Source organism: Streptomyces sp. NPDC091289, from assembly GCF_044757365.1.
Taxonomy (GTDB): Bacteria; Actinomycetota; Actinomycetes; order Streptomycetales; family Streptomycetaceae; genus Streptomyces.
Map to the genome: position 1 here is coordinate 285,133 of NZ_JBIVUT010000002.1, position 113,057 is coordinate 398,189.

The 113,057-nt window shown below is 72.5% G+C and carries 103 protein-coding genes and 1 pseudogene (1 of these 104 running past the window's edge); 51 read left to right on the forward strand and 53 right to left on the reverse strand.

What is annotated here, in order from left to right; all coding sequences use genetic code 11:
* From ACIQPT_RS03320 to zapE, 6 genes are all read right to left on the reverse strand, one after another.
* On the reverse strand, positions 1–1,070 hold the 5' portion of the coding sequence (locus ACIQPT_RS03320; protein WP_401152161.1) for a VWA-like domain-containing protein. The gene continues 733 nt to the left of window position 1, outside the view; only the first 1,070 of its 1,803 coding nucleotides appear in the window; its start codon is at positions 1,068–1,070; its stop codon lies off the left edge, out of view.
* A complete protein-coding gene (locus ACIQPT_RS03325; RefSeq protein WP_401152164.1) occupies positions 1,067–2,128 on the reverse strand; it encodes an ATP-binding protein in 1,062 nt (353 codons plus the stop codon). Before ACIQPT_RS03325 ends, ACIQPT_RS03320 begins: the two co-directional genes overlap by 4 nt.
* A gap of 136 nt (positions 2,129–2,264) precedes the next feature.
* Complete coding sequence (locus ACIQPT_RS03330) at positions 2,265–3,131, reverse strand: polysaccharide deacetylase family protein (RefSeq protein WP_401152166.1); 867 nt, start codon at positions 3,129–3,131, stop codon at positions 2,265–2,267.
* 98 nt (positions 3,132–3,229) lie between these two features.
* Positions 3,230–4,603 carry an alkaline phosphatase PhoX gene (locus ACIQPT_RS03335; protein WP_401152169.1) on the reverse strand — a complete coding sequence of 458 codons (1,374 nt, stop codon included), beginning with the start codon at positions 4,601–4,603 and terminating at the stop codon, positions 3,230–3,232.
* A 139-nt stretch (positions 4,604–4,742) separates the two neighbouring features.
* Complete coding sequence (locus ACIQPT_RS03340) at positions 4,743–5,168, reverse strand: OsmC family protein (protein WP_392943956.1); 426 nt, start codon at positions 5,166–5,168, stop codon at positions 4,743–4,745.
* Positions 5,169–5,250: 82 nt separating this feature from the next.
* On the reverse strand, positions 5,251–6,342 hold the full coding sequence (gene zapE, locus ACIQPT_RS03345; RefSeq protein WP_401152172.1) for a cell division protein ZapE: 1,092 nt from the start codon (positions 6,340–6,342) through the stop codon (positions 5,251–5,253).
* A 37-nt stretch (positions 6,343–6,379) separates the two neighbouring features.
* Between zapE and ACIQPT_RS03350 the strand changes: the two genes are divergently transcribed.
* The 4 genes from ACIQPT_RS03350 to msrB all read left to right on the forward strand — a co-directional run bounded on the left by ACIQPT_RS03350 (position 6,380) and on the right by msrB (position 9,705).
* Positions 6,380–7,204 (forward strand): pyrimidine reductase family protein, encoded by an 825-nt coding sequence (locus ACIQPT_RS03350; protein WP_401152176.1) that lies wholly within the window; start codon positions 6,380–6,382, stop codon positions 7,202–7,204.
* A 163-nt stretch (positions 7,205–7,367) separates the two neighbouring features.
* Positions 7,368–7,820, forward strand: coding sequence for an indole-3-glycerol phosphate synthase (locus ACIQPT_RS03355; protein ID WP_401152177.1), 453 nt, complete (start codon positions 7,368–7,370; stop codon positions 7,818–7,820).
* 72 nt (positions 7,821–7,892) lie between these two features.
* Positions 7,893–9,287 (forward strand): UDP-N-acetylmuramate--L-alanine ligase, encoded by a 1,395-nt coding sequence (gene murC / locus ACIQPT_RS03360; RefSeq protein ID WP_401152180.1) that lies wholly within the window; start codon positions 7,893–7,895, stop codon positions 9,285–9,287.
* Between the two features lie 10 nt (positions 9,288–9,297).
* Positions 9,298–9,705, forward strand: a complete 408-nt coding sequence (msrB, locus tag ACIQPT_RS03365; protein ID WP_401152182.1) for a peptide-methionine (R)-S-oxide reductase MsrB — start codon at positions 9,298–9,300, stop codon at positions 9,703–9,705.
* Between the two features lie 75 nt (positions 9,706–9,780).
* Here msrB and ACIQPT_RS03370 read toward each other — a convergent pair whose 3' ends face one another.
* From ACIQPT_RS03370 to ACIQPT_RS03385, 4 genes are all read right to left on the reverse strand, one after another.
* Positions 9,781–10,668: a hypothetical protein gene (locus tag ACIQPT_RS03370; RefSeq protein WP_401152184.1), complete on the reverse strand. Its 888-nt coding sequence runs from the start codon at positions 10,666–10,668 to the stop codon at positions 9,781–9,783.
* Positions 10,669–10,676: 8 nt separating this feature from the next.
* A complete protein-coding gene (locus tag ACIQPT_RS03375) occupies positions 10,677–14,960 on the reverse strand; it encodes a hypothetical protein (protein ID WP_401152186.1) in 4,284 nt (1,427 codons plus the stop codon).
* A gap of 93 nt (positions 14,961–15,053) precedes the next feature.
* Positions 15,054–15,527 carry a hypothetical protein gene (locus tag ACIQPT_RS03380; protein ID WP_401152188.1) on the reverse strand — a complete coding sequence of 158 codons (474 nt, stop codon included), beginning with the start codon at positions 15,525–15,527 and terminating at the stop codon, positions 15,054–15,056.
* A 146-nt stretch (positions 15,528–15,673) separates the two neighbouring features.
* Positions 15,674–16,930 (reverse strand): SGNH/GDSL hydrolase family protein, encoded by a 1,257-nt coding sequence (locus ACIQPT_RS03385; protein WP_401152189.1) that lies wholly within the window; start codon positions 16,928–16,930, stop codon positions 15,674–15,676.
* 253 nt (positions 16,931–17,183) lie between these two features.
* Between ACIQPT_RS03385 and ACIQPT_RS03390 the strand changes: the two genes are divergently transcribed.
* The 3 genes from ACIQPT_RS03390 (at position 17,184) to ACIQPT_RS03400 (ending at position 19,629) form a co-directional block, all read left to right on the forward strand.
* Positions 17,184–18,413 carry a hypothetical protein gene (locus ACIQPT_RS03390; RefSeq protein WP_401152552.1) on the forward strand — a complete coding sequence of 410 codons (1,230 nt, stop codon included), beginning with the start codon at positions 17,184–17,186 and terminating at the stop codon, positions 18,411–18,413.
* Complete coding sequence (locus ACIQPT_RS03395) at positions 18,397–19,203, forward strand: hypothetical protein (RefSeq protein ID WP_401152191.1); 807 nt, start codon at positions 18,397–18,399, stop codon at positions 19,201–19,203. The genes ACIQPT_RS03390 and ACIQPT_RS03395 overlap by 17 nt, the downstream gene beginning before the upstream one ends.
* Positions 19,204–19,266: 63 nt before the next feature.
* Complete coding sequence (locus tag ACIQPT_RS03400) at positions 19,267–19,629, forward strand: DUF4190 domain-containing protein (RefSeq protein WP_401152193.1); 363 nt, start codon at positions 19,267–19,269, stop codon at positions 19,627–19,629.
* Positions 19,630–19,699: 70 nt separating this feature from the next.
* On the opposite strand, the gene ACIQPT_RS03405 is transcribed toward ACIQPT_RS03400, so the two are convergent.
* A complete protein-coding gene (locus ACIQPT_RS03405; RefSeq protein ID WP_401152195.1) occupies positions 19,700–20,200 on the reverse strand; it encodes a MarR family winged helix-turn-helix transcriptional regulator in 501 nt (166 codons plus the stop codon).
* A gap of 59 nt (positions 20,201–20,259) precedes the next feature.
* On the opposite strand from ACIQPT_RS03405, the gene ACIQPT_RS03410 reads away from it, so the two are divergent.
* On the forward strand, positions 20,260–20,847 hold the full coding sequence (locus ACIQPT_RS03410) for a hypothetical protein (RefSeq protein ID WP_401152197.1): 588 nt from the start codon (positions 20,260–20,262) through the stop codon (positions 20,845–20,847).
* 19 nt (positions 20,848–20,866) lie between these two features.
* On the opposite strand, the gene ACIQPT_RS03415 is transcribed toward ACIQPT_RS03410, so the two are convergent.
* The gene (locus tag ACIQPT_RS03415) at positions 20,867–21,112 is read right to left on the reverse strand and encodes a DUF397 domain-containing protein (protein WP_401152199.1); all 246 of its coding nucleotides are present in this window, start codon (positions 21,110–21,112) and stop codon (positions 20,867–20,869) included.
* On the reverse strand, positions 21,109–21,993 hold the full coding sequence (locus ACIQPT_RS03420; RefSeq protein WP_401152201.1) for a Scr1 family TA system antitoxin-like transcriptional regulator: 885 nt from the start codon (positions 21,991–21,993) through the stop codon (positions 21,109–21,111). Before ACIQPT_RS03420 ends, ACIQPT_RS03415 begins: the two co-directional genes overlap by 4 nt.
* 154 nt (positions 21,994–22,147) lie before the next feature.
* Here ACIQPT_RS03420 and ACIQPT_RS03425 point away from each other — a divergent pair, with 154 nt between their 5' ends.
* The gene (locus ACIQPT_RS03425; protein WP_401152204.1) at positions 22,148–22,609 is read left to right on the forward strand and encodes an ATP-binding protein; all 462 of its coding nucleotides are present in this window, start codon (positions 22,148–22,150) and stop codon (positions 22,607–22,609) included.
* Between the two features lie 36 nt (positions 22,610–22,645).
* Here ACIQPT_RS03425 and ACIQPT_RS03430 read toward each other — a convergent pair whose 3' ends face one another.
* On the reverse strand, positions 22,646–23,002 hold the full coding sequence (locus ACIQPT_RS03430; RefSeq protein ID WP_401152206.1) for a PRC-barrel domain-containing protein: 357 nt from the start codon (positions 23,000–23,002) through the stop codon (positions 22,646–22,648).
* 414 nt (positions 23,003–23,416) lie between these two features.
* Here ACIQPT_RS03430 and ACIQPT_RS03435 point away from each other — a divergent pair, with 414 nt between their 5' ends.
* The 3 genes from ACIQPT_RS03435 (at position 23,417) to ACIQPT_RS03445 (ending at position 25,662) form a co-directional block, all read left to right on the forward strand.
* The gene (locus tag ACIQPT_RS03435; protein ID WP_103511943.1) at positions 23,417–23,620 is read left to right on the forward strand and encodes a cold-shock protein; all 204 of its coding nucleotides are present in this window, start codon (positions 23,417–23,419) and stop codon (positions 23,618–23,620) included.
* Positions 23,621–23,797: 177 nt separating this feature from the next.
* Positions 23,798–25,252 (forward strand): DEAD/DEAH box helicase, encoded by a 1,455-nt coding sequence (locus ACIQPT_RS03440; protein WP_401152208.1) that lies wholly within the window; start codon positions 23,798–23,800, stop codon positions 25,250–25,252.
* A gap of 77 nt (positions 25,253–25,329) precedes the next feature.
* Positions 25,330–25,662, forward strand: a complete 333-nt coding sequence (locus ACIQPT_RS03445; protein WP_401152211.1) for an SCO5918 family protein — start codon at positions 25,330–25,332, stop codon at positions 25,660–25,662.
* 69 nt (positions 25,663–25,731) lie between these two features.
* Here the strand turns inward: ACIQPT_RS03445 and ACIQPT_RS03450 are convergent, their stop codons facing one another.
* Entirely contained in the window at positions 25,732–26,091 is a 360-nt protein-coding gene (locus tag ACIQPT_RS03450; protein ID WP_401152214.1) for a hypothetical protein, read from the reverse strand.
* A gap of 82 nt (positions 26,092–26,173) precedes the next feature.
* Positions 26,174–26,638, reverse strand: coding sequence for a MarR family winged helix-turn-helix transcriptional regulator (locus ACIQPT_RS03455; protein WP_401152217.1), 465 nt, complete (start codon positions 26,636–26,638; stop codon positions 26,174–26,176).
* 70 nt (positions 26,639–26,708) lie between these two features.
* Here ACIQPT_RS03455 and ACIQPT_RS03460 point away from each other — a divergent pair, with 70 nt between their 5' ends.
* Complete coding sequence (locus tag ACIQPT_RS03460; RefSeq protein WP_401152220.1) at positions 26,709–27,077, forward strand: VOC family protein; 369 nt, start codon at positions 26,709–26,711, stop codon at positions 27,075–27,077.
* A 104-nt stretch (positions 27,078–27,181) separates the two neighbouring features.
* On the opposite strand, the gene ACIQPT_RS03465 is transcribed toward ACIQPT_RS03460, so the two are convergent.
* A complete protein-coding gene (locus ACIQPT_RS03465; RefSeq protein WP_401152223.1) occupies positions 27,182–27,652 on the reverse strand; it encodes a hypothetical protein in 471 nt (156 codons plus the stop codon).
* Positions 27,653–27,749: 97 nt separating this feature from the next.
* Complete coding sequence (locus tag ACIQPT_RS03470) at positions 27,750–30,188, reverse strand: GTPase-associated protein 1-related protein (RefSeq protein WP_401152225.1); 2,439 nt, start codon at positions 30,186–30,188, stop codon at positions 27,750–27,752.
* Positions 30,189–30,353: 165 nt separating this feature from the next.
* Between ACIQPT_RS03470 and ACIQPT_RS03475 the strand changes: the two genes are divergently transcribed.
* The 8 genes from ACIQPT_RS03475 (at position 30,354) to ACIQPT_RS03510 (ending at position 41,384) form a co-directional block, all read left to right on the forward strand.
* Positions 30,354–31,193: an alpha/beta fold hydrolase gene (locus tag ACIQPT_RS03475; protein ID WP_401152227.1), complete on the forward strand. Its 840-nt coding sequence runs from the start codon at positions 30,354–30,356 to the stop codon at positions 31,191–31,193.
* Between the two features lie 147 nt (positions 31,194–31,340).
* Complete coding sequence (locus ACIQPT_RS03480) at positions 31,341–32,204, forward strand: hypothetical protein (protein ID WP_401152230.1); 864 nt, start codon at positions 31,341–31,343, stop codon at positions 32,202–32,204.
* Positions 32,205–32,213: 9 nt separating this feature from the next.
* A complete protein-coding gene (locus ACIQPT_RS03485) occupies positions 32,214–34,427 on the forward strand; it encodes a bifunctional serine/threonine-protein kinase/ABC transporter substrate-binding protein (RefSeq protein WP_401152232.1) in 2,214 nt (737 codons plus the stop codon).
* A 1-nt stretch (position 34,428) separates the two neighbouring features.
* Entirely contained in the window at positions 34,429–37,035 is a 2,607-nt protein-coding gene (locus ACIQPT_RS03490) for an ABC transporter substrate-binding protein (protein ID WP_401152235.1), read from the forward strand.
* A gap of 370 nt (positions 37,036–37,405) precedes the next feature.
* Positions 37,406–38,434, forward strand: coding sequence for an L-threonine 3-dehydrogenase (gene tdh / locus ACIQPT_RS03495; RefSeq protein WP_401152238.1), 1,029 nt, complete (start codon positions 37,406–37,408; stop codon positions 38,432–38,434).
* Positions 38,435–38,504: 70 nt separating this feature from the next.
* The gene (locus ACIQPT_RS03500; protein WP_401152240.1) at positions 38,505–39,704 is read left to right on the forward strand and encodes a glycine C-acetyltransferase; all 1,200 of its coding nucleotides are present in this window, start codon (positions 38,505–38,507) and stop codon (positions 39,702–39,704) included.
* A gap of 158 nt (positions 39,705–39,862) precedes the next feature.
* A complete protein-coding gene (locus tag ACIQPT_RS03505; protein WP_401152242.1) occupies positions 39,863–40,423 on the forward strand; it encodes a hypothetical protein in 561 nt (186 codons plus the stop codon).
* Positions 40,424–40,460: 37 nt separating this feature from the next.
* Positions 40,461–41,384, forward strand: a complete 924-nt coding sequence (locus tag ACIQPT_RS03510; protein WP_401152245.1) for a LysR family transcriptional regulator — start codon at positions 40,461–40,463, stop codon at positions 41,382–41,384.
* 20 nt (positions 41,385–41,404) lie between these two features.
* Here ACIQPT_RS03510 and ACIQPT_RS03515 read toward each other — a convergent pair whose 3' ends face one another.
* The 3 genes from ACIQPT_RS03515 to ACIQPT_RS03525 form a co-directional block, all read right to left on the reverse strand.
* Positions 41,405–42,670, reverse strand: coding sequence for a low temperature requirement protein A (locus ACIQPT_RS03515; RefSeq protein ID WP_401152248.1), 1,266 nt, complete (start codon positions 42,668–42,670; stop codon positions 41,405–41,407).
* A 137-nt stretch (positions 42,671–42,807) separates the two neighbouring features.
* The gene (locus ACIQPT_RS03520; RefSeq protein WP_401152250.1) at positions 42,808–45,519 is read right to left on the reverse strand and encodes an FtsX-like permease family protein; all 2,712 of its coding nucleotides are present in this window, start codon (positions 45,517–45,519) and stop codon (positions 42,808–42,810) included.
* Between the two features lie 11 nt (positions 45,520–45,530).
* Positions 45,531–46,229 (reverse strand): ABC transporter ATP-binding protein, encoded by a 699-nt coding sequence (locus tag ACIQPT_RS03525; RefSeq protein ID WP_401152555.1) that lies wholly within the window; start codon positions 46,227–46,229, stop codon positions 45,531–45,533.
* A 203-nt stretch (positions 46,230–46,432) separates the two neighbouring features.
* Here ACIQPT_RS03525 and ACIQPT_RS03530 point away from each other — a divergent pair, with 203 nt between their 5' ends.
* Both ACIQPT_RS03530 and ACIQPT_RS03535 read left to right on the forward strand, forming a co-directional pair.
* Positions 46,433–47,665 carry a histidine kinase gene (locus ACIQPT_RS03530; RefSeq protein ID WP_401152253.1) on the forward strand — a complete coding sequence of 411 codons (1,233 nt, stop codon included), beginning with the start codon at positions 46,433–46,435 and terminating at the stop codon, positions 47,663–47,665.
* Complete coding sequence (locus ACIQPT_RS03535) at positions 47,653–48,312, forward strand: LuxR C-terminal-related transcriptional regulator (RefSeq protein ID WP_401152256.1); 660 nt, start codon at positions 47,653–47,655, stop codon at positions 48,310–48,312. Before ACIQPT_RS03530 ends, ACIQPT_RS03535 begins: the two co-directional genes overlap by 13 nt.
* 27 nt (positions 48,313–48,339) lie before the next feature.
* Here ACIQPT_RS03535 and ACIQPT_RS03540 read toward each other — a convergent pair whose 3' ends face one another.
* Positions 48,340–48,732, reverse strand: coding sequence for a VOC family protein (locus tag ACIQPT_RS03540; protein WP_401152258.1), 393 nt, complete (start codon positions 48,730–48,732; stop codon positions 48,340–48,342).
* A gap of 89 nt (positions 48,733–48,821) precedes the next feature.
* Between ACIQPT_RS03540 and ACIQPT_RS03545 the strand changes: the two genes are divergently transcribed.
* Positions 48,822–49,478, forward strand: coding sequence for a nucleoside/nucleotide kinase family protein (locus ACIQPT_RS03545; protein WP_401152261.1), 657 nt, complete (start codon positions 48,822–48,824; stop codon positions 49,476–49,478).
* A 168-nt stretch (positions 49,479–49,646) separates the two neighbouring features.
* Positions 49,647–50,828, forward strand: coding sequence for a M24 family metallopeptidase (locus ACIQPT_RS03550; RefSeq protein ID WP_401152264.1), 1,182 nt, complete (start codon positions 49,647–49,649; stop codon positions 50,826–50,828).
* Positions 50,829–50,868: 40 nt separating this feature from the next.
* Here ACIQPT_RS03550 and treZ read toward each other — a convergent pair whose 3' ends face one another.
* Entirely contained in the window at positions 50,869–52,629 is a 1,761-nt protein-coding gene (gene treZ, locus ACIQPT_RS03555; protein ID WP_401152267.1) for a malto-oligosyltrehalose trehalohydrolase, read from the reverse strand.
* 246 nt (positions 52,630–52,875) lie between these two features.
* Between treZ and ACIQPT_RS03560 the strand changes: the two genes are divergently transcribed.
* Both ACIQPT_RS03560 and ACIQPT_RS03565 read left to right on the forward strand, forming a co-directional pair.
* On the forward strand, positions 52,876–54,270 hold the full coding sequence (locus tag ACIQPT_RS03560; RefSeq protein ID WP_401152270.1) for a GH1 family beta-glucosidase: 1,395 nt from the start codon (positions 52,876–52,878) through the stop codon (positions 54,268–54,270).
* 14 nt (positions 54,271–54,284) lie between these two features.
* Positions 54,285–55,433, forward strand: coding sequence for an alpha-L-fucosidase (locus tag ACIQPT_RS03565; protein ID WP_401152272.1), 1,149 nt, complete (start codon positions 54,285–54,287; stop codon positions 55,431–55,433).
* Here ACIQPT_RS03565 and ACIQPT_RS03570 read toward each other — a convergent pair.
* Together ACIQPT_RS03570 and ACIQPT_RS03575 are read right to left on the reverse strand one after the other, a co-directional pair.
* On the reverse strand, positions 55,393–56,361 hold the full coding sequence (locus tag ACIQPT_RS03570; RefSeq protein ID WP_401152275.1) for a GNAT family N-acetyltransferase: 969 nt from the start codon (positions 56,359–56,361) through the stop codon (positions 55,393–55,395). The genes ACIQPT_RS03565 and ACIQPT_RS03570 overlap by 41 nt on opposite strands.
* A 215-nt stretch (positions 56,362–56,576) precedes the next feature.
* Positions 56,577–56,822 carry a hypothetical protein gene (locus ACIQPT_RS03575; RefSeq protein ID WP_401152277.1) on the reverse strand — a complete coding sequence of 82 codons (246 nt, stop codon included), beginning with the start codon at positions 56,820–56,822 and terminating at the stop codon, positions 56,577–56,579.
* Between the two features lie 154 nt (positions 56,823–56,976).
* Between ACIQPT_RS03575 and ACIQPT_RS03580 the strand changes: the two genes are divergently transcribed.
* On the forward strand, positions 56,977–57,642 hold the full coding sequence (locus ACIQPT_RS03580) for a DUF1707 and FHA domain-containing protein (RefSeq protein WP_401152280.1): 666 nt from the start codon (positions 56,977–56,979) through the stop codon (positions 57,640–57,642).
* 14 nt (positions 57,643–57,656) lie between these two features.
* Here the strand turns inward: ACIQPT_RS03580 and lpdA are convergent, their stop codons facing one another.
* Complete coding sequence (lpdA, locus tag ACIQPT_RS03585; protein WP_401152282.1) at positions 57,657–59,078, reverse strand: dihydrolipoyl dehydrogenase; 1,422 nt, start codon at positions 59,076–59,078, stop codon at positions 57,657–57,659.
* A 117-nt stretch (positions 59,079–59,195) separates the two neighbouring features.
* Here lpdA and ACIQPT_RS03590 point away from each other — a divergent pair, with 117 nt between their 5' ends.
* Both ACIQPT_RS03590 and ACIQPT_RS03595 read left to right on the forward strand, forming a co-directional pair.
* Positions 59,196–60,158 carry a LysR family transcriptional regulator gene (locus tag ACIQPT_RS03590; protein WP_401152285.1) on the forward strand — a complete coding sequence of 321 codons (963 nt, stop codon included), beginning with the start codon at positions 59,196–59,198 and terminating at the stop codon, positions 60,156–60,158.
* Between the two features lie 46 nt (positions 60,159–60,204).
* A complete protein-coding gene (locus ACIQPT_RS03595; RefSeq protein WP_401152287.1) occupies positions 60,205–61,245 on the forward strand; it encodes a cytochrome P450 in 1,041 nt (346 codons plus the stop codon).
* A 27-nt stretch (positions 61,246–61,272) separates the two neighbouring features.
* Here ACIQPT_RS03595 and treY read toward each other — a convergent pair whose 3' ends face one another.
* Both treY and glgX read right to left on the reverse strand, forming a co-directional pair.
* Positions 61,273–63,651 (reverse strand): malto-oligosyltrehalose synthase, encoded by a 2,379-nt coding sequence (treY, locus tag ACIQPT_RS03600; RefSeq protein WP_401152289.1) that lies wholly within the window; start codon positions 63,649–63,651, stop codon positions 61,273–61,275.
* A gap of 81 nt (positions 63,652–63,732) precedes the next feature.
* A complete protein-coding gene (gene glgX / locus ACIQPT_RS03605) occupies positions 63,733–65,862 on the reverse strand; it encodes a glycogen debranching protein GlgX (RefSeq protein ID WP_401152292.1) in 2,130 nt (709 codons plus the stop codon).
* Positions 65,863–66,256: 394 nt separating this feature from the next.
* Between glgX and ACIQPT_RS03610 the strand changes: the two genes are divergently transcribed.
* Both ACIQPT_RS03610 and ACIQPT_RS03615 read left to right on the forward strand, forming a co-directional pair.
* A complete protein-coding gene (locus ACIQPT_RS03610; RefSeq protein WP_401152295.1) occupies positions 66,257–67,492 on the forward strand; it encodes an SAV2148 family HEPN domain-containing protein in 1,236 nt (411 codons plus the stop codon).
* A 106-nt stretch (positions 67,493–67,598) separates the two neighbouring features.
* The gene (locus tag ACIQPT_RS03615; RefSeq protein WP_401152297.1) at positions 67,599–68,312 is read left to right on the forward strand and encodes a 3'-5' exonuclease; all 714 of its coding nucleotides are present in this window, start codon (positions 67,599–67,601) and stop codon (positions 68,310–68,312) included.
* A gap of 30 nt (positions 68,313–68,342) precedes the next feature.
* Here ACIQPT_RS03615 and ACIQPT_RS03620 read toward each other — a convergent pair whose 3' ends face one another.
* The 4 genes from ACIQPT_RS03620 to ACIQPT_RS03635 form a co-directional block, all read right to left on the reverse strand.
* Positions 68,343–68,990: a class F sortase gene (locus ACIQPT_RS03620; protein ID WP_401152300.1), complete on the reverse strand. Its 648-nt coding sequence runs from the start codon at positions 68,988–68,990 to the stop codon at positions 68,343–68,345.
* A gap of 98 nt (positions 68,991–69,088) precedes the next feature.
* A complete protein-coding gene (locus ACIQPT_RS03625) occupies positions 69,089–69,484 on the reverse strand; it encodes a hypothetical protein (RefSeq protein WP_401152302.1) in 396 nt (131 codons plus the stop codon).
* A 177-nt stretch (positions 69,485–69,661) separates the two neighbouring features.
* Entirely contained in the window at positions 69,662–71,227 is a 1,566-nt protein-coding gene (locus ACIQPT_RS03630; RefSeq protein ID WP_401152304.1) for an oleate hydratase, read from the reverse strand.
* A 179-nt stretch (positions 71,228–71,406) separates the two neighbouring features.
* On the reverse strand, positions 71,407–72,273 hold the full coding sequence (locus ACIQPT_RS03635) for a phosphotransferase enzyme family protein (protein WP_401152307.1): 867 nt from the start codon (positions 72,271–72,273) through the stop codon (positions 71,407–71,409).
* A gap of 152 nt (positions 72,274–72,425) precedes the next feature.
* Here ACIQPT_RS03635 and ACIQPT_RS03640 point away from each other — a divergent pair, with 152 nt between their 5' ends.
* From ACIQPT_RS03640 to ACIQPT_RS03685, 10 genes and pseudogenes are all read left to right on the forward strand, one after another.
* On the forward strand, positions 72,426–73,457 hold the full coding sequence (locus tag ACIQPT_RS03640; protein ID WP_401152310.1) for a carbohydrate ABC transporter permease: 1,032 nt from the start codon (positions 72,426–72,428) through the stop codon (positions 73,455–73,457).
* On the forward strand, positions 73,454–74,338 hold the full coding sequence (locus ACIQPT_RS03645) for a carbohydrate ABC transporter permease (RefSeq protein ID WP_401152312.1): 885 nt from the start codon (positions 73,454–73,456) through the stop codon (positions 74,336–74,338). Before ACIQPT_RS03640 ends, ACIQPT_RS03645 begins: the two co-directional genes overlap by 4 nt.
* On the forward strand, positions 74,338–75,636 hold the full coding sequence (locus ACIQPT_RS03650) for an ABC transporter substrate-binding protein (RefSeq protein WP_401152314.1): 1,299 nt from the start codon (positions 74,338–74,340) through the stop codon (positions 75,634–75,636). The genes ACIQPT_RS03645 and ACIQPT_RS03650 overlap by 1 nt, the downstream gene beginning before the upstream one ends.
* Before the next feature lie 18 nt (positions 75,637–75,654).
* Positions 75,655–76,891 (forward strand): annotated as a pseudogene (gene mgt, locus ACIQPT_RS03655) (macrolide-inactivating glycosyltransferase).
* 568 nt (positions 76,892–77,459) lie between these two features.
* Positions 77,460–78,662, forward strand: a complete 1,203-nt coding sequence (locus tag ACIQPT_RS03660) for a S8 family serine peptidase (protein WP_401152316.1) — start codon at positions 77,460–77,462, stop codon at positions 78,660–78,662.
* Between the two features lie 295 nt (positions 78,663–78,957).
* Positions 78,958–79,863, forward strand: a complete 906-nt coding sequence (locus ACIQPT_RS03665; protein WP_401152319.1) for an alpha/beta fold hydrolase — start codon at positions 78,958–78,960, stop codon at positions 79,861–79,863.
* 9 nt (positions 79,864–79,872) lie between these two features.
* Positions 79,873–81,102, forward strand: a complete 1,230-nt coding sequence (locus ACIQPT_RS03670) for a sensor histidine kinase (RefSeq protein ID WP_401152321.1) — start codon at positions 79,873–79,875, stop codon at positions 81,100–81,102.
* A complete protein-coding gene (locus tag ACIQPT_RS03675; RefSeq protein ID WP_401152324.1) occupies positions 81,099–81,761 on the forward strand; it encodes a response regulator in 663 nt (220 codons plus the stop codon). Before ACIQPT_RS03670 ends, ACIQPT_RS03675 begins: the two co-directional genes overlap by 4 nt.
* Positions 81,762–81,854: 93 nt before the next feature.
* A complete protein-coding gene (locus tag ACIQPT_RS03680; RefSeq protein WP_401152327.1) occupies positions 81,855–82,403 on the forward strand; it encodes a DUF1697 domain-containing protein in 549 nt (182 codons plus the stop codon).
* The gene (locus ACIQPT_RS03685; RefSeq protein WP_401152329.1) at positions 82,396–82,803 is read left to right on the forward strand and encodes a DUF4440 domain-containing protein; all 408 of its coding nucleotides are present in this window, start codon (positions 82,396–82,398) and stop codon (positions 82,801–82,803) included. The genes ACIQPT_RS03680 and ACIQPT_RS03685 overlap by 8 nt, the downstream gene beginning before the upstream one ends.
* Positions 82,804–82,821: 18 nt before the next feature.
* Here ACIQPT_RS03685 and ACIQPT_RS03690 read toward each other — a convergent pair whose 3' ends face one another.
* Positions 82,822–83,058, reverse strand: coding sequence for a DUF2283 domain-containing protein (locus ACIQPT_RS03690; RefSeq protein ID WP_401152331.1), 237 nt, complete (start codon positions 83,056–83,058; stop codon positions 82,822–82,824).
* Positions 83,059–83,246: 188 nt separating this feature from the next.
* On the opposite strand from ACIQPT_RS03690, the gene ACIQPT_RS03695 reads away from it, so the two are divergent.
* Genes ACIQPT_RS03695 through ACIQPT_RS03710 form a run of 4 tightly spaced genes read left to right on the forward strand, consistent with a single transcriptional unit; the run spans position 83,247 to position 88,126 of the window.
* Positions 83,247–84,938, forward strand: coding sequence for an ABC transporter ATP-binding protein (locus ACIQPT_RS03695; RefSeq protein ID WP_401152334.1), 1,692 nt, complete (start codon positions 83,247–83,249; stop codon positions 84,936–84,938).
* Entirely contained in the window at positions 84,935–86,767 is a 1,833-nt protein-coding gene (locus ACIQPT_RS03700; RefSeq protein ID WP_401152337.1) for an ABC transporter ATP-binding protein, read from the forward strand. Before ACIQPT_RS03695 ends, ACIQPT_RS03700 begins: the two co-directional genes overlap by 4 nt.
* A 5-nt stretch (positions 86,768–86,772) precedes the next feature.
* Positions 86,773–87,390, forward strand: coding sequence for a DsbA family protein (locus ACIQPT_RS03705; protein ID WP_401152340.1), 618 nt, complete (start codon positions 86,773–86,775; stop codon positions 87,388–87,390).
* A gap of 52 nt (positions 87,391–87,442) precedes the next feature.
* Positions 87,443–88,126, forward strand: coding sequence for a hypothetical protein (locus ACIQPT_RS03710; RefSeq protein WP_401152343.1), 684 nt, complete (start codon positions 87,443–87,445; stop codon positions 88,124–88,126).
* Between the two features lie 19 nt (positions 88,127–88,145).
* Here ACIQPT_RS03710 and ACIQPT_RS03715 read toward each other — a convergent pair whose 3' ends face one another.
* The 14 genes from ACIQPT_RS03715 to ACIQPT_RS03780 all read right to left on the reverse strand — a co-directional run bounded on the left by ACIQPT_RS03715 (position 88,146) and on the right by ACIQPT_RS03780 (position 101,695).
* The gene (locus ACIQPT_RS03715; RefSeq protein WP_401152345.1) at positions 88,146–88,898 is read right to left on the reverse strand and encodes a sirohydrochlorin chelatase; all 753 of its coding nucleotides are present in this window, start codon (positions 88,896–88,898) and stop codon (positions 88,146–88,148) included.
* An 8-nt stretch (positions 88,899–88,906) separates the two neighbouring features.
* The gene (locus ACIQPT_RS03720; protein WP_401152347.1) at positions 88,907–89,839 is read right to left on the reverse strand and encodes an ABC transporter permease; all 933 of its coding nucleotides are present in this window, start codon (positions 89,837–89,839) and stop codon (positions 88,907–88,909) included.
* Positions 89,826–90,617 carry an ABC transporter ATP-binding protein gene (locus ACIQPT_RS03725; protein WP_401152350.1) on the reverse strand — a complete coding sequence of 264 codons (792 nt, stop codon included), beginning with the start codon at positions 90,615–90,617 and terminating at the stop codon, positions 89,826–89,828. Before ACIQPT_RS03725 ends, ACIQPT_RS03720 begins: the two co-directional genes overlap by 14 nt.
* Positions 90,618–90,663: 46 nt before the next feature.
* Positions 90,664–91,776: an aliphatic sulfonate ABC transporter substrate-binding protein gene (locus ACIQPT_RS03730; protein WP_401152353.1), complete on the reverse strand. Its 1,113-nt coding sequence runs from the start codon at positions 91,774–91,776 to the stop codon at positions 90,664–90,666.
* Positions 91,777–92,006: 230 nt separating this feature from the next.
* Positions 92,007–93,353, reverse strand: coding sequence for a sulfate adenylyltransferase subunit 1 (locus tag ACIQPT_RS03735; RefSeq protein ID WP_401152356.1), 1,347 nt, complete (start codon positions 93,351–93,353; stop codon positions 92,007–92,009).
* A gap of 2 nt (positions 93,354–93,355) precedes the next feature.
* Entirely contained in the window at positions 93,356–94,291 is a 936-nt protein-coding gene (gene cysD, locus ACIQPT_RS03740) for a sulfate adenylyltransferase subunit CysD (protein WP_401152358.1), read from the reverse strand.
* Entirely contained in the window at positions 94,288–94,833 is a 546-nt protein-coding gene (cysC, locus tag ACIQPT_RS03745) for an adenylyl-sulfate kinase (protein ID WP_401152361.1), read from the reverse strand. Before cysC ends, cysD begins: the two co-directional genes overlap by 4 nt.
* Positions 94,834–94,856: 23 nt before the next feature.
* A complete protein-coding gene (locus ACIQPT_RS03750; protein WP_401152363.1) occupies positions 94,857–95,573 on the reverse strand; it encodes a phosphoadenylyl-sulfate reductase in 717 nt (238 codons plus the stop codon).
* Positions 95,570–95,749: a hypothetical protein gene (locus ACIQPT_RS03755; RefSeq protein ID WP_018514610.1), complete on the reverse strand. Its 180-nt coding sequence runs from the start codon at positions 95,747–95,749 to the stop codon at positions 95,570–95,572. The genes ACIQPT_RS03750 and ACIQPT_RS03755 overlap by 4 nt, the downstream gene beginning before the upstream one ends.
* Entirely contained in the window at positions 95,746–97,443 is a 1,698-nt protein-coding gene (locus ACIQPT_RS03760) for a nitrite/sulfite reductase (protein ID WP_401152366.1), read from the reverse strand. The genes ACIQPT_RS03755 and ACIQPT_RS03760 overlap by 4 nt, the downstream gene beginning before the upstream one ends.
* Positions 97,444–97,558: 115 nt before the next feature.
* Complete coding sequence (locus ACIQPT_RS03765) at positions 97,559–97,642, reverse strand: putative leader peptide (protein WP_310591794.1); 84 nt, start codon at positions 97,640–97,642, stop codon at positions 97,559–97,561.
* A 202-nt stretch (positions 97,643–97,844) separates the two neighbouring features.
* Complete coding sequence (locus ACIQPT_RS03770) at positions 97,845–98,441, reverse strand: GNAT family N-acetyltransferase (protein ID WP_401152368.1); 597 nt, start codon at positions 98,439–98,441, stop codon at positions 97,845–97,847.
* An 82-nt stretch (positions 98,442–98,523) separates the two neighbouring features.
* Complete coding sequence (locus ACIQPT_RS03775) at positions 98,524–99,819, reverse strand: GAF domain-containing protein (RefSeq protein ID WP_401152371.1); 1,296 nt, start codon at positions 99,817–99,819, stop codon at positions 98,524–98,526.
* Positions 99,820–100,060: 241 nt separating this feature from the next.
* Positions 100,061–101,695: an acyl-CoA dehydrogenase family protein gene (locus tag ACIQPT_RS03780; RefSeq protein WP_401152374.1), complete on the reverse strand. Its 1,635-nt coding sequence runs from the start codon at positions 101,693–101,695 to the stop codon at positions 100,061–100,063.
* A gap of 74 nt (positions 101,696–101,769) precedes the next feature.
* Between ACIQPT_RS03780 and ACIQPT_RS03785 the strand changes: the two genes are divergently transcribed.
* Positions 101,770–102,918: a YihY/virulence factor BrkB family protein gene (locus tag ACIQPT_RS03785; protein WP_401152557.1), complete on the forward strand. Its 1,149-nt coding sequence runs from the start codon at positions 101,770–101,772 to the stop codon at positions 102,916–102,918.
* A gap of 20 nt (positions 102,919–102,938) precedes the next feature.
* On the forward strand, positions 102,939–103,751 hold the full coding sequence (locus ACIQPT_RS03790; RefSeq protein WP_401152377.1) for a DUF6597 domain-containing transcriptional factor: 813 nt from the start codon (positions 102,939–102,941) through the stop codon (positions 103,749–103,751).
* On the opposite strand, the gene ACIQPT_RS03795 is transcribed toward ACIQPT_RS03790, so the two are convergent.
* The 4 genes from ACIQPT_RS03795 to ACIQPT_RS03810 form a co-directional block, all read right to left on the reverse strand.
* Positions 103,685–104,083: a VOC family protein gene (locus tag ACIQPT_RS03795; protein ID WP_401152379.1), complete on the reverse strand. Its 399-nt coding sequence runs from the start codon at positions 104,081–104,083 to the stop codon at positions 103,685–103,687. The genes ACIQPT_RS03790 and ACIQPT_RS03795 overlap by 67 nt on opposite strands.
* Before the next feature lie 73 nt (positions 104,084–104,156).
* The gene (locus tag ACIQPT_RS03800) at positions 104,157–105,707 is read right to left on the reverse strand and encodes a 3-hydroxyacyl-CoA dehydrogenase NAD-binding domain-containing protein (protein WP_401152382.1); all 1,551 of its coding nucleotides are present in this window, start codon (positions 105,705–105,707) and stop codon (positions 104,157–104,159) included.
* Positions 105,708–105,774: 67 nt separating this feature from the next.
* Entirely contained in the window at positions 105,775–106,560 is a 786-nt protein-coding gene (locus ACIQPT_RS03805; RefSeq protein WP_401152384.1) for a CoA-transferase subunit beta, read from the reverse strand.
* Complete coding sequence (locus tag ACIQPT_RS03810) at positions 106,557–107,513, reverse strand: CoA transferase subunit A (protein WP_401152387.1); 957 nt, start codon at positions 107,511–107,513, stop codon at positions 106,557–106,559. The genes ACIQPT_RS03805 and ACIQPT_RS03810 overlap by 4 nt, the downstream gene beginning before the upstream one ends.
* Before the next feature lie 126 nt (positions 107,514–107,639).
* Between ACIQPT_RS03810 and ACIQPT_RS03815 the strand changes: the two genes are divergently transcribed.
* Both ACIQPT_RS03815 and ACIQPT_RS03820 read left to right on the forward strand, forming a co-directional pair.
* Positions 107,640–108,545 carry a LysR family transcriptional regulator gene (locus tag ACIQPT_RS03815; protein ID WP_401152389.1) on the forward strand — a complete coding sequence of 302 codons (906 nt, stop codon included), beginning with the start codon at positions 107,640–107,642 and terminating at the stop codon, positions 108,543–108,545.
* A 121-nt stretch (positions 108,546–108,666) separates the two neighbouring features.
* Positions 108,667–109,887, forward strand: a complete 1,221-nt coding sequence (locus ACIQPT_RS03820) for an acetyl-CoA C-acetyltransferase (protein ID WP_401152392.1) — start codon at positions 108,667–108,669, stop codon at positions 109,885–109,887.
* A 24-nt stretch (positions 109,888–109,911) separates the two neighbouring features.
* On the opposite strand, the gene ACIQPT_RS03825 is transcribed toward ACIQPT_RS03820, so the two are convergent.
* Positions 109,912–111,147 carry an FAD-dependent monooxygenase gene (locus ACIQPT_RS03825; protein ID WP_401152559.1) on the reverse strand — a complete coding sequence of 412 codons (1,236 nt, stop codon included), beginning with the start codon at positions 111,145–111,147 and terminating at the stop codon, positions 109,912–109,914.
* 185 nt (positions 111,148–111,332) lie between these two features.
* Positions 111,333–112,043, reverse strand: a complete 711-nt coding sequence (locus ACIQPT_RS03830) for a chaplin family protein (protein ID WP_401152395.1) — start codon at positions 112,041–112,043, stop codon at positions 111,333–111,335.
* Positions 112,044–112,591: 548 nt separating this feature from the next.
* Here ACIQPT_RS03830 and ACIQPT_RS03835 point away from each other — a divergent pair.
* Entirely contained in the window at positions 112,592–112,993 is a 402-nt protein-coding gene (locus ACIQPT_RS03835; RefSeq protein ID WP_030625336.1) for a rodlin, read from the forward strand.
* The last annotated feature ends 64 nt before the right edge of the window (positions 112,994–113,057 follow it).

Below are 113,057 nucleotides of genomic sequence, written 5' to 3' on the forward strand. Positions count from 1 at the left end.
GCGAGGCGTCGGCCGCGCCGCAGCCCGGTGGCGAGCCGGTCGTACACCTCCTCGGCCGACAGGCCCTTCAACCCGGCGTCGTACAGCAGCCCTTCGGGCATCGTGCCGACGTCCATCTCCACCAGCCAGCCGTTGATGACGTAGTCGGCGGCGACGTTGAAGAGATAGTGGTCGCGGGCGCCGCGGCGCCCGCCGTGACGCAGGGCGGCGTGCAGCATCTCGTGGGCGAGGATGAACCGCCACTCCTCGTCCGTGAACCGCTTGAGCGGGTTGATGTAGATCTCGCCGGCGGTGGCGTCCACGGCGGCCACGGAGATGTCGTGCACGCGGGCGAGTTCGGCGTCGGCGACGACGGTCAGCCCGGCCGCGAGGCCGCCGAGCAGCGGGTAGGACGAGACGAACCAATTGAGGGCCCGGTCCCAGGGGCGCTGGGCGACGCGCTCACCGGTGAGCCGGTCCCGGCGGCCGCCCGCGACGTCCATCGCGGCGGAGACCGTACGGGTCAGGGCGTACGCGAAGGCCAGCTGCCGGTCGGGCAGGGCGGTGTCCCAGCGTGGCCACTGGACCAGCAGCTGGTCGGGTTCGCCGTCCGCGGTGCCGCACCGCTCGTAGACGGCCGGGACACCGGTCTTGCGCCAGCGGGCGGCGAGCTGCTCCTCGTCGCCGTCGGGGTAGCTCTCGGGGAGGTGGTCGGGGGCGGTGCCGATGGGGAAGGTGGCCAGGAAGCGGTTGACGACGGTGCAGCGGGCGGCGAGGTCGAAGCGGTCGGGCTGCTCGCGGGCTTCCTTGGCGGCGGGAAGATGGCCGAAACCGAGGTGGAGGAGGGCATGGGCGAGCGCCCAGGCCCAGTCGCCGGGTTCGGCCCGGTGGGTGGGGTGGACGTGCACCCGCCCGTTGGAGTCGGCCCGGACGAGACCCTGGCCGGGGGCGTCGGCATTGCCCTTGGCGCGGACGAACTCGGCGTCGACGGCCGCGAGGGCGGGGTTGCGGCGCACCAGGTCGACACCGGCGGCGAAGGCCTCGGCGGCCGGGTCGGGGCGGCCCGCGCCCTGCTTGCGGGACCGGCTCAACGCCGGGCCTCGACCAGGCGCGGCATGTCGCGGGCGGCCTCCACCAGGAACCAGGCGGGCAGCACCGGGTTGCCGTCGGCGTCCTCGGCGATGACGGTCTGGGCGACCTCGACGGAGATCTCGGCGAGCTGGACGAGCAGCGACTTGGCGCGGTAGGAGGTCTCGCGCACGGCGGCCGAGGCGTGCTCGCGCTGGGCCGGGAGCTCCTTGACGAGCCGTCCCCGGAACGCCTCGGCGAGGTAGTAGAGCAGGTCGCGGTCCTCGACGCGGCGGGGCCAGGAGGCCTCTCCCTTGATGATCGCCTCGATGCCGTAGGTGTGCCGCACGATCTTGGCGTACCCGCAGAAGGAGACGGCATGGGCGGGGGTCAGCGTCCCGTGGGCCACGATCTTCAGCGTCGCCTCGTCCAGCGCCGGCCCGAAGGAGTGCAGTGCGTCGGAGAGCATGTGCCAGGAGCGGGGCGTGGAGAACGGCTCCTCGGTCTTGGGCGGCTGCGACCACAGGTGGTCGGGCCGGTCGGAGAGGTAGTCCACCACCCAGGGGTGGATGCCGTTCTCGCCCGCCCACACCAGCCAGTCGGTGGCGGAGGCACGCAGGTGGACGTGGGTGAGGCGGTTGACGAGTGCGGAGGCGATGGGGCGTGCCAGGGCGTTGTCGGTGGCGCGGTTGCCCGCGCCGATCACGATCGAGCCCGCCGGGAGCTCGTAGCTGCCGATCCGGCGGTCGAGGATGAGCGAGTAGAACGCCTTCTGCACATCCGGGGTCGCGGCGTTCAGCTCGTCCAGGAAGAGGCAGTACGGCTCGTCGCGGGCGATGGCCTCCGGCGGGCAGAACACGGAGCGGCCGTCGCGGATCTGCGGCACGCCGATCAGGTCCTCGGGGGCGAGCTGCGTGCCCAGCAGGCTGACGCACTCCAGGCCCAGGGATTCGGCGAACTTCCTCACCAGGGAGGACTTCCCGATGCCGGGGGCGCCCCAGAGGAACACCGGGCGGACGGTGGCGAGGCCCAGAAGGAGGTCCGGGATCTGGGTGGGGGTGACGGTTACTGCGGCCTGCAAGCGGTCGGCTCCTCCGAGGGGGAATGTCCTGTTCGGCGAGCGTATGGGGCCGGTGGGGGCGGCCGCACATGGTTTTCCCCGCCGGGACCGCCGGGTCCGCCCGAGCAGGCGGGCGTCGGCCCTGATCCCGCGACGCTCAGGGCCGGTCCTCCATCAGCTCCGACACCTTCACGAACCGGTAGCCGCGCTCGCGCAGTTCCGGCACGATCCGGCGTACCGCCGCCTCGGTGACCGGGGCCGCGCTGCGGGTGCAGTGCATCACCACCAGCGACCCCGGCCGCACCCCGTCCAGCACCTGCTCGGCCACCGCGTCCGCGTCCGTGGCGAAGGCGTCGCCGCTGACCACGTCCCACTGCACGGCCGTCACGTTCGCCGGGCCCAGCGCGCGCAGTGCCGTGTCGTCGTAGCAGCCGCCGGGGAAGCGGAAGTACGGCACCACGTTCCGCGCCCCCGCCTTCCGGATCGCCGTGAAGGCACGTTCCACATCGCGGGTCATCGCGGCCTTCTCGACCACCGGCAGTCCGTAGCAGGGCGCGCTGAAGGCGTAGTGGCTGTAGGAGTGGTTGGCGATCTCGAACAGCGGATCCGTGCCGATGGCCTTCGCCTGCGCCGGGTACTCCTCGGCCCAGCGCCCCGTCATGAAGACGGTGGAGGGCACCTTCAGCCGGCGCAGCGACGCGACCAGCTCCGGGTTGTCGAAACGCTCGCCCGAGGCCGCCCGGGGGCCCTGATCGGCCGTCATGTCGGCGTCGAACGTCAGCGCCACGACCTTCTCCGCCGCGCCGCCGGCCGTGCCCCCGCCCGTCTGCCTCCGCTCGAAGACCGGGGTGCGGCCCGCCGGACCGGGGGCCATCGTGGGCGGCTTCTTCGGCGCGGCGGAGGCGGAGGCAGGGGCGGAGGCCTTGGGAAGGGGGGTGGGTGGGTGAGCGGGTGCGGGGGCAGGACCCCCGCACCCGGCCAGGGCGGCACCGGCCAGCACCCCCGCGACCGTCAGAGTCGCCATCTTCCGTGCAGTAGTGATCACTCACGAAAAATATCTGACGTTATCGTCATATCTTCAGACGACGCTCCGGTGTCCCGGCAGAGCGGGGAGGCGCTACTTCAGCACCAGGGCCCCGTCACCGCGAACGTCGTCCCCGGCGTGTAGCAGTTCACGTACATCGTCGAGCCGTCCGGCGAGAACGTGACCCCCGCGAACTCACCCCACTCCGGCTCCTCGGGCGTCCCGATGTTCTGCCGCCCGCGCGCCATCGCGTACACCTCGCCGCGCCGCGTCACCCCGAGCACATGCTGCGCGCCGCCGCCGTCCTCACAGACCATCAGCCCGCCGTCGGCCGCCAGACAGATGTTGTCGGGCGACTCGCCGGGCAGCTGGATGTCGGTGTCCGGGCCGAAGAGCACGACCAGGGTGAGGCGGCGCTTCTTCGGCTCGTAGCGCCAGACCTGGCCGTAGTGGTCGGCCGCCGAGCCCTCGTCGCGGTGGGCGAAGCTGGAGACGAAGTAGACCGAGGAGTCGCCCCAGTAGCAGCCCTCCAGCTTCTGCGCGTGCGTGATGCCCTTCGGGCCGAAGTCCTGGAAGCGGATCGCGGTCTCGGCGGCCAGCGGATCCGGTACGGGGACCCACTCGATCCGGTCGAAGCTCGTGCCGGTCTCCTGGACGGCGGACAGGTCGGGCACGCCCGGCACCCGCATCGCCTCCAGCGCGCCGCCCGCCCGGAGCGAACCGGTGCCGCCGAGCGGCTTCTCGGGAAGGAAGCGGTAGAAGAGCCCGAACGGCTTCTCGAACGCGTCCTCCGTCTCGTACACGATCCCGGACTTCGGGTCGACGGCGATCGCCTCGTGCTGGAAGCGGCCCATCGCGGTCAGCGGGACGGCCCCGGTGCGGTGCGGATCGGCGCCGTCCACCTCGAAGATGAAGCCGTGGTCCTTGGCGTACCCGTTGGTCCCGGCCTTGTCCTCGGTCTCCTCGCAGGTCAGCCAGGTGCGCCAGGGGGTGGGCCCGCCCGCGCAGTTCACCGCCGTACCGGCGATGGCGACGCGCTCGCCGAGTACCTTGTTGCGGCCGTCCAGCTCCAGGGACGTACAGCCGCCCTTGGCCGCCGGGTCGTAGGTCAGCCCCTCGACGGTCGGTACGCCGATCTCGGCGGTGTGCCGGTTCTCGTGGTTGCGGACGAGGTGGACCCGCCCGTTGCGGCTGCGCAGCGCGGCCATCCCGTCGTGGTTGCTGGGCACCGGCCCCTCGCCGGAGCGCAGCGGCTCGCCCTCCCGGGACAGCACCCGGTAGCGGAATCCCTTCGGCAGGTCGAGCAGGCCGTCCGGATCGGGGACGAGGGGGCCGTAGCCGCCGTGGCCGCGTGCGGCTGCCGTGCCCGCGAAGAGTTCGGAGAAGGCCCCCGTGAAGGCGACCGCGGCGGCTGCGCCGCTGCCTGCCAGGACCTGGCGTCGGGTGGCGGTGGTGCGGGGTGCGGATGACATGAGGTGACTCCCTGTTGGCGGACAGGTGAAGTGACCCGCACGTGTGTAGCACGCACAGAGGCGCGGGGGAACCATGCGTACCCCCGCGCCCCGTGTTGCTGCTGGGACGGCCCCGATGGGAGCAGCCGTCCGCGCATGGTCAGGCCAGCGAGGCCGACAGGGTGATCGTGGTGCCCGTCAGCGCCTGGCTGACCGGGCAGTTCGCCTTGGCGTCCTCGGCGGCCTTGAGGAAGCCGTCCTCGTCGAGACCGGGCACCTCGCCCACGACCGTGAGGTGGATGCCGGTGATGCCCGTGCCGGGCTGGAAGGTCACCTCGGCCTTGGTCTCCAGCCGGGTCGACGGGGTGCCGGCCCCGGCGAGCCCGTGGGAGAGCGCCATCGAGAAGCAGCTGGAGTGCGCGGCGGCGATGAGCTCCTCGGGGCTCGTCTTGCCGTTCGCCTGCTCCGAGCGGGCGGGCCAGGAGACGGGGTAGTCGCCGATGCCGGAGGAGTCGAAGGTGACGACCCCCTTGCCCTCGATCAGGTTGCCTTCCCAGTTCGTGTGCGCCTGACGCGTGGTAGCCATGCTGGATCCCTTCGAACGGTGCGCGGTTGTACGGCATAAGACGGGGCACCTCGCGGTGTCCCGTTGCGTTACGCCCCCGAACCTACTGCGCCACCAGCCCCTTTGCGTCACGCGCCAGCGCCGTCAGCCGGGAGATCGCCCGGAAGTACTTCTTCCGGTACCCGCCGTTCAGCATCTCGTCGCTGAACAGCTTGTCGAACGGCAGCCCCGAGGCGAGCACCGGGACCTCCCGGTCGTACAGCCGGTCGGCCAGCACCACCAGGCGCAGCGCGGTCGACTGGTCGGGCACCGCCGTCACCCCGGTCAGACAGACCGCGCCGATGCCGTCGGTCAGCGCGCCGTACCGGCTCGGGTGGACCCGGGCCAGGTGCTCCAGCAGCCCGGGGAAGTCGTCGAGGGACGCGCCCGGCGTGGCGTACGCGGCCCGGGTGACCTGCTCGTCGTCGTACGGCGGCGGGGCCTCGGGCAGACCGCGGTGCCGGTAGTCCTCGCCGTCGATGCGCAGCGGGCGGAAGTGCGCGGACAGGCCCTGGATCTCGCGCAGGAAGTCGACGGCGGCGAACCGGCCCTCGCCGAGCTTGCCCGGCAGCGTGTTCGAGGTCGCGGCCAGCGCCACCCCGTTCTCCACGAGCCGGCGGAGCAGCGAGGAGACCAGCACGGTGTCGCCCGGGTCGTCCAGCTCGAACTCGTCGATGCACAGCAGCCGGTGCCCGCTCAGCGTCTGCACGGTCTGCTGGAAGCCCAGCGCGCCCACCAGGTTGGTCAGCTCCACGAACGTGCCGAACGCCTTCAGCGACGGCTCGGCGGGCGTGGCATGCCAGAGGGAGGCCAGCAGGTGGGTCTTGCCGACGCCGTAGCCGCCGTCCAGATAGACCCCGCGCGGCCCGGTCGGCGCGGCCGGCTTCTTGCTGAACCACTTGCGCCGCCCGGCGCCCGTCGCGTGCGCCCCGCCGAGCCCGGCGGCGAAGCCCGCCAGGACCGTGACCGCCTCGCTCTGGCTGGGCTGGTTCGGGTCGGGTACGTACGTGTCGAAGCGCACCGAGTCGAAGCGCGGCGGCGGCACCATCTCGGCGACCAGACGGTCTGCGGGGACGTGCGGCTCGCGGGCGCACAGGGACAGCGGGGCCGTTTCGGCAAGGGGGCTCTGCCCCGGAAACGCGGTGGATGACGACACAACTCTCCACCCTAAGGCCCGTGCCAGACTGCAACCCATGCGAAGCCTGTTCCCTGTGACGGACCTGACAAAAAGCGCGGTGGGAGGCGAGGACCCGTCCGGACCGGACCCGTCCGGACCGCTCACCGACCGCGAGTGGAGCCTCGACGAGCTGGCGGAGGCGTACGCCTACCCCGCCGGTCTCCCCGCCGGGGCCCCCTGGCTGCGCGCCAACATGGTCTCCACCCTCGACGGGGCCGCCCAGCACGACGGCCGCTCGCAGGGCATCTCCTGCGCGGCGGACATGCGGATCTTCGGCACCCTGCGGGGCCTGGCCGACGTGGTGATCGCCGGGGCCGAGACCGTACGCCTGGAGGGGTACCGTCCGGCCCGCGCCCGGGAGGCGTTCGCCGCGCGCCGGGCCGCGGCCGGACAGGGCCCCGCGCCGGCCGTGGCGGTGGTGACCGGCTCGCTCGACCTGGACTTCTCGCTGCCGCTCTTCACCGAGCCGCTCGTCCCGACCCTCGTGGTGACCGGCGCCGGGGCCCCCGACGACCGGATCGCGGCGGCCCGGAAGGCGGGCGCCGAGGTGGTGATCGCGGGCGAGGGCACCCGGGTGGACCCGGCCCGTGCCGTGCGCGAGCTGGCCGACCGGGGGCTGCGGCGGCAGCTCACCGAGGGCGGACCCCGGCTGCTCGGCCAGTTCGTGGCGGCGGGCGTGCTGGACGAGCTGTGCCTGACGATGTCCCCGATGCTGACCGCCGGGGACGCCCAGCGCATCGCGGGGGGGCCCGGGGTCGCTGTGCCGGAACGTTTTTTCCTCGCATCGCTGCTGGAAGAGGCCGGGTTCCTCTTCACTCGGTACCGTCGGACCGACAGATAGCGGAATTTCCCGTTCCGCTTAGCTCCGGCTGGGCACACTTACCCCTGCAGTCCCCGTGGAATCACGGGGAAGGATGGTTTCAGCAAACGACCGTCGACGGTCGAGCCGGCAGTCGACGAGACGAAGAAGCGGAAGGGCGCCTGTCGTGTTCACAAGCGTTTTGATGATCGAGAAGCCGCTCACTCCCGAGGACGTGGATTTCGTCACCACCCTCCACGGCGAGGAGCGGATCTCGTTCGTCGTTCTGTTGCAGCCGCGCGGTGACCAGGCCGATGTCCTGCTGCGCGCGATCGACGACGTGGCGATGGGGGAACTGAAGGAAGCGGTCCGCGAGGGCGAGGAGCCGGAGGGCGACGAGGCCCGCGAGACCGCGCAGATCGGCCTGGAGTACTCCCTTCGGTCCCTGCGCGACGCGGGCTCCGAAGCGGTCGGACAAGTGATCGAGGACCACCCGCTCGACAAACTGAAGACCGTGGTCGAGGAGGCGGGCGCCGACGAGGTCATCGTCCTGACCGCCCCGCACTACGTGGAGGAGTTCTTCCACCGCGACTGGGCCTCCCGGGCCCGGCACAAGGTGGGCGTCCCGGTGCTCAAGCTCTTCGCGCACAGCGAATAGGCTGGGCCCCCGCGGCCCGGGACGGCACCGGACCGCACCGAGAACGCCCACCAGCACCCCGCAGGAGTACAGATGGCACCCGGCATTCCCGCCGCCATGGAACGACCCCACTTCATCGGCATCGGCGGCGCCGGAATGTCGGGCATCGCGAAGATCCTCGCGCAGCGCGGAGCGAAGGTGGCGGGCAGCGACGCCAAGGAGTCCGCCACCGCCGAGTCGCTGCGGGCGCTGGGGGCGACCGTGCACATCGGGCACGCGGCGGGCCACCTGGCCGACGACGCGTCCTGTGTGGTCGTCTCCAGCGCCATCCGCGCCGACAACCCGGAGCTGCTCCGGGCGAACGAGCTGGCCATCCCGGTGGTGCACCGCTCCGACGCGCTGGCCTCCCTGATGAACGGCCTGCGCGCCATCGCGGTGGCCGGCACCCACGGCAAGACGACGACGACGTCGATGCTGGCCGTCGCCCTCTCCTCGCTGAGCCTGGCCCCCTCGTACGCCATCGGCGGCGACCTGGAGGGCCCCGGCACCAACGCCACGCACGGCGAGGGGGACATCTTCGTCGCGGAGGCGGACGAGAGCGACCGCAGCTTCCAGAAGTACGACCCCGAGGTCGCGATCGTCCTCAACGTCGAGCTGGACCACCACGCGAACTACGCCTCGATGGACGAGATCTACGACTCCTTCGAGACGTTCGTCGGCAAGGTCGTCCCCGGCGGCACCCTGGTCATCTCCGCCGACCAGCCCGGCGCGGTCGAGCTGACCCGCCGGGTCCGCGACCTCTCCGACCTCAAGGTCGTCACGTACGGCTCCGCCGAGAACGCCGACGTACGCGTCCACAAGGTCACCCCGCGCGGCCTGACCAGCGAGGTCACGGTCCTCCTCAACGGCAAGTTCCTCACCTTCACCGTCTCCGTCCCCGGCAGCCACTACGCCCACAACGCGGTGGCCGCCCTCGCCGCCGGAGTCGCCCTGGGCATCCCCGCGCACAACCTGGCCTCGGCCCTCGGTTCGTACACCGGGGTCAAGCGCCGCCTCCAGCTCAAGGGCGAGGCGGCGGGCGTGCAGGTCATCGACTCGTACGCGCACCACCCCACCGAGATGACCGCCGACCTGGAGGCCATGCGCGGCGCGGCCGCCGACGCCCGCATCCTGGTCGTCTTCCAGCCGCACCTGTTCTCCCGCACCCAGGAGCTGGGCACCGAGATGGGCCAGGCCCTCGCCCTGGCCGACGCCTCCGTGGTCCTGGACATCTACCCGGCCCGCGAGGACCCGATCCCCGGCATCACCAGCGCCCTGATCATCGACGCGGCGAAGGAGGCGGGCGCCGAGGTCACCGCCGTCCACGACCAGGCCGACGTCCCCGCCGCCGTCGCGGGAATGGCGAAGCCCGGAGATCTCGTTCTCACCATGGGAGCGGGCGATGTCACCGACCTCGGCCCGCGCATCCTGGATCACCTGTCGAGCTGAGGAGCGGGACGTGTCGTACGACGTCGAGAAGCCGGACGAGCAGTGGCGGGCCGAGCTGAGCCCCGCCGAGTACGCGGTGCTGCGCCAGGCCGGCACCGAACCCGCGTTCAGGGGTGAGTACACCGACACCAAAACGGCGGGCGTCTACTCCTGCCGGGCCTGCGGGGCGGAGCTGTTCCGCTCCGACACCAAGTTCGAGTCGCACTGCGGCTGGCCGTCCTTCTACGACCCGAAGGACACGGACGCGGTCGAGCTGGTCGAGGACCGCGCCCACGGCATGGTCCGCACCGAGGTGCGCTGCTCCCGCTGCGGCTCGCACCTGGGCCACGTCTTCGAGGGCGAGGGCTACCCGACCCCGACGGACCAGCGCTACTGCATCAACTCGATCTCGCTGACCCTGGCGCCGGACGAGAGCTGAGCCCCGACGGCTCACGACGGTTCGGACCGATGCCCGCACAGGGCTCCCTGTGCGGGCATCGTTGCGTTCCGTCCGTCAGCTCCGTCCGTCGCCCCGTCCATCAGTGCGGGCAGAGGCAGGGAGGAAGGGCGCCAACGTCGCCGCCACCGCAGGAGACCTCAGATAGGGAGCTGCGCGGTGGAAGTCGAACGGAGCGATGCTGTCCGCCAGATCGAGGTCCACCGTCGGGAAACGCTGCTTGAACGGGCGGGGGATCGCGACGATGTCCCCGTGGTCGCTCACGTTGACCCACCGGCGCACACCGGGCGGGCGCTGCCCGGTGCCGTCGGCCGGGGCCGGTATCAGCCGGTCGAAGACACCGTGGGGCAGGGCGAGCGGGGAGCCGAGCGTCAGGAAGAGGTCGATCTCGATCTCCGGGTGGGCGTGGAGCGCCTCGTAGGCGACGACGCTCCCGAGGGAATGGGCTATCACCACCCGGGCCCCCGTCGAGGTGATGGTGGTGGCCACCTCGTCCCGGGCGGCGGTGCGGGCGTCGGGGGCATCGAGATAGCGCACCACGTCGCGGAAGAAGGCGGCGACGAACGCGCGGGTCAGACGGCCGTCGAGGCTGAGGTGCTCAGCGATCACGGAGACGAGTCCGCGGAGCGGAACGGCCAGACGCCCCTGGGCCGTCACGGGCGGAATCCTCAGTCCCATGGATGCCTCCAACGTCTCCGCCCAGTCGACGATGGACCGGAGGGCGCGCGGGTCTTCGCGCTCCAGCAGTTCCAGATCGTCCGCGCCTTGAGCGACCGGCCTGCCGTGGTGGAGGTGGTGGGCGTAGTAGGCAAGGGTGAGAGGCACCCGGTCGACGTCGACACCGAGTCCGGTGGCGAGATGCCCGGCCCAGGTCGCCGACCGGGCGGCGGCGATCGCTGTCGGTGTGTGGGCGGGGGAGTACTGGCCCACGCCGTGTACGGCCACGATGTGATTCAACGGGGTGTCCCTCGGTCGGGGGTGGGATAGGGGCGCAGGTGGAGGTGGGCACCCGGTGTCATGTGGATGATGTCGGGGCCCACCCCGAGGTACAGGGCCCCGTCGGGAGCGACCGCGATGGCGAACACGCTGTCCGGGAACCAGAAGACGTCGATCTGGCTGCCGTTTCTCAGGTCCCACAGCCGTAGGGAGCGATCGAGCCCACCGGTGAGGAGGTGCGGGTGCCCGTCGACGAGAACCGGTGCCGAGGCGAAGACCGCGCGCGTGTGCCCGGCCAGGGTGAACGTCCTGGTGGAGTCGAGAGCGGTGACGCGTACCTCGCCCCGGTCGTCACCGCTGACGACGTACGGCTGCGCGTCGATGTCCACGGCGGCGACGGTGTGGACGGCGGCGGGGTGCCGGGTGAGGAGCTGTGGCCGTGGCGGCCCCAGCAGATGTGCGGACCGGACGTGACCGGAGTCGTACCCCGCGAGAACGCGGGTGGGGGTGGCCGCCAGGGACAGGCACGGCCCGCTCTCCGCCGACGGGAGCAGAACGCGCTCCGGCTCTTCCGTTTCCGCCGGGTCGATGTCGTCCTGCCGGAACACGCGGTCCACGTGGTCGACCCCGGACATCGCGACCCCACCGCTTTCGGAGGCGTGGACGACGAAGGTGGTTCCCCGAACCGTGACGATCAGCACCGCGGACGCCCGGAAGCCGTCGTCGAAGGCGCGGCGGTGGAGATACTCCTCCGCCGCGTTCGTGTCCCACAGCGCGACTCCGTCGAGTGTGCAGGAGGCGAGGATCCGCGGATGCTCTCCGGCCTCCAGGACCGCGATGCCGGTGGCACTGTCCGACGCCGGGATGTCGTCCCGGTACAGGACGGCCCGGTGGCCGACTCCGCTTTCCGCATTCCACAGAGCGATGGTGCCGTCTTCGCTGCACGAGACCAGCCGGCCGTCGGGCAGCAGGGTGAGTGCGTTGATCGCGTGGGTGTGCCCCGGATGGCGTTGAGAGATCTCGTGCCCGGCCGCGTCCGAGACACGGACCGTGCCGCCCTCGCTCGCCGTGAGGATGCGCGTCCGATGCGGCTCCGGCACGACGGCGACACGGGTGATCGCTGTCGTGTGGCTCGCGACCTGGCGACTGCTGCCGTCGGTGTGCGTCAGCCGTGCGATGCCGTCCGCGCCGCCGCTGAGTACGTGAACGGAGCCGTCCAGCGTAACGGCGGCCAGATCGTTGACGGCGTCGGCGTGATCCGCGTTGAGGATGGTCGTACCGGTCAGGATGGTGCCGTCCGAGTCGCCCTGGACCGGTTCGAGCCCCTTTCCCAGGTCGAGGAAGCAGTAGTACGTCGCGTGCGGGTGGGCGTACGGCGCCGGCAACACCTCGTCGCCGCGGACGGCCAGCACCTCGACGATGTCGTGCTGGGCGACCACGAAGTCGCCCTTGCCCTCCAGGGCGACACAGGACATCCGAGCCACCGGACTGATGAGCGCGGACGCCTCGCTACGGGACAGATGGGTGCCGGTGGCGATGTCCCAGAAGTGGATCACCCGGTCCTGACCGGCGCTGGCTACCGCGGGTGTTCCCCCGTACCGCACGGCCACCAGGGACCAGACCGGCCCTTGATGCGCACGGACCGTCCACAGCAGGTGTCCGGTGGCCAGGTCCCACCCCCGCAGTTCACCACGGTCGCAGCCGGTCACGGCGACATGGCCGTCACCGGTCCGCCCGGCTGCCACACCGCCCACCGGAGAGCCGTGGTGGTCGAGCTCGAGCGTCGCCGTCGCCGAGTCGAGGTCCCACAGCCGTGCCGTTCCGTCCTGCCCGGCTGTCAGGGCGTGCGGGCGGCCGTGCATCTCCAGGGTCGTCAGGTCCCAGATCTTGCCGCGGTGACCGGTCAGTGTCGTCAGGAGGCCGGTGTGCAGGGACCGGCCTGCGGTCCGCAGAACGCGACGGCCGGAGTCCCGCGTGAGCTCGGCGGCCAGCCGCCACTGCTGGTGCCGGGCCGCGTCGACGGCCAGGATGTCGCGCCGCTGGCCGGGCGGACCGCTGTGATGGGCGCCGTACGACGTGAGATAGACCGCGCCGTGCGGGCCGCGTTCACCGTGATACAGCTCTTCGGCCAGGGGAGCCGGGTCCGCGTGGACCAGGAACTCACCGTCCTCGAGAAGCTCTCCGAGCCTGCCGGCGAGCGCGCTGTGCCGTGCGGCGTGACGCAGGAGGTAGGGCTCGGTATTGGCCCAACGCCGTTGGCCCGAGCGGGTCGTGCCCACCGTCGCGAGCAGGCGTTCCCAGACCATGACGGCGTTCAGGACGGACCGCTCGCGGAGGCGATCGGCAAGCCCCTGGTGGAAGAGCCGGTAGACCGGGGTGCCCTCACGGTCGACGTTGCGCCGTAGGTAGAAGCGTGCGGCGTGCAGGAGACGTGAGGTGTCCGGCTGCTCCTCCGTGACCGGGCCGGGCTTCACGGCCGCAACGTGGCTGAGCAGACTTTCCGGCATGCCCGCGCCCTCGGCCCAGGCCAGTGCGGCAAGCAACTCGTGCAGGCCCGGCCGGGCGACCAGTTCCAGGTCGAGATCGAGGACCCCGTCGAGGGATCTGGGCACGGCCCTGCCCAGCGCCTTTGCCTCCTCCGTCGTGGTGGGCGGAGTTCCCCGGTCCTGAAGAAGCCGCAGGTAGAGCCCCGCGACCAGGAACTCACCCCACTCACGTGTCCCGCCCAGCAAGGTGTCCGCGAGCGCTTCCCCCAGGCTCTCGGCAGCCGCGAGCGAGCACCACGGCGAGACGCGCCCGTCCAACGGGCGCAGCATCCGGCGAACGAAGTGCACCAGATCCTTGCGCAGCCGCTCGACCGGGACCTCGCCCAGGTCGATCAGGCCGCCTTGCGCACGGGCCCTCTCGATCAGAGACCCGAGCTCCGCTTCGGGACGCGTTGCGACGAGCATCCTGCACAGCGGTTCACCGTTCGGCCGCAGGGCCGATGCCAGGGGCAACAGCAGGGTGGCGACGAGCTCGGCCGGATATTCGGCCTCGTCCACGGCATCCACGATGAGACACGGAGGCTCGGGCCTCGCGTGCAAGGCGGTCATCAGTCGGTGCGTGGTCCACGGCAGACCCGGGCCGGGGGACTCCACGCCCCACTGGGCGGCCAGCGAGGACAGGACCTCGGAGACCCTGCGCCGTCGTGCGTGCACGACGGCCAAGCCGTCGGCCACCCCGGGAAGGTCTCCTCCCGATGGCCGCCACAACTGTTCCGTGGCCTCGCGCAACAAGGGATGCGCGGCGCAGGCGAGCGCTCCGACCAGCGCTGACTTACCGACTCCCGGCACGCCGGTGACCACCCGAAGCGATGCCCCGTGCCCCTCCAACCACTCGGTCAGTGTGCGGAGTTCGTCGCCGCGCCCGGTGAAGGACGGAACGGTGATGTCGACGTCTTCCCCCGCGCTGTCGGCGCCGGCCGCCCGGATGACGAAATGGCGGGTGTCCGCGACGTCGTCGAGGACCGTGAACACGGCAGGGTCCACACCGCCGCGGATGTGCGAGGCGGCCGGGTCGTGTCGCGGGTTGGGGAAGAACCGCAGGTGCGACAGATCATCACCGAGGGCGGCGAGGGGGCGTACGACCGTCTGCTGAATGCCGCCCGCGCTCTGCTCCTCCACATGATGGGCTACTTCGCGGCAGAATCGGCCGATCGGGATGTACGGCAGGGACGCGTCGAGCTTCAGAGCCCCGGACGCGAAGCCACGGAGCACCTCGTCGAACGCGATGCTGAGGCGACCGTCGTAGGCGGGTTCGTCGGTCTGGCAGGCGGCCAGCACCCAGACACGTCGGTGGTTCGGGTGGAGCAGGGACCGCAGCTGGTCGGCCGAGACGGCACCGGAGTGACACAGGTCCAGGACGAGGAGTACGGCCGGACCGTCCTCACCGTCCGTGGTCGGGCGCTCCGCCAGGTCGACCCAGCGACTCAGGGACTCGGTGGTGAGCCGGCCGTCTCCGCCCACGGCATAGACCTTGCGGGTTTCGCGTGCGAGCTCTCCGTGGGTGAGCACATGGATGATCGTGAAGTCGGCACGGTCGGTGACCGCCTGTGTCAGTGCGTTTTCCAGGGCGGCGGCAGTGGAGGCGGGGTCCGGGGCGGGCTCCAGGAGGACGTACGCGTACTGCTTCGCCAGTACCTCGCGCAACCGTCGCGAGTGCTGTGCCGCGTAGACGAGCGGCTGCCGCTGGGGCGGTGATTCGTCCGCAGGGTCCGTGGCCGGCCCGTCGATCCCGACCACCAATGCCTGACGGCGCATTCCGTATCCCCCGATCCCGCCAACACCTGTGTGCAGCCGAATCATTGTTCCAGTCAGGGGCCGATTCCACCGCACGGGGCGCAGCCCCGACGGTCACTCCTCGTCGTCGTCGCTCCCGCTCGCTTCCGACCGCAGCAGCGGGTGGATCACACCGGGGAAGACCCGGGCCCGTACGACCTCCTCGGCCGACCCGCCCTGTACGACGGTCTCCGCGACCCCCCAGGGCCGCCCGGCCAGGTGGATGGTCAGGGTGTACGAGGAGGAGCACCCGGTGCACTCGTAGCGGTCGGCCCAGGTCTCGACCTCGGTGGTGGAGCCCGGGTAGCGCTTCACATGGCGGTGGCGGGCGTGGCAGCGGTCACAGGTCTCGCCCGGCTCGCAGGTCCCGCCGCACGGACACGGCACGTCAAAGCTGTCGGCGGGCTTCCAGCGCTGCACGAGGACGGCCTCGCGGGTGGCGCCCATGTCCTTCATGGCCTTGAGATTGCGGGCGGCGACGTTGTACGACTCGCCGGTGGCGGCCATCCGGTCACGGATGACGTCCTTGCGTCCACGGTTGGTCGTCATGTTGCTCCTCCTGGGTTCACGCAGCCCGTCAGGAGGCCCATGAGTCAATCAGTCAGTACCTCTTTACGTTACCCGCCCGGCACCGGCGCACGGACCGGGCGGGCGGGCTGCGGCCGGGGGCGGGCGTCCTCCGGCCGGTGAGGCTGTCAGAGGTCGTCGAGGTCCATGGCGGAGGCGATGGCGTGGGACCCGGCTTCGTTGGGGTGGACGCCGTCCGGGAAGACGTAGCCGGGGCGCGGCATCGCGGGGTCGGCGGGGTCCGCGACGGCTCGGTCGACGTCGAGGACGGAGTCGTACGCGCCGCTGGTGCGCATCCAGTGGTTGACGGTGGTCCGGATCTTCTCGCCCCGCTCGCTGTAGGCGGGGAAGAGGGCGCCCTTCATGGGCAGGATGGTCGCGCCGACGGCCGTGATGCCACGGGCGTGGGCGGCGCGGATCAGCTCTTTGTGGGCGTTGATGATCTGGACCGCGGTCACGTGGGGTGCGGAGCCCATGCAGGGGTCGCCCATCTCGGGGGCGGCGAGATCGTTGCCGCCCAGGTGGACGATCACCGTGCGCACGCCGGGGCGGTCGATCACGTCGCGCCGGAAGCGGTCGGCGGCCTTGTCCCCGTAGCAGGGGGAGTCGTTGAGGATCCGGTTTCCGCCGATGCCGGCGTTGACTACGTCCAGCGGTCGGCGGTCGGCGGCGATGCGTTCGGCGAGCTTGTCCGTGAAGCGGGTGTCGGTGCCGGGCGCGGCCCCCGTCCCGTCCATCAGCGAATCCCCGAAGGCGACCACGGTGCCGCGCCGAGGGGAGGCCGGACCGGACACCTCCACGCCGCTCAGGAAGTACCAGGCGTTCGTGGACGTGGTGAAGGCGTCGCCGCCGGAGTCGGTCAGATGGCGCCCGGAGGCGCGGTACGAGGGGGAGGTGGTGAACCGGTGGAAGGTGGCCGGACCGGTGCGGTCGGCGAAGTACAGGGTGACGGTCAGCTTCTCCAGCGGGGAGGTGCGCAGGGCCGCGGCATCGCTCACGAGCTCGCGTCCCGGGGCGATGGTGGTGCCCCGCTCCCCGCCGAATGCCAGCGTCCGCGCTGTGCCGGGCCAGACCTGGGCGTCACCGGCGGAGCGGCCGACGGTCGCCGCGGTGATCCGCAGCGGCGTGGTGCCGTACGCGTTGGACAGCCTGATCCGCAGCGTGGAGCCGCCGGTCGAGACGCGGACCACTTGGCGTACGGACTGGTCGGCGAACCCGTCCTGCGACCAGTTGGGCCCCCAGTCCTCGCTGCCCTCGACGGGCCGCTGCACGGCTGTGCCCCACGCCCCGGTCCATGCGGGGCCTTCGCCGGGCCGCGCTGGGGCCGCCGGGGCCGCCGCCGGGACGACGAGCGTGGTGAGCACCGCTGCGGTGACGGCGAGCATGCCTCGTCGTAACGTCTTCGTCCTCCACGGCTTCTGCCACGGTCGCGACGTTGCCGAATGCATCAGGGGTCCTCCTCGGAGAAATGGGTGATGAGGAGATCTGACCGCCTTTCGCCCCGGAGTTCAGCGGGGGTGGCCCCCGAATCGGCCTTCGGGCTAGCCCTACCCGGGGCGGCAGGCAGATCCGCACCCGCCGCCCGCGCGGAGTAAGGCCGTTGCAGGCTGTCGAGCGCCCGTGAGAGCATCAACTCCGATGTATACAACAGGGGTATCAGAAGCCTGCATTGAGGACGAGAGCAACGTCCTGGTCGCTCCTTCGGCGTTGCACGACGACGACTCGGTCAGGGACTTCTTCGGGTCCACGATCACGCCGGAGCAACTCGCTTCTGGTCCGCCCGACCTCGCACAGAAGACCGTCTACCTGTGCGGCGACATATCCGGGATCAGCGCCCGTCAACTGCATGCTGCCGACCGGGTGTTCGTGGTCCGGGAGCTGTCACACGGTTACGACGAGGGCGTCGACGCACCCTGGACCGTCGTCGGCGTCGGCCGACTTCCCCTCCGCGTGCACGGTGCCGGCGTGTACTACCGCCGCTTCTTCGAACTCGACGCCGATCACTTCGGGCGGATCAGCGCGGAGCACGCGTTCCAGTCCCTGACGGAGTCGACGAAGCCCGGAACAGCCCATCGCAGCGGAATCTATCTGACGCCCGTCACCCAGGACGGTGACGGACTGCATTTCCGCCTGCTCCGGTGCTCCACGAATTTCGACGGGCCGACCGAGAGCTTCCGCCCGACCGACACAGAAATCGTCGAGTCGCTGAACCGCGAAGCCGCAGACGTCTTCCGGAACCATGCGCCGCTGAATCACGTCCTCGCCCAGATCTACCACAACACCCTTGCCACGCCCGAGCGTAAGCAGTCCAAGGCCAAGATCTCGGCGCATGCGGACAAGACCAAGGACATGCCCGCCAACGGCATCATGGCCTTCTGCACGTTCTATGACGGGCTCGACAAGCTGCAGCCCTTGGCTGAGGACCCCTTCGATTACGGGGTGAAGCGTGGCAGCGGACTGACCAGGCTTCACTTCCGCCTCAAGGAGCCGACAGAGGGGCGCGACGAAGCCGCGCTCCCCGCGCAGTTCACCCTGACGCTCCACCCCGGCTCCGTGTTCCTCATGCCGCTGTCCACCAACCGCCTGTACACACACGAAATCCGGCCCTCGGGACTGAACGCCGAGTTCCTCCCGACCCGCCTGGGATACGTGGTGCGCTGTTCGAGCGCCGAAGCCGTGCACAAGGACGGCGACACGTTCCTCAAAACGGCCGGAGGCCCGGTGAAACTGGGGCCGCCCACGGAGGACGGCATGGAGGACCTGCGCAAGCTGTACGCCGAGGAGAACAGGACGTCGTCCTTCATCGACTACGGCGGAAGGTTCCTCTTCAGCATGAACTCGGGGGACTACGTTGCCCCTCGGATCTAGGATCTCGGACGAAATCCGCTCGTACACCTTGCCGGCCGAGGCGAATCTCTTCGCGGAGCTGTCGGAGTCGGCCTTTCTGGAGGACGTGGGAAAGGGCCGACGAGGCGCCACGCTGGCCAGGATCGACGAGGCGGGCGGTGTCCCTCGTGTGCCTCTCGTACGTACCACCACGCGCTACGGCAGCCCGACGCAGCGATTCCGGGCAGTGCACGAGCGGCTGGCGCGGCAGATCGAAGAGCGCGCGGAGATTCCGGTCGGCCTCAACAACGCTCTCATCGAGAGCTACACGAACGCCTACACCACCATGGGCTTTCATTCCGACCAAGCCCTGGATCTGGGCGACGGCTCGTTCATCGCTGTCTACTCCTGCTACCGGCATCCCGAAGCGGGCCCGCCGAGGAAGCTGGTCTTCGAATCAAAAGGATCCGGTGAGGGGCCCGCTGAGGGGTCCGATGGTGAGAGGTTCGAGGTCCCCCTCACCCACAGCAGCGTCGTCGTGTTCTCCGTCGACGCGAATCGGCGACTGAAGCACAAAATCGTCTTGGACGCGCCCGACCGGGCGGCGGACAACGCATGGCTGGGCGTGACGTTCCGGACGTCAAAGACCCTCATCCGGTTTCACGACGACGGACACGCCTATCTCCCGGAGGGGGCGCGCCTCACGTCGGCCGACGAGGAGCAGAGCAGCGAGTTCTACCGACTGCGACGCCGTGAGAACAAGGAAACGGACTTCGTCTACCCCTCGCTGACGTACACCGTGAGCGAGAGCGATCTGATGCCGCCCGTCTGACACCACATGAGTCACATCGGTGCCTCATAATGTGGCCGTAGAGAACGACGGGGGAGTTCCATCGTGGCCAGCAGAACGCAGCAGACAGCCGTTCCGGCGGTCCGGTCCCGCAACACACCCGCCCGGGTCGCCGCTTGGGCGGCCGCCATGGGCGCCGGCCTCATCGTGGCGATCGTGGTGACGCCGATGTTCTGGCTGATGTACGGCGGCCTCTACACGGCCTTCATGTTCTTGTGCGGCCTCGTCGCCATCCCGGCCGGTCACCTCGGCCGCCGCCGGGGCAAGCGGCTGGGCGGCCAGGACCGGGGCGTGGCCCTGCTGGCCATCGTGACCGGCTGGCTGCTGATCCTCTGCGCCCTGGTGCTGGTGCTCGCGTACGTGGGACTGGTGGCGGGACTCGGGGTGCTGGCCGACACCGCGAGCTGAGCCGGGCTGAGTGGTCCGGGGCGCCCCTCGGTAAGGGCGGGGCAGGATCACGGTGTGGTGACCGGTGTGATCACTCCGCCGGAGTCCGCCGGCCGGCCTGGCCGTCGGACTCCCGGGCCCGGGTCAGTTCGGCCGTCGACCGGCGCAGGATCTCGACCGTGCCGGAGAGCCAGCGGGTCACCGCCGCGCGCTCCGCGTCGTCCATGCCGTCCACGAGGCCGTCCATCGCCTCGGCCATCGGCGCGAAGAGCCGGGCCAGGTCGCGCCGGTGCTCCGCCGTCACGCTCAGCGCGTACCGACGCCCGTCCGAGCCGTCCTTGCGGCGGTCCACGTGCCCGAGCGCGGCCAGTCGGTGGACGATTTTGGTGATGGCCGCGTTGGACAGCCCGGTGCGGTCCACGAGCTGCCCCGGGCTGACCCCCGGCTCCGCCGCGATCAGGGAGAGGATCTTGTGCTCGGTGGCGTTGAGCCCGAGATGAGCGGCGACGGCCTCGTGGAAGAGGATCACGCGCAGGCTCAACTCCTGCCCCATCGCCCGGCCTTCGGGTCCACCGCTCTCCTGTCCTGTCATGACCACCATCCTCGGCAAACTGCTTCACTTTGGTGAAATACTATGGCTAGGCTGTGCCCATGACAGCCACCTCTGCGACGCGCACGTCTCATGCGTACGGCTCTCTTCCGGACCCGGGCATCCTGGCCCGCACCTTCGCGGCCTGCCTGGCGGTGAACGTACCGCTCCTGGCGCTGCTGCTGATCCCGCAGTTGATGCGCAGCCGCGCGGGCTCCGAGGCGCTCCTCACGGTGGGCCTGCTCCTGCTGCTCGCCCTGGTCGTGGGCGCGGTGACGCTCGCACCCGAGGTGAGCGCGAAGGTGGCGCCGGCCGGTCCCGACTGGCTCCCGGGCGGGGCCCGTGCCCGGGTCCGGGCCCTGCGGCGCGAGGACCGCCGCACCTACCTGTGGCGTCTCGGCGAGTTCGTGGCGTTGTATGTCGCGGCGCAGGGGGTCGGGGGCATCGTCGCCTGGCTGCTGCCGCACGTCGCGGACAACCCGGCCCACGTCACCGACCCCACGGCGAGCGCCTGGGTCATCGACTACCCGAACTTCGCGACCCAGGCCGTCGCGATGTACGTGTGCATCTGCTTCGCCCTGGCCTGGTACGCGACCCGGCTGCGCGCGGAGTCGGTACGGTCGGCCGCCCGGGCGCAGCAGGGCGGCTGACGGGGAATCAGGAAGCTCGTCAGTCCTGGACGGCGTACGCGAGGAAATGCGTCCAGGCGGTCGGGGCGAGGGCGAGCTCGGGGCTCTCCTCGATCTTGGAGTCGCGTACGTGGATGGTGGCGGGGCAGGCGGCGACCTCGACGCAGTCGTCGCCTGAGCTGCCGCTGTAGCTCGACTTGTGCCACTCCAGCGCGACCTCCACGCACGAGTCGCCGTCGCCGCCGCTGTGGCTGCTCTTGAACCAGGCCAGGTCTGTGGTGCTCATCTCGCTCCTCGCATCCGCCGCAACAGGCTCTTGGAGTCGTCCAATGAGAGAGCCTGTGAACGCATACTGGCACACCGCATCTGGATCACGCTGACCACTTTGGGGTCGGAGATGAACTGCCCGTACATCTGACCCTCGGAGTAGGCGCACCACTGATGTTCAGGCGTCTCCAGCAGTCGCATCGGCCCGTCCAGGCCCGCGTGGTGATGCCGTACCAGCGGCATGATCTGGATCTCCACATTGCGCAACTCGGACAGGTCGATGATGTGGTCGATCAGCTCCCTCGTGACTTCCTCGCCGCCCAAGTCCCTTAGGAGCAGGTGCTCTTCGAGGATGAAGGTGAAAGCGGTATTGGGTCGGTTCCGCAGGAGTTGCTGGCGCTCCAGCCGGGCTGCGAGCTGCGCTTCGATCTGCTCGTCGCCGAGTGGCGGCAGCCGGTCCGCGAACAGCCTCCGCGCGTACGCAGGCGTCTGCAACAGCCCCGGAATCAACCGGCACTCATACGTGTACAAGCTCAGCGCCGTCAGCTCCAGCTGTGCCCACTGCCGGAACCAACTCGCCAGCCCCTTCCGCCGCGTCAGATGCTTTGCCGCGGCCAGAATCACGCCGAACGCGTCGAGCTCACTGTCCGCGCGCTCCGCGAAGTCCGGGGGCGGGAGGCGGCGGCCCTGTTCGATGGAGGCGACGGTCTCGGGTGAGTACCCGACGAGCGGGGCGAACTGTTCCTGTGTCAGCCTCGCCCGCTTGCGGAAGGTCTTGACCACCTCTCCGAACATCTTGAGGATGTATTGCGGTTCGGGTTCGCCGGTACTGCTGCGGTTGCCGCCGTTGCCGAAGGTCCCGTACGTGGTGCTGTCGATGGTCTCCGTGCCGTGCGTCATGTACGGCTACCTCCCCGTGCGCCTGTCCTGGTTCGCCGACCCGTCCATGCTCACGGAACGTGACCCGTACCGTCTACCCTTCGCACCCGTACGCTGACTCAGCGTACGGGTAGCTGACCTGGTGCAGGGAGGTCCGGGCCTGGAATCTGGGGGCATGGAAGCACCTACGAAGACCCAAGCCCCCGTAACCGTACGTGTGTTCAACCGTCAATACTGCGCGGATCCACGCGGTGCCCGGCTCGCCCGCCGCGTCGGCCTCCATAAGCTGCACACCTGGGGCATCCCGTATCTCAGTGACGCCTCGGAGTCGGCGGCCCTGATCATCGGCGAACTGACGGCCAACGCGGCGACCCATGGCCGCGTCCCCGGCCGCAACTTCGAACTGCGCCTGTCGTACCTGCCCGGCGATCCGGCCGTGCCCGGTCTCCTGCGGATCGAGGTGTCCGACACCCGGGGCGAGTGCCGGCCGCCCGGCCCCGGCGAGATCACCGCGCCGGAGGACGGCTCCGACCGTGGGCGCGGGCTACTGATCGTGGAGGCCCTGGCGGACCGCTGGGCGGTCCTCGACCGCGACCCGGGCAAGACGGTCCGGGCGGAGCTGGACCTGCTGTGCTGACGGTTCCGTCGCGAGACCGGCGGGCCTGGCGTGCGGTCAGCGGCGGGCGAGCTGCCGCTCTCCGCCGGCGCCCGGCCGGTAGGGCAGCCCGTAGTACGTGAAGACTTCTTCCTCCGCCTCGGCGGGCAGGATGTCGTCCATGCCGATCGAAGGCGCCTTCTTCACCAGCGCCTTGTCGTAGGCGACCTTGACGTAGTCCGGGCCGACGATCGCCTTGTCGAGGGGGACGAAGGCCAGTTGGTGGCGGGTGGGGAGTCCGACGCGCACGGTGGCCATGGCCGGTTCGTCGGTGGTGGTGTCCACGTAGATCGCTTCGAGAATCCCGATCTTGTGGCCCTCCGGGTCGATGACGTTCCGGTCGCGCCACTCACGGATTTCGGCTGCATGGATCATGGTCTGCCTCCTGAAGCGCTCTCGGGCTGTTGCTCGCGCCCTTGCTCATCCAGGTTATCGGAAAATGCCGGAGTGTAACCGTGGGTTCTTTTTCTGATTCTTCGGACCTGAAACGCTGCGCTCCGGGTGGGGCACTATCTATGGTCGCCGTATGAGGTTTCGGTTCGTCGGGTGAAGAGGGTTTTTGCTTCGCGTGGGGGAGTGGGGTTATTCTCGGCATCCGGATCGTTACGGCGTGCTACTGTCATTCCCAATTGCAGTCTTGCTGTTCCCAAACTTCGAGCGCCGCCGCCGATTTCCGGCTGGTGCAGGCGCTTCCGTTTTTCCGGACATCGTTCTCCGGGTGGGGCATCACCGCGGCGACCCGGCATCCGTACCTCACGGGCCGGTGTACTGCCCCAAGGGAGACACGACATGGCATCCGGCACTGTGAAGTGGTTCAACGCGGCCAAAGGGTTCGGCTTCATCGAGCAGGACGGCGGCGGGGACGATGTGTTCGCCCACTTCTCCAACATAGCCGCCGACGGCTTCCGTGAACTGCTCGAAGGTCAGCAGGTCACTTTCGACATCATGTCGTGCCAGAAGGGTCTGACGGCCGAGAACATCGTTCCCGCCTGACCCTCGCCCGTATCTCGTATCCCGTTTTGATATTTCGTGCTCTCGTCCGACTGCGCGCCTGTGTGCCTGCGCGTCGGGATTTCTCGCACGTTTCTTCCGGTCCGTTCCTGTGATTCCCCGCGCTGTTTCTCCGCTGCGGGAATTCCTTGGTGCGTGCCGTATCAAGGAAGGTCTCCTGTGAACTCCACCCGTACGAACGACCGCACCTCCCGTGCCTCCCACACCCGCAGCCGTACCGGCGGCCGGAGCAGCCCGCGTCCGGTCGGTCGTAGTCGGCGGCCCGTCGTGGTCCAGGGCGAGTTCGCACCGCCGAGGACGCTCACCCCCGCACTGCCCGCCGTCGAGGCGTTCGCCGAACTCGGCATGCCCGCCCTGCTGTTGGCCGCGCTCTCCGCGCAGGGCCTGAGCGTTCCGTTCCCGATCCAGGGCGCGACCCTGCCGAACACCCTCGCGGGGCGTGACGTCCTCGGCCGGGGGCGCACCGGCTCGGGCAAGACCCTGGCCTTCGGCCTGGCGCTGCTGGCCCGTACCGCCGGACAGCGCGCCGAGCCCCGTCAGCCGCTCGCTCTGGTCCTCGTGCCGACGCGTGAGCTTGCTCAGCAGGTCACCGACGCGCTCACCCCGTACGCCCGCTCGGTGAGGCTGCGCCTGGCCACGGTGGTGGGCGGCATGTCCATCAGCCGGCAGGCCAACGCGCTGCGCGGCGGTGTGGAAGTCGTCGTCGCCACCCCGGGGCGGCTCAAGGACCTCATCGAGCGCGGCGACTGCGCCCTGGACCAGGTCGCGATCACCGTGCTGGACGAGGCCGACCAGATGGCCGACATGGGATTCATGCCGCAGGTCACCGCGCTCCTGGACCAGGTCCGTCCCGAGGGTCAGCGCATGCTGTTCTCCGCCACCCTCGACCGTAACGTCGACCTCCTGGTCCGCCGCTACCTCACCGACCCGGTCGTCCACTCCGTCGACCCGTCCGCGGGGGCCGTCACGACGATGGAGCACCATGTCCTGCACGTCCACGGCGGCGACAAGCACCGGGCGACGACCGAGATCGCTGCCCGCGACGGCCGGGTGATCATGTTCCTGGACACCAAGCACGCGGTGGACAAGCTCACCGACCATCTGCTGCACAGCGGCGTACGGGCCGCCGCCCTGCACGGCGGAAAGTCCCAGCCGCAACGGACCCGCACCCTCGCCCAGTTCAAGACCGGGCACGTCACCGTCCTCGTCGCCACGAACGTCGCGGCGCGCGGCATCCACGTCGACCACCTCGACCTCGTCGTCAACGTCGACCCGCCGACCGACCACAAGGACTACCTCCACCGCGGCGGCCGTACCGCACGCGCCGGGGAGTCCGGCAGCGTCGTCACCCTGGTCACGCCCGGCCGGCGCCGCGACATGGCCCGCCTCATGACCGCCGCCGGGATCGCGCCCCTGACCACCCAGGTCCGCTCCGGCGAGGAGGCGCTCAGCCGGATCACCGGATCCCGGGCCCCCTCCGGCATCCCCGTGACGATCACCGCGCCGGTGGCCGAGCGGCGCCGGCGCAGCGCGGCCCCGCGTGGACGGCGCAGCTCCGCTTCCGCCACCCGGCGTGCGACGGGGCGTCAGTCATCCTTCAGCGCCGCCGCGTAGCCTTCGCGGCCGCTCCTCGTCCTTCTTTCCGCCGCTCCGCCGCCGCTACTCCTTCGCTCTTCTCCCTGTGAGGCAACATGCGCTGTGTCATCGCCCGCTTCCCCTTCGACCTCACCAAGAGCGGCGTCCTGGAGTCGATGAGGGGCATCAAGCCCGAGCAGGTCAGCGGTGAGTCCGTGATCATCGGCCGCCGCACCTACCCGGTCAAGCAGGTCGGGCAGGTCATCACCCGCCAGGACCGTCGCGACTTCAGCGCGGGCGAAGTCCTCCGGGCCATGAGCCGGCTCGGCTTCACCTGCACCGGCCGCGCCGCAACCGCAGAGCCCGAGCGCGCACGTGTCGCGCCTCGGCGTGGACTCAGCCCGTTCCAACGGGCCTCCGCACTGCTCGGCAGCCCCGCGGCCGCCTGACGGGCGGGCGCGGGGCTGGTTCGAGCGGCGGCGCCGGTCCGGCCGGCGAGGATCGGTGGGGGAGCGGGGTCAGTGGTTGGAGTAGCTGAAGTCGCCCATGGTCCAGGCGCTGACGTCCTCGATCGCCACGCGGTACATCCCGCCCGTCTCCGGGATGCCCACCGCCCCCTGGAGAATCCGCGCCACATGGAAATGCAGATGTGTGGGCGGCCCCTCCTTGCGCGCGGTGGCGGTGAAGGCGGCGGAGAACTCGCTCAGCCGGGCCGAGTCCGCCAGGACCTCGGAGACCCGCTGCCTCCAGACGGCCTCCGGGGCCAGGCGGCCGGTGATGACAGCACCCCCGGCGACCACGGTCAGAGACATCTGGTTGCTGTGCCCGGACTCCACCAGGGCTGCGACGTCAGTGAGCAACTCGTCAGGCTTCGACATGAAAGAACATTCTAGTCGGCGGCTCCCGCCGGTCCGGGCGGAACGGGACCTGCTGTATCGGAGGTCCTCGGCGCCGCCTCTGCTAAACGCCGTCGTCGCGGTCGCCCCCGCGCAGCGAGTGAGTCATGCTCCGCAGGATCCGGAACGCGCCTGCCTGCTCGGCCTCGGTCATGCCGGCCAGCATTCTGATCTCGACGGACCGGACCGCCACGGTCGCCTTCTCCAGGCTCTGCCGGCCGCGGGGCGTGAGCTGCGCGGGAAGAACCTTCCCGACGGCCGCCTCCGCGGGCCTGGTCACATGGCCGTCCCGCTCCAGCGCCTGGAGCAGCACGTTCATCGACTGCCGTGTCACGAACGCGCCGCGCGCGAGTTCGGAGTTCGACATGCCCGGCCGTTGAGCGAGCAGTTCGAGGCAGGAGTAGTGCGTCACGGTCATCCCGAGCGGACGCAGCACCTCCTCCATGGCTACGCGCAGGGCGCTCGAAGCCTCTTTCAGCAGGTAGCCCAGTGATGTGTCCAGGTCGACGCCGTGGCCCTTTTGACTCATGTCAGAAGTCTGACATACATTGGTGAGTGTCAGAAGACTGACACGAAGTGCGACGAGAAGGAGCACCGCCATGCCCGCCACCGGTCCCGATTTCCTCTCGCTCCAGACGCGCGACCTCGACGCCTCGCAGGCGTTCTACGAGCAGTACCTCGGCCTCGTCCGCTCGCAGGCCGGGCCTCCGCACGCCGTCGTCTTCGAGACGAAGCCGATCGCGTTCGCACTCCGCGAGATCGTCCCCGGAACGGACCTCGTGTCCGTCGCCCAGCCCGGCATCGGCGTGGCGCTCTGGCTCCACGCCACGGACGTCCAGGCGATCCACGACGCGCTCGCCGCCGCCGGTCACACCATCGTCTCGGCCCCCGTCGACGGCCCCTTCGGCCGGACGTTCACCTTCGCCGACCCCGACGGCTACCACGTCACGCTCCACGACCGCGCCTGACGGGTACGCGGCCGGCACTTCGACCAGGTCGGACTCAGGTCCGCCCGCGGCAGGCAGGCAGGCCAGCCGCGCAGCCGCGTAACCGTCCGCCTTGATTCGCGGTTTCAGCCTGCGGGGCTCTGCGGCGCGCGGTCCATCGGGTCATCGGTCGCCTCTCGCCCCCGCCAGCTCTTGTCCGCGGCTCGCCACCCGGCGCGTGTATGGGTCCAGGGCAGGGAATCAACGGGGTGCAGGCGTGAGTGCCGGAGTACAGCGCGGAGGGCGATGAGCCCCGGCCCGGCATCCGGGCGTACGAGCACTCCCGCGTCGAGGTCCTTCGCCGTGGGGAGGGGCGGGCGATCAATGTTGAGGTTCTGCGGTCCTGCTCCGATCAGCCATAGAAGGATCCCGTCGCTTACCGCCTGCGCGCACTCCTCGTCGATGTCCTCGGGGCCGAGCGGGTTGACGAATGCGAAGCCGAGCCGCCCGTCCGGCAGCGGCTCGAAGTCCACGGTGAACCAGGCGAACCCGCCCATGCAGCTGGGCCGGGTGTAGCGGACGTGGACGTCGTGGCGGGCTTCGGTGGGGAATCGCATGCGGGAAGCGTGCCCGTTCGGCGGAGGCCGGAGCAACGGGATTCCGGGTGCCTCCGCTGTGGCCTTGACGCGGGTCCCCCGGCTCCCCCCTCGGGGCTCACCCCCGCCGCACCCGCCCCGCGATCCGGCGGCCCAGCCGCCCCAGGGTGCTGACACGGTTCCAGTCGCGGAAGGCGTCCGCCCGGCCGCTGCTGCCCGTCCGGCCCACCGTCGCCTCGACCTCCGCGACCGCCTCGGTCGACATGGTGCGTACGGCGGGGCGCAGGACCTCGTCCAGGAGGGCGGCGGCCACCGGTGGCCAGGTGCGGCCCGCGTGCGGGTGGGCGGTCCAGACCGTGAAGCAGTCCGCCGCGTAGGCGGGCTGGGTGCGCAGCCGGGTCCGTACGGTTTCCGTCCGTGCGGCGCGGTCGTACGCGGCGATCAGGGCGGCGTCCTCGCCGTGGACGAAGTCGTACAGCTCCGCCCCCGGGCGGTCGGGGGCCAGCAGGCGTTCGACCAGGGCCGCGTATGCCCGCTCCCGGAGTGCCGGTTCTATCGGTTCCGCCTGTGCGCACAGGGTGCGGACCCGTTCCGCCCAGCCGGGCTCCGGTGCCCCCGTACGCAGTTCGCGGACCAGGTCCAGCAGGAGGAGGCCGGCCCGTTCGCGGCCGCCGATCTCCCTCGGGAAGCCGCGCAGCAGGTCGTGGGCGAGGCCGGCCGCCTCGTCCGTGCCGGCGGAGGACGCGCTGAGCGCCGCGTCGACCAGGCGGGCCCACGTACCGGCCGCGCGGTGCGCGTCGGACGTGGCCGCGTCCAGCAACAGGCGGGCCTCCTCGACCGTCGGGGCGCGGTCCTCCCAGACCAGGCCCACCGCCGTGCGCAGGACCAGCGGTTCGGCGAAGGGAGAGAGGCCGGCGGCCCGCAGCACCCGGTGCCACACCGCCGCCCGGTCTCCGCCCAGCGTCGCCATCGCCCCCGGCACCTCGGCGCACATCCGCAGATGCGGCAACGTCTGCGTCCCCGTGAACGGCAGCGTGACCCGCTCCAGGAACCGGGCCACCGCCCCGGGATCCCGGGGCGCGATCCGGTCCAGCGCGCCGAGCAGCGCCGTCCGCACCTCGAACTGCTCGTCCAGCAGTTCCAGCAGCGCCGGGGTGAACGGCGGGGAGTCCTCGTGCGCCGCCTCCGCCAGCAGTGCCGGTGCCAGCCGGTCCACGACCCCGGACAGCAGATCCGTGGCTTCTACGCTCAGCAGCCGTGCCACCCGTAGCAGTTGCACCGTCCGCGCCACCGACAGCGGCCCCGCCGTGTCGCCCAGCTCGGTCAGGATCTCCGGGCCCAGCCGCCCGGCGACCTCCGCCCCCTCCGGGCCCGCGAACGCGTCCCGGCGCGGCAGTTCCAGCGAGCCGTTGCCGCCCCGCACCGCCTCCGTGACCAGCATCGCCGCCAGCGGGGCCGTGAGCGAAGTCGGGCAGCGGCCCTCCAGGGCGCCGAACAGCCGCCCGGCCGCGTCGAATTCGGGGGCCGTGCGGTCGTCTATGCCGGGGGACGTGAGCGCCTCGACGAGCTGGCCGGTGCGCTTCGCGTCCAGCGCGTAGGGGCGTTCGGCGGCCCAACCGGCCGCCGCCGCACGGCCGTCCGGGCCGAGCGTGATCCCCGCGCACAGGGCCACCACCGCCAACGGCCCTGCCGCGAACGGTTCTCCGGGCAGTTCGCGCGCCTCCCGGAACAGTTCCGGCGACCGGCTCCGCCATATCCGGGCCGCCGTCGTCGCCCACACGTCCTCCGTGCTGCCCGCCGGGGTCTGCCCCGCGCATTCGTGCACCCGCAGGCCCGCCGCTCGTGCCGCCGCCGCGTCCTCGGGCAGCACCCCCACCACCCGCGACACCGAACTCCCCGGCCGCCGGGTGTACGTGGTGAACGTCAGCCGCTCCGCGCTCTCCCTCGGCAAGGTGACGGATGCCAGACCCAGCCACCGGGCCACGTCCGCGCACTGCCGCTCCACCAGCACCACCGGCTGCCCACCGGCCGCCTCCGCGTCGCTCGCCCGGCGCAGATCCGCCAGTACGGCCGCGAGCCAGGGGCCGCGCGAGACGGCGAAGTCGTCGAGGCCCTCGGAGACCGCCGCCGGGCCCGGCGGCAGCGTCAGCGGGTCCGGTATCGCCCCGCCGGGCGTCACCGACACCCAGAGCGGCGAACGCCACGCCTCGACCGGCAGCCGGTCGCCCGGCAGCGGAACCCCCGGCGGCAGATGCACCGCGTGCGCATGGAACCGGACACCCGGCCCCGCGCCGCCGCCCGTGTCCCGTACCGGAGCCGAACGCGCCACCAGCCGGCTGCCGTCGGACAGGACCGCGTACCCGAAAGCCTGGGGCAGTGAGCGCAGTTCGCCGTCCGACGGGCGGTCGGGGACGCCTGCGGGAAGCTCGTAGCGCACCAGGGGTTCGATCTCCGCCAGCAGGGCCCCCGACACCCCGGGACCGACCGCCGTGAACCGGCCCGGCGCTCCCTCGTCCCCCGGCGCGGCGGAGGTGTAGTGCACCTGTGCAAGGCTCATCTGTCGGCCCTCTTCGTCCTGCCGCGCCCGGTCCCCGTGCCCACCCCGTACGGCTGGGTCGGGGGAGAAGCCCGCAGCCGCGGAGGCGACGTTATCAAGGACGGGAAGGTAATCCCTACGCTGCGTCAGGCCTCGGCCCGAGGTCGGCTGGACTACGTTGACCGCATGGGCGACGTGAGGCTTTCCGCGGGCGTGATCGACTATCAGGACACCGGTGGCGACGGGCCGGTGGTGGTCCTCCTGCACGGTGTGGCCATGGACGGCTCGCTGTGGGACGACGTCGTCGCCGGGCTCGGGGACGGGGTGCGGTGCATCGTGCCGACCCTGCCGCTCGGCGGGCACCGCAGGCCCATGGACGCCGGGGCCGATCTGTCGGTCCTCGGGGTCGCGCGGCTGGTCGCGGAGTTCCTGGAAGCCCTCGGGCTGGAGGACGTGACCCTGGTGATGAACGACTGGGGCGGCGCTCAGGCGCTGGTCGCCGACGGGCGGGCCGACCGGATCGGGCGGCTCGTCATCACGTCCTGCGAGGCGTTCGACAACTATCCGCCCGGGCTGCCCGGCCGGAACCTCGCCACCTTCGCCAGACTGCCCGGAGGGCTCAGGTTCGCCTTCTCGCTGCTCCGGCTGAAGCCCGCCAGGCGACTGCCCATGACCTGGGGGTGGATGAGCAAGCGGCCCGTCCCGCACGCCACGATGGACCGGTGGTTCCGGCCGGTGCTGACCTCCCCGGAGATCCGGCGCGACCTGCGCGCCTATGTGCTCGGCGTACCGGAGAAGGCCGAGCTCCTGCGGTGGGCCGAGCAATTGCGCACGTTCGACCGGCCCGCGCTGGTGCTCTGGGCGACCGAGGACCGTGTCATGCCGCTCGACCACGGGCGACGCCTCGCCGAGATCCTCCCGCAGGGGAGGCTGGTCGAGATCGCCGACAGCTACACGCTGATCCCTCAGGACCGGCCGGACGCCCTCGTCGAGCACATCGGCGCATTCCTCGCGGAGACGGCCTGACGGCCGGGGCATGAGGGTTCGGGGCGGGAGACCCCGGAGCAGGTGCCGTCCAGGTCCCGACGAGGTAACAGTCCCCCGACAGCCGCCGCCGACCATGCCGGGCGAACTTATGATCGACGCGGCGTCGAGGAGGAACGGGGAAACGCTGTGACCTGTCACGTGCCGTTAAGAGGTATCCGGTTCGCGCTGCCCCTGGCCCTGGCGACCGTCCTGCTCGCCGGCTGCTCCGGCGGCGGCGCGGACGACCCCGGGGACGTGGAGAAGCGCGACGCCTCGGCGAGTACGAGTGCGAGTTCGAGTGCGAAGGGGGGCGCGGGCTCGGAGTCCGGCGGTGGCACCGGGGCCGGTCCGTCCCCCGGCGCGACGGACCCGTTCGAACCCGACCCCGCCCGGCTCCCGAAGACCCGGGCGGCGGCACGCGCGTTCATCGACCGCGTCATCGCGGGACCCGACAGCTTCGGCCCCGGCGTGGTGAAGCGGAGCCCGTACGAGAGCGACCCGGCCACTTGGCCCGTGCTCGGCGAGGACTGCGTCTGGCAGCAGCGGAAGCCCGACTTCAGCGTCCTGGCCACCCTCACCCGGTCGTTCGAGGTGCCCGCCGAGAAGGGCAAGGGGCCGGTGCGTCTCGCCGCCGTCGTCACCGTGCACCGCACCCGCGAGGACGCGGCCTGGGAGATGGCGGAGTCGATCGAGGAGACCATGCGCTGCCCCACCCAGCAGTTGCGCGAGGGTGAACTGATCGGCTCCATGGTCGCCGCGGCACTGCTGGGCGGCGAGGCCACCCAGACCAGCTCCGAGGACTCCCTCAGCGAGCAGGGGCAGTACCAGAGCTCCGAGCTCGGCGGGCCGCACCACTACGCCTGGCAGCAGGCGCAGACGCTGCAGTTCACCGTCGCCGTGACCGGCAAGGGGGCGAAGGGGCGCACCGAGCGGGAGATCGACGGTCTGGTCGTCCAGGCGCAGGCCGCCATGCTGGTCCGGCTGGAATCCGCCGTCGAGAAGCAGAGCTGAGGCCGGGCGATGGACGACCTGCGACCCACCGACCCCGCCCGGATCGGCGGCCACCGGCTCCTCGGCCGCCTCGGCGCGGGCGGCATGGGTGTCGTCTACCTCGGACGCACCGACGCCGGAGCGCTCGCCGCGATCAAGGTGATCCTGCCCGAGTACGCGGGTGACGAGGACTTCCGGACCCGCTTCCGCCGCGAGGCCGAGGCTGCCCGCCGGGTCGACAGCCCCTGGGCCGTGCCCGTCACCGGCGCCGACACCGAGGCCGAACGCCCCTGGCTCGCCACGGAGTTCGTGCCCGGTCCGACGCTCTCCGACGTCGTCGCCCGGCGCGGGCCGCTGCCCGTGCGCAGCGTCACCGTCCTCGGCCGGCTGCTGGCCCGCGCCCTGGCCGCCGTGCACACCGCCGGGCTCGTCCACCGCGACGTCAAACCGGGCAACGTCCTCCTGACGGCCGGCGGCCCCCGGCTGATCGACTTCGGGATCGCCCGCGCCGCCGACGCCACCGCCCTGACCGCCACCGGGCTCGTCGTCGGCACCCCCGGCTTCCTCCCGCCCGAGCAGGCGGCCGGGAACCCTGCCGGGCCCGCCGGGGACGTCTTCTCGCTCGGCTGCCTCCTGGCGTACGCGGCCACCGGCCGGACGCCCTTCGGCAGCGGCGCGGTCGACGCCGTCCTCTACCGCACCGTCCACGACGCACCCGACCTCGACGGCATCGAGGACCCCGGGCTGCGCGTGCTGCTGGAGCGGTGCCTCGCCAAGGACCCCGACGATCGTCCGGCCGCCGCCGACCTCGACACCCTGATCGCCGAGGACGTACCGGCCGGGGCGACCGCCGACTGGCTGCCCGAGGACGTCGTCCGGATCATCGCGGACCGGTCCGCCGTCCTGCTGGCCCTGCCCGACATCGACGCCACCGTCACCGAGAAGCCCGGACCGCCCGGCCCCGCCACCGGCCGGCGGCGGTTCCTGCTGTTCGCGGCGGGTGGCGCGCTGGCCCTCGGCGCGGGCGCCTTCGCCGCCGTACGCCTCACCGGCGGCGAGAACGGTGGCGGCGGCGGGGACGGGGCCCCGGGCGGACGCCGCTGGATCATCGGCGTGCACGCCGACCTCACCGGACCCCTGAGCGCCGCCGGGCGCGCCCAGGAACGCGGCGTCCGGCTCGCTGTCGACCGCTTCAACGCCCTCGACGACCAGCCCTTCCGGCTCGCCGTGAAGGTCCTCGACGACCAGGGCGACGCCGGTCGCTCCGCCCGGGTCGCCGAGGAGTTCGCCCGTGACCCGGAGGTCATCGCGGTCATCGGCCCCACCGGCGACGAGGCGGCCGGGGCCGCCCTCTCCACGTACGACGAGGCCGTGCTGCCGGTCCTGACGGTGTCGGCGCTCCAGATCACCTTCCCGAAGCGGGCCAACGGTTCCTTCTTCCAGGCCGCCCCCACCTACGCCTCGCTCTCCATCCCCATCGTCAACCGCCTCCTGCTGCGCCCCGACGTCGAGAGGCTGGGCATCCTGGTCGACCGGTCCGGCGGGCAGGCGGCCTACCAGTCGGGTTACGCGGCCAACCTGATGACCCCCAACCTCACCACCGGCACCACCCACCCCCGTGTGGTGCCCGCCGGGACGCGCGTCTTCGACCCGGTCGTCACCGACCTCCTGTCCCACCGGAGCGACGCCCTCTTCTACGCCGGTGACGCGACCGGCGCCGCCCGGGTCGCCCGCATCCTGGCCGAACTCTCCTTCAAGGGACCGTGCATGGCCCAGCACACCGTCATGGGGCCGGATTTCCTGAATCAGGCGGGTGAGGCGGCCGACGGCTGGGAGTTCATCGCACCGTTCATCGACGCGAGCGCCCCGGCCGCCGCGACGTTCGCCGCCGCCCACCGCAAACGCTTCGACGCCGCGCCCGCCGCCTGGTCGGCCGAGGCGTACGACGTGGCGGGGCTCGTCGCCCGCGAACTGGCCGCCCTCGCCGTCGCCGCCGCCAAGGAGGCGTCGGCCGGTGCCGAGGAGGCGTCGGCCGGCGCCACTCCTTCCGGCGACGGCCGGCCGGCCGGGCCCACCCGGTCCGGGCTGACCGCCGCGATCGCCGCCGCCCGGTACGAGGGGATCTCCCGCACGTACGCGTTCGACGAGAAGCGCCAGCAACTCGTCGGCCAGGACGCCTACCTGTACCGGGTGGAGAAGGGCCGCCACCGCTACGTCGGCCCGGCCCCGAAACCGAAGAGCTGACGTGCGTCCCCTTACCTCCGAGGACCCCCGCACCGTCGGCCCGTACCGCACGCTCGTCCGGCTCGGCGCGGGCGGCATGGGCGTGGTCTACCTGGCGCGCTCGGCGGGCGGGACGCTCGCCGCCGTCAAGGTGATCCGGGCCGAGCACGCCGCCGACCCAGGCTTCCGGGCCCGCTTCCGGCGCGAGGCGGAGGCCGCCGCCCGGATCACGGGCTCGTGGGTGGTCCCGGTGCTGGGCGCGGACACGGAGGCCCACGAGCCGTGGCTGGCGACCGCGTTCGTCCCCGGGCCCTCGCTGGCCGAGGTGGTCGGCGCGGGCGGCGCGCTGCCCACGACCACCGTCCGGGCGCTCGGCAGCCGGCTCGCCGCGGCCCTCGTCGCGGTCCACGAGGCCGGGCTGATCCACCGTGACGTCAAACCCGGCAATGTGCTCCTCGCCCTCGACGGCCCCCGCCTCATCGACTTCGGGATCGCCCGCCACGAGGGAGCCACCGCGCTGACCACCACCGGCGCGGTGATCGGGACGCCCGGCTACCTGGCACCCGAACAGGCGTCGGCCGGGCCGCTGGGGCCGCCGTGCGACGTGTTCTCGCTCGGCTGTGTCCTCGTGTACGCGGCGACCGGGCGGCGGCCGTTCGGCGAGGGCGGCGGGGCGGGCGTCCTGTTCCGCACGGTCCACGAGGAGGCGGACCTGACGGGCGTACCGCCCGGCCTGGCCCCCTTGATCACCGCCTGCCTCGCCAAGGACCCGGCCGCCCGGCCGACCGCGAGCGAAGTCCGCGACGCGCTGGCGGGGGATGGGGAGGCCGCTCCGGACGGCCCCGGGGATCCGGGGGCGGGAGCGGGCGGGACCGCGACCCCGGGCCTCGGCGCGCCCTCGGGCTGCGGGGCGGACCCGGGCTGCGGGGCGGACCCGGGCCGGGAGGTGGACCCGGGCAGAGCGAGGGGCCCGGGCCGGGCGAGGGATCCGCGAGAGTCCTTGGACCTGTGGGGTGCCCCGGCCCGGCGGGAAGCCCCGGACGCCCACGAGTCCCCGGGCCCGCACCAGTCCCCGGACCGGGGTCCGACCCCGGGCCCGCAGGAGTCCCCGGGTCCGCACAGGTCCCCAGGCCTCCACCAGTCCCCGGACCGAGGACCGACCCCGGGCCCGCAGGAGTCCCCGGGTCCGCACAGGTCTCCGGACCGGGGCCCGACCCCGGGCCCGCAGGAGTCCCCGGGCCCACACGAGTCCCCCCGTACCGCCCCCGAGCCCAGCACCACCGCCCCCGCGTCCGACCCCTGGCGGATGCCCGCCGGGCTCGCAGCGCTGATCGCCGAGCGGTCCGCCGCCGCCCTCGCGCTCCCGGACCCCGAGCCGCTGCCGGTCACGCTCGCCACCGCCGAGGCCGGAAGCGCGACCGGTCCCACTCGGCGGAGGCTGCTGACCGCCGGGGCCGCCGGGGCCGTCCTCCTCGTCGGCGGCTCCACCGCGGCCTGGTTCGCCCTGCGGGAGCGCGGCGAGGGGGCGGGCGGCCCCTCGGCGGGATCCGGGGAGCCGCCCACGTACACGATCGGCCTCCACGCCGACCTCGGCGGACCCGGCCGGGCCGCCGGGCTGGCCCACCAGCGCGGCGCCCAGCTCGCCGTCGCCGACCACAACTCCCGTACCGACAAGGCCTTCCGGCTCGCCCTGCGCACCGAGGACGACGCGGGGGACCCGGCGGCGGCACTCCGGGCGGCCGGGCGGCTGGCGGCGGACCCGGCCGTCGTCGCGGTGCTCGGCCCCACCGGGGACGTGCTGCGCGAGGACCTCGTCAAGCGGTACGGCACAGCACGGCTGGCCACTGTCGTCGTCGCGGCGGGCTCCAGCACCGTCGAGTCCGGCACCGCCCTCCACCTCTGCGTGACCCGCCCCTTCGACCGGATGCTCCCGCCCGGCCTCATCAGCTACCTCACCCGCACCCGCCCCGCGACCCGCATCCTGCTCGTCGAGGACGCCGCCGATCCCGGGCTCGCGGGGGAGGTCGGGGGCACGTTCCGCGAGGCCGCCCTCACCGGCGCCACCCTCATCGAACATCCTCTCGCCCGGGGGAACGCGGGCTTCGGCGCGGTCGCCCGCAAGGCCGTGACCGGCAGGGCGGACGCCGTGGTGCTCGGGGGCGGCGACCCGGCCCGGGCCGCCCGCCTGGCCACCGCACTGGCGGACGAGGGCTTCACCGGCACCCGGGTCGCCGCCGGACCCGCCCTCGGGCCCGCCTTCCTCAAGGGGGCGGGCGAGGCGGCCGAAGGCTGGGTCTTCGCCGAGGCGTACGCCGACCCCACCGCCCTCCCGGCGGCCGAGGCGTTCACCGCCGCCCACCGCAAGCGCTTCGGCGCACCCCCGGCCACCTGGGCCGCCGAGGCGTACGACGCGGTCGGCCTGATCGCCCGCGCCGCCGGGACCACCAGCGCCTCGGGCGAGGTGCGCAGCGGCATAGCCCAGCGGCTCGTCCGGACCGAGCACCGGGGCATCGTGCGCACCCTCGCCTTCCACACCTCGACCCGCCAGGTGCGGTACGAGAACGGGATCTTCCTCTACCGGATCGAGAAGGGCCGCCCCCGCTTCCTGGGCCCGTACGGCGAGCTGTAACCGAGGACGCCGCAACCGAGGACGCCGCAACCGAGGACGCTGCACCCGAGGAGGCCGCAGCCGAGGACGCTGTAACCGAGGAAACGAAGGCCACGGCGCGGCAGCGGTCGGTGAAGCCACGGCCAGGTGTGAAGATCTCCTGCGGCGGCGCTTAAGAAATCCTCGATGGACCTGGGACCCCGCCGTACGGCAGCCTTCTCGGTGACGGCCGGGGACGGCGCGTGGAGCCTTTCGAGATGCTCCGTCCCGTCCCGCCGAACCCCCACGATGGTGGGTGACACCCAAGATCCACCCCGGGCCGCAGGGTTCCTCCGACATGCCCCGAGGCCCGGGGTATCCACTCGCGTACCGACGTCAGGGAGCCACAGCCGTGAAGGCACTCGTCAAGCAGAAGGCCGAACCCGGACTGTGGCTGATGGACGTGCCGGAGCCGGAGTACGGCCCCAACGACGTCCTGATCAAGGTCCTGCGCACCGGTATCTGCGGCACCGACCTGCACATCCGCGCCTATGACGGCTGGGCCCAGCAGGCGGTCACCACCCCGCTCGTCCTCGGCCACGAGTTCGTCGGCGAGGTCGCCGCGACCGGGTCCGACGTCGTGGACATCGCCACCGGCGACCTGGTCAGCGGCGAGGGCCACCTCGTCTGCGGCAAGTGCCGCAACTGTCTCGCCGGCCGCCGCCACCTCTGCCGCTCCACCGTCGGCCTCGGCGTCGGCCGGGACGGGGCGTTCGCGGAGTACGTGGTCCTGCCCGCGTCCAACGTGTGGGTGCACCGGGTCCCCGTCGACCTCGACATCGCGGCGATCTTCGACCCGTTCGGCAACGCCGTGCACACCGCGCTCTCCTTCCCGCTGGTCGGCGAGGACGTCCTGATCACCGGCGCCGGCCCGATCGGCATCATGGCCGCCGCCGTCGCCCGGCACGCCGGCGCCCGCAACGTCGTCATCACCGACGTCAGCGAGGCCCGCCTCGCCCTCGCCCGCAAGGTCGGCGTCAGCCTCGCCCTCAACGTCGCGGACCGGACCATCGCGGACGGCCAGCGGGAGCTCGGCCTGCGCGAGGGCTTCGACATCGGCCTGGAGATGTCCGGCCGCCCCGAGGCGATGCGCGACATGGTCGCGAACATGACGCACGGCGGCCGGATCGCGATGCTCGGCCTGCCCGCCGAGGAGTTCGCCGTCGACTGGTCCCGCATCGTCACCTCGATGATCACCATCAAGGGGATCTACGGCCGCGAGATGTACGAGACCTGGTACGCCATGTCCGTCCTGCTGGAGGGCGGCCTCGACCTCGCCCCCGTGATCACCGGCCGGTACGGCTTCCGCGACTTCGAGGCGGCCTTCGACGACGCCGCGAGCGGCCTCGGCGGCAAGGTCATCCTCGACTGGACCGTCTGACTTCCCCGACCGGACCGTCTGACCTTCGAACCTCTCTCGCATCCTTTCCTCGCATCCTTAAGGAATCCGCATGTTCGACTCCGTACGCGACGATCTGCGCACCACCCTCGACGAGATCCGCGCCGCCGGGCTGCACAAGCCCGAGCGCGTGATCGGCACCCCGCAGTCCGCGACGGTGGCCGTCACCTCCGGCGGACGCGCCGGCGAGGTCCTCAACTTCTGCGCCAACAACTACCTCGGCCTCGCCGACCACCCCGAGGTCATCGCCGCCGCCCACGAGGCGCTGGACCGCTGGGGCTACGGGCTCGCCTCGGTCCGCTTCATCTGCGGCACCCAGGAGGTCCACAAGGAGCTGGAGCAGCGGCTCTCGGCCTTCCTCGGCCAGGAGGACACGATCCTCTACTCCTCCTGCTTCGACGCCAACGGCGGAGTCTTCGAAACGCTGCTCGGCCCGGAGGACGCGGTCATCTCCGACGCCCTCAACCACGCCTCCATCATCGACGGCATCCGGCTCTCCAAGGCGAAGCGCCACCGCTACGCCAACCGCGACATGGCCGACCTGGAGACGCAGCTCAAGGAGGCGTCCGGAGCCCGCCGCCGCCTCATCGTCACCGACGGCGTCTTCTCCATGGACGGGTACGTCGCCCCGCTCCAGGAGATCTGCGACCTGGCCGACCGCTACGACGCCATGGTCATGGTCGACGACTCGCACGCCGTCGGCTTCGTCGGCCCCGGCGGACGCGGCACGCCCGAACTGCACGGTGTCATGGACCGGGTCGACATCATCACCGGCACCCTCGGCAAGGCGCTCGGCGGAGCCTCCGGCGGTTACGTCGCGGCCCGCGCCGAGATCGTCGCCCTGCTGCGCCAGCGCTCGCGCCCGTACCTCTTCTCCAACTCCCTCGCCCCGGTCATCGCCGCCGCCTCCCTCAAGGTCATCGACCTGCTGGAGTCCGCCGGAGACCTGCGCGAGCAGCTCAACGCCAACACCGCGCTCTTCCGCACCCGGATGACCGAGGAGGGCTTCGACATCCTGCCCGGCGACCACGCCATCGCCCCCGTCATGATCGGCGACGCGGGCAAGGCGGGCCGGATGGCGGAACTGCTCCTGGAGCGCGGGGTGTACGTGATCGGCTTCTCCTACCCGGTCGTCCCGCAGGACGCGGCCCGGATCCGCGTCCAGCTCTCCGCCGCCCACTCCACGGCCGACGTGAACCGCGCCGTGGACGCGTTCGTCGACGCGCGGGCCGCGCTGGAGGCCCAGGGCTGATCCAGAAGTCGCCGGCGTGCCGGGTGGGCCGTCCGGGAAAGTCCCCGGTCCTCACCCGGCTCCTGTCGCTGGCCGGTTCGGATCTTCGCCCGCCCCGCCCGCCCAGCCCCGCCCCCCTCGCCGCGGGCACGGGGCGGGGTTTCGGTAACGTCCGTTCCATGACCGCCCTCGATGCCCTCGTCCGCCTCTGCCCGCCGCCCGCCGGCCACTCGCCCGCGGTGGACTGGGCGCAGGCCGAGCGCGAGCTCGGATCGGCTCTGCCCGCCGACTACAAGCAGCTCGTCGAGACGTACGGCGACGGCGTCTTCGACGAGACGATCTGGCTGCTCGTCCCCGACTCCGCCCATGACACATGCGACCTGCGCGCGCGGACGACGGAGCGGGACGAGGTCCTGGCCGGACTGTGGGAAGTGGGCGAGGAGAAACCGGCCGGACTGCTGGAGGCGGGGGCGCGGATCCTGCCGTGGGCGTTCGACGGGTTCAGCGGGGCGTTTCTGTACTGGCTGGCACGGCCCGGTCAGCATCCCGACGAGTGGACCGTGCTCTACAACGAGGGACAGGGCCCGCTGTGGGAGCCTCACGACATGGGGTGCCTCGCCTTCCTGCTGGCGGTGCTCACAGGAACGGCGGAAACGGAGTACTTCGGCTATCTCCACGACGTGCTGAAGCCGACGGAGCACCGCTTCGCGGCGGCCGACCAGGTCCTCGGACGTCCATGAGGTCGGGGCCTCGACCGCCACCTGGGACAATGGGCACATGATCGATGCGCGGCGGCTGCGAATCCTCCGTGCGGTGGCCGACCACCGCACCGTGACCGCGGCCGCCGCCGCGTTGTACCTGACGCCCTCCGCCGTCTCCCAGCAGCTCGCCGCCCTGGAACAGGAGACCGGCCACCGCCTCGTCGAACGCGGGGCGCGCGGAGCCCGGCTCACCGCCGCCGGGGAGATCCTGCTCAGCCACACCAACCTGGTCCTGGCCCAGCTGGAGCGGGCCGAGGCGGAGCTCGCGGACTACAGCGCGGGCGTCGCCGGTACGGTCACGGTCGCCGCGTTCGCCACCGGCATCGGCCTCGTCCTCGCCCCCGCCCTCACCGAGCTGGCCCGCACCGCGCCCGGCATCCGGGTCAAGGTCCAGGACGCGGAGGGCGACGCGAGCGTGCCGATGGTGCTGGACCGGCAGGTCGACGTGGCGGTGGCCGTCGAATACCGGGGCGCGCCCGCCGAGGACGACCGCCGCCTCACCCGCGTCCCCCTGTACTCGGAGCCGTTCGACGCGGTGCTCCCGGTGGACCACCGCCTCGCGGACCAGGACCAGGTCGCGGTCGCCGACCTCGCGAAGGACTCGTGGATCGGGCCGTACCCGGGCAACCCCTGCCATGACGTGGTGGTCCTGGCCTGCGAGTTCGCCGGGTTCGCCCCCCGCCTCGAACACTCCTCGGACGACTTCCGGGCCGTGGTCGCCCTGGCCGGGGCGGACGCCGGAGTGGCCCTGGTGCCCCGGTCCGCGCTGCGCGGGATGGAGCTGACCGGGGTGGTCGTCCGCCCGGTCGAGGGCAGCGCCCCCACCCGCCGGGTCTTCGCCGCCGTACGGCAGGGGGCCGAGGGCCATCCGCTGATCCGGCCGGTGCTGGACGCGATGGAGGCGGTGGCCGTACGGGAAGCGGGCCTGGCCCGCACCTGAGCCGAGCTCGCCGCCCGCGCTCATACGGTGCGCGGGGCCGGGCGCCTGAACCTGCGGCCCCGCCGCCCGGACGGCAGCGTTCCCGGCGGCTCCGGGTCGTAGAGGATCTGCCAGCAGACCAGCGCCACGAGGATCCCGATCGTGGCCCAGGCCGGCAGCCGCACGCCGAGCGGCGCGAGGGCCACGGCCACCACCACGCACGGCAGCGCCCAGCCCAGCAGCCAGACCCGGTCGGACCGGTCCGCCAGCGGCAGCGCCGCGACCAGACCGGCGGCGAAGTAGCCGGCCATCGCACCGCACAGGAGCCAGTGCTGCCCCTTGGGCAGGACGTCGTCGACGTGGGCGACGGCGGAACCCAGGGCGGTCGCCAGCGCCACGAGGAATCCGGTGGTCACCGCGTGCAGGAGCATGGCCAGCCGGGGTGCGAGCGCGTCCTTGCGCAGATGCGGGATGCCGTTGGTGCCGTACAGCAGGCTCAGCGCGCAGATCCCGGCCAGCAGCCCGAACGCGCCCAGCCCGGTGGCGACCAGCGGCAGGTCCCAGTCGTCGCGTTCGGAGGCCGCGTCGATGATCTGGATGACCCCTTCGCCCAGCACGATGATCACGTACAGGCCGAGGCGTTCGCCCATGTGCGCGGTGTCGATGCGCGACTCGCCGATCCGGGGCGGTGCGAGGCCGGGTGAGTGGGCCGGGCCCGGGGGCGGGCGCCCGGCGCGGCGGCCGGCCCGGCGTCCGGCGCGATCGGTGGCGCGGCGGAGGGTACGGCCCCGGGTGGAGACCAGCAGGGTGACGATGTCGACGGCGATACCGAGGGCCCAGAGCCAGTAGCGCCACGGAGTCGGTACGATGAGGGAGACGAGCCAGGGCAGCGCGCCCGCCCCGAACTGGGCCAGCGGCCAGTCGACGACGACGCTGCCCCGCCGCCACACCCGGCCAGCCTGCCAGCGCAGCGCGACATAGGCGACGACGAACGTGACGGCGTGGCTGGTGAGGACCGCGTGCACGGAGGCCGCCATCACCGCCATGCCGAGCATCGCGACCAGCAGGGTGCGGACCCGGGTGGCGGAGGCGGCGATGTCCCCGTAGACGGCGAACCCGGCCCAGACGGTCCAGAAAGCCAGGTAGAGGACCCCGTACAGGGCGAGATCCGCCAGGTGCGGACCGTCGTGCAGCAGATGGGCCAGCTGTCCCGCCCCGGCGACGACGACGAGATCGAAGAACAGCTCGTTCCAGCCGGCGTGCCGTTCGACGGGCGCGGCGCTCTCCGTGGACTCCTCGACCTCCATGGACCCATGGTCATCGGACGATGTCCGGCCGCGCCTCGGCTGTGGGCCGAATGGCGACGGGGCGAGGTCAGGGGCGGCTGCCCGCCACCCCTGACCTCGCCCCTCATCCGGTTCCGCCCCGCCCCTCGCCCCGCCCCTCACCCCGCCCGGCGTCCCAGGACGAAGCGTCCGCCCGCCGCGCCCGGGATCAGCGTTCCCGCTGCCGCCGCGAGTGCCACCGCCCCCGCGATCACCCCGTAGTGCGCCGGCGGGAGATACGGGGCCGTGCCCGCCACCGAGACGGCGAACGCGGTCAGCGGGACCGCCGCCACCACCGTGCCGATCACCAGGCCGGCGACCGTCACCAGACCGGTCTCCAGCACCAGCATCCGCCGCAGCTGCCGGCGCCCCGTGCCGACCATTCGCAGCAGCCGGAACTCGCCCCTGCGGCCGATCGTGATCAGTGCCAGCGTGCTCACCACGGCCAGCAGCGCGAAGCCGCCGATCACCCCGACGCCGATGACGATCACCGCGTTGTCCCCGTCCGACACCGGCGGAGCGATCCGCACGTCGTCGGCCGTCGCGGCCCGGACCGTCACCCCGCCGCCGTACGGAGCCAGCGCCTTCCGCACGGCGGCCGCGGCCTCCCCGTCGCTCCCCGCCCCGGTCCGGATCAGGACGACCCCGTCCCGCGCGGCCGAGACATGGCCCGCCAGCGCCTCGCGCGGGAAGAGGAACTCGCCCAGGCCCAGCTCGTGTCCGTACACCGCGACGACCCGGGGCTCCACCCGCGTACCGTCGCCGAGCCGCAGCGCCACCCGGTCCCCGGGGCCGACCTTCAGGCTCTTCGCCCGGTCCGCCCCGACCGCGACGGCGTCGAGCCCCGTGAGCCGGTCCAGGTCGCCCGCCGTGACGCGGGGGTCGAGCGTGCCGGACAGGCCGCGCGCCTCCACGCCGAGCACGGGCAGCCGGGACAGCACCGGTTCACCGGCCTCCCGGTCGGCCAGGACGACCGCCGACCGCAGCACCCCGGTCGCCGCCGTGACCCCCGGTGCCTCCCGCACCGCCCGGGCCGCCCCGGCGGGCAGCCCCGCCCCGCCGGCCGTCGCCACCAGGTCCGCCCGCAGCGCGGCGGACGCCTGCCGGTCGGCGGCCCGCTCCAGCGTCGGCCCCGCCGCGAGCTGCACGCAGACGAACGCGACCACCAGCACGATCGGGGTGAACGCGGTGGCGAGCCGCCGGGTGTGCGCCGAGGCCGCCCGCTCGGCGAGGAAGCCCGAGACCCCGCCCGCCCGGCGCAGCGGACGGCCCAGCACGCCCAGGGCGATCCGGGCGATCCGGGGCCCCAGCAGTGCGACCGCGATCACCAGCGACAACGCCGCGCCCGAGGCGGCGGCGCCCGCCGCCGGACCGCTCTGCGCCGTCGCCACGCCCGCCGAGCTGATCCCGGCGAAGGCCAGCACCACCCCCGCGACCGTGCGGAACCGTCCCGGCTCGCTCGGCTCGTCCGCCGCCGCCGCACCCAGCGCGGCGGCGGGCCGCAGCCGGGTGATGGACCGGGCGGCGAGCATCGCGACCGGCCGTGCGAGCAGCGCGACCAGCAGCCCGCCGGCCAGCGCGGCGGCGGGCGGCAGCCACCACGGCACCGGCAGCGGAAGCGTCCCGGTGGTCAGCAGCGAACGCATCGCGAGACCCAGCGGTACGGCCCCGAGGCCGCCCAGTAGCGCCGCCACCGCGGAGACCCGGCCCGCCTCCCGGCCGATCGCGGACCGGAGCTGACGGGGGGATGCCCCCACCGCCCGCAGCAGCGCCAGTTCCCCGGACCGCTGATGGATCGCCTGGGACAGCGTCGAGGCGATCACGAGGAGCGCCACCATGAGCACGGTGCCGCCGATCGACCCGAGCAGGGCCAGTTGGTCGCCGCGCCCGCCGAGCGCGTCCACGTGCTCGGCCTCCCCGCGCTCCGCACCCGTCAGCACCCGTACGCCCCGGTCGGATCCGGCGACGCCCGCGTTCTCGGGCAGCACCGCGCCGATCGCCTCGCGCAGCGCCTTCGGCCCGACGCCCGGCTCCGCGACCACACCGATCGCGTCGATCCGGCCCGGGTGCCCGGCCAGTGCGGTCAGCCGGGGTTCGGTGAAGAACACGGCCGGGGGGCCGTCGCCGCCGTGCCCGGTGCGGGCGATCCCGCTGACGGTGTACGTCCGGGTGGTCCCGTCGGCCCGCAGCACGATCCGCTCGCCCGGAGCCGGGGCGGGGCCGGCTGCCGTCAGCGCGCCGTCCAGGACGACCTCGGTCGCGTCCCCGGGGGCCCGCCCTTCGGCCAGTTCGTACGGGGTGAGCACGGCGGACGGCCAGGAGCGGCCCACCGCCGGCCGCCCGTCGCCGGTGGACACCGGCACGGAGTCGTCCGCGACGGCCTTCGCCACCCCGTCGGCCCCGGCCACCGCGGCCAGCACCGACCGGTCCAGGCGGGCCCGCTCCGGCAGGTACGCCGTCGCGGTCTGCGGTTCGCTGCCCCAGGGCTTCGCGGTGTACGACACCTTCTGGTCCGCCGCCACCACCGCGTCGGCGCCCGCGTACCGCTGCACCGGCGGCGCGGCCACCAGCAGCGAGCCGACGACGAACGCGAACGCGCCGATCAGCGCGGCGGCCGCGCCCGTCGCCACGATCACCGCCGCCCAGGCCCGCCGGTGCGTGGCCAGGGACCGCCTGGCCAGGAACGCCGACGCCCGCCGCGACCCCTGCCGTACGCCCCGCGCCTCCCGGGCGGGCGTCCCCTTACGCCTCTGCCGTACGTCCGGCGGCTCCTGGGCCGCCGTGCCCGTACGCTCCCGTGTCGCGGCGGACCTCATCGCAGCGGATTTCATCGCGGGCGACTTCATCGCAGCCGACCGCCGTCCATCGTCAGCACGGTGTCCGCCCAGCTCGCCGCCACCGGATCATGGGTGACCATCACGACCGTGCGGCCCTCGATCCGTACGGCGTCCCGCAGCAGCGCCAGCACCAGCGCCGCGGACTCCGGGTCGAGGGAGGCGGTCGGCTCGTCCGCGAAGATCACCTCGGGCTCCGTCACCAGCGCCCGGGCCACCGCCACCCGCTGCTGCTGCCCGCCCGACATCGTCGAGGGCCCGTCGCCGCCGCGCCCCGCGAGACCCACCCGGGCCAGCAACTCCCGGCCCCGCGCCAGCACATCGGGCCCGCCCGGGTCCGCGCCGCCCAGCACCAGCGGCAGCACCACGTTCTCCTCGATGGACAGCGACGGCACCAGGTTGAGCGCGTGCGACTGGAAGACGAACCCGATCCGGTCCCGGCGCAACCGGGTCAGCGCCGCCTCCGAGAGCGACCCGAGATCGGTGCCCGCGATCCGCACCGTCCCCGAGGTCGGCCGGTCCAGGCCCGCCGCGACCTGGAGGAAGGTGCTCTTGCCCGAACCCGAGGGGCCGACCACCGCGGTGAAGCTCCCGGCCGGGACCGTACAGCTGACCGCGTCGAGCGCCGTCGTCCACCGGCTGCTCCCGCGCCGCCCGTAGCTCCGGCTCACCCCTTCCAGACCGAGCGCGGTCGCCTGCTCCACCATCGTCGTACCCACTGTTCGCCTCCACCGTCCCCGGAGTGTCCTCCGGACCCGTCCCCGTACCGTTTGACCTGCTAGAACGCTATGAGTCGGGGCGCGGCGGGGCGAGGGTGCGCACTACCGGACCGGGGGTGGACCCAGCTGTACCCCCGGCCGGGTGCCCGCCCCCGTCCGGCGGCGGGTCGGCCCCCGTACCGTTGGCTGCCATGAGCAGCTCCCCGTCCGCCCCCCTCACGGTCGCCGTGCAGCGTTCCTGGGACGCCTCGCGCTACCTCTTCCTCGGCATCGGGGTCGCGATGCTGACCTACATCGGCGGGTTCCTGGTCGTGGCGGCCCTCCTGTTCGCCGTCGTGATCATCGGGCTGCCCGCGCTGCCGGAGGCCGCCGGACTGCTGCGCCGGGCCGCCGCGGCGGAGAGCCGCCGGGCGGCGGCCCGGCTCGGTCCCGGACACCGGCCGGCCTCGTATCCGCCGCCGCCCGGCGGCGAGTTGTCCGAACGGGTGCGGTGGACGCTCACCGACCGGACCACCTGGCGGCTCGCGCTCTGGCTGCCGATCCAGACGCTCTTCGGGATGGGGCTCGGCTACCTCGCGATGGTCCTGTGGCCCATCGCCCTGCTGGTGGACGGGATCGGCCTGTCCGTCGTGGGCCTGGTGGACCGGCGGCGGGCCGACGAGTACGGCACCGAGCCGCCCGAGCGGCCGGGCTGGGCGCTGCGCTGGCATCCGGTGCTGGCCGACCTCTCGGCGGGCTGGACGCTGGCCCTCCTCGCCCCGCCGCCCGCCGCCGAACTCACCGAACGGATCGCCCACCTCACCGAGAGCCGGGCCGGTGCGGTCGCCGCGCACGGGGCCGAACTGCGGCGCATCGAACGGGATCTGCACGACGGCGCCCAGGCCAGGATCGTCGCCCTGTCGATGCGGATCGGGCTCGCCAAACAGCTCCTCGACCGCGACCCGGCCGCCGCGCGGGCCCGCCTGGACGAGGCGCAGGACGGGGCCGACGCCGCGCTCGCCGAGCTGCGGCACGTGGTGCGCGGCATCCACCCGCCGGTGCTCACCGACCGTGGACTGGCCGGTGCGGTACGGGCGTTGGCCGCCGACGTCGCCGTCCCCGTCACGGCGGACCTGGACGCGGTGGAGGACGGGCGGCGGCTGCCCGCCGCGATCGAGGCCGCCGCCTACTTCGTGGTGGCCGAGGCGCTCACCAACATCAGCAAGCACAGCGGCGCCACCGCCGCCCGGGTCCGTATCGACCGGCCCCCCGGCGTGCTGCGCGTGACCATCGGCGACGATGGTCACGGCGGCGCGGACGAACGCGCCGGCAGCGGGCTGGTGGGCATCCGGCGGCGGGTCGCCGCACTGGACGGCGCCACCCGCGTCAGCAGCCCCGCCGGGGGGCCGACGGACATCGAAGTGGAGCTGCCGTGCGGATCGTGATCGCCGAGGACAACGCCCTCCTGCGCGAGGGCCTGATTCTCCTGCTCACCAGCTCCGGACACGAGGTGGTGGCCGACGCGGCGGCCGGCCCGGAGATCCTGCCCGCCCTGCTCGAACACCGCCCGGACGTCGCCGTCCTGGACGTACGGCTGCCGCCCACCTTCCGCGACGAGGGCCTGCGGGCCGCGCTCGCCGCCCGCGCCGAACTGCCCGACCTGCCGATCCTGGTCCTCTCGCAGTACGTCGAGGAGACCTACGCCGCCGAGCTCCTCGCCCAGGGCGCCCGGGGCATCGGCTATCTGCTCAAGGACCGGGTGGGCCGGGTCGAGCAGTTCCTGGAGGCGCTGGACCGGGTGGCGGCGGGCGGCACCGCCCTCGACCCGGAGGTCGTCACCCAGCTCCTCACCCGCAAGTCCTCGGCGGGCCCGCTCCAGAGCCTCACCGCCCGCGAGCGCGAGGTCCTGGAACACATGGCGCAGGGCAAGGCCAACGGCACGATCGCCGCCGAACTCACCGTCTCCGAACGGGCGGTGAGCAAGCACATCGGCTCCATCTTCGCCAAGCTCGGCCTGGAGCCGGACGACGGCACCGTCCACCGCCGCGTCCTCGCGGTGCTCGCCTACCTGGAGGGCCGGGGCGGGCACTGACCCGGGCCGGAGCGGGGGCAAACGGACTCAGGCGGCCGGCTGCAACAGGTCCCAGCGGTTGCCGTACAGGTCCTCGAAGACCGCGACCGAGCCGTACGTCTCGTGCCGGGGCTCCTCCAGGAACCGCACCCCGGCCGCACGCATCCGCTCATGGTCCGCCGCGAAGTCCTCGGTGTGCAGGAAGAAGCCGACCCGGCCGCCCGTTTGCGCCCCGACGGCCGCGCCCTGCGCCTCGTCCTTCGCCCGGGCCAGCAGCAGCCCCGTGCCGGGAGCCGCGCCGCGCGGGCGCACCACCACCCAGCGGGTGCCGTCGCCCCGGTCGGTGTCCTCCACCAGCTCGAAGCCGAGCGCGTCGCGGTAGAACGCGAGCGCCTCGTCGTAGTCGCGGACGACCAGGGTGACCAGGGCGATGTGGGGCATGGCGGGGGAGTCCTTCCGATGATGAGGCCGACGATGAGGTTATACGTAACACTAACGCCGGGGCCCTCCGCCGCCGCACAATGCCCCGCATGGACATCGTGGACGGCACGAGCACCGGCGGCCTCGCCGCGCTGACGGACCGGGCCCGCGCGCTCGCGGACGCCGGAGGGCGACGGATCCTCGGGATCGCGGGCCCGCCCGGAGCCGGGAAGTCCACTCTGGCGGACCGGCTGGTCGCGGCCCTGGACGGACGCGCCGCCCTCGTCCCGATGGACGGCTTCCACCTCGCCGCCGCCGAGCTGGACCGGCTGGGCCGCGCCGACCGGAAGGGCGCCCCCGACACCTTCGACGCCGCCGGCTACGCGGCCCTGCTGCGGCGGCTGCGCGACCCGGACCCGGTGCACACGGTCTACGCCCCCGCCTTCGACCGGTCCCTGGAGGAGCCGGTCGCCGGTGCGCTGCCCGTACCGCCGGATGTCCCGCTCGTCGTCACCGAGGGCAACTACCTGCTGCTGGAGGACGGGCCCTGGGCGCCGGTGCGCGGGCTGCTGGACGAGGTGTGGTTCCTGGACCTCGACCCGGGCGTCCGGGTGCGCCGCCTCGTCGACCGCCATGTGCGCCACGGAAAGCCCCGGCCGCACGCCGAGGAGTGGGTGGCCCGCTCCGACGAGGCGAACGCCCGACTGGTGGAGCGGGGCCGGGACCGGGCCGACCTGATCGTGCGGCTGCCGACGGCTGACGGCTGACGGCCCCGCCGGAACACGGCCGGGAAGCCGGTCGCGTACACCCCGCCGGAACACGGCCGGGAAGCCGGTCGCGTACACCCCGCCGGAACACGGCCGGGAAGCCGGTCGCGTACACCTCGCCGGGCGGGCAGGATGCTGTGTGCCGTGTCGCACCGCCAGGAGGCCCTGATGTCCAGCCCGAGCCCGTCCGCTCAGCAGCCCGCTCAGCAGCCCGCTCAGCAGCCCGCGCCGCAGTCCGCCCCGCCGTCCTTCACCGCCGACGACTATCGGGCCCGGATGGCGCGCGCCGCCGAGTCCGCCGCCGAGGCCGGGCTCGCCGGGGTGATCGTCGCGCCGGGCCCCGACCTCGTCCACCTCACCGGCTACCGCCCCGTGAGCACCGAACGCCTCACGCTCCTCGTGCTCCGGGCCGGCCAGGACCCGGTCCTGGTGGTCCCGACCCTGGAGGCCCCCGACGCGGCCGCCGCCACCGGCGCGCCCGCCCTCACCCTGCGGGACTGGACCGACGGCAAGGACCCGTACGCGGTGACCGCCCCGCTGCTGGACGACCGGGGCCGCTTCGGCGTCAGCGACAACGCCTGGGCGATGCATCTGCTCGGCCTCCAGCGCGAGCTGCCCGGCACCTCCTACACCGCGCTCACCGAGGCGCTGCCGATGCTCCGCGCGGTGAAGGACGCCGCCGAGCTGGAACGGCTCGCCGCCGCCGGGGCCGCCGCCGACGCCACGTACGAGGAGATCCTCAAGGTGCGCTTCTCCGGCCGCCGGGAGGTCGACCTGGCCACCGATCTGGCCGCGCTGCTCCGCGAGTTCGGGCACTCCCAGGTCGACTTCACCGTCGTCGGATCCGGCCCCAACGGGGCCAACCCGCACCACGAGGCGGGCGAACGCACCATCGAGCGCGGCGACATGGTGGTCCTCGACTTCGGCGGCCTGAAGCACGGCTACGGCTCCGACACCTCCCGTACGGTCCATGTCGGCGAGCCCACCGCCGAGGAGCAGCGGGTCCACGACATCGTCCGCGAGGCCCAGCGGGCGGGCTGTGCCGCCGTCCGGCCCGGCGTCGCCTGCCAGGAGATCGACCGGGCCGCCCGCGCGGTGATCACCGAGTTCGGCTACGGCGACCGCTTCATCCACCGCACCGGCCACGGCATCGGCGTCACCACCCACGAGCCGCCGTACATGATCGAGGGCGAGGAGCAGCAGCTCGTCCCCGGCATGTGTTTCTCCGTGGAGCCGGGCGTCTATCTCCCGGGCCGCTTCGGCGTCCGGATCGAGGACATCGTGGCCGTCACCGAGGACGGCGGCCGACGGCTCAACACCACCGCCCGCGAGCTGGCGATCGTGGAATAGCCGTGGAGTAGCCGTGGAATAGCGGGCAGCGGCGGGGAGTTCAGTCGTCCGCCAGCACCACGCACGACTCCGGCGGCAGATGCAGCACCCCGTCCGCGCCCGGCGCCTCCATCGGCTCCCAGGCCGCCGCCACCCGTCCGCCGGAACGGCGGTGGCGGCCGAGGCCGAGGGGGATCGCCGCCGGCTTGTCGGCCAGGTTCACCACGACCCGCAGATCGCCCCTGCGGTACGCGAACCACCGCGCGTCCTCGTCGAAGGCGGTCTTCACCGAGGCCAGGTCGGGATCGTGGAGGTCGGGCAACGTACGCCGCAGCGCGATCAGTTGGCGGTACCAGGCGAGCAGCCGTGCGTGCGGTTCGCGCTCCGGCTCGGCCCAGTCGAGGACCGAGCGGTCCCGGGTCGCGGGGTCCTGCGGGTCGGGGATCTCCTCCTCGGCCCAGCCGTGCGCCCCGAACTCCCGCCGCCTGCCGTTGCGTACGGCCTCGGCCAGCTCCGGGTCCGTGTGGTCGGTGAAGAACTGCCAGGGGGTGCGCGCCCCCCACTCCTCGCCCATGAACAGCATCGGGGTGAACGGGCCGGTCAGCACGAGCGCGGCGGCGCACGCCCGGAGGCCGGGGGAGAGGGAGGCGGCGAGGCGGTCCCCCAGCGCCCGGTTGCCGATCTGGTCGTGCGTCTGCGCGTACCCGACGAAGCGGTGGGCGGGGGTGCGGGACACATCGACCGGGCGGCCGTGGGTGCGGCCCCGGAAGCTGGAGTAGGTCCCGTTGTGGAAGAACGCGGACGTCACCGTCTTGGCGAGGGCGGCGAGCGGGGCGCGGGCGAAGTCGGCGTAGTAGCCCTGGGACTCGCCGGTGAGCGCCGTGTGCAGGGCGTGGTGGAAGTCGTCGTTCCACTGGGCGTGCAGCCCGAGGCCGCCCGCCGGGCGCGGGGTGGTGGTGCGCGGGTCGCAGAGGTCGGACTCGGCGATCAGCCCGAGCGGCCGCCCCAGCTCCACCGCCAGCGCGTCGACCGCAGCCGACAGCTCCTCCAGGAAGGTGAGCGCCCGGGTGTCGGCGAGCGCGTGCACGGCGTCCAGGCGCAGCCCGTCGAGCCGGTAGTCGCGCAGCCAGGCCAGCGCGCTGCCCAGCAGGAACGCCCGCACCTCGTCGGAGCCCGGCGCGTCCAGATTGACGGCCGCGCCCCACGGGGTGTGGTGGGTGTCGGTGAAGTACGGGCCGAAGGAGGGCAGATGGTTGCCTGAGGGGCCCAGGTGGTTGTGGACGACGTCCAGGACCACCCCGAGCCCCAGCCCGTGCGCCGCGTCGACCAAGCGCTTCAGCCCCTCGGGCCCGCCGTACGGCTCGTGCACCGCCCACAGCGAGACACCCTCGTAGCCCCAGCCGTTGACCCCCGGGAACGGGCAGAGGGGCATCAGCGACACATGGGTGACGCCCAGCTCCGCCAGATGGCCCAGCCGCGCCGCCGCCGCGTCGAACGTGCCCTCCGGGGTGTACGTCCCCACGTGCAGCTCGTACAGCACCGCCCGGTTCAGCCGCCGCCCGGCCCACCCGTTGCGCCAGGCGTACGCCTCCTGGTCGACGACCGCGCTCGGGCCGTCGGGCCCGTCCGGCTGCCGCCGCGACCGGGGGTCGGGCAGCAGCGGCCCGTCGTCCACCCGGAACCCGTACCGGTCCCCGTCGGAGGCCTCCGCCTCGGCCGTCCACCACCCCTCGCGCCCCGTGTCGCGCTCCATCGGGGACCGGACGTCCGCCGCCTCCAGCACGACCGAGTCCGCCTCGGGGGCCCACACCTCGAACTGCATCCACCACTCCTCGTCCCTGGGCGGGGCGCGCGCGCCGCCCGGGGCGGGCTTCGCGCTCCACACGACAGGCTCTGTTGCCGCCCGCCACCGGCGATTAAGGTCTGGTCCTGATCATTGCCCGGCGAGGTTCCCGCTCATACGGATTTCGCTCACACGTACTGGTTCTGCTGACACCCGACCGGTTCTGCTGAAACGGACCGCTTCCGCTCCTGGTCCTGCTCCTACGTACGGCTGCTGGAGGCCGCGATGACCGTGCCGATGTTCCCGCCCGGCTTCCTCTGGGGAGCCTCCGCCTCCGCCTTCCAGACCGAGGGGGCGGTGGACGCGGACGGCAAGGGCCCCTCCGGCTGGGACGCCTTCGCCGCCCTGCCGGGCCGGATCAAGGACGGCACCGACACCACCCGGGGCACCGGCTTCCACGCCCGCTACCGCGAGGACGTCGCGCTGCTGGCCGGACTCGGCGCCGACGCCTTCCGGTTCTCCGTGAGCTGGCCCCGTGTGGTGCCCGGCGGCAGCGGAGCCGTCAACGCCGACGGGCTCGACTTCTACGACCGGCTCGTCGACGAGCTCTGCGCCCACGGCATCACCCCCGCCCCGACCCTCTACCACTGGGACACCCCGCTCCCGCTGGAGGAGGCGGGCGGCTGGCTCGACCGGGACACCGCCCACCGCTTCGCCGAGTACGCGGGCATCGTCGCCGAACGCCTCGCCGACCGCGTCCCCATGTGGATCACGATCAACGAGCCCGCCGAGGTCACGATGCTCGGCTACGCGCTGGGCGAGCACGCCCCGGGCCGCACCCTGCTCTTCGACGCCCTGCCCGCCGCCCACCACCAGCTCCTCGCCCACGGCCTCGCGGTCCGTGCCCTGCGCGCGGCCGGCGCGGACAACATCGGTGTCGCCCTCTCGCACGCCCCGGTCTGGACGGCCGGGGACACCGATGAGGACCGCTTCGGCGCGGAGCTGTACGACACGCTCACCAACTGGCTCTTCGCCGACCCGGTCCTCACCGGGCGCTACCCGGACGAGAGCCTCGCCGCCCTGATGCCGGGACCCGTCGCCGACGACCTGAAGATCATCTCCACCCCGCTCGACTGGTACGGCGTCAACTACTACAACCCGACCCTCGTCGGAGCGCCCAGGCCCGAGGCCCTGGACACCTTCTCCGGCTTCACGATGCCCGCCGAACTGCCCTTCGGGATACGGGAGATCGAGGGGTACGAGAAGACCGGATTCGGCTGGCCCGTGGTCCCGGAAGGCCTCACCGAGATCGTCACCGCGCTGCACACCCGCTACGGCGACCGCCTCCCGCCGCTCTACATCACCGAGAACGGCTGCGCCCTGGAGGAACCGCACGCGGATGACCGCCGCATCGCCTACCTGGAGAGCCATCTGAGGGCCCTGCGGTCGGCGATGGACGCCGGGGTGGACATACGCGGCTACTTCACCTGGTCGCTCACCGACAACGTCGAGTGGACGGAGGGTGCCTCGCAGCGGTTCGGCCTCGTCCACATCGACTACGAGACGCTGACCCGTACGCCGAAGGCCTCGTACGCCTGGTACCGCGACCTGATCCACGCACAGAAGCGGCAGAAGGGGAACGAAGCGGTCGAGGGGACTTACGCGACGCCGCCCCGATGATCAATACTCCCGCCATGGTCGCTTCATGGTGGTCCCGGGCCCGACTGGGGATCTTCGTTCACTGGACACCCGCCTCCGTCCCCGGCTGGGCCCCGCCCTATGTCCCCGCCGCCGAACTGCCGGCGGCGGGCCGGCGTGCGCCGCTGGGCTGGACCTCGTACGCGGAGTGGTACGAGAACGCGCTCCGCTTCCCCGGCTCCCCGGTCGCCGCCCACCACCGCGCCACCTACGGCACCCACCCCTACACGGACTTCGGCCACGCCTTCGAGGACGGGCTCAGCACCTGGGACCCCGCCGCCTGGGCCCGCGGCTTCCGGGAGGCGGGCGCCGAATACGCGGTGCTGGTCACCAAGCACCACGACGGGTTCTGCCTCTGGCCCTCCGGGACGAAGAACCCGCACCGCGCCGGCTGGCACACGACCCGGGACGTGGTCGGCGAGTTCGCCGAGGCCGTACGGGCCGAGGGCCTGCGCTTCGGCGTCTACTACTCCGGCGGGCTCGACTGGACCTTCGACGATCGGCCCATCGGCACCGCCGCCGACATGTTCTCCGCCGTCCCGCGCGGGAACTACCCGGCGTACGCGGACGCGCAGCTGAGAGAGCTGATCCGGCGCTATCGCCCCGACATCCTCTGGAACGACATCGCCTGGCCCGCCTCCGCCGCCGAGATCCGTTCGCTGGTCGACTTCTACCGCTTCACCGTGCCGCAGGGCGTCGTCAACGACCGCCTGCTGCCGTACGCACCGCACTGGCGGGGCCTGAACCTGCCGGGTGCGAAGGCGCTGTACAACTGGTGGGACCGCCGGACGGTGGCGCAGGGCGAGGGCTTCGTCCCGCGCACACCGCCCGTCTACGACTTCCGCACCCCGGAGTACGCCCGCTACGAGGGCTCCGACCCGTACGAGATCACCCGGGGCGTCGACCACAGCTTCGGCTACAACCGGGCCTCGGGGCCGGACGACTTCATCGGCCGCGAGGCCCTGACCTCACTGGTCCGCGACACGGCGGCCGACGGCGGCCGAGTGCTGCTCAACGTGGGGCCGCGCGGCGAGGACGCGACGATCCCCGCCGAGCAGCGACTCCGCCTGGACTGGCTCGCCGAGGAGACGGCGAGCGGGTCACTCACCCCTGAGCGAACACCAGGTCGATCCGCTCCTGAGTGACGGGATGACCGGCGCGGGCGAACGCGGCGGCCATCGGCGCGTTCCCCCGGTCCGTCGCGCCCGCGATGGACTCGGCGCCCCGCTCGACCAGGAAGCGGGTGCACTCCACCAGCAGGTCGTAGCCGTACCCGTGCCCGCGCGCCTCGGGGACGACCCCGATGAAGCCGATGCACGGCCCGGACGGGTTGTGCGCGGGCACATGGATGCCCGCCAGCTGACCGTCCGGCGTGTACGCGAGCTGCCACCACTCCCTCGGCGAGGGGCACCAGCGGAAGAAGTCCAACTCCTCCTGGGCCGCCGCGTCCAGGCCGCCCGGTCCTTCGATCGCCTTACGGGCGTGGGCGTCCAGCGTGACCGAATGCACCCGGCGCAGGACGTCGAGGATCACCGCGTCGTCCGGCTCGGGGTGGAAGGTGAGTCGGCCCGGCCGTTCGGGCAGCGGGCAGTCGGGGGTCCACACATAGCGGTAGCGCTCGACGAGGATCTCCATCCCGGCCGCCCGCGCCGCGTCGATCCTGGTCTCGGCGGCGGCCCGGACCTCGGGCACGTCCCGCCAGTTGGGCGGCACCAGCAGGGAGAACTCGGTACGGAAGGGGGCCCGGCGCAGAAGTTCGGCGCCCGCCTCCTCCTCGCCGACCGCGAAGTCGAACCAGTCGAGGGCGATGGGCGCGGTGTCGTCGGGAGCGCCCCACCAGGCGGTCCTGGCCACCACCGTGCCGTCGCGCAGGGCGACCCACGTCCAGTCGGGGCGGTACTCGCCGCCGTCCGCCACGGTGGCGTAACGGTGGCCGAACGCGCCACGGCCGACGAGAGCGGTGTCCTGAAGATCAGCGCCCTGAAGTTCGGTGTTCTGAAGCTCGGTGTTCTGAAGAGTATGGAAAAGACCGGCGTCGCTCGGGGTGAGCGCGCGAATGACCAGATCGGTCATGGAGAGATCCTCCGGGAAGAAACGCAGCGCTCCCGGTCAGACGGAGTCCGACACCGCCCGGTGGACGGGGCGGGAGCGCGAGGATGAGAAGAAGCTGCGGTTTCCGGCGGTACCGGTGGTGTTCTCACGCACGGTCCCACCCCCTTTCACGACCTTGATCGATAGCGGTGCCGACCGTAGCCGCGGCCGGCGCCCGCCGTCCACCGGATATTCCCTCACCCCTGGCGACGGGCTTTGCGCTGCAGCGCCTCGCGCCGTTTGCGGAGCGCGGCCTGGCGACGGTGGGAGGCCTTGCGCTCCCGCGCCCGGCGCCGGTCCTCGGGCGTGCGGTGCTTGCGCGGGCTGAGGTAGACGACCATCGCGAAACCACCGAACACCACAAGCACCATGAGCATGACGACCACGCCCAGGATCGTGATGGCGACCGGTTCGTCGGACGCCAGTCCCTGGAATGCGTTCATGGTCCCGCCCCCCCCTGCCCTCGTCCGTGACCTGTCGGCTTGCCGTGCCACGACCCTATCCGGGCGCCCCGGAAGCGGGCAGGGCCGGTCGGGCGGCGGGGGACACACGGCCTCGTCTGGACACTCCGGGCCCCTCGGCCCGACAATCGTCCACGTGACGTCCTCCTTCGAGTTCCACACGAGTCCCGCGCGGCTGTCGGACGCCCAGCGCGACCGTGTCCTCGGCGTGCTCAGAGACGGTGCGGCACAGGGCAAGCTGTCGCACGACACCTTCATGCGGCGCATGGAGCTCGCCCTCGTGGCCCGTCGCCCCGAGGAACTGGCGGCCCTCACCTCCGACCTGGACGACGGCAGCCGCTGGTCCCAGGGACTGGTCCGCGCGGTGGGCGGGATCTCCGCCTTCCCCGGGCGGCTGCGCCGCGCCTGGCAGACCGAGCGGCTCCCCAAACTGCTGCTCCCCGCGCCCGGCCCGTATCCGTTGCTCATCGGCCGCGACCCGGCGAACGGACTGCGCCTCAACCACGAGACGGTCTCCCGGCTGCACGCCGAACTCTCCGCGCAGAACGGCCGCTGGGTGCTGCGCGACCTCGGCTCCACCAACGGGACCTGCGTCAACGGCCAGCGGCTCGTCGGCTCCATCCCGGTGCGGGACGGCGACCAGGTGAGCTTCGGCCGGATGAGCTTCCGCCTCACCGCCCCGGCCCTCCGTCCGCCCGAGCTGCCGTCGGCCGCACCCCGGCCGCCCGCCGCCCGCCCGCCCGAACTGCCGCCGCGCGCGCCCGAGCTGCCGCCGCACGGCCCCGGCCTTCCGCCCGCCTGAGCCGGCCCTCCGGTTCAGTGCTGCTGGTGCAGTCCGCGCCCGGCCAGCGTCAGGAACGCCTCGCCCACCGCCTCGGAGAGCGTCGGATGGGCGTGGATGTGCTGGGCCACATCGGCGGGCTCCGCGTCCCAGCCGACCACGAGCTGGCTCTCCGCGATCATCTCGGAGACGTGCGGCCCGACCAGATGGACGCCCAGCACCCGGCCCGCCCGCTCCGCGACCACCTTCACCAGCCCGCCCCTGCCGTGCACCATGCCCTTGGCGACGGCGGTCAGCGGCAGGGTGTTCACCACCACGTCGTGCCCCGCGTCCCGGGCCTGCGCCTCGGTCAGCCCCACCGCGGCCGTCTGCGGCGAGGAGTACGTGACCCGGGGGACGGCGGCGTAGTCGACCGGGGAGGTGCGCAGCCCGGCCAGCGTCTCCGCGACCAACAGACCCTCGGCGAAGGAGGCGTGGGCCAGCCCCAGGGAGGGCGGCGGCAGCAGGTCGCCCACCACGTGGATGCCCGGCACCGCCGTCTCCAGCCGTGACCAGTCGGCCGGCACGACATGGCCCCGCCCGTCCGTGACCAGTCCCGCCGCCGCGAGCCCCAGACCATCGGTCACCGGCTCCCGGCCGACCGCGACCAGCAGCCGCTCGGCCGCCACCGTGACGCTCTCGCCCCGGGCGGTCCGCACGACGGCCCGTACCCCCTCGTCCACCACCGTCCACTCCAGCAGCCGCGCGCCCGCCTCCACCCGGATGCCCCGCTTCTTCAGCCCCCGCAGCAGATGCCGCGACACCTCCGCGTCCTCCAGCGGCACCAGCCGGTCGGCGGCCTCCACCAGCGTGACCTCGGCCCCCATCGACCGGTGGAACGAGGCGTACTCGACGCCGATCGCCCCGCCGCCGACCACCAGCACCGACCCCGGCAGCCCCGGGGCGTACAGCGCGTCGTCGCTCGTCACCACCCGCCGCCCGTCCGCCGCTGTCCCCGGCAGCATCCGGGGCCGCGAACCGGTCGCCAGGACCACACCCCGCCGGGCGACGACCTCCCCGTACCCGTCGATCCGGGCCGAACGCGGGCCCGTCAGCTCGGCGCTGCCGCGCACCACCGTCACCCCGGACCGCGCCAACTGCCCCTCGACCCCCCGGTGGTTACGGGTCACGATGTCGTCCCGGGTCGTGACCAGGGCCGGCCAGTCCACCGAGTCGAGCGTCGCCTTCACCCCCCACCGCTCCCGGGCCTCGGCGATCCCGTCGACGAGTTCGGCGGCGTGCAACATCGCTTTGCTCGGGATGCAGCCGCGGTGCAGACAGGTGCCGCCGACCAGATCCCGTTCGGCGAGCACCACCTTCAATCCGAGCGCGGCCGCCCGCAACGCCGTCGAGTAGCCGCCGGTCCCACCGCCGATGACCAGTACATCCGTCGCGTTTTCCGTGTTCGTCAGCGTCATGGGTCCACCCTCCGCCCGCCCGCCGCCATGCGTCCAAGGCAGAATGCGTGTGGAGTCGATGCACAACGTTCATGGCACGTGGACGCTGTGCGTGAAGTCCTGCGGGAGGGACGGCGGATGAGTCTGCGTCAGATGGAGTACTTCGTCACGGTGGTCGAGGAGTCCTCCTTCACTCGTGCCGCCGAACGGCTCCATGTCACCCAGCCCGCCCTCTCCCACCAGATCAAGGCGCTGGAACGGACGGTCGGCGGCGAGCTGTTGGAGCGGCTGCCGCGCGGCGTGCTGCTCACCCCGATGGGCCGGGCCTTCCTCCCGCACGCCGAACGTTCCGTCCGCAGTGCCGCCCAGGCCCGTCGCGCCGCCCGCGCGGCCGCCGGGGCGGAGGGCGGCGAACTGCACATCGCCACCGTGCACTCGGTGGCCGTCGGCGTCCTGCCCGACGTCTTCGCGCACTGGCGGCGCGCCCATCCGGGCGTCTGCCTGGTCCTCCACGAGTACGGCAGCACCGACGCCCTGGAGGACCAGGTGGAACGCGGCATCGCCGACCTCGCCCTCGGGCCGGTCCCCGAGCGGTGGAGCGGGCCCCTCGTCCCGGTGGGCGAGGAGGAGATCGTGCTCGTGGTCCCGTTCGACGACCCGCTGGCCGGGCGCTCCTCGGTCGGCCTGCACGAGCTCGCCGACCGGGCCTGGGTGCGGTGCGCGATGGAACCGGTCGTCGACGGCCGGCCGTTCCTCGACGGCGTCTGCGGCGCGGCGGGCTTCGAGCCCCGTACGGCGGTGTGGACCGAGCACACCTCGACCGCGATCCGGATGGCGGCGGCCGGGGTCGGCATCTCCACCGCCCCCGGCCACACCGTGCGCGGCGCGCTCGGCGAGGACTGCGCGGTCCTGAGCGTCGACCCGCCCTGGCTGCGCGCCCTCGCCGTCTTCTCCCGGGTCCCCCTGACCGGAGCGGCGGCGGCCTTCACCGAGCTGCTCCGCACCCTCCCGGACACCGGGATACGCCCCCCGGACCCCACCGCACCCTCACCCGAACGGGCGTACGCCGACTGCGGTGCGCCCGGTGCGGTGGTCCCCTGAGAGAACGCGCGCCGGCCGCCGGCGCACCGATTCCAGGGGGCGCGGGATGCCGGTCGACCGCCCCGACGCCCTGCCCGCCGCCCGTCGCCCGCACCGGCTCGCGGGCGGGCAGCCGGGACTGCTGGCGCCGGGGGCCACGACGGATCCGTACCGGCTGCGCCTCTACCGCCTGCTGCGCACCGACTACCCCCTCGGCTACGATCCGGGCCTCGGCGCCTGGCTGCTGAGCCGGTACGCGGACGTGGCCCTGGCCCTCACCGACCCCCGGTTCACCGGCTACCCGCACGACGCGGCCCCGCGCGGCCGGGCCCCCGTCCCGCTCGGCCTCTGCCGGGGCAGCCTGGTCTGTGTCCCGACGGCCGTGCCGTACCGCGCCGCCGAACCCGCCGTCGAGCGGACCGCGTACGTCCTGGCCCGCCGGATCGCCGGGCGCGAGCGGGCGGACCTGGTCGCCGACTTCTGCCGGTGGCTGCCCGCCGGCGCCGCCGCCGCGGCGGCCGGGCTCTCCTACCCGGACCTGAGCACCCTGCCCCGGCACGCCCGCCACCGGGGAACCGGCGGGGGAGTCGATGGCTGCGCGGGGCCCACGGCGCTCCGCGAGCACGCCCTCGGCTCGTTCCTCGCGAACATGCTGGACGACCCCGACCTGCTGGCCGCCGCAACGGCCGGAACAGGGGCGGGGGCGGGGACAGGGGCCGGGACGCTGCTCGGACGGGCCTGGGCCGAGACGCTGCGCCGCGATCCGCCCGTCCAGATCGTGCTGCGCCGCACCCGCACCGAGGTGGCCGTCAGCGGCGGCACGCTCCCCGCCGACGCGCCCGTCGCCTGCCTCATCGGCGCGGCGGGACGCGACCCGGCCCGGTTCGGCGCGCCCGACCGGTTCGACCCGCTGCGCACCGACGCCGACCCGCTGCTCATCGGCCCGGCCGGCTGCCCCGCCGCCCTCCTCGGCAGACTGGAGGCCGAACACGGCCTGCGCGCCCTGCTGACGGCGATGCCCGGCATCCGCTGGGCCGACGGCTTCCGCCCGGTGGCGGGCGGCCTGCTCACCCGAGGACCGCGCACCCTGCTGGTACGCCCGTCCTGACGGGCAGGCGCATGGCCCCCGTGGCTATCAGCCCCGCACCCGCCGCAGCAACGCCACCGGCCGCTCGGCGAACAGTTCGGACGCCGCCACCGGGCCCCCCGCGAACTCCCGTCCTGGCGAGGCCGACAGCAGGTCCCGCCAGGGCCCTTCGGCCGGCAGTTCCAGCACCGTGTCCCGCCAGCCGCCGCCCTCGGCCAGCCGCAGCGACAGACGGGTCACCGCCGTGACCACCTCGCCCGACCGGCAGAAGGACAGCAGATGCGAGGCGGCCGGGCCCCCGGCCGCCAGCGGGGCGTACGTCCCCGACTCCCCGAACACGTCCGGCAGTTCCCGTCGCAGCCCCAGCGCGGTCGCCGTCAGCGTCTGCTTCTCGTCCGGCACCTCGGGCCGCCGGAACGGCCGCCGGTTGTCCGGGTCGACCAGCGCCGGATACTCGCTCTCCGTGCCCTGGTAGAGATCCGGCACCCCCGGCATCGTCAGATGCACCAGCGCCGCCCCCAGCACCTGGGCGCGCACATGCGGGGCGAGCGCGTCCGCGAACTCGGCGACCAGCGTCCGGGCCACGCCCGGCCCGTTGCCCGGACCGGCGGCGACGAAGTCCGACACCGCCCGCTCGTACGCCGGATCCGACTCCGTCCAGCTGGTGAACAGGCCCGCCTCGCGCACCGCCTTCAGCAGCGCCGGCTCCAGCCGCCCGAGCAGCTCATCGGCCGGCATCTCCGCGCAGCCGTACGCCGACTGCCAGGCCGCCCAGGCCAGTTGCGGATCCGGGGCCCCGACGGCGGTCGCCGCCGTCAGCTCCGCCACCAGGGCCGCCCACCGCTCCGGGCACTGGGCCAGCACCGCGATCCGGGCCCGGACGTCCGCGCTGCGCTTGGTGTCGTGCGTGGTCAGGACCGTGCCGGTGGCGGGCCGGTCGCGGGTGATCCGGGCGGCGAAGGCGTGGAACTCCTCCGGCGACACCGCGGGCCGCCCCGGGTCCCCGCCCACCTCGGTCGCCGAGATCAGCGGGACGTACCGGTAGAACGCCGTGTCCTCCACCGACTTGGCGTGCAGCGCGGACGCGGTCTGGGCGAACCGGGCGCAGAACGCGGCCTGTTGCTGCCCGCCGCCGAGCAGCCCGAGCGCCAGATCCCGTACGACGTCGACGGCGGACGCCTCCTCCGGCACGGAGAACACCGCCTTCGCCTCCCGTACCGCCTCGTCGGTCAGCGTCTCCCGGGCGATCCGCGTCGGCGGCTCGCCCGCCGTGACGTACGGGCGGTAGACCGGGACCCGTACCAGCAGCTCCCGGACCGCCGTCCGCAGCGCCCACGGCGCATGGTCGCGCAGCCCCGGGTCCCGGTCGCAGATCCCGCCTGCCAGCCGGGTCAGCCAGGCCGTTTCGGCGGCCAGCTCATGGGTCACCACCCGGTACGCGGCCCGGCGCACCGTCGCCGGCCAGTCGCCGCCCCGGTCGCCGGGCGGGCCACCGAACTCCCGGTAGCGGGCGAGCAGCTCCGCCGCCCCGGACGGGTCGGTGAACAGCCCGTCGATCCGGTGCAGCGCGTCGTACCCGGTGGTGCCCGCGACCGCCCAGTCCGCCGGGAGGTCCTCGTCGCCGGTGAGGATCTTCTCCACCACCGTCCAGCGGCCGCCGGTGGCCTCGTTCAGCCGCTCCAGATAGGCGGCGGGGGCGGCGAGTCCGTCCGGGTGGTCGATGCGCAGCCCGTCCACCACCCCGTCGTGGAGCAGTTCGAGGACCTTGGCGTGCGTGGCGTCGAAGACCTCCGGATGCTCGACGCGGACCCCGATCAGCTCCGGGACCGTGAAGAACCGCCGGTAGTTCAGCTCGGTGCGGGCCAGCCGCCACCAGCCGAGCCGGTAGTGCTGGGCGTCCAGCAGCTCCGGCAGCGGGAGGTCCGCCGTGCCGGAGCGGAGCGGGAACTCCAGGTCGCCGTAGCGCAGCACGGCACGGTCCCCATCGACGGAGAGGGCGTCCAGCTCCCGGCCGAGCGGCCCGGCGAGCACCGGCAGCAGCACCTGATCCCCGCCCGCCGCCCAGTCGATGTCGAACCAGCGGGCGTACGGGGAGTCCGGGCCCTCGCGCAGCACCTCCCACAGCGGCCGGTTGTGCCGGGGCGAGGCCGCCATGTGGTTGGGCACGATGTCCAGGACCAGGCCGAGCCCGTGCTCCCGGGCGGCCGAGGCGAGCGACCGCAGCCCCTCCTCACCGCCCAGCTCCGCCCGGACCCGGCTGTGGTCGACCACGTCGTAACCGTGCGAGGAGCCGGGGACCGCCTCCAGGACGGGTGACAGGTGGAGGTGCGAGACGCCGAGCTCGGCGAGGTACGGAACGGCCTTCTCGGCGGCGGCGAACGGGAAGTCGGGCTGGAGCTGAAGCCGGTACGTGGCGGAGGGCGTCATGGACTCCTACGTACCCCGCCCGGGGCGATCCGTGTCACCCGGGCGGAACACTCACTCCACGGATTTCTCCCCGCCCCTGCCTCAGGCGGGCCGCTTCAGCACCGTCAGGCTGCGCCCGATCAGCGTGACCCGCTCGCCCTCGGCCACCTTCGGCCCCGCCCCCGGCTCCACCCCGTCCGGCCGCGCGGTGTCGACGACGACCTGCCACTGCTCCCCGTGGCCGACCGGGACGGCGAAGCGGAGCGTCTCGGCGCTCGCGTTGAACATCAGCAGGAACGAGTCGTCGGAGATCCGCTCGCCGCGCGGCCCCGGCTCCGAGATGGCGTGGCCGTTCAGGAACACGGTCATCGCCTTGGCGTGGGCCGCCTGCCAGTCCTGCTGCGTCATCTCCTCGCCCTCGGGGGTGAACCAGGCGATGTCGGAGAGCTCGTCGTGGGTGCCCTCCACCGGCCGCCCGTGGAAGAAGCGGCGGCGGCGGAAGACCGGGTGGTCGCGGCGCAGCCACACCATGGCCCGGGTGAACTCCAGCAGCGTCGAGGCGGGGGTGTCCGCCGCCTCGTCCGGATCGGGCCAGTGCACCCAGGCCAGCTCGTTGTCCTGGCAGTAGGCGTTGTTGTTGCCCCGCTGCGTACGGGCGAACTCGTCGCCGTGGCTCAGCATCGGCACGCCCTGCGAGAGCATCAGCGTGGCGATGAAGTTCCGCATCTGGCGGGCCCGCAGCTCCAGGACCTCCGGATCCTCGGTCTCGCCCTCCGCGCCGCAGTTCCAGGACCGGTTGTGGCTCTCGCCGTCCCGGTTGTCCTCCCCGTTGGCGTCGTTGCGCTTGTCGTTGTACGAGACGAGGTCGTGCAGGGTGAAGCCGTCGTGGCAGGTGGTGAAGTTGATCGAGGCGAGGGGCCGTCGCCCGTCGTCCTGGTACAGGTCGGAGGAGCCCGTCAGCCGGCCGGCGAACTCCGCAAGGGTGCGCGGCTCGCCCCGCCACAGATCGCGGACCGTGTCGCGGTACTTGCCGTTCCACTCGGTCCACAGCGGCGGGAAGTTGCCCACCTGGTAGCCGCCCTCGCCGACGTCCCACGGCTCGGCGATCAGCTTCACCTGGCTGACCACCGGGTCCTGCTGCACCAGGTCGAAGAACGAGGAGAGCCGGTCCACCTCGTGGAACTGGCGGGCGAGGGTCGCCGCCAGGTCGAAGCGGAAGCCGTCCACATGCATCTCGGTCACCCAGTACCGCAGCGAGTCCATGATCATCTGAAGGACGTGCGGGGACCGCATGAGCAGCGAGTTCCCGGTGCCCGTGGTGTCCATGTAGTAGCGCTGATCATCGGTCAGCCGGTAGTAGGAGGCGTTGTCGAGCCCGCGGAAGGAGAGCGTGGGCCCGAGGTGGTTGCCCTCGGCGGTGTGGTTGTAGACCACATCGAGGATGACCTCGATCCCCGCCTGGTGCAGGGCCTTCACCGCCTGCTTGAACTCCAGCACCTGTTCCCCGCGGTCGCCCCAGGAGGCGTAGGTGTTGTGCGGGGCGAAGAAGCCGATGGTGTTGTAGCCCCAGTAGTTGGTGAGCCCCATGTCGGAGAGCCGGTGGTCCTGTACGAACTGGTGAACGGGCATCAGCTCGATCGCGGTGACGCCCAGTTCGGTCAGATGGGCGATCACCTCCGGGTGCGCGAGGCCCGCGTACGTACCGCGCAGCTCGGGCGGCAGCCCCGGATGGAGCATGGTCAGGCCCTTCACATGGGCCTCGTAGATGACGGTCCGGTGGTAGTCCGTCCGGGGGCGGCGGTCGTCGCCCCAGTCGAAGTACGGGTTGACCACCACCGAGCTCATGGTGTGCGGGGCCGAGTCGAGGTCGTTGCGGGCGTCCGGCCTCCCGAAGGGGTAGCCGTACACCGCCTCGCCCCAGTCGATCTTCCCGGCGACCGCGCGGGCGTACGGATCCAGCAGCAGTTTCGCGGAGTTGCACCGCGTCCCGCGCTGGGGCTCGTAGGGTCCGTGCACCCGGAAGCCGTACCGCTGACCCGGCATCACCCCGGGCAGATAGGCGTGGCGCACGAAGGCGTCGGTCTCGCGGAGCTCCACCGCCGTCTCCGAACCGTCGTCGTGCAACAGGCACAACTCGATCCGGTGGGCGGCCTCGGAGAAGACCGCGAAGTTGGTGCCGGCGCCGTCGTACGTGGCGCCGAGGGGATAAGCGTGTCCCGGCCAGACCTGCATGATGAAGACTCTTCCACTTCTGATCCGGGTGCGGTGGCTTTCCTCGGCCCGTTACTTCCCGAATACTCCCCGAAAACACGGTGCTCACCTAGGACGTCGCGCGGTGCGGCCGGGTCCCGTCGCCCGGCCCCCGCCGCACCGGTCAACTTCGGACACTCCCGTGCCGCCCCAGACACGCATCCGGGCCGGGTCACCCGGCGGGCGTCCGGTTCCTGATCCCGGGCAGGGGTCCCAATCACTATGAATCCGCTCACTCCACCCGATCTCGCCGCAAGGAACAAGCCTCCCCGGTGGGGGAGTTGAGAAAGTCGCCTGCGCATCGGGCTGCGTCGGATCACGCTCCCGGAGTACCCTTCCTTGATCGTTGGGTGGGGGAGTGGAAGGCGGTACGCGGGTGAGCTCGGGAGGGTTCGAGCTGCCCCCAGGTGACGCAGGTCACGAGGGGGAATCGACCGATGCCCAGCCCGGGACGGTGTCCCTCGCGCAGCCCATGGAGATAGGCGCCGAGCTGGACTGGGGCTCGGAGGCCTGGGGCGAGGTGCGCACCCGCGCCCAGCGGGCCGGACGGGCCTATATCTGGCTGAATCTGGTCGAACAGCGCCTGCGGGCAGTGGTCGCAGCCGTCCTCCGTCCGATCTACGAGCCGGTGCACGGCGAGGAGTGGGTGGTGGCCGCGGCCGGACCCGCCGGGCAGGAGTGGGTGCAGCGCGCCGTCGCCGTACGCGAGGTGTCGCGCCGCAAGGGCTATCTGCTGGACCCGGCCGACGACAACGTCCTCAGCTTCCTGACGCTGCCGCAGCTACGCGAGCTGATGGTCCAGCACTGGCCGTGCTTCGAGCCGTACTTCGACGACCGGCGCGATGTCGAGCTGGCCCTCGACGAGCTGGAGGTCGCGCGGAACGTCGTCTCCCGCAACCGCGCGCTGAACGAGGCGGTCCTCGCCCAGGCCGAGCGGGCCTCGGCCCGTCTGCTGGACATCCTCGGCAGCGGCGCCGGCGTGCCCTCCGCCGACCGGCTGCCGGTGGACGCGGTGGAGGAGCTGGTCGGCGACCGGTACGCGGACGTGGTCTCCGTCCACCCCGACCGGGTCCGGCTCCAGCGCCAGCTGCCCGCCGAGGACCTGTTCGGCGGGGCCCGGCGGCTCGACGCCATCGGCATAGGCCTCAACCTGCTCGTCCAGAACTTCTCCGGCCGCCGGCTCGTCCGGCTCGCCGAGTCGGGCTGCCGGGTCCGGCTGCTGTTCATCAACCCGGCCAGCAGCGCGGTCCGCCGCCGGGAGCGGGAACTCGGCCTCAAGAAGGGCGAGCTGAGCCGCTCGGTGGAGATGAACATCCTGCACATGCGCCGGGTGCGCTCCAAGCTCCGCGACCCGGGCGCGTTCGAGATCCAGGTGTTCGACGAGACGCCGCGCTTCACCGCCTACCTGGTGGACGGGGACGGACCGGACGCGGTGGGCGTCGTCCAGCCCTATCTGCGCCGGGCCCGGGGCATGGAGGCCCCTGTCCTGGTGCTGCGCGGCGGGGGCCGGCGGACGGTGGTGCGGGCGGGGCAGGACAGCGAGCACGGTCTGTTCGAGACCTACCGCGAGGAGTTCGAGTCGGTCTGGACGGATTCGCGCCCGGTCTCCTGACGGGCGGTGAGCAGCGGGGGACTCGGGTCGCTGTCAGTGGCGCGTGCGAAGGTGGTCATCACTCGGGGGGAGCACCACGGGGGAGCGCCACGAAGGAGGTATCGGGATGAGCTGGCACCAGGGCACACTGGTCGGCTTCGACCTGGAGACGACGGGGACCGACGTCGAGAACGACCGGATCGTCACCGCCGCACTCGTCCGGCTGGAGCCGGACGGGACGGTCGCCGAGCAGCGGACCTGGCTGCTCGACCCGGGGGTGGCCATACCGGAGCAGGCCTCCGCGATCCACGGCATCGGCACCGACCACGCCCGCAAGCACGGGGCGCGGGCCGCCTCCGCGGTCGAGGAGATCGCCCACGCGGTCGCCGACGTGCTGCGCTCGGGCACCCCGCTGGTGGTGATGAACGCGCGCTACGACCTCTCGCTGCTGGACCGCGAATGCCGCAGGTACGGGCTGCCGTCGGTCGAGGACCGGGTCGGCGGGGCGCCCTCGCCCGTCATCGACCCGCTGGTGATCGACAAGCATGTCGACAAGTACCGCAAGGGCAAGCGGGCCCTCCAGGCGCTGTGCGACCACTACGGGGTCACGCTCGACGGAGCGCACGACGCGAGCGCCGACGCGGTGGCCGCCGTGCGCGTGGTGCGCCGGATGGGAGAGCGCCACCGGCCCGTCGGCACCCTGCCGCCGACGGAGCTGCACGCCCTTCAGATCCGGGCCGCCGCCGAGCAGTCGGCCTCGCTCCAGGCCTACCTGCGCCGCACGGCGGACCCGGCGGCGGTCGTCGAGCCGTCCTGGCCGCTGATCCCGCGCAGTCGCTGAGCCGCCGGCCGGCGGCGTCGCGCCCGTCCGTCAGCGCACACGGGTGAGGTAGGCGTACGCCACGGTGTTGGCCGAGTAGCCGTCCTTCTCGGTGTAGTCGCCACCGCAGGTGATCAGCCGTAGTTCGGCGCGGGTGGTGTGCCGGTAGACGCCCTCGCTGGGGAACGCGTCCTTCTCGTACGCGTCGAGCGCGTAGACCGTGAAGTCGGCGATGCGCCCGTCGGCGCGTGTGACGCTGACCCGGGCGCCCGTGCCGAGCGAACCGAGGCCGTAGAACACGGCCGGGCCGGTGGACGTGTCTGCGTGCCCGGTGATGACCGAAGTGCCGGTGCTGCCCGGGGTGACACCGGCCCTGTCCCAGCCGGCGAGATTGCTGTTCTCGGGCGGCGGGACCTGGAGTTCGTGGCCCGCCTCCCGGCCCAGCCCGCTCAGCGGAGCGTCGACGCCGATCTCCGGGATCCGGATCCGGGTGGGCCGTGACGGTGGCAGGGACCGCGCGGAGGGCTCGGTCACCGCACCCGCCGCTGACCCGGCCGTGTCCACCGCCGAGGGGCGGGGCGGGCCGTCCGTCCCACCGGTGCTGTCGATGATCATGCGTACGCCGGTGAGCACGACGATGCCGACGAGCACGGCTCTGGGCCACTGCCGGGCGCCCCCGGCCTGGGACTGGTTCGTCATGGCGATACGAGATCCTCACGGACACCCTCGGGAGCCGCACGCCCCCGTGCGCGGGCGGGATCGGGAAGCCTGCGCACGGGAGACGTCGGAGCGGACGGTCAGGGCCGGCCGGCCGACGCGCGACGGCGGATCATCACCACGGCGCCGGCCGCGCCCGCGGCGAGGACGGCGGACCCGGCGGCCAGTTCGGCGGGGCTCGTGCTGCCCTGGGTACCGCCCAGGCCGGCCTTGACCGCGCCCCGCACCGCCGGGTCCGTGGAGTCGCAGAACCGCTGGGCCGTGGACGCCGCCCTGTTGGCCTCGTCCACGGCCGCCTTCTTGTCGGCCGCCGACGCCTTCGGGTCCGCCTTCACCGTGTCCGCGTTGCGCTGAGTGATCTCCGCGTCGTCCAGTGCCTTCTGGCAGCTCGGCGACACGGCCTGGGCCGCGGAGGCCGACATCACCAGGGCGGCGCCGGCGACCGCGAGACCCGTGAGCACTGATATGGAACGCATGACCATCCTCCATCACGGGCGTGGCCTCGACGCAGGGTGCCCCGAGTGCTTGCTGTGCGGTAACCGTGCCCGTACCGGAAGGCCTGCACAGCGGGGCTTCTTCTCTATCGCCGACGCGCGGAGGTTCCTCCGTACGGCCTACGGCGCGTCACCTGTTCGACCCGCGCCGGGCCTTCCCTAACGCCGGTGGAGGGTTTCCAGGGCCTCGACGAGGACCTTGGGGTTGTGCTTGCCCCGGTAGACGGGCGGCGGCCGCCTGTCCAGGCCGAGCAGCTGGGCGACGGCGGTCCAGGCGGTGCGCACGGAGTACTCGACGGTGAACACGACGTCGTCGGGCACCTCGGCGTACTGGCCGATGAACGCGAGGTTGGTGGAGCCGTCGGGCACGACCTGCGGACGGTCCCCCGCCCTACGGACCAGGAACTGGCTGGTGATGTAGGGCATGAGCGCCGGGATCACGATCGCCTCGTCCAGGAGCCGTGCCCGTTCCTCCAGGCGCAGGTGCTGCAGGACCTCGTCCAGAATCTCGCGGCCGGTGCACTGCGCCATCGGCTTCCTGACGAAGTCGCCTTCCCTGTCCGGGAACAGGGCATAGCCCCACCAGACGAAGGTGCCCTCCGGCTGCTCGCGGAAGTGCGGCTGATGGTTGAGGACGATCGTCAGCAGCCAGCTGGAGTCCTTGAAGGTGATCAATCCGCCCTTGCCCGCCTCGCTGCCGCTGAGTTTCTCCATCTGCTGGAAGAAGAGGGGGTCCTGCGTGGTGACGGTGAACGACTCCCAGGTGGAGTCCTGCGGGGTGGAGTCGAAGACGGCCGGGTTGCCCAGGCCGGGGTGCCGCGCCGCGAGGGTCTCCCACAACTGCCACGCACCACTGGGGGACGCGGTGTCCAGCACGGGGGCGGCGGTGGTGGATCCCAGGGTGGAGTTGGCAGTCATCGACCCGTTCGTCACCATGACCAGGTCGTCGGCGTCGAGAGGGATCTCCTCGGACTGTCCGGCGCGGTCCCAGGTGATGGTCTCCACGGTGAGGCCGTCCCCCGGAGCCAGTCGCAGGTCGCTGACCCGGGTGCCGAGCTGGACGCGTACGCCCTGGTCGGTGAGCCACCGCAGGAGGGGCCGGACGATGGAGTCGAACTGGTTGAACCGGGTGCGGTAGATCCCCGACATGGTGTCGAAGGTCTTGAACAGGTGGACGAAGCGGTTGAGGTAGCGGCGGAACTCGATCGCGCTGTGCCACGGCTCGAACGCGAACGTGGTGCACCACATGGCCCAGAAGTTGGTGGTGAAGAAGTCCGGGTGGAAGCAGTCGGAGATGCGCTTGCCGTCGAGGTGGCTCTCCGGCGTGGAGGCGCACGTGATCAGTTCGAGGCGGTCGCGTTCGCTGAAGGTCATCGCGTGCGCGTCGATGATCCGCCCGTCGGCGTCGATCAGCCGGGCGTGGTCGTCCCAGGCGAAGTCCTCGTGGAAGGCGAACGTGTCCTCGGTCACCGATTTCGACGGGTCGTCCAGCGAGGGGATCGAGGAGAGCAGGTCGTACGTGCAGTCGAAGTGGATCTCGAACATCCGGCCGCCACGCATCGTGTAGCCGGTCTCGGGCGTGCCCGCCGCGTCCAGGCTGCCGCCCTCGCGGTCCTGTTCCTCCAGGATCATGATGTCCCGGCCCGCGAACCCTCCCTCCCGGATGAGGAACGCGGCCGCCGCCAGGGACGCGATCCCACTGCCCACCAGATATGCCTTCGCCACGACAGGACTTCCCTTCGCCTGCATCGCCTTTTCCCGCCGCATCCGGTCCGGCGCCTGCGGCGTCGCGGAGCGGCGGTCGCGGTCATGGAGTGCCGCTGGATTCCGACATTAGGGACACCGGGGAGGATCTGCCTGGGGAAGCGTGGGTGGCGGGCGGACGGCGAGGCCCGTCGCGCCCGCTAGAACGGATACCAGCGCACCGCCGGATCCCCGTCGCGCAGCGAGGCCACCCGGCGGCGGAATTCGGCGAGGGCCTTGGGGTTGGCCGGGGCGTGCTGGGAGACCCAGGCGCAGCTGGCCGTCTCGCGGGCGCCGCGCAGCACCGCGCACCCCTCCCACTCCCGGACGTCCCAGCCGTACGCGGTGGTGAAGGCGTCGTAGGCCGCGGGATCCAGGCCGTAGCGGTCGCGGGAGAGGGCGAGGACGACCAGGTCGTGTTCCCGGAGGTCGGTGGAGAACGTCTCCAGGTCGACCAGGACCGGGCCGTCGGGCCCGACATGGACGTTGCGCGGGAGCGCGTCGCCGTGGATCGGGCCCGGCGGCAGATGCGGGACGAGCGCGGCGGCCGCGGTAGCGAAGCCGTCGCGGCGCTCGCGGAGGTAGTCGGCGTCCGCCGGGTCGATCGCGTCACCGGCCAGGCTCAGCCACCGCTCCACACCGCCCAGCAGTTCACGGCGCGGCAGGGTGAGGTCCGCCGGGGCGGGCAGCGCGTGCACCAGGGAGAGCAGCGGGGCGAGGTCGCGCGGCTCGGCCGGGCGTACGGGGTCGGGAAGGCGGTGCCACAGGGTCACGGGGTGGCCCTCGACCAGGCGGGGCCGCCGCTCGGCCGCGCGGACGGCCGGGACGCCGGACGCGGCGAGCCAGTCGGCGAGGGCCACCTCCCGCTCGGCCCGCTTGCGGAGCTCGGGGTGGCCGGTGGCGTCGCGGCCGACCTTGATCACCAGGTCGTCGGCGGCGAAGACCGCGTTCTCGCCCAGCGCGAGCAGCTCCGCCGTGCCGGGGAAACCGGCGGCCGTGAGCACCTCGCGCGCTCGCATCTCGTCCATGGATGCGATTTTGCATCCCCGCAGGCCACCTTGACGAACCGATGACCCGTCAGCACGATGACGGAGGCCTCCCGGGCAGCCGGAACGGGATGAAGTCCGCCCCAGGTGCATCAGGCGCATCAGGTGCTATACGGGACAGAGGGGTCTTCTTCGTGACATCGGTGACCGCGACGAAGCGGTCCGGACCGGACGGCCCGGACGGCGGGCACAACGGACGGGACGGGCAGGGAGGCCGGGGCGGGCGCGACGGGGAGGGTGGGCGTCCAGGGAGCACCTGGCGTCCGGGGCGTCCGGGCCCTCCGGAGCGCAAGGCGTTCGGGGACCGGGCCGCCTGGTTCCTGGTGCTTCCCGCGCTCATCCCGATCCTCATCCTCAGCGTCGGCCCGCTCCTCTACGGCATCGCCCTCGCCTTCACCGACGCGCAGTCCGGCCGGACCCGCTCCACCCAGTGGATCGGCACCCTCAACTTCCAGGATCTGCTGCACGACACCCTGTTCTGGGACTCGTTCCGGATCGGGCTGCTCTGGGCCGTGGGCGTCACCGTCCCGCAGTTCCTCCTGGCGCTCGGTCTCGCCCTCCTGCTCAACCAGAATCTGCGGATGCGGTGGCTGGCCCGGGCGCTGGCGATCATCCCCTGGGCGATGCCCGAGGTCGTCGTCGGCATCATGTGGCGACTCGTCTACAACCCGGACGCGGGCATCCTCAACGAGACGATCCGCGACCTCGGACTCGGCGACGGCCGGGACTGGCTGACCGGCCTGGCCACCGCACTGCCCGCCGTGATCCTCGTCGGCATCTGGGCGGGCATGCCGCAGACCACCGTGGCCCTGCTCGCCGGGCTCCAGAACACCCCGCGCGAACTCCACGAGGCGGCGGCCCTGGACGGAGCGGGCGCCTGGCGCCGTTTCCGTACGGTCACCTGGCCGGCCCTGAAGCCGATCGCGCTCGCCATCTCGGCGCTCAACCTGATCTGGAACTTCAACTCCTTCGCGCTGGTCTACGTCCTGACCAGCGGCGGACCCGGCGGCCGGACCAGACTGCCGATGCTCTTCGCCTACGAGGAGGCCTTCCGCTACGGGCAGTTCGGCTACGCCGCGGCGATGGGCTGTGTGATGGTCGCGGTGATCTCCGTGCTCCTCGCCGTCCACCTCGTCGGCCGGCTCAGGGGAGGCGAGGACCGATGAGGCCTGGAGCGAAGTGGCGGAAGCCGGCGCGGCGCGAATCCACCGGGCTGCGCACCGGCCGGCCCGCGCGGGCCGCACAGTACCTGGCCCTCCTGGCGTACCTGGTCTTCCTCGCGTTCCCGTTCGTGTGGCTGATCTCGACCGCCTTCAAGCCCGCCCGCGAACTGGGTTCGCTGCACCCCACCTGGATTCCCGAGCAGCCCACCCTGGACAACTTCCGGCAGGCCTTCGACGAGCAGCCGCTGCTCCAGGCCGCGGCCAATTCGCTGATCGCCGCCGTCTCCGCCGCCCTGATCGCCGTCGTCATCGCGACGCCGATGGCCTATGTGATGGCCCGCCACCGGGGCCGCCTCGCCACCGCGGCGACCGGCTGGGTCGTGGTCAGCCAGGCGTTCCCGTTCGTCCTGGTGATCATTCCGCTCTTCCTGATCCTGAAGAACCTGCATCTGATCAACACCCTGTGGGGGCTGATCCTGGTCTACGTCGTCTGGTCGCTGCCCTTCGCGCTGTGGATGCTCGCCGGTTATGTACGGGCCGTGCCGACCGAGCTGGAGGAGGCCGCCGCCGTCGACGGGGCGGGCCGGGTGCGGACCCTCGTATCGGTCGTCGCCCCGCTGCTCGCTCCCGGGATCGTCGCCACCGCGCTGTTCGCGTTCATCACCGCATGGAACGAGTTCTTCTTCGCCCTCGTCCTGCTCAAGACCCCGGAGAAGCAGACCTTGCCGGTCGTCCTCACCCACTTCCTCGGCGCGGAGGGCGTGGCCGACCTCGGGCCGCTCGCCGCGGCCGCCTTCCTCGCCACGCTGCCCTCCCTCGTCCTCTTCGCCTTCATCCAGCGGCGGATCACCGGCGGGATGACGGCCGGGGCGGTGAAGAACTGATGCGCGCCACGGTCCGGCGGGCGGCGACCGGGCTCGCCGTACTCGCCCTGCTGCTCACCGGCTGCTCCGGCGACGGCGGCGACGGGCGGGACCCGGACGGCACGATCCGGCTCCGGTTCCAGTCGCTGGCCTGGCAGAAGGAGTCCGTCGACGCCAACAAGCAGTTGGTGAAGGAGTGGAACGCCGCTCACCCCGACGTCCAGGTGGACTACGTCCAGGGCAGTTGGGACAGCGTCCACGACCAGCTGCTCACCTCCTTCGAGGGCGGCGAGGCCCCCGACGTCATCCACGACGCCTCCGACGACCTGGCCGACTTCGCGTACGGGGGCTACCTCGCCGACCTGCGCCCCTTCCTCCCCGACCGGCTCAAGGCCGACATCCCCGAGCAGTCCTGGCGCACCACCACCTTCGGCGAGGGCGTCCACGGGGTGCCCTTCCTCCAGGAGCCCCGGGTCCTGATCGCCAACACGAAGCAGCTGAAGGCCTCGGGCGTCCGCGTCCCGACCCCGGAACGCCCCTGGAGCTGGGCGGAGTTCCGGCAGGTGACGAAGGTGCTGACCGGCAAGGGGCGGTACGGGATCGCCTGGCCGCTCAAGGAGCCGGTCTCCGTCACCCTCAACCTGGGCCTCTCCGGCGGCGGGCGGCTCTTCCACCGCGACGACGACGGCAAGGCGGTCCTGCGCTTCGAGCCGGGCGACGGTGTGGTGACCGGCACCATCCACGACCAGGTCAACACCGACGGCAGTGCGGCCCGCAGCGCGCTGGGCATGGGCGGGTCGGACGCGCTGCCCGGGTTCTTCGGCGGCAGGTACGCGATGCTCCCGCTCGGGTTCTCGTACCGCCAGCAGGTCATCCAGCAGGCCCCCGAGGGGTTCGAGTGGACCGTGCTGCCGATGCCGGCCGGTGCGGGCGGCGCGGTCCAGGGCGTCAGCCCGCAGACGCTGTCGGTCGCCGAGGACAGTCCGCACAAGAAGGAGGCCGTCGCGTTCATCGACTTCCTGCTGCGGCCGCCGAACATGGTGCGTCTGGCGCGCGGCGACTGGATGCTGCCGACCGGGACCGAGGCGCTTGCCGATCCGTCGCTGCGTACCGCCGAGCACGGCTGGGCCGTCGGCACCGCGCTCGCCGAGGGGCTGCGGCCGGCCCCGGCCCAGTCGGTGCGGGGCTATCCGGAGTGGAAGGACAAGGTGGCGACCCCCGCGCTCCAGGAGTACTACAGCGGCGCGATCGACGCCGACGAACTGAGCAAACGGCTGGTGGAGGACGGGAATCGGGTGCTGGCCCGCTACCAACGCTGATCCCGGCCCGAAAAGAAGTTGCACGAGACGTCTCGTCTCGTTTACGGTGAGCGGCATGACGGAATCCCCGCGTGCCCACATCGCTATGTTCTCCATCGCCGCCCACGGGCATGTGAACCCGAGTCTCGACGTCATCCGCGAACTCGTCGACCGTGGACACCGTGTCAGCTACGCCATCCCGGCCTCCTTCGCCGAGAAGGTCGCCGCCACCGGCGCCGAGCCCGTGATCTGGACCTCGACCCTGCCGACCGACGAGGACCCCGAAGCCTGGGGCACCGAGCTGATCGACAACATCGAACCCTTCCTGAACGACGCCATCCAGGCGCTCCCGCAGCTCGTCGAGGCCTTCGCGGGCGACGAACCCGACCTCGTCCTGCACGACATCACCTCCTATCCCGCCCGGGTCCTCGCCCATCGCTGGGGCGTCCCCGCCGTCTCCCTCTGGCCCAACCTGGTCCCCTGGGAGGGATACGAGGAGGAGGTCGGGGAGCCCATGACCGCCGAGCTGAAGCAGACCGAACGCGGCAAGGCGTACTACGCGCGCTTCGCGGGCTGGCTCGCCGAGAACGGCCTCGGTCATGTCTCCAGCGACGACTTCGTGGCCCGTCCGCGACGCGGCCTCGTCCTGATCCCCGAGGCGCTCCAGCCGAACGCGGACCGGGTGAACCGTGAGATGTACACCTTCGTCGGCGCCTGCCAGGGTGACCGCGCGGACCAGGGGGAGTGGGCCCGGCCGGCCGGTGCGGAGAAGGTGCTGCTGGTGTCGCTGGGCTCCTCGTTCACCAAGCAGCCCGCCTTCTACCGGGAGTGCGTCGCTGCCTTCGGCGACCTGCCCGGCTGGCATGTGGTGCTCCAGATCGGCGCGCACGTCGACCCCGCCGAACTCGGAGACGTACCCGGCAATGTGGAGGTACGCACCTGGGTGCCGCAGCTGGCCGTCCTCAAGCAGGCCGACGCCTTCATCACCCACGCCGGTGCGGGCGGCAGCCAGGAGGGGCTCGCCACCGGCACCCCGATGGTCGCCGTCCCGCAGGCCGTCGACCAGTTCGGCAACGCGGACATGCTCCAGTCGCTGGGCGTGGCCCGGCACCTGCCGATGGAGGAGGCGAACGCCGCGAGCCTCCGCGAGGCCGTGCTCGCCCTCGTGGGCGACCCCGAAGTCGCCGCCCGGTGCGGGCGCCTGAGTGAGCGGATGGCGCGGGAGGGCGGCACCCCGAGGGCCGCCGACCTCATCGAGGCGGAGCTGTCGCGCTGAGCGGATCCGCCTGACTGATATCCGGACGTTATCCGTCCCGCCCCATGTGCCGCGGCCAGCGGTTTCGTGCGGCGGGACGCCGTTGTTTCGGCTCTGTGAAGCCGATGTGGCGTCGGGTCCGGTCGACGCATCTGCACGCACGTTCTCGCGATTTCACACCCGGGACCAGCTGTTCACGCCTCGCGCGCACACCTTCACGGGTCTTCACGGGTCTTCACGCATGGTCACACCCGCCCCAGGGGCCCCCGGTGGGGTGCGGGCGACGGCCGGGCGGGCGGTGTCCGACGCCGCGATGGCGGCTCTGAGCAGGGGGTATACGGAGTGGGGGTGGCCGCTCGGAGCCGCTCGGCGGCGGCCGATCCGGGCGAGTCGGGGGCCTGTTGGCCTTCCGCGCCCCGTGTGACCAGCCATGGCCGATTTCTTATTACGAAACCTTGTTGAGCAAGTCACACCTCCATGAAGGCCTTGAACTGTGCTCGTCAATCGGTCAGGGTTTCGAGCCAGCCCCCGGAGATCTTCCGGCCGAGGGCCAATCCCCCCACAAAGAATGACGAGGAGCTCCCTCTTCATGGCCAAGCACCAGCGCACCCGTCGCATCAAGCTCACCGCCGCGATCACCGCCGTGGCGGCCGCCGCCGGAGTCACCCTTCTCGGAACCTCGTTCGCGGGAGCCGCACCGGCTCCCATGGGCACGATCTACGGTGCGGACGCCGCGACAGCGGTGTCCGGCAGCTACATCGTGATGCTGGACGAGAAGAAGGCCGACAAGTCCAAGCTCGCCGAGGAGTACGGCGGCAAGCTCAAGCGCGACTACACCTCCAGCATCAACGGCTTCTCGGCCAGCGGCCTTTCGGAGACCGAGGCCAAGCGCCTCGCCGCCGACCCGGCCGTCGCCAAGGTGGTGCAGAACAAGAAGTTCACCATCGACGCCACCCAGGACAACCCGCCGTCGTGGGGTCTGGACCGCATCGACCAGACCGAGACCGCGGGCGACAACGCCTACACCTACCCGGACTCCGCCGGCGAGGGCGTCACCGCGTACGTCATCGACACCGGTGTCCGCGTCACCCACGAGGACTTCGAGGGCCGGGCCACCTCGGGCTTCGACGCCGTGGACAACGACGACGACGCCGACGACGGCAACGGGCACGGCACCCACGTGGCGGGCACCATAGCCGGGGCCGCGCACGGCGTCGCCAAGAAGGCGAACATCGTGGCCGTCCGCGTCCTGGACGACAACGGCTCGGGCACCACCGAGCAGGTCATCGCCGGGATCGACTGGGTCGCCGCCAACGCCGACGGCCCGTCCGTCGCCAACATGAGCCTCGGCGGCGGGGCCGACCCGGCCCTCGACGAGGCGGTCCAGAAGGCCATCGCCGCGGGCATCACCTTCGGTGTGGCCGCCGGGAACGAGTCCAGCGACGCCGGGCAGGGTTCGCCCGCCCGCGTCCCCGAGGCGATCACCGTCGCCTCGTCCACGGAGGACGACGAGCAGTCGTCGTTCTCCAACTACGGCTCGATCGTGGACATCTACGCCCCGGGCTCGGACATCACGTCCACCTGGAACGACAGCGACACCGGCACCAACACCATCTCCGGTACGTCCATGGCCACCCCGCACGTCGTCGGCGCGGCCGCCGTCTACCTGGCGGGCAACCAGGACGCGACCCCGGAGGCCGTCGCCGCGGCGCTCACCGAGGGAGCCACCCCGGACGCCATCAGCAACGCCACCGAAGGCACGCCGAACCTGCTCCTCAAGGTCGTCGAGTAACACCCCGGTTCCGACCGGACGCCGGGCGGCGGTGGTCACGCGCCCCCGCCGCCCGGCCCCGCGCACAGCAGCCGCCGCGCTCTCCCCCACGGGGCGCGGCGGCTGCGCCGTTTCCGGGCACGGCCCGGCGCGGGTGTCCCCCACGAGAGCTACGCCCAGGTGTCCACCGGAGGGTGACGCTTTCGGGCCGGGATCTCCATAGCGTTCTGATCAGCCGGGACGCCCAGGGTCTGTCGCCACAGGACAGCCCCTGGGTCCCGGCCGCATCCGACCGACGTTCCCTGGAGGCTTCCCCGTGTTCCGCACCCTCTTCAAGGCTCTCGCCGCCATCGCCGTCGTCTGTACGGTGGGCGGCATGGGCCTGGTCGGCTACGAGGAATTCATCAAGCCGGACGCGCGGGGAACACGCTCCGAAGCCTCCCTCGGCGACCCGTTCACCGGCACCAAGAAGATCCGGATCGACGGCCGTTCGGTCACCGTCTCCTGCGCCGGCGACGCCTCCCACGACGGACCGCTCGTCCTGCTGATGGCCGGTGGCGGCGACGGCCTGGAGACCATGGCCCCGCTCACCAAGAGCCTGAGCGAGAAGTCCCGGGTCTGCTCCTACGACCGGCTCGGCGAGGGCACGAGCGACAAGCCGGACGGGCCCCAGAGCCTCGACGACAGCTCCGCGGTCCTCACCGCGGTCCTCGACCGGCTCGCCGGTGAACGCCCGGTCGTGCTGGCCGGACACTCACTGGGCGGCCACATCGCCGCCCGCTACGCACCCGGCCACCAGGACCGGATCAAGGGCCTCGTCCTGCTGGACGCCACCATCCCGACGCTGACCGCCGACATCTCCCGGACGATCCCCGCATCCGCCACCGGACTTCCGGCACAGGTGCGGGCACAGGCCATCGCGGCTAACAAGGGCGAGAACGAGGAGAAGTTGGTCATCGAGGACGGCGAGGTCCTCCCCGCCGGGGACATGCCCGTGGAGATCCTCCAGCACGAGTCCCAGTACGCGGAGGTCCCCGACTACGGGCCCGCCCTGGAGCGCATGTGGTCCACGGGCCAGAAGAAGTGGCGCGGGCTCTCCGGCAACAGCAAGCTCAGCACCGCCCCCGGCAGCGGCCACTACATCCACGTCGACCGCCCGGACCTCGCCACCGGCGCCGTCCAGCGGGTCGCCGGCCAGGCCGCCTCCGGCGCGAACGACTAGGCTCCCCCGATGACTGATTCGGGGAGGCTCGGGGTGCTGGAGCAGGTCCGGCAGCGCTGGGCCGCCGGGCGGTGGCAGCGGTTCGACGTCACCAACTGGTATGTGGCGCTGGGGCCGTTGCTGCTGCTCGCCTCGTTCGTACCGGCGTTCCACACCCACGGCACCCAGGTCGGCGGAGTGCCGGACCGGCCCTACGATCTGCTCGCCGTGGCGGCCATCGCCCTGCAGTGCCTTCCGCTGACGGTGTGCCGCAGATGGCCCGTGACCGTTCTCGCCCTGGTGTCGGCGGGCTTCGCCGTCGACCAGCTGCGCGGATACCACTCCCTGGCGGGCACGGCCTTCGCCTTCGCGCTCCTCGGCGTCGGATCGCGGCTGGACGAGCACCGTCGCGCCACCACCCTCGGGCTCTCCCTCGCCTACGTCCCGCTGGCACTCTCCCTCGCGTGGCTCGGATCCGGCGAGCCCGCGAGCGAGTTCGTCGTGTTCTACCTGGCGTGCGCCCTGGTGTGGTGGATCGGTTCGCGGCTCCGGTCCGCACGGATCGCCCAGGCCGAGCACCGGCGTCGGGTGGCGGAGGAGACCCGGGCCGCGGAGCGCACCCGGATCGCCCGCGAGCTGCACGACGTGGTCACCCACCATGTGACGGCGATGGTCGTGCAGGCGGAGGCGGCCCGCTATCTGACCGCCGCGCCCGACCGGCTGGAGGAGGCCCTGACCTCCGTCACGGCCACGGGACGCGCGGCCATCGGCGATCTGCGGCAGATGCTCGACCTGCTCGACCCCGGCCATGGACCGGAGGCGGTGGACCCGGGCCCCGGCCGGCTCCACGACCTCGTCGAACAGACCCGCCGGGCGGGCCAGCCCGTGGAGTTCACCGAGGAGGGCACCGCCGCGGAGCCGGCCCGGGACGCGGAGCTCGTGGCCTACCGGGTCGTGCGCGAGGCCCTGACGAACGCCCTCAAATACGCCCACGGCGTCGACACCTCGGTCCGGGTCCGCCGCGGCGAGAAGGAGATAGCGGTGGAGATCAGCACCCGGTCCTCCGGCCCTCGCGGAAGATCGCCCGGGGGAAGCGGACGGGGCCTGGCCGGACTGCGGGAACGGGTGGTCGGCACCCTCGGCGGCGAGTTCACCGCGGGCCGCGAGCCGGGCGGCCGGTTCGTGGTGCGGGCGTCCATCCCCGTGGCGGTGTCCGTCCCCGCGGCAAGGTCCGTCCCCGTGGCCGGTGGTCCGTCGTGACCGCCCCCATCCGGGTCGTGGTCTGCGACGACCAGGCCCTGATCCGCACGGGCCTGGTGACGATCATCGGCGCCCAGCCCGACATGGAGGTGGCCGGCGAGTGCGGCGACGGTCAGGCCGCCGTCGACCTCGCCGGCACGGTACGGCCCGACGTCGTGGTGATGGACCTGCGCATGCCGGGCCTCGACGGCATCGGCGCCACCAGGATCCTGGCCGGAGCCGGGGTGGACCACCCCGTCAAGGTCCTGGTGGTGACGACGTTCAACCTGGACGCATACGTCTACGAGGCGCTGCGCGCCGGAGCGAGCGGCTTCCTCCTCAAGGACGCGCCGCCGGACCGGCTGCTGCACGGCATCCGGACCGTGGCCTCGGGCGCGGCCCTGCTGGACCCCGAGGTGACGCGCAAGCTGGTCGGCAGATACGCCGCGCGGATCAGGCCCGCCCGGCCCGAAGCGGACCGCGGAACCCCGCTGACCCCCCGTGAACTGGAGGTCCTCCGCCTGATCGCCGACGGCCTGTCCAACACCGAGATCGCCGCGGCCCTGGTGATCAGCCGGGAGACCGTCAAGACCTTCGTCTCCCGCATCCTCACCAAACTCGCCCTCCGCGACCGGGTCCAGGCCGTCGTCTACGCCTACCGGAACGGCCTGGTCCACTGATCGGCGCCGGCGCCGGCACCGGCCCGCATCACGCCCCGCCCCCGCGGTCCGTCCCAGCCGCCCGGATCCCCTTATGCCCTAGGGTGGGTGGCCATGACGATGACGTACGCGGCGCTGCTGCGGGGGATCAACGTGAGCGGCAGCAAGAGGGTCCCGATGCCCGAACTGCGTACCGTGCTCACCGAGCTGGGACACACCGGCATCGCCACCTACCTGCAGAGCGGCAACGCCGTCTTCCGGAGCGACAGCGACGACGAGGACGCGCTGGCCGCCGCCCTGGAACAGGCCCTGCGCCGGCGGTTCGGGTTCTCCGTCGACTGCCTCGTCCGCGACGCCGGATATCTCGCGGCCGTCGCCGACGCCTGCCCCTTCCCCGCCGCCGACCTGGAGGGCAAGCAGCTCCACGTCACCTACTACGACCGGCCCGTGGACGCGGACCGCTTCGCGGACCTGGCGGCGGCCGACTTCCTGCCCGAGGAGTTCCGGCTCGGCGACCGCTGCCTGTATCTGTACGCCCCCGACGGGCTCGGCCGCTCCAAGCTGGCCGTCGCGCTGGGACGCCCCCGCCATGTCAAAGGCCTCACCGCCACCAGCCGTAACTGGAACACCGTGGAGAAGCTCGTGGAGATGACCCGTGACTGAGCCGTCGCCCGCCGTGGCCGCAGCCATCGAGGGGGAGCTCAGACTGCTGGACCCGGCCGTACGGGCCTCCGCCGAGCTCCTCGCCTCGCTGCTGCACCCCGAGTTCCGGGAGATCGGCACCAGCGGCCGGCTCTGGAGCCGGGAGAGCATCATCGCCGCGCTCACCGCCGACGACGCCCCGCGCCCCGGCCCGCTCACCGCCTCCCGGATGCGGGGGACGCAGCTCTGCGCCGACCTGGTGCACCTCACCTTCGACACGGAGTCCAAGGGGATCCACTCGCACCGCAGCTCCCTGTGGCGGCTGACCCCGGAGGGCTGGCGGCTCTACTTCCACCAGGGGACGCCGTTCAGCGACGACCTCCTCGACGACCCGTTCGCCGGCCCCTCCGCAGAGGTCTGAGCCCCACGGTTCTCCGCATCACGTGCTCGGCGGACGCGGCTCACGGTCGGTCCTCTCCGCACCGGCCAGCAGCTCCGGGTGCAGCCGGCGTGTGGCGTCGAACAGCTCGATGCCCAGGAGCCGGCCGTGTGCGTCGTAGTCGAGTACCGCCGTGTCGTCCTCGGCGAGTACCTGCCGGACGGCCTCTCCCGGGGCGATGCCGTCGACAAGGTAGATGTACGCCATATGCGTCGAGGCGTCGTACTCGACCCGCATCAGTAGCCTTTCCCGCTGTTGTCCGGCCCGTGGTGTCGGGCCCCGGTCATCCGGAGAGCGTACCGACGAAGAGGGGCGCCCTGTTCGGCGTAACGGCGGCCCGGGGGTAGCCTTGCCTTCGTTTGGCTGGAGACGGGTGTCCGAAAATCACCCCTCCGCTGGTGGTGACAGGCTGAGGAGCAGGTGAAGTGGGGGCTGATACAGCCGGGCGCGGTGTCCTACGACGGGCCGTCGCGGGGCAGCGGCGGGACGTCGTCGTCGGATCGCTGCTGGGCGCCTGCCACCAGATCGGCGAGGCGCTCGTCCCCGTACTCATCGGGCTGATCGTCGACCGTGCCGTGGTCCGCCCCGACGGGGGAGCGCTGGCCGTCTGGCTGGTGGTCCTCGCCGTCGTCTACACCCTGCTCTCCCTCGGCTTCCGCTTCGGCGCCCGCGCCGGTGAGCGCGCCGCCGAACAGGCCGCCCACCAACTGCGCCTCGATGTCGTACGTCGGGTCCTCGCCCCGCACGGCGGCGCGGAGGCGGGCCGCCCGCCCGGCGCACTGGTGAACGTGGCCACCGAGGACGCCCGCCGGGTGGGGGCCGTCAACATGGCCCTGACCCTCGGCATCGCCGCCGTCGTGGGAGTCGTCGCGGGCGCGGTGCTCCTGCTCCGCGCCTCCCTGCCCCTCGGGCTCCTCGTCCTGATCGGCGCCCCGGTCCTGATGGCGCTGGGCCACTTCCTGGCCCGCCCCCTGGAGCACCGCAGCGAAGCCGAACAGGAACAGGCCGCGCACGCCTCCGGGGTGGCGGCCGACCTGGTCGCCGGCGTCCGCGTACTGAAGGGCCTGCGGGCCGAGCGCGCCGCCGTCGACCGCTACCGCGCCACCAGCCAGGCCTCCCGCGAGGCCAATGTGCGCGCCGCCCGCGCCGCCGCCCTCCAGACCGGCCTGATGCTCACCCTCACCGGCTCGTTCATCGCGCTCGTCGCCCTCGTCGGCGGCCGCCTCGTCCTCAGCGGCTCCATCGGCCTCGGCGCCCTCGTCTCCGCCGTCGGACTCGCCCTCTTCCTGCCGGGCCCGATCAGCGGGCTCGCCCGGGTCGGCGCCGAACTGGCCAAGGGCCGCGCCTCCGCCGCCCGGATCGCCGACGTCCTGGCCGCCCCGGGCGAGACCACCGGCGGCACCGCCGAACCGGCCGACCCCGCCCCCGGCGAACTGCGCCTGAACGGACTCGGCCACGCCGGACTCGACGCGCTGGACCTGACCGTCCGCCCCGGGGAACACCTCGGCATCGTCGTCACCGACCCGGCCGACGCCCAGACCCTGCTGCACTGCCTGGCCCGCCGCTGCGACCCGGACCGGGGCAGCGTCGAACTCGACGGCACCCCCCTTGCCGCACTGGCCCCCGCCGCCCTGCGCTCCGCGCTGCTCGTCGCCGAGCACGACGCCCAGCTCTTCGACGGCTCCCTCCTGGAGAACGTCACCGCCGCCGCCCCCGCCGGGGCCGACCCACGCCCCGCGATGGACGCCGCCGCCGTCGACGAGGTGGCCTCCGCCCTGTCCGGCGGCACCGGCGGCCGCATCGGCGAGCGCGGCAGCTCGCTCTCCGGCGGCCAGCGCCAGCGCGTCGCCCTCGCCCGAGCGCTCGCCGCCGACCGCAGCGTCCTCGTCGTCCACGACCCGACCACCGCGGTCGACGCCGCGACCGAGGCCCGGATCGCCGCCGGCATCCGCCGCGCCCGCACCGGCCGCACCACCGTCCTGGTCACCAGCAGCCCCGCCCTGCTCGCCGCGACCGACCGCGTCGTCCTCGTCGACGGCGGCACGATCACCGCCGAGGCCCCGCACGAGGACCTCGTACGCGACCATCCCGTCTACCGCTCGGCGGTGCTCACATGACCACGCCCTCGCCCCCGGCGGACGACAGCGCCGAACTGCTCCCCGTCGCCACCCCCGCCCGCACCCGGGCCGCCCTGCGCGCGCTGATCCGCCCCGACCGGGGCCTCGCCCTGACCGGCATCGGCGTCCTGGTCGCGGCCACCGCCGTCGGCCTCCTCGTCCAGCCGCTGCTGGGCCGGATCGTCGACATCGTCGCCGACGGCCGCCCCGCCGCCGACCTGACCCTCCCGGTCGTCCTCCTCGTCGCCGTCGCCGCCGTCCAGGGCGTCACCACGACGATCGGGCTGACCCGCGTCGCCCGGCTCGGCGAGACCGTACTGGCCCGGCTGCGCGAGCGGTTCGTCGAACGCGCCCTCGACCTCCCCGCCGACCGTCTCGAACGCGCCGGGGCCGGAGACCTCACCGCCCGCGTCACCGGCGACGTCGCCCGGGTCGCCGAGGCCGTCCGCTCCGCGCTGCCCGAGATGGCCCGCTCCGTCCTCGCGATCGTCCTCACCCTCGGCGCGCTGGCCCTCCTGGACGTACGGTTCCTGCTCGCCGCACTCCTCGCCGTCCCCGTCCAACTGCTCACCGCCCGCTGGTACGTACGCCGGGCCCTCACGCTCTACGCCGACCAGCGGGTCGCCAACGGGGCCCAGCAGCAACAGCTCCTGGAGACCATCGGCGGAGCCGTGACCGTACGCGGCCACCGGCTGGAGCAGCAGCACACCGAGCGCAGCGCGGGACGCTCGCGCACGGCCGTCGACCTGACCATGCGCAGCGTCAACCTGGTGCTGGGCTTCTACGGCCGGCTGCACATCGCCGAGTACATCGGCCTGGCCGCCGTCCTGATCACCGGGTTCCTCCTGGTCGGCGACGGCGCGGTCTCCATCGGCACGGCGACGGCCGCCGCCCTCTACTTCCACAGCCTCTTCGGGCCCGTCAACGCCGCTCTCGTGCTGCTCGACGACGCCCAGTCGGCGGCGGCCGGACTGGCCCGGCTGGTCGGGGTGACCGACCTCGCCGGGCCGGCGGAGCCCACCGACGTACCGCGTCAGAGGACCGGGCCCGAGGCGGCCGCCGTCACCGTGCACGCCGTCAGCCACGCCTACGGGCCCGGCCGCCCCGTGCTGCACGAGGTCTCCCTCACCCTGAAGCCCGGCGAACACGTCGCGCTCGTCGGGACCAGCGGGGCCGGAAAATCGACCCTCGCCCGGATCGTCGCGGGCGTCCAGCAGCCCACCGCGGGCACGGTCACCGCACCGGCCGGCGCCGGAGAACCCTCGGTCGTCCTGGTCACCCAGGAGGTCCACGTCTTCACCGGCGCCCTCGCCGATGACCTCCGGCTCGCCCGCCCCGACGCCACCGACGCCGACCTCCGCGAGGCCCTGTCCACGGTGCACGCCCTGGACTGGGCCGAGGCACTGCCCGACGGGCTCGACACCGTCGTCGGCGAGGGCGGCCACCGGCTCGACCCCGCCCGCGCCCAGCAACTCGCCCTCGCCCGGCTCGTCCTGGCTGGCCCCGCCCTCGCCGTCCTCGACGAGGCGACCGCCGAGGCGGGCAGCGCGGGCGCCCGCCTCCTGGAACGCTCCGCCGAAGCCGCCCTCGCCGGCCGTACCGCCCTGGTCGTCGCCCACCGCCTCACCCAGGCCGTCGCCGCCGACCGGGTCGTCGTGCTGGAGGCCGGCCGCGTCGTGGAGAGCGGCCCCCACGACGAACTGCGCGACGCGGACGGCCCGTACGCCGCCTTGTGGCGCGCCTGGTCCGGCAGCCGCACCGCGCCGAATGGCCCACCGGACCGGAGCCCGATTGGCCCAGGATCCCGAGCCAATCGCTCCCTAGGGTGAGAACCATGAGCACCCGCCACGCCACCACCGTCGACTTCTACTTCGACCCCGCCTGCCCGTTCGCCTGGATCGCCTCCCGCTGGATGCTGGAGGTCGAGCAGCACCGGAACATCGACCTGCGCTTCCGCCCCATGAGTCTGTACCTGCACAACGAGGGCAACGAGCTGCCCGACTGGTACCGCGAGCTCGTCGACAAGTCGATCGGCCCGGTCCGGGTCGCCGTCGCCGCGGCCGCCGCCCACGGCGACGGGATCCTGCGGGACCTCTACACCGCCCTGGGCGCCCGCATCCACCAGCACAAGGAGGAGGACTTCGACGCGGTCGTCGCCGCCTCCCTCGCCGAACTGGGGCTGCCCGCCGAGCTGGCGGAGGCCGCGCACGCGACGGCGTACGACGAAGAGGTCGCCCGCGGCCACGACGCGGGCAAGGACCCGGAGCAGGGCGCGTACGTGGGTACACCGACGATCCACGTCGACGGCACGGTGTGGTTCGGACCGGTCCTGAACGCGATCCCGCGCGGCGAGGAAGCCGCCGAACTCTTCGACAGCTTCCGGGTGCTGGCCAACCACCCGGGCTTCTTCGAGCTCAAGCGCGCCCGGTCCGGCGGCCTGTCCTACGACTGAGCCGCCGGGGCCGCCGGTGAGCCCGCGCCGGCCCGTCCTTAGGATCGTGGACATGGCGACGGGAGCGGGGCTGCGGGGAGTGGGGCCGGGCGCCCGGTACGGGCCGGGGACCCCGCTCGTACAGCGTGTGCGGAGCTACCGGTCTCATCGGCGGGGGCACATCAAACTGGTGCGCTGGGCGCGGATCGGCTGCATCCGGGTGACGGCCGTGCTCTTCGTCTCTCTCGCCCTCGTGGTGACCCTGGACCCGCCCCCCGCCTTGGATGCCACCGAGCGGGGCCTGGCAGGGGCACTGGCCCTCGTGACCGCGTCTGTCTTCTGGCGGTGGTCCCTCGTCAGGGTGGTGCTGCGCCCCGGTGAGATCGTCCGCCACAGCCTGTGGCGTCACACCGTCGTGCCCTGCTCCGCCGTGAAGCGGCTCATCCGCCCGGAGGGCCGCTCGCCGCTTGCCCTGGAGACCCACGCGGGGGAAGAGGTCCACTTCTGGTGGCTGGGCGGGTCTCTGTGGGACCTGTTCCACGACTTCTCCAGCGTCTGCGCCGACACCATGGAAGCCCATGTCCGCACGGCCCGGTCACGGTCGGCCAGGTCGAACTCGGCCCGGTCGGGCTCGCCCCGGTCCCGTAAAGCGTCCCCGCGCTACGCGGCGGTGGAGCGGCGCTACACCTGGTCGGTGGGCGCGGAGACCATGGCCCTCGGGGCCGTCGTCTGCGCGGTCGCCGGACTGATCGGCTGAGCGAGCGCCCCCCGGGCCCTCACGCCGACAGCGAGGCCCCCACCGTCACCCGCGCCTCGTCGTACCGGTCCAGCAGCAGCCGCGCCAACTCCGGGGCGGGGCCCAGCACATCGGCCAGGACATCCGCCCCGGCCGCCTCGGCGCCCGCCGCGATGCGGTCGGGCAGCCGGCCGGGCGCGATGACGTACGGGGCCACCGCCACCCGCTCCGCACCGTCGGCGCGCAGCGCCCGTACGGCGTCCTCGGTACGGGGAAGGAGTGCGGAGGCGAACGCAGGCCGCACGGCGCACCAACCGGTGTGCCGCAGCTCCCGCGCGATTTCAGCGATCACTGCGATCGCCTCCGGGTCTGTGGATCCCGCCGAGGCCAGGACGAGCCCGGTCCGGGGGAGGTCGCCGGGACGGATCCCGGCCTCCCGCAGCCGCCGCCCCAGCGTGGCGTTGAGCAGCGGGGACGGGCCGAGGACATCGGCCTGCCGGATGTGCAGCCGCGGCAGCCGTGCGCGGGCCTCGCGCAGGACCGAGGGGATATCGGCCTTGGCGTGGAACGCCCGGGTGAGCAGCAGCGGGAGGGCGACGACCTCGTCCGCGCCCTGTGCGGCCAGGCGCTCCAGCACCCGGGGCACGGACGGCGCGTTGAACTCCAGGAACGCGGTCTCCACGCGCAGCCCCGGCCGCTCGGCCCGTACCCGCTCGGTGAGCGCGTGCACGGTCGCGGCGTGCCGCGGGTCGCGGCTGCCGTGGGCGATGACGAGGAGAACGGGACGGGACATGACGTGACTCAGTTCTTGACGAGGAGCCCGCGGCTGCGCAGCACCCACCGCTCCAGCGGACTGAAGATCAGCAGGTCGATCGCGATGCCGACGAACAGGATGAGCAGGATCGAGAGGAAGACCCCGGGCATGTCGAAGTTGCTGCGGCCGTTCTCCAGCAACTGCCCGAGCCCCAGGCCCAGTTCGGGTGAGGAGGCGATGATCTCGGCGGCCATCAGTGAACGCCAGGAGAACGCCCAGCCCTGCTTGAGGCCCGCCAGATAGCCGGGCAGCGCGGCCGGCAGCACGATGTGCCACGTCCCGCGGATCCCGGTCGCGCCCAGCGTGCGGCCCGCCCGGAGGAACAGCGGCGGCACCTGGTCGACGCCGGAGACCAGCCCGTTGGCGATCGAGGGCACCGCACCCAGCAGGATCACCGCGAACATCATCCGGTCGTTCAGACCGAGCCAGATCACCGCCGGGGCCACCCACGCCACCGAGGGCAGCGACTGGAGCCCGGACAGGATCGGGCCGATCGCGGCCCGGACCAGCTTCACCCGGGCCACCAGCAGCCCCAGCGGCGTACCGATGGCGACCGCGAGCAGAAAGCCGAGCAGACCGCGCGAGACGCTGGTCCAGACGACCTCCAGCAGCGTGCCCTTGAGCCACATCTCCCGCGCGCTGTCCCACACCGCGGACGGCGGCGGCAGCTTGTAGACCTCGGTGACCTGGGCGCGGACCAGGAGCTCCCAGACCACCAGGACCAGGGCCACCGCCACGGCCGGCGGCAACACCTTGCGCAGCAGGACCTCGCGCACCGGGGTGCGGCGGATCTGCACCGCGTCCAGGGCGTCGAGCCCGGCCTCCAGGCCCGCCAGATCGTCGGGCTTCGCGTCGTCGACCGGTCCGGCCGCCGCCCCGCCCGGCCGCTTCCGGTCGGACGTGATGTCAGTGCTGGCCATGTCGGCGGATCTCCCCACGCAGTTCTTCGGTGATCTCGACGGACAGCTCCGCCACGGCGGTGTCCTCGATACGGCGCGGCTGCTCGATGTCGACCGTCCACTCCCGGGCGATCCGGCCCGGCCGGGACGAGAGCAGGATGACGCGCTGTGCGAGCCGTACGGCCTCGCGCACGTTGTGTGTGACGAAGAGGACCGAGGCGTTCGTCTCCCGCCAGATCCGGGTCAGTTCGTCGTGCAGCACATCGCGGGTGATGGCGTCGAGCGCCGCGAACGGCTCGTCCATCAGCAGCAGTTGGCTGTCCTGGGCGAGTGCGCGGGCCATCGCCACGCGCTGTCGCATACCGCCGGACAGCTCGTGCACCCGCTTGCCGTACGCCCCGCCGAGCCGGACGAGTTCGAGCAGCCGCTCCGCCTCGGTGCGGCGCTCCGACTTCGGCACCCCGCGCAGCCGCAGGGCCAGTTCGATGTTCTTGCCCGCGGTCAGCCACGGGAAGAGGGCGTGCTCCTGGAACATCAGGGCCGGCCGCCCGCCCGGGGTCTCGATGGACCCCTTGGACGGGCGGTCGAGTCCGGCCACCAGATTGAGCAGCGTCGACTTTCCGCACCCGGAGGCTCCCAGGAGGGTGACGAACTCGCCCGGAGCGACATCGAGCGTGATGTCGTCCAGGACGAGCTGCTGACCCGTGGGTCCGGCGAAGGACTTGGAGACGTGCGCGAGACGGGCGGCGTGCTCGACCGTCGTACGGTCCTCGGCCTTGGTGAGGGTGGTGGTCGCCATGGTCGTCACCTCCTGGGAATCCTGGATCCTGGTAGGGATGGGCGGGCTACTTGACGCCGATACCGGCGTCGGAGACCTCGGGCTGACCCTCGGCCTTGAGGATCTTGTTCAGCGGGCCCAGGTCGTAGATGCCCTGGAGGTTCGGGTCCTTGAGCAGACCGGACTTCACCGAGTAACCGGCCTGCGTCTTGAGCGTCTCGGCCAGCGGGTCGTCGGTGATCTCGATGGACTCCCACGCCGGGTCGAGGATCTCCTTGGGCAGCGGCTTGCCGCTCAGGGCCTCCAGCGCCTTGTTGGCGGACGTCTTGGCCTCCTCCGGGTTGGCGTTGATCCACTTGTTGGTGGACACCGAACCCTTCAGCACCGCCTCGACCACGTCCGGGTGCTCCTCGAGGAACTTCTGCGACACGATGATGTTCGTGATCACGAACTTCTTGTCCGGCCACAGGTCCGTCTCGTCGAGCAGCACCTTCGCGCCCTCGGAGACCAGCTTGGAGGCGGTCGGCTCGGGCACCCAAGCACCGTCCAGGTCACCGGACTTGTAGGCGTCGGGCGTCACCTTGTTGTCCGAGCGGACCACGGAGACGTCGCCCTTGCCGCTCTGGGCGTCGACCTTCCAGCCCTTCTCGGAGATCCAGTTGAGGAAGGCGACGTCCTGGGTGTTGCCGAGCTGCGGGGTGGCGATCTTCTTGCCCTTGAGGTCGTCCAGGGTCTTGATCTTGTCCGGGTTGACGACCAGCTTCACGCCGCCGGAGGCCGAACCGGAGATGATCCGCAGCCCCTTGCCCTGGGACTTGGTGTAGGCGTTGATCGAGGGGGAGGGGCCGATGAAGCCGATGTCGATGGACCCGGCGTTCAGCGCCTCGATCTCGGAGGGGCCCGCGTTGAAGGTCGTGGACTCGACCTTGGTGCCGCCCAGTTCCTTCTGGATGGTGCCTTCCTGGATACCGACCAGGGCGGTGGCGTGCGTGAGGTTCGGGAAGTACCCGATCTTCACGGTGTCCGCGGAGAGCTTCTTGCCTCCGGCGGAGACGTTCGCCTTGGCGTCGTCGTCCTTGGCGTCGGAGCCGTAACCGCAGGCGGTGGCGGCCAGGGCGAGCAGCGGCAGGGCCGCTACCGCGGCGATGGAACGGCGAACAGTGGAACGGGGGGCAGGCACGGGAGGCTTTCCTCTCGTTGGCCCGGTACTCGCGTCCCGCTGGTGGTCAGGGGGGCGCGGCCGGGAGGTCGGCAGGTCTTCGGCGGTACGGGTGCGGGGGGTTCAGGGCGCGCGAGCGGTGCGCGTACGTCATCACGCACATCGCCCGACCCCGCCCTGGCCGCTGCCGAGGGCGCCGCTGCCCACCCGGCCGCCCTCCTTCGCGAAGGTGGAGAAGAAGTCGGTCACGGTCAGAAGTCCCACTCGGCGTCGTCGTCGGCGGCCGGGGCGACGGCTTCGGCGACCGCGGCGAACGAGGCGCCCGCCATGCCGGCGCTCAGCGTCGTACCGTCCGCCGGGTCGATCAGCAGGAACGAGCCGGTGCGCCGGGAGTCGGCGTACGCGTCGAGCGCGAGCGGCTCGGCGGTGCGCACGACGACCCGGCCGATATCGTTGGCGACCAGCTGCCCGGGGGCCGGGTGCTGGGAGAGGTCGTCCAGGGTGAGCCGCGAGGGGATGTCCTTGACGATCGCCTTGACCGTACGGGTGGTGTGCTTGAGCAGCACCCGCTGGCCCACCGAGAGGGGCTGGTCGGCGACGTGGCAGACGGTCGCCTCGACGTCCTGCGTCACCGGCGGGGCGTCGTCGACCGGGGCGATCAGGTCGCCGCGTGAGATGTCGATGTCGTCGGCGAGCCGGATGGTCACCGACTGCGGCGCCCAGGCGATGTCGACGCTCTCCCCGAGCGCGTCGATGCCCGTGATCGTGGTGGTGCGCCCCGAGGGGAGTACGGAGACGGACTCGCCGACCCGGAACACCCCGGCCGCGATCTGACCGGCGTAACCCCGGTAGTCGGGGTGCTCGGCGCTCTGCGGGCGGATCACGTACTGCACGGGGAAACGCGCGTGGCAGGCGGTGAGGTCATGGCTGACCGGCACCGTCTCCAGGTGTTCGAGCACGGTCGGCCCGCCGTACCAGTCCATGTGCGCGGACGGCTCCACGACATTGTCCCCGGCCAGCGCCGAGATCGGGATCGCGGTGATCTCCGGGACGCCGAGCGAGGCGGCGTACGCGGTGAACTCCTCGGCTATCGCGGCGAACACGGGCTCCGCGTAGTCGACCAGGTCCATCTTGTTGACCGCCAGCACCACATGCGGGACCCGCAGCAGCGCGGCGACGGCGGCGTGCCGGCGGGTCTGCTCGACGACCCCGTTGCGGGCGTCGACCAGGACCACGGCCAGCTCGGCCGTGGAGGCGCCGGTCACCATGTTGCGGGTGTACTGCACATGGCCCGGGGTGTCGGCGAGGATGAACCGGCGCCGCGTGGTGGCGAAGTAGCGGTAGGCGACATCGATGGTGATGCCCTGCTCGCGCTCGGCCCGCAGCCCGTCGGTCAGCAGCGCCAGGTCCGGCGCCTCCTGGCCCCGGTTCAGCGAGGCCTGCTCGACGGCCTCCAGCTGGTCGGTGAGGATCGACTTGGAGTCGTGCAGCAGACGTCCCACGAGGGTGGACTTGCCGTCGTCGACCGACCCGGCGGTGGCGAACCGCAGCAGGGTCGTGGCCGAAAGCTGCTCGGCCGACTGAAGTTGGGTGGTCATGGTTAGAAGTACCCCTCGCGCTTGCGGTCTTCCATCGCGGCCTCGGACATCTTGTCGTCGGCGCGGGTCGCGCCCCGCTCGGTGAGCCGGGAGGCGGCGATCTCGGTGATCACGGCGTCCAGCGTGGTGGCGTCGGAGTCGACGGCCCCGGTGCAGGACATGTCGCCGACCGTGCGGTAGCGCACCAGACGGGTCTCGGTGGACTCGTGGTCCTTGGGCCCGCCCCAGTGACCGGCCGTCAGCCACATGCCGTTGCGGTTGAAGACCTCGCGCTCATGGGCGAAGTAGATCTCCGGGAGCTCGATGCCCTCGCGCTCGATGTACTGCCAGACGTCCAGCTCGGTCCAGTTGGAGATCGGGAAGACGCGGACGTGCTCGCCGGGGGCGTGCCGGCCGTTGTAGAGCTGCCACAGCTCGGGGCGCTGCCGGCGCGGGTCCCACTGCGAGAACTCGTCGCGCAGCGAGAAGACCCGCTCCTTGGCGCGTGCCTTCTCCTCGTCGCGCCGCCCGCCGCCGAACACCGCGTCGAAGCGGTGCTGCTGGATCGCCTCGGTGAGCGGGACGGTCTGGAGGGGGTTGCGGGTGCCGTCGGGGCGCTCGCGGAGCTTCCCGGCGTCGATGTACTCCTGCACGGAGGCGACGTGCAGCCGCAGCCCGTGCTTCTTCACCGTACGGTCGCGGTAGTCCAGGACCTCGGGGAAGTTGTGCCCGGTGTCCACGTGCAGCAGCGTGAACGGCACCGGCGCGGGCGCGAACGCCTTCAGCGCCAGGTGCAGCATCACGATGGAGTCCTTGCCGCCGGAGAACAGGATCACCGGCCGCTCGAACTCACCCGCCACCTCACGGAAGATGTGGACCGCCTCCGACTCCAGGGAGTCCAGGTGGCTGAGCGCGTACGGGTTGACGGTGCCTTCCGGCACGGTGGCGACGGTGCTCACGCCAGGCCCCTCTCGGTGAGCAGCGCGTGGAGCGCCGCTGCGGACTCCTGCACGGTCTGCTGGTGCGACTCGATCCGCAGGTCGGGCGATTCGGGGGCCTCGTAGGGGTCGTCGACCCCGGTGAGACCGGTGAGCTCGCCGGCCGCCTGCTTGGCGTACAGCCCCTTCACATCGCGTACGGAGCACACCTCGACGGGCGTCGCGACGTGCACCTCCAGATAGCTGGTGGACTCGGTGGCGTGCCGCTTGCGGACGGCCTCGCGGCTGTCGGCGAACGGGGCGATGACGGGGACCAGCACCTTCACGCCGTTGGCGGCGAGCAGTTCGGCGACGAAGCCGATCCGGGCCACGTTGGTGTGCCGGTCCTCGCGGGAGAAGCCGAGGCCCGCGGAGAGGAACTCGCGGATCTCGTCGCCGTCGAGCACCTCCACCTTGTGGCCCTCGGTCCGCAGCCGGCCCGCCAGCTCGTACGCGATGGTGGTCTTGCCCGCGCTCGGCAGACCGGTCAGCCAGATCGTGGCTCCCGTCTCCGTCACGCTCATCGAAGTCTCCTGATCAGTCGTCATCAGCCGTGCAGCCCGCATTCGGTCTTGCCCCGTCCGGCCCAGCGGCCGGCCCGTGCGTCCTCGCCCTCCAGCACCCGGCGGGTGCAGGGCGCGCAGCCGACGGAGGCGTAACCGTCCATCAGCAGCGGGTTGGTGAGCACCCCGTGCTCGGCGACGTAGGCGTCCACGTCGTCCTGGGTCCAGCGGGCGATGGGGGAGACCTTCACCTTGCGGCGCTTGGCGTCCCAGCCCACGACCGGGGTGTTCGCCCGGGTCGGGGACTCGTCGCGGCGCAGACCCGTCGCCCACGCGGCGTACGCGGTGAGGCCGTCCTCCAACGGCTTGACCTTGCGCAGCGCGCAGCACAGGTCCGGGTCGCGGTCGTGCAGCTTCTCGCCGTGCTCCGCGTCCTGCTCGGCCACGGTCTGCCGGGGGGTGATCGTGATGACGTTGACGTCCATCACGGCGTCCACCGCGTCCCGCGTCCCGATGGTCTCCGGGAAGTGGTAGCCGGTGTCCAGGAACACCACGTCCACGCCCGGCAGCACCCGCGACGCCAGGTGCGCGACCACGGCGTCCTCCATCGAGGAGGTGACGCAGAAGCGCGGCCCGAACGTGTCGGTCGCCCACTTCAGGATCTCGGTGGCGGAGGCGTCCTCCAGCTCCCGTCCGGCCCGCTCGGCCAGCTCCTGGAGCTCCCGGTCGGTGAGCTCGCCACTCAGCAGAGTGTCCGTCATATCCCGTCCCCTTCACCGTCGTTGCGCTGAACGCCCCGGGTCAGCAGACCCAGGAACTTCAGCTGGAACGCACGGTTGCAGGAAGCGCATTCCCAGGCGCCGTGACCGGTCTCGTTGGGGCGCAGGTCCTCGTCGCCGCAGTACGGGCAGTAGAACGGGGCGGCTCGCTCGCTCATGACAGCGACTCCGCACTGGCGCGCGCGGCCCAGGTCGCGAAGCGCTCGCCGTCCTCGCGCTCCTCCTGGAAGCGGCCGAGCACCCGCTCGACGTAGTCCGGCAGTTCGGCCGACGTGACCTTCAGGCCACGGACCTTGCGGCCGAACCCGGCCTCCAGGCCGAGCGCACCGCCGAGGTGCACCTGGTAGCCCTCGACCTGGTTGCCCTCGCCGTCCAGCATCAGCTGGCCCTTGAGGCCGATGTCGGCGACCTGGATCCGGGCGCAGGCGTTCGGGCAGCCGTTGATGTTGATGGTGATCGGGTGGTCGAACTCCGGGATGCGGCGCTCCAGTTCGTCGATGAGGGAGGCGCCGCGCGCCTTCGTCTCGACGATCGCCAGCTTGCAGAACTCGATGCCGGTGCAGGCCATCGTGCCGCGTCGGAACGGGGACGGGGTGACCTTGAGGTCGAGCGCCTCCAGACCGGCGACCAGGGACTCCACCTGCTCCTCGGCCACGTCCAGCACGATCATCTTCTGCTCGGCGGTGGTCCGCACCCGGCCCGAGCCGTGCGCCTCGGCCACCTCGGCGATCTTGGTGAGCGTGGCGCCGTCGACCCGGCCCACCCGCGCGGCGAAGCCGACGTAGAAGCGGCCGTCCTTCTGGCGGTGCACCCCGAGGTGGTCGCGCCAGGTCTGGGTGGGCTGCTCGGGCGCGGGGCCGTCGATCAGCTTGCGCTGGAGGTAGTCGTCCTCCAGGACCTGGCGGAACTTCTCCGGGCCCCAGTCCGCGACCAGGAACTTCAGCCGGGCGCGGGTGCGCAGCCGGCGGTAGCCGTAGTCACGGAAGATCCCGATGACCCCGCCGTACACGTCGGCCACCTCGTCCAGCGGCACCCAGGCGCCGAGCCGGACCCCGAGCTTGGGGTTGGTGGAGAGGCCGCCGCCGACCCAGAGGTCGAAGCCGGGGCCGTGCTCCGGGTGGTTCACGCCGACGAAGGCGATGTCGTTGATCTCGTGCGCCACGTCCAGCTGCGGGGAGCCGGAGACGGCCGACTTGAACTTGCGGGGCAGGTTGGAGAAGTCGGGGTTGCCGATGAACCGGCGCTGGATCTCGTCGATCGCGGGCGTGCCGTCGATGATCTCGTTCTCGGCGATGCCCGCGACGGGGGAGCCGAGGATCACGCGGGGCGTGTCGCCGCAGGCTTCGGTGGTGGACAGGCCCACCTCTTCGAGCCGTCGCCAGATCTCCGGCACGTCCTCGATGCGGATCCAGTGGTACTGCACGTTCTGCCGGTCGGTGAGGTCGGCGGTCCCGCGCGCGAACTCCTGGGAGATCTCACCGATCACCCGCAGTTGCTGCGTGGTCAGCCGGCCGCCGTCGATGCGGACGCGCAGCATGAAGTACTTGTCGTCCAGCTCCTCCGGCTCCAGCACGGCCGTCTTGCCGCCGTCGATGCCGGGCTTGCGCTGGGTGTACAGCCCCCACCAGCGCATGCGTCCGCGCAGGTCGTTCGGGTCGATGGAGTCGAAGCCGCGCTTGGAGTAGATCGTCTCAATACGTGTCCGTACGTTGAGACCGTCGTCGTCCTTCTTGAACTGCTCGTTCCCATTGAGGGGCGTGTGGTGGCCCACGGCCCACTGACCTTCACCACGGTGCCGTCCGGCCTTGCGGCGGGGCGTGGCGGTCGCAGGCTGTTCCGGGGTAGCGGCCATGGCAATACGTCCTTCGGGACTGCGGGAGGGCGGCTCTGAGCGGCACACTCGCGCTGAGGCGCGGCGGTGCGCAGGGCGGTTCAGAGGTAAGAGGGTGCGGCGGGTGCTGGGTCTCTCAGCGCGCCGGACAGATGGCGCTGGACATGCGGCCGAGGTCGACGTGGCGTCGACTCACCAAGGCAATTCCAGTTCCAGACATGACGGAAGCGTGTCACGCGTATCTCTGAGCAGTCCACCACTATCCGCTATGTGGACGGCTGAGTCTCGAATGATGGGACGATGTGGTGCTCGTCACGGTGTGCGCCGACGGCATTGGCGACAAATCGCCCGCGCGAGGCCCGGAAAAGGGGGGCGGTGGCTCCACCGCCCCCGGACTCCCGGCGATCAGGACGACCGGACGGTCAGGAGGCGTACGCCCCGGGCCACGGACCGGGCGTCGCCACCTCCGGCTCCACCTCGGTCTTCGTGTCGAAGAGCCGGAAGCCGCGCCGGAGGTAGTTGTCCATCGCGTGCGGGCCGTCCTTCGAGCAGGTGTGCAGCCACACCCGCTTCGTCGCCGGACGCTCGGGCCAGCGCTCCGCCAGGTCCCAGGCGCGCGCCACCCCGTAACTGAGGAGGTGACCGCCGATCCGCCGGCCCCGGAACGCCGGGATCAGCCCGAAGTACATGATCTCGACCACGCCGTCGTCCTGCGCGTCCAGCTCCACATACCCGGCCGGCGTCCCGTTCTCGTACGCCACCCAGGTCTCCGCCCCGGGCCGCTCCAGGGCCTCCTGCCACTGGGCGTACGTCAGGCTCAGCCGGTCGGTCCAGCGGATGTCCCCGCCCACGGCGGAGTAGAGGAAGCGGCTGAACTCCGGCAGCGGAATCTCGGACCGGACGATGCGCACATCGCCCTCCGGCGCGACCGCCGGACGCAGATCGGCGGGCGAGGTCTGCTCCAGCGACCAGACGGTCACCTCGGTGGTCGGCGCTGCGGGCTGCGGGATGTCGCTCATGACGGCCAGAAAACCATGCCCCCGCCCGCCCGTGCACAGCGACCCCCGCCCGGACCGCCCGCCGGGGCCCGGCCGCCCCCGCTCAGGTGGCCCGAGCCGTCCTGCGGGCCTCCGCCACCACCGGCGCCAGGGAGTGCGGCAGCAGATCCGCACCGTGCTCCGGGTGGATCACCTCCACCTCCACCCCGTCCCCGAAGCGGTACGGGCGGTGGGCCAGGACCTCCGCCAGATGACGCCGCAGCCGGGAGACCTCGGCCCGGACCGTCACCGTCCGGGTCGCGTCCCCGAAGATGTCCCGCGCCAGCTCCGAGGCCGTCCGCCCCTGCCGGTGCACCGCCAGCGCGTACAGCAGCTCCGCGTGACGCGGCGAGAGCCGCTGCGTGCGGCTCCCCAGCGGCCCGGTCAGATGCACGGCGAGCGCCCGGGACCGGCTCAGATCCAGCACCACCCGGCGCGGCGCCCCCCGCTCCCCGCCGTCGTCCACCTGCACCAGCCAGCCGCCCGGCAGCGGCTCGACCTGGCACATCCCGAGCGAGGGCAGCCACACCGCACCCGGCCGCAGCGACTTCGGCAGCGGCAGCCGGTCCACCGGGGCCATCCCGGTCACCGCCGCCAGCCGCCCGTGCACATCCACCGCCAGCGCCCGCCCGCCGATCCGGCACAGGATTGGCGCGGCCACCGCGCGCAGCCGCTCGATCTCCGCGAGGTGGCGGATGCGGATCTCCCCCTCGGCGAGCCGGGCCACCGAGTCGACCAGGGCCAGCGTCGCCGGATGGAAGGTGGACGCCGGACCGCTGATGTCCACGATCCCGATCAGCCGGCCGTCGCGGGGATCCCGCACCGGGGCCGCCGCACAGGTCCAGCCGTGCAGCGCCCGGATGAAGTGCTCGGCCGAGTGGACCTGGATGGGGACCCGGGCGGCCAGCGCCGTCCCGATCGCGTTCGTCCCGGTCGCCGCCTCGGCCCAGGCGGCACCCTCCTCCAGGCAGATGTCGTGGGCCCGGCGCAGCACCCCCGTGTTGCCCTGCCGCCACAGCACCCGGCCCTCGGCGTCGGTCACCACCATGATCTGCTGCGCGGCGTCCGCGATCGAGGCCAGGCCCGCCCGCAGCAACGGCATCAGTTCGCCGAGCGCCGTGCTGTGACGGCGGTGCTCGATCTCGTCCGCCTCGAGCAGCTCGCTCTCCGGCGACTGGTCGGGATCGATACCGCTGCGCACGACACGGTCCCAGGAGGCGTCGATCTCGGCCCGGGGCGCGACGGCGGACCGTTCGCCCGTCAGCCGGGCCTCCCGCGCCCGGTGGAGCAGCCGGGTCGCCTGGCGGCCCGCCCCCTGACCCGTCACCCGCACCACCCCCGCAGAACCTGTGTCCGTCATGGTCCCCGTTCCCCCCGAACGCTTCCCGCTCCCCGGTCCGGCCCATCCTGCCGTTCACCGGACCGGGCCGCCGAGCAGTCCACACAATGGTTGCAACCCTTTGCAACTCTGGCGAAGTCCTGCGGGTCCGTACAAGACTGACAGGAACACTGTGCGCCGGGCCTGTCCCGGTCGCCCGGTGTCGCACAAGCATGGAGGGTGGTGCCGTGTCGGCGCAGCACCACCCTCCGTCGCTTCTCCCTCAGGAGGCCGGCCGGGCCCGCGCCACCACCGAGGCCAGATCCAGCGTGTGCGGCAGCGTCCCGAACCCGGTGCCCCAGTCCCGGCCGAGCCGCGAGGCGCAGAACGCGTCGGACACCTCCGGCGGAGCCCAGCGCACCAGCAGCGAACCCTGGAGCACCAGCGCGATCCGCTCCACCAGCCGCCGGGCCCGCGCCTCGATGCCCTCCAGATCGGCCAGCTCCGTCAGCAGATCCTTGATGGCCGCGTCCAGCCGGTGATCGGCCCCGCGCGCCTTGCCCACCTCGCGCAGGAACGCGTCCAGCGCCCGCGGCTCCCGCTGCAGCGCCCGCAGCACGTCCAGCGCCTGCACATTGCCCGAGCCCTCCCAGATCGAGTTGAGCGGCGCCTCGCGCAACAGCCGGGGCATCCCGGACTCCTCCACGTACCCGTTGCCGCCCAGGCACTCCAGCGCCTCACCGACGACCGCCGTACACCGCTTGGTGACCCAGTACTTCGCCGCGGGCACCGCGAGCCGCAGGAAGGCCCGGTCCTCCTCGGTGTCCGTGTCGTACGCGGAGGCCAGCCGCATCGCCAGCACCGTCGCCGCCTCCGACTCCAGCGCCAGATCCGCCAGCACGTTGCGCATCAGCGGCTTGTCGATCAGCAGCCCGCCGAACGCGGTGCGGTAGGCGCTGTGATGGATCGCCTGCGCCACCGCCTGCCGCATCAGCGCCGCCGAACCCACCACGCAGTCCAGCCGGGTGGCCGCCACCATCTCGATGATGGTGCGCACCCCGCGCCCCTCCGCACCGACCCGGCGGGCCCAGGTCCCGTCGAACTCCACCTCGCCGGAGGCGTTGGACCGGTTGCCGAGCTTGTCCTTGAGCCGCTGGATCGCGAAGACGTTGCGCGTACCGTCCGGGAGCACCCGAGGCACCAGGAAGCAGCTCAGTCCGCCCGGCGCCTGCGCCAGCACCAGGAAGCCGTCCGACATCGGCGCCGAGCAGAACCACTTGTGCCCGGTGAGCAGATACTCGCCCTCGCCGGACAGCGGTTCCGCCCGCGTCGTGTTGGACCGCACGTCGGTGCCGCCCTGCTTCTCGGTCATGCCCATCCCGAGGAGCACCCCGCTCTTCTGCCCGGCGGGCCGCAACCCCTCCTCGTACGCGTGCGAGGTCAGCAGCGGCTCCCACTCGGCCGCCAGCGCCGGATCGGTCCGCAGCGCGGGCACCGCGGCATGCGTCATCGACAGCGGGCAGCCGTGCCCCGCCTCGGCCTGCGTCCAGACCAGGAACCCCGCCGCGCGCCGGACATGACCGGCCGGACGCCCCCAGGCGTCCGTCAGCCCGGCCTCGACCGCGTGCCCCAGCAGCCGGTGCCAGGCCGGGTGGAACTCCACCTCGTCGATGCGATGCCCATAACGGTCATGGGTGCGCAGGACGGGCGGATACGCGTTCGCCTGCACACCCCATTCCTGGGCCTGGGCGGAGCCGGCGGACCGGCCGAGCTCCCCGAGTTCCTCCAGCGCCCCGGGCAGGACTCCGGGCTCGATGTGCCGCTCGACGGCCTCGGACAGCGCCAGGTCGGAGGCGAAGACGTCATAGCCGACCAGCGGCGGAACCTGATTGGTCACGGTGTGGGTGGTGGCTGCCATGCCGATACGGTAAGGAGGTGCAGGCAGCAAAGGAAACACCCGAGCGGTCACCGGGCCGGCTCCACCGGGCGCGAGTGCTCTACCGCAACGTCTCCAAACGGCGGATGGTGTGGCACTTGCTGAAGGACACCGTCAACTCGTGCATCGAGTACCGCATTCTGGGGCTCGCGGCCGAGGCGGCGTTCTTCACCCTGCTCTCGCTGCCCCCGCTGCTGCTCGGCATGATCGGACTGCTCGGTTACGTCGACGAGTGGACGACCACCACCACGGTCGCCTCCATCGAGCGCAACATCCTCTCCGCCGCCCAGACGGTGCTGTCCGAGCGCGGGGTCAACGACTTCGCCAAACCGCTGCTCGCCGACGTCACGACCGGGGCCCGCCCCGACGTCATCTCCATCGGCTTCGCCATCGCCCTGTGGTCCGGCTCCCGCGCGGTGAACGTCTTCATCGACACCATCACCGTGATGTACGGCCTCGACGGCCACCGCGGCATCGTCAAGACCCGGCTGCTGGCCTTCCTGCTGTACGTCGTCGCCCTGCTGCTCGGCGCGGTGGTGCTGCCGCTGCTGGTCGTCGGCCCGGACCGGGTGGTCGAGTTCGTGCCCTGGGGCACCGAGGTCATAGCCGTCCTGTACTGGCCACTCGTGATGCTGCTGACCGTCGCGTTCCTCACGACGCTCTACCACGTGTCCGTGCCGGTGCGTTCACCCTGGATCGAGGATGTGCCCGGAGCGCTGGTGGCGCTCGGCATGTGGGTCCTCGGCAGCTTCCTGCTGCGGATCTACCTGACCAACACGGTCGAGGGCCCGACCATCTACGGCTCCTTGGCGGCACCGATCGCCGTCCTCCTGTGGATCGGCATCTCCGCCTTCGCGGTCCTGGTCGGCGCCGCGGTCAACGCGGCCATCGACCGGGTGTGGCCCTCGCTCGCCACGGCCGCCGCCCGCGAGGCCACCGAACGCGTCCGGGCCGCGCAGGCCGCCGAGTTCGTCGCCCGCACCCGCTCGGCCGGCTACGAGAGCACGGACGACGACGAGGACGAGGACGACGGCCCCGCGTACATGCCCTCCGAGTTCCCCGAGCGCTGGTCCCGCTTCCTGCCGCCCGACGACGTGAAGTCCCGGCTGCACGCGACCTGGGAGAAGGACCCCAAGGACGCGAAGGAGAGCGCGAAGGAGAGCGCGAAGGAGAGCAGGGGGACCAAGGAACCCCCCGCCCCCTGACCTCGCGCTAGCGTGGAGGCATGCCCCGGGAACACCAGCCCGACCAGCGACACCGGCGCCACCGGGAACGGCCGCGCTACCAGGAACGGCCCTCCCGCCTGGACGGGGCCGTCGTCTGGACCCTGGACGTCCCGCCCGGTTTGCGACAGCCCGCCCGGTCCGTCCTGCCCGACGGCTGTATGGACCTGATCTGGACCGCCGGACGCCTGGTCGTCGCCGGACCCGACACCCACGCCTTCCAGGTCGGCCCCGACAACCGCGGCTCCTGCGCCGCGATCCGCCTCGCGCCCGGCACCGCCCCCGTACTCCTCGGCGTACCGGCGTACGAACTCCGCGACCACCGGGTCGAACTCGCCGACCTCTGGTCCCGTACCGCCGTCCGGCAGCTCACCGGGCGCATCGACCGGGCTGCCGACCCCGCCGCCGCCCTGGAGGACTTCGCCCTGGGCCGGGCCGCCGACACCGGCCCGCCGGACCCGCTCACGGTGGCCGTCGCCGACCGGCTGCGGTGCGGCAGATCCGTCGCGTCGACGGCCGCCGAGGTCGGCCTCGGCGCCCGCCAACTGCACCGCCGCTCCCTCGCCGCCTTCGGCTACGGCCCCAAAACACTGGCCCGGGTCCTCCGCCTCCAACGCGCCCTGGCCCTCGTCCGCACCGGCCTCCCGTACGCCGAAGCGGCCTGCGCGGCGGGCTGCGTCGACCAGGCACACCTGGCGCGCGAGATGCGCGACCTCGCCGGGACGACGCTCGGCGCCTACTTCGGGCGCTACGAGGCGTCGGCCGCGGCGAACAGCGAGACCCCGCAGCCGTCCGGGTCCAGCACGACCGCGTAGCGCTGCCCCCACACCGCGTCCCACGGCTTCAGATGCCCGGTGTACCCGGATCCGGTGAGCTCCGCGTACAGCGAGTCCACCTCCTGCGGGCTGTCGCAGACGAAGGCCAGCCCGAGCCGCTCACCGCCCGCCGGGCGCTTCCAGCCGGGGTCGAACGAGGCGATGACCTCCTCCGTGTCCCACAGGAGCCGCTGCCCGCCCGGCAGGGGCACCTCGACATGGGGCGCGGACTCCGCCCCGTCGGGGATGTCGAGGCCGAGCCTGCGGTAGAAGGCGAGCGAGGCCGCCAGGTCGGCCGTGATGATGCTGATCGCGTCGAATCGTGGAGTCATGCCCCGACCGTAGGCACCCGGCGTACCGGCCGTCTTGTACGAATCGGTCACCCGGGAACGCGTGGCGCGGCCCTCACCCCAGGCAGTCGGCGGGCGAGGTCCCCGGGTCGGTCAGCGCGAGGCCCAGGGCGGCCCGCTCCGTGATCCACCGCGTCGGCCGGTGGCGCGGGTCGCCCGTCGTCGCGTGCAGCGACCGCTGGAGCCCCAGCATCGTCACGGCCCCGACCCGCTCGCCCCAGGCCAGTGGACCGGCCGGATAGCCGAGCCCCGTGGTCACCGCCAGATCGATGTCGGCGGGCGTGGCCAGCGAGCGCTCAGCGATCGAGCAGCCGACCGCGACGACGGAGGACAGCAGCCGCTGCGCGACCGAGCCCGCGGTGTCCCGCACCACCGACACCGCGTACGGCTCACCGCCCTCGGCCGCCCGCGCCAGCACCGCCCGCGCGTCCCGGGCGGCCACCGGATCACCGGCCGCCGTCACCGCGAGGACCCGCCGCCGCCCCGCCGCCGGCAGCACCTCCACGCCGAACGTACGGTCCCGGGGCAGCGCTCCCTCCGCGACCGCCGCCGACACCGACGTCCCCCAGACGGGCACCAGCACCACGGCCCGGGAAGACGGCCCCGCGCCCCGCTCGACGCGGACCCCCGCCGCCTCCAGCGCACCGGTCAGCGTCTCCTCGTACGCGGCGGTCTCCGGCCGCCCGCCCGGCACCAGGCACACCGGACGGTCCGCGTCCCCGGTGACCGCGCTCTCCGGCGCGGGGCCGGACGCCCCGTCGCCGTACGCGTACCAGCCCCGGCCCGTCTTGCGGCCGTGCAGCCCCGCCACCACCCGGTTCGGGGTGAGGAACGACGGGCGCAGCCGGTCCTCGTACCGGAAGCCCTGCCAGATCGAGTCGATCACCGCGGCCGTCACATCGAGACCGGTCAGATCCATCAGCTCGAAGGGGCCCATCCGCAGCCCCAGCACGTCCCGGGCGATCCGGTCGATCTCCGCCGGGTCCGCCACCGACTCCTCCAGCAGCGCGAGCGCCTCGGTCACCAGCCCCCGCCCGGCGTGGTTCACCAGGAACCCGGGGGTGTCGGCGACGGTCACCGCCTTGTGCCCGCACCCCTCCACCAGCCCGGTCAGCAGGGCCGGGATCTCCGGACGGGTGGCCGCGCCCGGCACCACCTCCACGATCCGCATCAGCGGCACCGGGTTGAAGAAGTGCAGCCCGGCCAGGCGCGAGGGGTCCTGGAGCGTCGCGGCGATCCGGGTCACCGACAGGGAGGAGGTGTTGGTCGCGAAGACGGCGGAGGAGGGCAGCGCCCGCTCCAGCTTCCCGAACACCTCGGCCTTGGTCGCCAGATCCTCCCGTACGGCCTCGATCACCAGCTCCACCTCCGGTCCCGCCGCCCACGGCTCGGCGAGCGGCACCAGCCGGGCCACGGCCCCGTCCCGGTCGGCGGCGGACATCCGGCCCTTGGCGACCGCCCGGTCCAGCATCGAGGCGACGAAGCCCAGCGCCTCCGTCACCGCCTCGGGCCGTACGTCCCCGAGCTCGACGGTGTGTCCGGCGCTCGCCGCCCACTGGGCGATGCCGCGGCCCATGGCCCCTGCTCCGACGATCCTGATACGCATGGCGGTGAGAGCCCTTTCCACAGAGGCGGAGGTGGTTCTTCGGAGGTGGTTCTTCAGATGTGGTTCTTCAACGGAGATAGACACGGCCGGGGTCGACATCCTCACGCAGGAGCAGCAGCTCCGCGGCGGTCGGCGGGGCCGTCGTCGCGACCGGGCCGGCCGTCCCCAGGTCCCACCCGGTCGCGGCCCGGACCTGCTCGACGGTGACGCCGGGATGCACGGCGACCAGCCGCAGCTCGTCGCCGACGCCCTCCCGGGCGAGGACGCCCAGCTCGGTCACGACCCGGGTGACGCCGATGCCCAGCGGGCGGATCCCGTCCGCCAGCGCCCGTTCCGGGCCCGGCGTGGTGCAGAAGTCCAGGGCGCCGGCGAAGGAACGCGGCGTGTGGCGGCGCATCACGACGAACACCTCCCGGGCGTTCGCCATCACCTCGACCGCGCCCCCGGAACCCGGCAGCCGAACCGCCGGGCGGTCCCAGTCCCCGATGACCGAGGTGTTGAGGTTGCCCCAGCGGTCGATCTGCGCGGCCCCCAGGAAACCCACGTCGATGTGGCCGCCCTGGAGCACCGAGCCGAACAGCGTGGGCATCGACACCACCGCCTCGGCCCCCGTGATCAGGACGGCGTCCGCGATGGTCTCCGGCAGCTGGGAGGGGTGCGCCCCGCAGACCCCGGACTCGTACACCACCTCGATGCCCGGGGCGACGGTCAGCCGCGCCAGCTCGGCCGCCAGCGTCGGCAGCCCGATTCCCGCGAACACCGTGCGGCGGCCCGCCAGTTCACGCGAGGCGACGACGGACAGCAGCTCGGAGGAGGTCACGGACCGGGTGGCCTCCGTGTCCTGCCCGCTCACAGCCGCCGCCCGTAGTCCACCGGCTCGCTCAGCGCCTCGCCGACCGCGAGCCCCGCCCAGTACGCCTCGCCCAGCTTCGCCGCGTACTCCGCGTGGTCGGCCGTTCCGTACACCCATTCCTCCAGCCACTCCCGCAGCCGCACCGGGTCCGCGCTGATCGCGGACCAGGACCGGTAGAAGGCGTTGTCCCGGTCGTAGTAGCCCTGCGCGAACGAGGGATGCGCCCCGCGCGGGCAGACCACCACCGCGTCCACCGCGTGCGCCGGGATCAGCGTGCGGTTCGGGTCCGAGCGGACCACCTCGTCCGCGACCAACTCCTCCACCACCACGACCGCCCGGTCCGCCGCGTACACCGCCTCGGCCTGCACCCCGGTCAGCCCCCAGATCTGGGTGTTGCCCCGGCGGTCGGCGCGCTGCGCGTGGACGATCGTCACGTCCGGGTTGACCGGCGGCACCACATAGATCTGCTCGGGTTCCTGCCCGTCCGGCCCGGGATAGGGCGAAGTCACCTTGCGGATACCCGGGTTGACCGAGGGCAGATCGCTGCCGCCGTACGAGCGCAGCGGATGGAACGGCAGCCGCTGCGCACCGGCGAGATACCGGCACACCATCCCGTAGTGGCTGTACTCCTCGAACGCCAGCGGCTCCGGATCGGCCCGCTCGATCCGCCGCCGCAGCTCACCGAGCGAACCGGCGGAGGAGTTGCCCACGAAGGACGAGACCAGCCGCGTCACACAGCCGGCCGCCAGCATCTGGTCCACCACGATGTCCGCCGTCATCCGTACGACGGTGAGCCCGCGCCGGCCCTGCCGGATGATCTCGTGGCCCGCGGCGGTCGGGATGAGATGGGTGAACCCCTCCAGGCTCACGGTGTCCCCGTCATGGACGAAGGCGGCGACAGCCTCCCTCATCGACATGACCTTGCCGGCCGTCCGGTCCACGGTTCTCCTCATCGTCCGTACACGCCATCGTCCGCATACGCCGGCCCCACGGTGTCAGCGCCCATTGATGGCTGTCCAATACCGAATTAAGGTCGGATCAAGACGCCGGGAGTATCAATGACACGCGGGGGTGTCCGCATGGAACTACGCCACCTCAAGGCGTTCCTCGCCGTGGCCGAGGAACTGCACTTCGGCCGGGCGGCCAAGCGGCTCCAGATGGCCCAGCCGCCGCTGAGCCAGCAGATCCGCCAACTGGAGAAGGAGCTCGGCGTCCAGCTCTTCCACCGCAACACCCGCTCTGTCCGGCTCACCAGCGCGGGGGAGTGCTTCCTCGAACCCGTACGGACCGTCCTCGACGATCTCGACACCGCCGTCCGGGCCGCGCGGTCGGCGGGGATCGGCGAGTACGGCCGGGTCACCATCGGCTTCGCCGGGGCCTCCAGCCACGAGACGCTGCCCCGGCTCACCCGGGCCGTACGCGCCGCCCACCCCGGGCTCGAACTCGTCATGACCGGCCAGACGTACGCCAACACCGCCCTGTCCCGGGTCGCGGACGGCTCGCTCGACCTCGGCTTCGTCCGGCTGCCGGTGACCCGTCCCGGCGTCGCCCACCGCGTGATCGACGAGGAGGAGCTGGTCTGCGCCCTGCCCTTCGACCACCCGCTCGCCCGGCGGGACACCGTGCCGCTCGCCGTGCTCGCCGGTGAACCGTTCGTCTCCTTCCCGGCCAACTCCGGCTCCACCGTCCGCGACGCCATGACCGAGGCCTGCGAGAGCGCCGGGTTCACCCCGCGCGTCGTCCAGGAGGCCCCCGACTCGTACACGATCCTCGCCCTGGTCGCCGCCGGGGTCGGCGTCACCCTCACGGTCACCTCGGTCCAGCACATCCAGCAGAACGGCCTGGTCTACCGCCCTCTCGCCGGGCCGCCCATCCGCCTGCGGGCCGCCCTCGCCTGGCGCGCCGACAACCCCTCCGCCGCCCTGCGCGCGGTGCTCGCCGTGGCGGAGGACGCCCTGCCGACACCCGTGCGAAACCGCGATTGAGACAGGCAGGCTCTCAATGCCGTACGCATTCGATATTGGACCGACTCAGTGACGTAATGCGAAGGTCGTCCCACCACCCTGCGCCCATGCCGCCCGTCGTCACCCCGAGGAAGGCCCCGCCGTGCCGCTCGACGTCGTCATCTGCGAACCCCTGCGTACCCCCATCGGCCGGTTCGGCGGGGCCTTCGCCCAGCAGACCCCGGCCGCGCTGGCCGCACACGTCATCGCGGAGATCGTCGCCCGTACCGGCATCGACCCCGCCCGGGTCGACGAGGTGATCCTCGGCCACGCCTACCCGACCAGCGAGGCCCCCGCGATCGGCCGGGTCGCCGCCCTGGACGCCGGACTGCCCACCACGGTCACCGGCTCCCAGATCGACCGCCGCTGCGGCTCCGGACTCCAGGCGGTGCTGGACGCGGCCATGCAGATCCGGGCCGGCTTCAGCGACGTCGTGATCGCGGGCGGGGTCGACGTCATGAGCGCCGCCCCCTACTACACCCACGACGGCCGCTGGGGCATCAAGGGCCCCGGCCTCCAGCTCCACGACGCCCTCGCCCGGGGCCGCGTCACCGCCGGAGGCGTCAACCACCCGGTCCCCGGCGGCATGATCGAGACGGCGGAGAACCTGCGCCGGGAGTACGGCATCGGCCGAGCCGACCAGGACGCCCTGGCCCTGCGCTCCCAGCGGCGCGCCGCCCGCGCCGCCGCCGAGGGCCGGTACGACGCGGAGACCGTGCCCGTCACCGTACGCACCCGCAGGGGCGAGACGACCGTCACCGCCGACGAGCACCCCCGGCCCGACACCACGGCCGAGCAACTCGCCGCGCTCCGGCCGGTGATGGCGAAATCCGACCCGGACGCCACCGTCACCGCCGGCAACGCCAGCGGCCAGAACGACGCGGCCGCCGCCTGTCTGGTCACCAGCGCCGAAACCGCCGAACGGCTCGGCCTCACCCCGCTCGTCCGCCTCGTCTCCTTCGCCCGCGCCGGTGTCCCCGCCGCGACGATGGGCATCGCCCCCGTCGCCGCCACCCGCACCGCCCTCGACCGGGCGGGCCTCACCCTCGCCGACCTCGACCTGATCGAGCTGAACGAGGCGTTCGCCGCCCAGGTGCTGGCCTGCACACGGGAGTTGGGCCTCGGCGACACCGACCACGAACAGCGGATCAACGTCAACGGCTCGGGCATCTCGCTGGGCCACCCGGTCGGCGCCACCGGAGCCCGCATCCTCGCCACCCTCACCCGCGAGCTCCACCGCCGCGAGGCCCGGTACGGCCTGGAGACGATGTGCATCGGCGGCGGCCAGGGCCTCGCGGCGGTCTTCGAGCGCATCGCGGACTGAAGGCGGTCGGAGCGCCTCCGCGCATCACCGGCCGAAGGCCGCCCCCGTGCCCGTGCCCGCGCTCGCATCCGTACGCGCATCCGTGGCCGCGGCCTCCTCGTAGAGGTAGTGCCGCGTCCCCGCCAGCACCCCGCGGAACCAGGCGTCCACCTCGTCCTGCCCCATCGCCGGCCAGTCGGGGGTCTCCTCGACCAGGGCGCGCCCCATCCGCCGGCCCAGCTCCACCAAGTGGGCGCCGGCCGCCGTGCGTTCGTCCGCGTACCGCTCCAGCGCGGCGGAGAGATCCTGCCGCCCCTCGCGGAGCACCCGTTCCAGGCACAGGGCGTCCTGCAGGGCCTTGACCGCGCCGGTGGCGGTATGCGGCCTGGTCACCCCGGCCGCGTCCCCGGCCAGCAGCAGCGGCGGCCGGGCCACCCGGGGGGCCCGCACATCGGTGACCGGGTGACAGACCGCCGCCCGCCGCCCGCCCCGCGCGACGATGTCCGCCCACGCCGCCGGAAAGTGCTCCCGCGCCAGCTCGTGCACATACGGACCTGGCTCGGCCCCCTCGGGCGGCCGGCCGTAAATGGCGTACGCGAGCAGCCGGTTGCCCTCACCGCCACTTCCGTCGCCGTCCTGCGGGCCGCCCGGGATCAGGTAGAAGATGCCGTGCCCGCCGGGGTGGCCCAGGGTCACCCACGCGGTGCGCAGCAGCTCCAGCTCCCGGGGGTGCCCGGCCAGCGCGCCGAGCGGAATCGCGCCGCGCCAGACCAGATACGGGGCGGGCTCCGGCCGCAGTCCCGGGGCGAGCAACTGCCGGGTGGCCGACGCGTGCCCGTCGGCGCCCACGACCACGTCGTACGGTTCCTCGCCCCGTGCGGTGGTGATCACCGCCCCGCCGGCTCCGTCCAGGCCGACCGAGACCACCGGCTGCCCCCGCAGATAGCGCACATCACGCACGTCCCCGGCGCTCGCGCGCAACGACCGCCACAGAACACCCCAGTTGCACGGGGTCACAGGGGAGGGCTGCCGGGCCAGCTCCCGCGCCGACCGGCCGCCGGGCTCCCGGGTCAGCCAGATCCGCGTCCCCACCGGGGCCGTCGGCATCCCCGCGTCCAGATAGCCGGACCCGACCAGCTCCGCGTGCAGCGGCGGCGGGATCACGATGCCGAACCCCCGGTCCTGGAGCTCGGCGTCACTCCGCTCGTACACGGTGACGTCCGCCCCGGCCCGTGAGCCCGCGACGGCCGCCGCGCACCCCGCGATACTGCCGCCGACCACCCCGATACGTAACGCTGTTGCCACGTCCCCGGCCCTTCCCGTCGTCCCGCTCGCTCCCGGTGTTCCGGGCCATCGTTCCATCACCGCGCCCGGAGCCCCGGGAGAACCGGCCGCCGCGCACACAGAAGGTCCGGCCGGACAGTCCCCGCTGTCCGGCCGGACCTCGTTCTTCCGCGGGAGCTCTATCAGTCCCGCGCGTTGCGCGTGCGGCGCATCAGCACCGCACCACCGAGCAGCAGCGCGGCGCTCGCGCCGGCGGCCAGACCCAGGTCGGCGGCACCGGTGTCGGCGAGGTGCGCGTCCGGGGTGTTGGACCCGGGCGTGCCGGAACCGGGAACGTCCGAGCCAGGAGTGTCCGAGCCGGGGGTGTCGGTACCGGGGGTGTCGGTCGGCGGCTCGTCGACGGGCGGCTGGTCCACCGGGGGCTCGTCGACCGGCGGCTCATCCACCGGGGGCTCGTCCACCGGCGGCTCGTCGACGGGGGGCTCGTCCACCGGAGGCTCGTCCACGGGCGGTTCGTCCACCGGAGGCTCGTCGACCGGGGGTTCATCGACGGGCGGCTCGTCGACCGGGGGTTCGTCCACGGGCGGCTCATCCACCGGCGGCTCGTCGACCGGCGGCTTGTCCACCGGCGGGTGGTGGTGCTTCGGGCCGTCGGCGTTCACGCACTTGTTGCCGAAGGCCGGGTTCAGCAGGGCGATCACATTGACGGTGTTGCCGCACACATTGACCGGGACGTGCACCGGCACCTGCACGGCGTTGCCCGACCCGACCCCCGGCGAACCGACGGCCGCCCCCTCGGCCGACGCGTCGGCGTGTGCGGTGCCGCCCACCGCCGCCAGGAGGCCCGATGCGGCCGCCATGACGATCATGCTTCTGTTCAAGACCTGTCGCATTACTTGCCCTTTCTTAGGACATTCGCGAGGACATCGCGTGGGTGCTTCGCGCGCGGAGGAACGGGCAGCCATCGGGCGGAGCCGATGCCGCAGCCGTATCCCGCGGGAAGCCGTGGTGAAAGTGGTGAAGACGTGCGCGCTGGACGACTGCCATAACGACTCGGAACCGTGCGGGAAACTTGGAGTTGCGTGGAAGTTGTGTAATCACCCGAACGGGTGGTGCTCATGGATCCCGCGCATCCCGGTTCGCAGAGCAAGAAAAACGATTCGTCCCCAACTGGGCCGTCCTCTGCCGGTGTTGACCACAAGAAAAGGCCCTCTCCGGATAGGTCGCGAGGTCAGCGTCATCGGATCTCGTCCACCCGTTCGGGCGAAAAGCCCCGGAGGGGGCGTGCGCAATTTCTTCACGAACGAACAGGTGGCCGTGCGAACAGGAGTGGGGGCCGTTCCCGTGTCCGGCATTCGGGTGAATGGGCGGAACCAAACGCCGGGTGGCGAGTTGACCAGGGCGCTCCACCGCGGGGCAATCGGTACGAGAAGGGTTAATCGTGATCAAGAAGGTTCTGGCTACGGGCGCTGTCGCCGCCTCCATCCTCGGTCTCGGCGCGACGCAGGCCATGGCGATCGGCAACGACGGAGGCACGACCTCGGTCAACGGCAACGGCGCTTCGCAGTCCTTCGGCAACGCCGAGACCCACGGCGACTGGAGCCCGCAGTTCGGCCTGGTCCAGGGCTCGCTGAACAAGCCCTGCGTCGGTCTGCCGCTGAAGGCCAACGCCGGTTCGCTCGTCGGCCTCGTGCCGATCTCGGTCCAGGACGTCAACGTCCTGTCCTCCCCGCAGAACCAGCAGTGCACCGAGAACTCCACCCAGGCCAAGGGTGACGAGGCTCTGTCGCACATCCTGGACGACATCCCGATCCTCTCGGGCAACGGCGCCAACAACGGCTGATACGGCTGAAATACCCGGGCCCGGGCCCTCGGCGTTCCTCCACCGAGCGGCTCGGGCCCGCTGC

Coding starts and splice junctions, on each gene's coding strand:
- ACIQPT_RS03505 (WP_401152242.1), top strand. CDS start 39,863: ATGACCGCCCTCGATGCCCTCGTCCGCCTCTGCCCGCCGCCCGCCGGC.
- ACIQPT_RS03335 (WP_401152169.1), bottom strand. CDS start 4,603: ATGTCATCCGCACCCCGCACCACCGCCACCCGACGCCAGGTCCTGGCA.
- ACIQPT_RS03340 (WP_392943956.1), bottom strand. CDS start 5,168: ATGGCTACCACGCGTCAGGCGCACACGAACTGGGAAGGCAACCTGATC.
- ACIQPT_RS03765 (WP_310591794.1), bottom strand. CDS start 97,642: ATGTCTGGAACTGGAATTGCCTTGGTGAGTCGACGCCACGTCGACCTC.
- ACIQPT_RS03715 (WP_401152345.1), bottom strand. CDS start 88,898: ATGTCCCGTCCCGTTCTCCTCGTCATCGCCCACGGCAGCCGCGACCCG.
- ACIQPT_RS03385 (WP_401152189.1), bottom strand. CDS start 16,930: ATGCTCGCCGTCACCGCAGCGGTGCTCACCACGCTCGTCGTCCCGGCG.
- ACIQPT_RS03750 (WP_401152363.1), bottom strand. CDS start 95,573: ATGACGGACACTCTGCTGAGTGGCGAGCTCACCGACCGGGAGCTCCAG.
- ACIQPT_RS03595 (WP_401152287.1), top strand. CDS start 60,205: ATGCCGGTCGACCGCCCCGACGCCCTGCCCGCCGCCCGTCGCCCGCAC.
- ACIQPT_RS03450 (WP_401152214.1), bottom strand. CDS start 26,091: ATGTCGAAGCCTGACGAGTTGCTCACTGACGTCGCAGCCCTGGTGGAG.
- ACIQPT_RS03550 (WP_401152264.1), top strand. CDS start 49,647: ATGTCCAGCCCGAGCCCGTCCGCTCAGCAGCCCGCTCAGCAGCCCGCT.
- ACIQPT_RS03415 (WP_401152199.1), bottom strand. CDS start 21,112: ATGAGCACCACAGACCTGGCCTGGTTCAAGAGCAGCCACAGCGGCGGC.
- ACIQPT_RS03590 (WP_401152285.1), top strand. CDS start 59,196: ATGAGTCTGCGTCAGATGGAGTACTTCGTCACGGTGGTCGAGGAGTCC.
- cysC (WP_401152361.1), bottom strand. CDS start 94,833: ATGAGCGTGACGGAGACGGGAGCCACGATCTGGCTGACCGGTCTGCCG.
- ACIQPT_RS03350 (WP_401152176.1), top strand. CDS start 6,380: ATGCGAAGCCTGTTCCCTGTGACGGACCTGACAAAAAGCGCGGTGGGA.
- ACIQPT_RS03460 (WP_401152220.1), top strand. CDS start 26,709: ATGCCCGCCACCGGTCCCGATTTCCTCTCGCTCCAGACGCGCGACCTC.
- ACIQPT_RS03485 (WP_401152232.1), top strand. CDS start 32,214: ATGGACGACCTGCGACCCACCGACCCCGCCCGGATCGGCGGCCACCGG.
- ACIQPT_RS03710 (WP_401152343.1), top strand. CDS start 87,443: ATGGCGACGGGAGCGGGGCTGCGGGGAGTGGGGCCGGGCGCCCGGTAC.
- ACIQPT_RS03425 (WP_401152204.1), top strand. CDS start 22,148: ATGGAAGCACCTACGAAGACCCAAGCCCCCGTAACCGTACGTGTGTTC.
- ACIQPT_RS03455 (WP_401152217.1), bottom strand. CDS start 26,638: ATGAGTCAAAAGGGCCACGGCGTCGACCTGGACACATCACTGGGCTAC.
- ACIQPT_RS03510 (WP_401152245.1), top strand. CDS start 40,461: ATGATCGATGCGCGGCGGCTGCGAATCCTCCGTGCGGTGGCCGACCAC.
- ACIQPT_RS03330 (WP_401152166.1), bottom strand. CDS start 3,131: ATGGCGACTCTGACGGTCGCGGGGGTGCTGGCCGGTGCCGCCCTGGCC.
- ACIQPT_RS03720 (WP_401152347.1), bottom strand. CDS start 89,839: ATGGCCAGCACTGACATCACGTCCGACCGGAAGCGGCCGGGCGGGGCG.
- ACIQPT_RS03410 (WP_401152197.1), top strand. CDS start 20,260: ATGACAGCCACCTCTGCGACGCGCACGTCTCATGCGTACGGCTCTCTT.
- ACIQPT_RS03790 (WP_401152377.1), top strand. CDS start 102,939: ATGCCCCGGGAACACCAGCCCGACCAGCGACACCGGCGCCACCGGGAA.
- ACIQPT_RS03680 (WP_401152327.1), top strand. CDS start 81,855: ATGACGATGACGTACGCGGCGCTGCTGCGGGGGATCAACGTGAGCGGC.
- ACIQPT_RS03500 (WP_401152240.1), top strand. CDS start 38,505: ATGTTCGACTCCGTACGCGACGATCTGCGCACCACCCTCGACGAGATC.
- ACIQPT_RS03520 (WP_401152250.1), bottom strand. CDS start 45,519: ATGAAATCCGCTGCGATGAGGTCCGCCGCGACACGGGAGCGTACGGGC.
- ACIQPT_RS03620 (WP_401152300.1), bottom strand. CDS start 68,990: ATGACGAACCAGTCCCAGGCCGGGGGCGCCCGGCAGTGGCCCAGAGCC.
- ACIQPT_RS03830 (WP_401152395.1), bottom strand. CDS start 112,043: ATGCGACAGGTCTTGAACAGAAGCATGATCGTCATGGCGGCCGCATCG.
- ACIQPT_RS03635 (WP_401152307.1), bottom strand. CDS start 72,273: ATGGACGAGATGCGAGCGCGCGAGGTGCTCACGGCCGCCGGTTTCCCC.
- ACIQPT_RS03770 (WP_401152368.1), bottom strand. CDS start 98,441: ATGAGCGACATCCCGCAGCCCGCAGCGCCGACCACCGAGGTGACCGTC.
- ACIQPT_RS03465 (WP_401152223.1), bottom strand. CDS start 27,652: ATGCGATTCCCCACCGAAGCCCGCCACGACGTCCACGTCCGCTACACC.
- ACIQPT_RS03530 (WP_401152253.1), top strand. CDS start 46,433: ATGAGCAGCTCCCCGTCCGCCCCCCTCACGGTCGCCGTGCAGCGTTCC.
- ACIQPT_RS03575 (WP_401152277.1), bottom strand. CDS start 56,822: ATGAACGCATTCCAGGGACTGGCGTCCGACGAACCGGTCGCCATCACG.
- ACIQPT_RS03545 (WP_401152261.1), top strand. CDS start 48,822: ATGGACATCGTGGACGGCACGAGCACCGGCGGCCTCGCCGCGCTGACG.
- ACIQPT_RS03430 (WP_401152206.1), bottom strand. CDS start 23,002: ATGATCCATGCAGCCGAAATCCGTGAGTGGCGCGACCGGAACGTCATC.
- ACIQPT_RS03755 (WP_018514610.1), bottom strand. CDS start 95,749: ATGAGCGAGCGAGCCGCCCCGTTCTACTGCCCGTACTGCGGCGACGAG.
- treY (WP_401152289.1), bottom strand. CDS start 63,651: ATGACGCCCTCCGCCACGTACCGGCTTCAGCTCCAGCCCGACTTCCCG.
- ACIQPT_RS03540 (WP_401152258.1), bottom strand. CDS start 48,732: ATGCCCCACATCGCCCTGGTCACCCTGGTCGTCCGCGACTACGACGAG.
- ACIQPT_RS03355 (WP_401152177.1), top strand. CDS start 7,368: ATGATCGAGAAGCCGCTCACTCCCGAGGACGTGGATTTCGTCACCACC.
- ACIQPT_RS03725 (WP_401152350.1), bottom strand. CDS start 90,617: ATGGCGACCACCACCCTCACCAAGGCCGAGGACCGTACGACGGTCGAG.
- ACIQPT_RS03390 (WP_401152552.1), top strand. CDS start 17,184: ATGTATACAACAGGGGTATCAGAAGCCTGCATTGAGGACGAGAGCAAC.
- ACIQPT_RS03625 (WP_401152302.1), bottom strand. CDS start 69,484: ATGCGTTCCATATCAGTGCTCACGGGTCTCGCGGTCGCCGGCGCCGCC.
- ACIQPT_RS03475 (WP_401152227.1), top strand. CDS start 30,354: ATGGGCGACGTGAGGCTTTCCGCGGGCGTGATCGACTATCAGGACACC.
- ACIQPT_RS03615 (WP_401152297.1), top strand. CDS start 67,599: ATGAGCTGGCACCAGGGCACACTGGTCGGCTTCGACCTGGAGACGACG.
- ACIQPT_RS03690 (WP_401152331.1), bottom strand. CDS start 83,058: ATGCGGGTCGAGTACGACGCCTCGACGCATATGGCGTACATCTACCTT.
- lpdA (WP_401152282.1), bottom strand. CDS start 59,078: ATGACGCTGACGAACACGGAAAACGCGACGGATGTACTGGTCATCGGC.
- ACIQPT_RS03800 (WP_401152382.1), bottom strand. CDS start 105,707: ATGCGTATCAGGATCGTCGGAGCAGGGGCCATGGGCCGCGGCATCGCC.
- ACIQPT_RS03380 (WP_401152188.1), bottom strand. CDS start 15,527: ATGACGACCAACCGTGGACGCAAGGACGTCATCCGTGACCGGATGGCC.
- ACIQPT_RS03445 (WP_401152211.1), top strand. CDS start 25,330: ATGCGCTGTGTCATCGCCCGCTTCCCCTTCGACCTCACCAAGAGCGGC.
- ACIQPT_RS03645 (WP_401152312.1), top strand. CDS start 73,454: ATGAGGCCTGGAGCGAAGTGGCGGAAGCCGGCGCGGCGCGAATCCACC.
- ACIQPT_RS03470 (WP_401152225.1), bottom strand. CDS start 30,188: ATGAGCCTTGCACAGGTGCACTACACCTCCGCCGCGCCGGGGGACGAG.
- ACIQPT_RS03700 (WP_401152337.1), top strand. CDS start 84,935: ATGACCACGCCCTCGCCCCCGGCGGACGACAGCGCCGAACTGCTCCCC.
- ACIQPT_RS03760 (WP_401152366.1), bottom strand. CDS start 97,443: ATGGCCGCTACCCCGGAACAGCCTGCGACCGCCACGCCCCGCCGCAAG.
- ACIQPT_RS03435 (WP_103511943.1), top strand. CDS start 23,417: ATGGCATCCGGCACTGTGAAGTGGTTCAACGCGGCCAAAGGGTTCGGC.
- ACIQPT_RS03525 (WP_401152555.1), bottom strand. CDS start 46,229: ATGGTGGAGCAGGCGACCGCGCTCGGTCTGGAAGGGGTGAGCCGGAGC.
- treZ (WP_401152267.1), bottom strand. CDS start 52,629: ATGCAGTTCGAGGTGTGGGCCCCCGAGGCGGACTCGGTCGTGCTGGAG.
- ACIQPT_RS03660 (WP_401152316.1), top strand. CDS start 77,460: ATGGCCAAGCACCAGCGCACCCGTCGCATCAAGCTCACCGCCGCGATC.
- ACIQPT_RS03570 (WP_401152275.1), bottom strand. CDS start 56,361: ATGACCGATCTGGTCATTCGCGCGCTCACCCCGAGCGACGCCGGTCTT.
- ACIQPT_RS03405 (WP_401152195.1), bottom strand. CDS start 20,200: ATGACAGGACAGGAGAGCGGTGGACCCGAAGGCCGGGCGATGGGGCAG.
- ACIQPT_RS03795 (WP_401152379.1), bottom strand. CDS start 104,083: ATGACTCCACGATTCGACGCGATCAGCATCATCACGGCCGACCTGGCG.
- ACIQPT_RS03775 (WP_401152371.1), bottom strand. CDS start 99,819: ATGACGGACACAGGTTCTGCGGGGGTGGTGCGGGTGACGGGTCAGGGG.
- ACIQPT_RS03780 (WP_401152374.1), bottom strand. CDS start 101,695: ATGGCAGCCACCACCCACACCGTGACCAATCAGGTTCCGCCGCTGGTC.
- ACIQPT_RS03375 (WP_401152186.1), bottom strand. CDS start 14,960: ATGCGCCGTCAGGCATTGGTGGTCGGGATCGACGGGCCGGCCACGGAC.
- ACIQPT_RS03705 (WP_401152340.1), top strand. CDS start 86,773: ATGAGCACCCGCCACGCCACCACCGTCGACTTCTACTTCGACCCCGCC.
- ACIQPT_RS03670 (WP_401152321.1), top strand. CDS start 79,873: ATGACTGATTCGGGGAGGCTCGGGGTGCTGGAGCAGGTCCGGCAGCGC.
- ACIQPT_RS03735 (WP_401152356.1), bottom strand. CDS start 93,353: ATGACCACCCAACTTCAGTCGGCCGAGCAGCTTTCGGCCACGACCCTG.
- ACIQPT_RS03565 (WP_401152272.1), top strand. CDS start 54,285: ATGGTCGCTTCATGGTGGTCCCGGGCCCGACTGGGGATCTTCGTTCAC.
- ACIQPT_RS03650 (WP_401152314.1), top strand. CDS start 74,338: ATGCGCGCCACGGTCCGGCGGGCGGCGACCGGGCTCGCCGTACTCGCC.
- ACIQPT_RS03420 (WP_401152201.1), bottom strand. CDS start 21,993: ATGACGCACGGCACGGAGACCATCGACAGCACCACGTACGGGACCTTC.
- ACIQPT_RS03815 (WP_401152389.1), top strand. CDS start 107,640: ATGGAACTACGCCACCTCAAGGCGTTCCTCGCCGTGGCCGAGGAACTG.
- glgX (WP_401152292.1), bottom strand. CDS start 65,862: ATGCAGGTCTGGCCGGGACACGCTTATCCCCTCGGCGCCACGTACGAC.
- ACIQPT_RS03560 (WP_401152270.1), top strand. CDS start 52,876: ATGACCGTGCCGATGTTCCCGCCCGGCTTCCTCTGGGGAGCCTCCGCC.
- ACIQPT_RS03810 (WP_401152387.1), bottom strand. CDS start 107,513: ATGAGGAGAACCGTGGACCGGACGGCCGGCAAGGTCATGTCGATGAGG.
- murC (WP_401152180.1), top strand. CDS start 7,893: ATGGCACCCGGCATTCCCGCCGCCATGGAACGACCCCACTTCATCGGC.
- ACIQPT_RS03515 (WP_401152248.1), bottom strand. CDS start 42,670: ATGGAGGTCGAGGAGTCCACGGAGAGCGCCGCGCCCGTCGAACGGCAC.